Genomic DNA, 115,343 nt, shown 5'->3' with positions numbered 1-115,343 from the left:
TCTAGATTTAAACATCGGCCAACACACGAATGTGCGCTTCGACACTGCGCGCCAAAGCGCTGAGGCTATAGCCACCCTCTAAACAACTGACAATGCGGCCTTTGGCGTGCTTGATCGCCACATCTTTGATGCGCTGTGTGATCCACACGTAATCTTGTTCGACCAAACCCAACTGTCCCATGTCGTCTTCGCGGTGGGCATCAAATCCAGCGCTGATGAAAATCAACTCTGGTTTGTGTTCTTCTAGGCGTGGCATCCAAATCATGTCGATCAACTCACGAATGTCCATGCCTTTGGTGTAGGCGGGTACCGGCAAGTTGACCAAGTTGGCGTCGCTCTTGCGGGCGCCACCTTCAGGATAAAAAGGATGCTGGTAAAAACTCACCATCAGGATGCGATCGTCGCCAGCCACGATGTCTTCGGTGCCATTGCCATGGTGCACATCAAAGTCAACAATGGCCACGCGGCTTAAACCATGGCGCTCCAGTGCATATTTGGCAGCAATGGCCACATTGTTGAAAAAACAAAAGCCCATGGCCTTGTCATGGCATGCGTGGTGCCCTGGTGGCCGCGTGGCGCAAAAAGCATTTTCAAGTTCACCCGCCATCACGGCATCGGTGGCTTCCAATGCGGCGCCAGCAGACCGAAGTGCCGCTTTCCAAGTATGACTGTTGATAGAGGTATCAGGGTCTAAGGCACTGTGAGTAGGACCACCAGCAGCCATGTCTTCAATCAAAGCATCGCTTAAACCCCGCAATGAGGCCACGTACATCCGGCCATGGGCCAACTCAATGTCCGTTAAAGATGCCAGTGCAGGCTCTCTTCGGGTTAGGGCGTGGTCCAAGCCCGTGATGAGCAATCTGTCTTCAATCGCGTCCAAGCGCTGTGGACATTCAGGATGGCCCTCACCCATTTCGTGAAGTCGACAATCTGCGTGTGTGAAATAACCTGTAGCGCCCATGGGTAACTTTGCAAAATGCGGAATCATTTTCCTAAGGATTCCAGCTTATCACGACACCCCGTGCGCCTACAAAGGCTAAACTCAAGAGATGCGCATTTTGTCGACCCTTTTAGCTCTGCTGCTCTTGAGTTGTTCTTTGGCTGTGCAAGCCTCAGACACCAAGAAAAAACCCAAATCCAAATCGCCCAAAGCCACCGCGACCAGCCCTGCGGCCGGCCCCACCTACACCAAACGTCAAGATGTGAATGAGTGGGCCGAGCAAATGGCGAAATCTAGCCAACTTGATGTCAAATGGGTCAAAGCTCAATTGGCCCAAGCGCGTTTCATTCCCAGCATCCCCAAGTTGATTTTGCCGCCCACCCAAATCAGCAAGAAAAACTGGAATGCCTATCAAGCTCGCTTCATTGAACCCAAACGAATTCAGGCAGGTGTGCAGTTTTGGAAAGAAAACCAGAGCACCTTAGATCGCGCAGAACAGACCTTTGGGGTTCCACCTTGGTTGGTGGTGGGCATCATCGGTGTTGAAACTTTCTATGGCCAACACACAGGCAATTTTCGAACACTGGATGCCCTGAGCACATTGACCTTTGACTTTCCCAAAGAGCACCCACGTGCCACAGAACGTCAGGCATTTTTCTCCAAAGAACTGGCGCAGTTTTTATTGCTTGCGCACAAAGAAAAGGTCAAACCCAGCAGCATCAAGGGCAGTTATGCCGGTGCTTTGGGCTTGCCTCAATTCATGCCTTCCAGCTGGGCTAAGTTTGCTGTTGATTTTGATGGCGACCAACACATCGATTTGTTCGCCAACAAGGTGGATGTCATTGGCTCAGTGGCCAACTACTTCAAAGCATTCCAATGGCAAAGTGGCATGCCAACCCACTACCCCGTAACTTTCAATCGAGAATTGTTAGACATGGACGCACTGATGGCGCCCGACATTTTGCCAAGCTTCAGCATCGCCAACTTTGTGGCCAAAGGCGCTGTCATTGACGGCGAAGCGCTTGCACACAAAGGCCCGCTGGCATTGATTGAATTGCTGAATGGGGATGACCCGCCCAGTTATGTGGCTGGCACCGAAAATTTCTACGCCATCACACGCTACAACTGGAGCAGTTATTACGCGATGGCTGTGATTGAGTTGGGGCAAGCAGTGGAAAACAAGATCAAAGCCAAACCTTGAGCGGGTGCGCTATGAATCCTCTTAACCCCAAAAAATTAAATCTGACAAAGTGGACAGCCGTCAAACCTGTCGCCAAACAAAAACACTTTTTAGTTAGCAAAGTCATTCAACCTGAGTTGCCCAACGCGCCCATTGAATTTGTAGAAATAGAGTCTGTTTTCTCTAAGGCCACTCAGATCATTCCATGGCGGGAATTACAAAACGATGAGGTATGGCGGCAAGGTTGGGTCTGACCCAAAGGATACGGCAAGCAGGTTAGACATGATCCAATGAAATGAGGTTGGACCATTGCAATCTGGTATCAGCTTCATAATCCGCTATTAACCAAGCCCTAGACTTGTTATCAGCCATGTCGTTCAAAAATTCGCACAACACGCTGATAGATGCCTGATCCAAAGCCGCAAACGGCTGATCAAGACAAGTGATCATTGAACCGCTGGCCAACAATGCCAGCAAACCAACCTTGCGACGGCTACCAGCTGAAAGCATGTCTAAGCGCTTGGCCACATGCACCCTCATGCCTAGCGCCTCGCACAAATCAAGGCACAAAGCTTCATTCCAATGAGGACATTGATGACGCCAATGTGCCCATACATCTAAGGGTGTCTGTGAGTTGCAGCCGGGTAATTTAAGGTCAAGCCAAAAGGCATCCGAATGGGACTCGGACAACAGGCTCAGCAAACGGGTTTTACCGCTTCCTTCATCGCCAGTCACTGCATTCAAGCCCGCGGCAATGCACAGTCCCTCGAACTCGGCAACAACATGGGCTGATGTTTTCAGTAATTTTTGAACTGGCATGTTCCCATGTTACCAAGCCTGCAGAATGGAGCTCGTATTCTGAAAGATTTTCAGCCCACCTGTGGCATCAAAAACTCGCGACTGATTCTGCCGCCCAACACATTGACGCGCTCCAAGAACTGCGTGAGATAAGCATGCAGACCCGTGGCCAAAATTTCATCAATTCGGCCATAGGCCAAATCTGCACGCAATTTGCCGGCATGGCGCAAAGTTTCGCTTTGCATGTTGTCGGTCACTGCTTCTAAATTGTTCACCACCTCGTTCAAGCTGGCGTGCAAAGAACGCGGCATGTCGGGTCGCAAAATAAGCAGTTCCGCAACACGGTCAGGGCGAATCACATCGCGGTAGACCTTGCGATAAATTTCAAAGCCACTGACACTGCGCAAGATGGCGCTCCAGTGATAGAAGTCAAACTCTTGCGAGCCATCCAAGCCCGCTTCGGGTGCAAGCGTTTGTGATTGGGTTGAATTGGAGGTGATGGGCGTAAGCATGGACGCAACTGGCAATGCACCAAATCGATCGTTTTGTCCCGCATGAAACTTCACATCCACCAAACGCGCCGTGTTGTCGGCACGCTCTAAGAAGGTCCCCAAGCGCATAAAGTGCAAGGACTCGTCCATCAGCATGGTGCCCACGGTGACGCCACGCGACAAATGAGATCTGAACTTCACCCATTCGAAAAATTTACCTGGATCAGCATCAAATTCGCCAGAGCGAATCATGCGGTTCACTTCCAGCCAGGTTTGGTTTTGCGTCTCCCACACTTCGGTGGTCAGTGCACCTCGAACAGCCCTGGCGTTTTCACGTGCTGCGCGCAAGCATGAAATGATTGACGACGGGTTGTTGGGGTCCATCACCATGAACTGCATCACATGGTGCGGTGTGACCTCACCATGCAGCTGGGTATAGGCAGGCAACAATTCACTGATCGACAACAAACCTTCCCAACCGGCTTGCACCGTGGCACTGGACTGTGGCAACAAGGAAGTTTCATAGCTCACATTCAACATGCGAGCGGTGTTTTCGGCGCGCTCGGTGTAGCGCGACATCCAAAACAAGTGATCTGCAGTACGGCTTAGCATGGTGCTTCTTTCAAATTCTTGATGGGTGCGCAATGGCAGTCAATTGCAGCTCAAGCTTGCAAAATCCAAGTGTCTTTGGTGCCACCGCCCTGCGATGAATTGACCACCAAAGAGCCTTCTTTCAAAGCCACACGGGTTAAGCCGCCTGGCACCATTTGAACGGTGCGACCACTGAGCACAAAAGGTCGCAAATCAATGTGACGAGGTGCCACACCGCTTTCAACATAGGTGGGGCAACTCGACAAACTCAAGGTCGGTTGCGCAATGTAGCCAGATGGATTGGCGATCAACGCGGCCCGAAAATCTTCTATTTCTGCATGGGTAGATGCGGGCCCTACAAGCATGCCATACCCGCCTGCACCGTGCACCTCTTTGACCACCAAGTCTTTCAAGTTGGCCAAGGTATAGGCCAAGTCATCTGGCTTGCGGCACATGAAAGTGGGCACGTTGTTCAGAATTGGCTTCTCACCCAAATAAAACTCAATCATTTGCGGCACATACGGGTAGATGGATTTGTCATCGGCCACGCCTGTGCCCACGGCATTGCAGATGGCCACATTGCCTGCGCGGTAGGCGTCCATCAAACCGGCGCAACCCAAAGTTGAAGTGGGCCTGAACACTTTGGGATCGAGGAAGTCATCGTCGACACGTCGGTAAATGACATCGACACGCTTGGGTCCCCGGGTGGTTCGCATGTACACAAACTGGTCTTTGACAAACAAGTCTTGACCCTCAACCAACTCCACACCCATTTGCTGCGCCAAGAAAGCGTGCTCAAAATAGGCGCTGTTGTACATGCCTGGCGTTAACACCACCACGGTAGGTTCTGCAGAGGAGGCAGGGCTTGAGGCACGCAAGGTTTCTAGCAACAAATCGGGGTAATGGGCCACAGGTGCCACGCGGTGGCGGCTGAACAATTCGGGAAACAAACGCATCATCATCTTGCGGTCTTCCAGCATGTAACTCACACCGCTGGGCACGCGCAGGTTATCTTCCAAAACGTAATACTCGCCCTCCCCTTGTGCATTGGGTGCACGCACTATGTCAATGCCGCTGATGTGGGAGTAAATTTGGTGCGGCACATCCACGCCCATCATCTCGGGACGGAATTGCGCGTTGTTCAAGATTTGATCGGCTGGAATGATGCCCGCTTTGATGATTTCTTGGTCGTGATAGACATCGTGAATGAAGCGATTGAGGGCCGTGACGCGTTGCACCAAGCCCTTTTCCATGCTTTGCCACTCATGGGCGGGAATGATGCGCGGAATCAGGTCAAAGGGAATGAGTCGCTCAGTGCCAGAGCCACTTTCGTCTTTGTCACCATAGACGGCAAAGGTGATGCCCACCCGGCGAAAGATCATTTCGGCCTCTTCGCGCCGCGCCAGCATCGTGCTGCTGCTCTGCCCCGACAACCAATCGGCATAAGCCTTGTAATGGGCCCTGACAGGACTGCCCGGCTGCGTGGCCGTGGCCTGACTGTACATCTCATCAAATCGCTGCATCTGACTTCACTCCTGTTTTCTGAAAAGCAAGATGCATACCCGCACCCTCTCACCAAACGGCCGCTTAAGGCGCCTTGAAGTGCCAATAGCGACGTTTGAGGTTTCGCTCACAGTCTAGCGCTTGTGGCGTTTGGCTTTGCCAATGGGCAGCACCGCAAACTGGTGACATGGCCAAAGGCACCCCCAACTGGGCATACCGCGCGACCACTTGAGGCGACGGATGGCCATAGCGGTTGCGATAGCCCGCCTGCACCACGGCCCATTTCGGCATGAGTTGCTGCACAAAATCAAAGCCTGAGGAAGTTAGGCTGCCGTGGTGTGGCACCAGCAAAAAATCCACCGCTTGAAGGGCATGCGCCTGTAACAAAGCCTGCTCTTGTGGCGCCTCGATGTCGCCTACCAACAATGCACTGGCGGTCCGTGCATCATGCCCATTTTGCGAAAGGTCACCTTGACTTGCATCAATCCTCAACACACAACTGAGGCCGTTGGAGGTTTTGTTCAAGGCGTAGTCGGCCAGTGCAGGATGCAAGACCTCAAATCGAACCCCATCCCATGTCCACTTTTGTCCCGCATGGCACCGATTCACTTCACGCAATTGCGACAAAGGGTGGCCCGCCTCCAATGAAGTCCACAAATCAGCATGGGGATGAGATGCCAACACAGCAGACGCTCCGCCTGTGTGATCACTGTCGCGGTGGCTCAGCATCAAACGGTCTAAGTCAACCCCCATTCGTGACATGAATGGCACCAACACACGCTGTCCCGCATCCGCATCAGCTCCCCAAGTGGGCCCAGTGTCGTAAAGCAAAGCATGGTGCGCCGTTCTGAGCAACACTGCATTGCCTTGACCAATGTCCAGCGCCCACAAATCAAACTGACCCCAAACGGGCTTGGGTACTTGCCACAAGCCAATGGGCAAAAGCCACAAAACACCCCAACACCGCAAAGCCCAGGGCCATTGTTGAAAACAGATCAAGGCACCCAGGATGGCCAACAGCGTCAGTCCCATCGGTGCTTGTGCAAAGTGCCATACACCAGAGGGCCATTGCGACAACCATGTCAAACCCCACATCAAGGGCTCAAATGCCCCAGCCGCCACATGCCACAAAGGATGCCAGACCCATCCCGCCAAAGCCAGAGGCGTCACGCACAAAGTCACCCAAGGAATGGCCATCAAATTGGCCAGCATCCCTGAAACCGACAACTGACCAAAAAACAAAATTGACAAGGGTGCCAATGCAACGGTCACCACCCACTGCTCGCGAACAAGCGACTTGAAGTAAGTGAACAGGCCAATACCCAACATGAGGCGAAATTCTTTAAATGGCCCAGGCTGCACCATTTTGGCGTCCTGAGTCTCCAAATTGGTGCGCTGCGAAGCTGCAACGGGGTCAGCCAGGATCAAGGCGCCCACCGCCACAAAACTCAACCAAAAACTCGCTTGCAACAAGGCCCAGGGATCCCAAACGCTCACCACCCACAAGGCCAAAGCCCAGCTGCCATACCAAGGCCAACGCACACCTTGCCAACGCAGAACGGACAAGACGAACAGCATCAAAATGGTCCTTTGTGCGGGCAAACCCCAACCACAAAAAATGGCATAACTCAAAGCCACAAGCAAGCCGCCCACCGATGCGGCAAGAGGTGCCGGTAAACGCAGACACAGCACACTTCCCCGTCGCGCAGAAGATCGCCAACCCCAGGCCAACAAGACAGACGCAAGCCAAGCCAGCATGGTGATGTGCAAGCCAGAAATGCTCATCAAATGCGCCACTCCCGTCGCTCTGAAAATCTGCCAATCGCTTGACGCAATATCGGCTTGATCACCCATCACCAAGGCGGCAATCACGCCTGCTGAGGACTTGGCGCCAAGCTCGCTGGCCTGCAGTGTTGAATGAATTTGTGCACGCACTTGTTGACGCCATCGGTCCACCGGGTAACGCCAGGAACTGCTGAGCTTGTTGGGGGGCCTTTGCCCCTTGCCCGCATGAACACTGCCTGTCGCCATGATGCCCAATTCCCACAAACGTAACTCTTCGTCAAAACCACCCGGATTGAGACTGCCATGGGGCAACTTCAGCCGAACCTGAAACTGCCATTGATCACCTGCTTGTAGGCTCTGCCACAGCGGCAAGTCCATGCTGCTGGGCGCATCCCAATCGGACCAATTGAACTCAATGAAAGTTGGGACCTTGACCGCATCACCTGATGAGGCCAGGCTTGCGCGCAGCACCCGCCCGCGAAACAGAACACCCTTCTCACCCATCCGCGGCAATGACGTCACTTCCACCAAGGCATGCAAGTCTTGCCCCTCTAATCGGGGGTTCAATGCCTCTTGCATTTGCAACGCACAACGTGCATTGACCAGGGCGCAGGCCAGCAAGGCAATGGCACCCCAAACAGCCAAACGGTGTGTCGCCCAAGGCACGAATTTTTGAATAACATGCGCTTGACAGCGATCAAACCAATAGGCCCCTGCAAGCACCAGTAAAGCGCTTGCAACGCCGGTCAAAGTCCATGCAACAGGCCACACACTCTCTTGCTGCAGTTGAAGTCTTGTACCCAAGAGCCAAGCCCCAACCCAACCCGGCATCCATCGCCACATGTTTGAACCTTTCCGCTAGGCCCAGGATGGCGCGGCTTTTGCTAGTTTAGACAGCCCGAGCTGCTCTTTCGATGCAGCCGCTGTTGCGCTTACTTGCATTTATGTCCATTCACGTCGCACTGCACCACGTCACACACTACCGTTACGACCGGCCCGTTCAGTTGGGCCCTCAAGTCATACGCCTGCGACCCGCGCCTCACAGCCGAAGCCACATCTTGTCTTACAGCCTCAAGATTGAACCCGAAGCGCACTTCATCAACTGGCAGCAAGACCCCTTCTCCAATTACCAAGCCCGCTTGGTCTTTCCCCAAAAAACCACCGAATTCAAAGTGACCGTCGACTTGGTCACGGAAATGGCGGTCTTCAACCCGTTTGACTTTTTCTTAGAACCTAGCGCTGAGTATGTGCCCTTGACGTATTCACCCGCTTTGAAGGAAGAGCTCACAAGTTATTTGGAAAAACTGCCAAGCACACAGCTGTTCAAAAATTACCTTGGAAACATCGACAAGAATCGTCAAAAAACGATCGATTTTTTGGTGCAAATCAACCAGCAGGTCTACCAGGACATCAATTACCTGATCCGAATGGAACCAGGGGTTCAGACACCCGAAGAAACTTTGAAGCTGAAGAGTGGCTCTTGCCGTGACTCTGCTTGGTTGCTGGTTCAGTTGTTACGCCACATGGGTTTGGCTGCTCGCTTTGTCTCGGGCTATTTGATCCAACTCACACCCGATGTGAAATCACTGGACGGTCCCAGCGGTACGGAAGTTGATTTCACCGATTTGCATGCTTGGTGCGAGGTGTACTTGCCCGGTGCAGGTTGGATTGGTTTGGACCCCACATCAGGCTTGCTTGCAGGTGAAGGTCACATTCCATTGGCATGTACACCTCAACCTTCTAGTGCAGCGCCCATCGAGGGTTTGATGGACGAAGCAGAAGTTGAGTTCAGCCACGAGATGAAGATCACGCGGATTTACGAATCCCCTCGCGTGACCAAACCTTATACCGAAGAACAATGGGCAGATGTGCTGGCCCTGGGCGAACAAGTCGATCAAAAATTATTGACCGGTGATGTGCGACTGACCATGGGCGGCGAGCCCACCTTCGTGGCCACAGAAAACCGCGACGCAGCTGAATGGAACACTGACGCGCTTGGCCCAACCAAGCGGGGTTTGGCCACAGAGTTGGTTCACAAATTGAGGCAGCAATACGGACAAGGTGGTTTTCTGCACTTTGGTCAAGGCAAGTGGTATCCCGGCGAGCAACTGCCGCGCTGGGCCCTCAGCATCTATTGGCGCGCAGATGGCCAGCCTTGTTGGCAAGACCCTTCTTTGTTTGCAGATGAGCGCATTGCGCATCACTACACCACACAAGATGCTCACAGCTTCATTGCCGCTTTGGCCACCGAGCTAGGCGTCTCTAAGGGCCACATCATCCCTGGATTTGAAGACACCTGGTACTACCTCTGGCGCGAGCGTCGACTGCCAGTCAACGTCGACCCTTTCGATTCTCGGTTGGACGATGAGCTGGAACGCGCTAGACTGCACCGCGTTTTTTCGCAAGGACTCGACCGCGAAGTGGGCTACCTTTTGCCTTTACAAGCACGAGACCCCAGCGCCGATTCTGAATCGACCACTGCGTGGCAAAGCGGCCCTTGGTTTGTGCGTGACGAGCGCCTCTACCTGATGCCAGGTGACTCAGCCATGGGCTGGCGGCTGCCCCTGGATTCCTTGCCTTGGTCGGCGCCAACAGACCGAACCGTGTTGATCGACCAAGATCCCTATGCACCGCGTGGTCCTTTAGCGCATGGGCAAGTCGTCAACAATGCAAATGCCAAGTCAACGCACGCACCCATCCTCCAGCAACAACATCACTCGACATCGCGCGCAGCTTCAATCGCAGACAAGGCGCCTGCACGATTCACTTCAGACAAGCAAAGCGTGCGAACAGCTTTGTGCGTGGAGATTCGCGATCCACGCCGCGCAAACGGTCCTGTGGCATTGAAAGATGCCAAAACGGATGCCGATGCTCAAGGGGTGATGTATGTTTTCATGCCGCCCCTTGCGCGACTTGAAGATTATTTGAACCTGCTCAGTGCCATCGAAAAAACCGCACAGCAACTTCAAATGAAGATTGTGTTGGAAGGCTACCCTGCGCCGCGTGATCCGCGTTTGAAGTTGTTGCAAGTGACGCCCGACCCTGGCGTGATCGAGGTCAACATCCACCCTGCCAGCAGCTGGAAAGAAGTGGTAGAACACACCGAGTTCCTTTACCAAGCGGCTTTTGAAACACGCCTGAGTGCTGAGAAATTCATGACGGATGGCAGGCACACCGGCACGGGGGGTGGCAATCACGTGGTGATGGGTGGCGCCACCCCGCAAGACAGCCCCTTCTTGCGTCGCCCTGAAGTGCTGGCCAGCCTGTTACTGTATTGGCACAACCATCCTAGCCTCAGCTACTTGTTCAGCGGCATGTTCATTGGCCCCACCAGCCAAGCACCCCGCGTGGACGAAGCGCGCAACGATCAAGTTTATGAACTTGAGATTGCCTTGCGAGAAATTGCACGCAACCGCCAAATCCACGGCCAAAGCATGCCGCCATGGTTGGTTGACCGCAGCCTGCGCAACATTTTGGTCGACATGACAGGCAACACCCACCGCAGTGAGTTTTGCATCGACAAGATGTACTCACCCGACTCGGCCACCGGCCGTTTGGGCTTGCTTGAATTGCGTGCCTTTGAAATGCCACCGCACGCACGCATGAGCGTGGTTCAGCAATTGTTGCTGCGTGCTTTGGTGGCACGATTTTGGGACGAATCCTACACAGCACCCGTCACGCGCTGGGGCACCACTTTGCACGACCGCTTCATGTTGCCGACCTTCGTCAAAATGGATTTTGATGACGTGCTCACAGAACTAGGAGATGCCGGTTTTCATTTCGATCCCGCCTGGTTTGCACCGCACTTTGAATTTAGATTTCCAAGGGTGGGCGAGTTTTGCATCGATGCCATTCAAGTCACGCTGCGCAACGCGCTGGAACCCTGGCACGTCATGGGCGAGGAAAGCACCTCGAGCGGTACCGCTCGGTATGTCGACTCTTCTTTAGAGCGATTGGAAGTGCATGTCACTGGCCTCAACCCCAGCCGATACACCGTCACGGTCAATGGGCAAGCCTTGCCTTTACAAGCCACCGGAACGGCGGGCGAATTTGTGGCCAGTGTGCGCTACAAAGCCTGGAACCCACCCTCCTCGCTGCATCCCAGCATTGGCGTGCATGCACCGCTCACGTTGGATGTGCTGGACACTTGGATGAAGCGCTCGATCGGTGGCGCGCAATACCACGTGGCGCATCCAGGCGGTCGCAATTACGACACGCTGCCTGTCAATGCCTTCGAGGCTGAAAGCCGCCGATTGGCCCGATTTTTCAGAATGGGCCACACACCAGGTCGCATGGCCATGCCGCCCGCCAACATTGAATTGGCGGCCAGTCCAGAATTTCCGTTCACATTGGACCTGCGCCGGGTCAGATGAGGTGACAATTGACGCATTGTGGAATTTAACAACAACATTTTTTCTGCCAACACCCAAGGCGCGCAAGCCCCTGTCGATTCAGCGGCCATGGTGCAAGCCATCGTCAGAGACATCGATGTGGCCCCCACGGGGCATTGGGATGAGATGCGTGGTGGCGTCAGCAAAGTGTCCGACGTTCCCAAGCACTTGTCTGCGGCCAAGCAAACAGCCAATGCGGCTTGGACAGAATTTTTATCGCACCTAGGTTCTGAAGGCATTCAAAGTTTGCCTGCGCGCCACGACGCCATGATGCGGCAAGTTCGCGACAACGGCATGACTTACAACGTCTATGCCAATGCCGACCAACCTCAGCGGCCTTGGTCCCTGGATTTGCTGCCGCTACTTTTGACGGCGCAAGATTGGTCTCAAATTGAAACGGGTGTGGTCCAGCGCATGCGCCTGCTTGAGGGCATCATGTCCGATGTTTATGGCATGCAGCATCTCTTGAAACAAGGTGCCATTCCGTATGCCTTGGTCCAAGGCCATTCGGGCTATTTGCATGCCATGCAAGGCAGCTCACCTGTGGGCGGAAGGCATTTGAATTTGGCAGCCTTTGATCTGGTCAAAGGGCCAGATGGTTGCTGGTGGTTGTTGTCCCAAAGAACGCAAGCGCCCTCTGGTTTGGGCTATTTGCTGGAAAACCGCCAAATCATTTCCAACCAGTTTTCGCGCGCCTTCGAAGCCATGCCTGTGCGTGCATTGGCAGAGTCCTATCGGTCCTTTGTCAATGCGCTGAAGCTGCGAACCAGTGCTGGCATGCAGGCTCACATTGCTTTGCTGACACCGGGCCCTTACAACGAAACTTATTTTGAGCAAGCCTATTTGGCACGCTACTTGGGTCTCTCCTTGGTGCAAGGCAACGACCTGCTGGTGCGAGACGAAAAGCTGTATTTGAAAACCCTCGAGGGGCTTCAACCCGTACACGGCTTGCTTAAACGTGTCGACGATGACTGGCTCGACCCCTTAGAACTTCGCGCAGAGTCCACATTGGGCGTACCAGGCTTGTTGCAAGCCGTTCGTGCGGGCAATGTCTTGGTGGCCAACACACCAGGTTCTGGTTTCCTAGAGTCCAATGCGCTGCTGGGTTTTCTGCCCAAGCTCTCGCAAACGCTCTTGCAAGAAGAGTTGCTGTTGCCCGCCATTCCCAGTTGGTGGTGCGGCGAACAAGCCGCCATGCAAGATGTCTTGCCGCGACTTCAAGAATGCGTCATCAAACCGACTTACCCCTACACCCCAGGTCGCACCAGTTTTGAGCCTGTGATGGGCCATCGACTCGATTGGCGAGCTTTAGAAGCATGGCAAGCGCGCATTCAAGAGAATCCCGAAGCGCACACTGTGCAAAGTTTCCTTCCGCTGTCGCACACCCCCACCTTTGCCAACTTGCGCTCGATGCCGTCACGTCCGGTCATCTTGCGCGTTTTTGTATTGGCCAATGAAGAAGGCGGTTGGCAAGTCTTGCCAGGCGGCCTGGCGCGATTGGGCACTCAAAACGGCATTGCTTCAATGCAGCAAGGTGGTAGCAGCGCCGACGTTTGGGTCTTGGCCCCAGATGCTTCGACGAAGGCCTCATCCCCCGCTGAACAAACCAAGCCTTCTGCCCAGGACGCTGTGTTTGTTGCCAGTTCACAGCGCCATCGTTTGGTGACGAGTCGCGCTGCAGAAAATTTATTTTGGATGGGACGCTACTCTGAGCGAACTGAGAACACCTTGCGCTTGTCCAAACTGGCCCTCAACACCTTGAACAGCGAAGCACAGCACAGCCCTCAATTGTTAGATTGGCTCACTCAGCTTTGCGTCGTACATGGATTGGTGAACCCTGGCGTTGTGCAAGCTCAGCAGTCGAAGCGTGTGTTTGAACGTGCACTGATTGCAGGTTTTTGGGACACCCAAAACACCACGGGTGTGGGATACAACTTGCGCGCCATCAAACTGGCAGCCGCCGCAGTGCGAGAGCGTTTGTCGCCTGAGCATTGGACCTTGATTGAACAAACTGAAAATGCATTTTTTCAACCACAAGAAAACGATGCACCTGTGGCGACCAGCGTCTGGGCACAACAACTCTTAGCACGCACCAGCCAATTGATGGCTGCACTCACGGGCGCACAAACCGATCGCATGTCACGCGACGATGGTTGGCGCCTGCTGTCAATTGGCCGTCACATTGAGCGTTTAGATTTTTTGGCGCATGCCCTCGCCACAGCCATTGAAACAGGTTGCCTGCAAAGCCAAGCAGGCTTTGATGCGGTGTTGGCTTTGTTTGACAGCACCATCAGCTTTCATGCGCAATACCAGCAAAGTCGAACTTTGGGTGCCATGCTCGAGCTGTTGCTGACGCACACTGACAATCCAAGAGCCTTGGGTTGGGTGGCGCAAACATTGCGCGGTCGATTGGCCAAAATGGGTCACCTTGCCAACGGCGCCACCGAAGAGATGTCGCACAAAATCCCTGTGCTATCGGAAGTCGATTTCTCATCACTTTCAACAGATGGCCTGCATCCCAGCCCAGAACTTCTGGTGCTGCTCAGCCATTGCCGGCAAACAGCGCGAAGTGTTTCGGATCAGCTGAACAGTTTATTTTTCTCACACAGTGATGATGCACAACGTAGCGTTGGCGCAAGTTAAGACATTGCTTATGAAACTTCGCATCACGCACGAAACACACTACAGCTACAGCCCCATGGTGGTCACGGCGCAGCATGTGGCGCATCTCGAGCCCGTCAACACGCCTTGCCAAACTTGCCTCACGCATTCTTTCAGCACCTTGCCTGTCTCGCCAAAGCTCAGGCGTCAACCCGATGCATTTGGTAACCACCGCTGCTATTTGTCACTGCCCGTCGCTCACAACACTTTGCAGGTTCATGCGCAATCCACGCTGGAAACCTATCCCTTGCCCCTTTCACAAGCGAAAGCTTTGCAAGACCACGCTGAGACGCTCAATTGGGAGCAAGCCCAAGGGGTCTACCAATACAGAGCGGGTCAAGCCAGCGACGACGCCACCCCATTTGCTTATGCATCTCACCATGCCCCCATCGATCAGGCATTCAAACGCTATGCGCTCAGTAGCTTCACCCCTCGTCGACCCTTGATTGAAGCTGTCCGTGATTTGATGCAACGCATCCACACCGAATTCAAGTACGAATCCTTGAGCACCGACATCAGCACCCCTGCATTGACGGTGCTGGCCAACAAACGAGGCGTTTGCCAAGACTTTGCACACGTCATGCTGGCTTGTTTGCGCAGCATGGGCTTGGCGGCCAGGTATGTCAGCGGGTATTTGTTGACGGAACCCCCACCAGGTCAAGCTCGGCTGATTGGCAGTGATGCTTCACACGCCTGGGTTTCCTTGCGTGTGCCCCAGTTGAACGCATTAACGGGCTCAGAATCTTGGTACGATTTCGATCCCACCAACAATCGAGAAGGCTGGTGCAGTCCGGGCGAAGACTATGTGCGTCTGGCTGTTGGCCGAGATTTTGCCGACGTCTCGCCTTTGCGTGGTGTCTTACAAGGTGGCACGAACCACACATTGCAAGTCAGTGTCACTGTGGAGCCTATTTAATTTTTTGAAACTGAGATCAACATGTCCGTCTACAAACGCCTCGAAGCACTTCACATCACCTTGCCGCCAGTTGCAACGCCTGCAGCGGCCTACGTGCCCTTTGTCAAAACGGGCAATTTGGTGTTCCTCAGTGGCCACATTTCCAAAAAAGAGGGCCAAGTTTGGGCCGGCCAGCTTGGCAAGAACATTCAAACGGAAGAAGGCAAACTGGCCGCGCGCGCAGTGGCCATTGATTTGATGGGCACCCTGCAGGCAGCTGTAGGCGATCTCAATCAGGTCAAACGCATTGTCAAAGTGATGAGCCTGGTCAATTCCACGGCCGACTTCACCGAGCAACATCTGGTCACCAATGGTTGCAGCGAATTGTTAGGCCAAGTGTTTGGCGATGCTGGCATTCATGCGCGCAGTGCCTTTGGTGTGGCGCAATTGCCCATGGGCGCTTGCGTCGAAATTGAATTGATTGCCGAAATCGTTTAAATCATGTGGTTTGAAGTGCGAATCGTCACTTCAAACCACATATTCAACAAATTCACCACATTGTCTATCTATGCAAGTTGCTGGAAAGGCAATGTAAAAATTGAAGCCTTGAGAGGAGAAATGTCGATTTTCTGTAAATAAGAGTATCTTTTATTTAATTTATTACTTACAAGGTGCACATAAATGTATACAAAAAGAATTAGGATGAGTTCTTAAGTAAACATTTAAACAAGGAAATCTGTCATGAAACCACTCTGCGTCAGCTTCGTTGAACAAGATCACCACTTGGCCGAACAGGTGCTGGCGCACCTGAGCAGCACGGGCATGCAGGGCATTCACTGCAAGCACCCCGACGAGCTGAATCAACAAAATGTTCAAGGCACGTGCGATGTGGTGATCTTGGATGCGGTTACCTTGGGCGAACAAAGTTTGACCCTGGCGGCGCAATTGGCCAAACACCCAGAGCTTCGCGTCATCATGGTGGCGCCAGCCTCTCAGCCTGAAGAAAGAATTGCGGCCATTGCGGCAGGCGCCGATGTTTGCATCAGCAAACCCTTCAACACCATTGAGTTAATCGCCATCGTGCAACGTTTGGCCGCCCGACTCCCTCGAACCGTCAAAACAGGTTGGACCATTGACCCCGTCAGAGCGTTGTTAACAGGCCCTGCCAACAATGCCATTGACCTAACGGCCATGGAAACGGTGCTGCTCACCCAATTGGCCATGGCCCCCGAACAAGCGTTGCGCAGCGATGCCCTTGAAAAGGCCATCTGGGGTCTTTCAGATTTTTACAACAACAAGCGATTGCAAGTGTGTGTGTCGCGCTTGCGAAAAAAATTAACGCATCGCCATGGGCCCGAAGAGCTTCTGGCCACCTGCTGGCGTTCCACCTACCAATTTGTACCGCGCATGCATTTCGCGCCTAAGCATTGATGCCCCGCCTTCCCAAAAAACAAGGCACCTCGAAAGGTGCCTTGCAGAGACCACGCGGTGAACGGATGCTTATTCCACGCGTGAGATTTGTGTGGGCTTAAAACCCAGATCAGCAGCTTTTCCTTTGCGCGCACGGGCTGCACGCGCATTGTTCAAGCTGCGAATTTCCAAAGTCTCTTCGCGGTCTTTGCCACCACGGCCAATGCCCGTCAGCTTCACACTGCGGGTGTAAGCCGCTGCACCGGCCAAGGTGTCTTTGGCTTCAAGGTCCAACAACATCAAACCACGTCCGCCCTTCTCCATCAACTTGAGTTCGCTGATTTCAAATGTGAGAATACGGCCGCCTGTTGAAGCACAAGCAACATGTGTGGCTGCCGGCATCGGCGACGCACCTGCAGCCGGCGTGGCACTGGAGCCCGAAACATGTGAAGGCGCGCATACCAATTCGCCCTCTCCGACTGTGATGAATGATTTACCGCCTTTTTGGCGCGAGATCATGTTTTCCACGGTGGCCATGAAGCCATACCCACCCGAACTGGACAGCAACAAAGTGGCGTTGGCAGGACCTGCAAAGAAATGCGCCACTTGCGTCCCCGCCTCCAGTTCAATCAGGGTGGTGATGGGCTGACCATCGCCTCGCGCGCCTGGCAATGACGCCACGGGCACAGAGTAAACGCGACCACTGCCTTTTTGGGCGGTCCCAAATGCCAGCAAGGTATCAACCGTGCGACATTCAAAGGTGCCATACAAACCGTCGCCTGACTTGAATGCAAAACTGCTTGCGTCGTGACCATGGCCTTGGCGTGCACGCACCCAGCCTTTTTGTGACACCACCACCGTGACAGGTTCGTCCACCACTTTGACTTCAGCCACAGCCTTCTTTTCTTCTTGAATGAGGGTGCGACGTGGATCGGCGAATGTCTTGGCGTCTTGTTCAATTTCCTTGACCATCAAGCGTTTGAGCGTTGCTGGATTGGCCAATATTTCTTCAAGCTGAGTTTGCTCTGTGCGCAATTCCTTGAGCTCTTGCTCAATCTTGATGCCTTCCAAACGGGCCAATTGGCGCAGGCGAATTTCAAGAATGTCTTCGGCTTGGCGTTCGCTCAGTTTGAAGCGGTCCATCAAGGATTGCTTGGGCTCATCGCTTTGGCGAATGATGGCAATCACCTCGTCGATGTTGAGCAACACCAACTGACGGCCTTCCAAAATGTGAATGCGGTCCATCACCTTGCCCAAGCGATGCTCAGAGCGGCGCACAATGGTTTGCTGACGGAATGTGATCCATTCCGAAATCATTTGACGCAATGACTTTTGCACGGGCTTGCCATCAATGCCAACCGAAGTCATGTTGATGGGTGACGAGGTCTCCAAGCTGGTGTGCGCCAGCAAAGATGTGATCAATTCTTGCTGTTCAATGCGGCTGGTCTTGGGCTCAAACACCAAGCGCACTGCAGCATCTTTGCTGGACTCATCGCGCACCACATCGAGCACTGACAAGATGCTGGCCTTGAGTTGCATTTGGTCTGCACTCAGGGCTTTCTTGCCCGCCTTCACTTTGGGGTTGGTGAGCTCTTCAATTTCTTCCAGCACTTTTTGCGAGCTGACACCAATGGGCAACTCAGTGACCACCAATTGCCATTGGCCGCGCGCCATGTCTTCAATCTTCCAACGCGCGCGCACCTTGAGAGAACCACGACCGGTGCGATACGCATCCGCAATGTCAGAGGCTGGGCTGATGATTTGACCGCCGCCTGGAAAGTCGGGACCAGGAATCAGTGCGAACAATTCCTCGTCCGTCAATTTGGGCGACTTGATGAGGGCCACGCAAGCATCGGCCACCTCGCGCAAGTTGTGGCTTGGGATTTCGGTGGCCAAACCCACCGCAATGCCACTGGCACCGTTCATCAACACAAAAGGCAAACGCGCTGGCAGTTGGCGCGGCTCTTCAGTTGAGCCATCGTAATTGGGAATGAAATCGACCGTGCCTTGGTCAATTTCATCCAACAGCAAAGTGGTGATTTTGGAAAGTCGCGCTTCTGTGTAACGCATGGCCGCTGCGCCATCACCGTCGCGGCTACCGAAGTTGCCTTGACCATCAATCAGCGGATATCGCTGGCTGAAATCTTGAGCCATGCGCACCAGTGCATCGTAGGCGGCTTGGTCACCGTGAGGGTGAAAACGACCCAGCACATCGCCCACCACACGCGCACTTTTGACGGGCTTGGCACCTGTCGCACCAGAGAAGCCCAAACCCATGCGGGACATGGAATAGAGAATGCGTCGCTGTACTGGTTTTTGGCCATCGCACACATCGGGCAATGCGCGGCCTTTGACCACGCTCAATGCATATTCAAGGTAGGCGCGTTGTGCGTAAGTGGCCAAATTCAGCGAGTCATCGGACTCGCTGTTTTGAAGGTCTAAAGTGGGTTGATCGTTCATGATTAAATGTCCACCTCAATGGCATCGCCATGCAATTCCATGAGTTCACGACGAGCGGCGGCCTCGCCTTTGCCCATCAGTTGTGTGATCAAACTTTCTGTTTGTGCAAAATCCAAATTACCCAGTTGCACGGGCAACAAACGGCGCGTGTCGGGGTTGAGCGTGGTTTCCCACAACTGCTCGGCACTCATCTCGCCCAAGCCCTTGAATCGGCTGATGCTCCATGCGCCTTCGCGCACGCCATCTTTGCGCAGTTTATCGAGCATGCTTTGCAACTCAGCTTCATCCAATGCGTACATTTTGGCAGCTGGTTTCTTGCCGCGTGCTGGTGCATCCACACGGAACAGTGGCGGACGCGCGACAAACACATTGCCGGTTTCGATCAACTTGGGGAAATGACGGAAGAACAAGGTCAGCAACAAGACTTGGATGTGAGAACCATCCACATCGGCATCACTCAAGATGCAAATCTTGCCGTAACGCAAACCCGACAAATCGGGTGAGTCGTTAGGGCCATGCGGATCAACGCCAATGGCCACCGAAATGTCGTGAATTTCGTTGTTGGCAAACAGGCGATCGCGATCAACTTCCCACGTGTTGAGCACTTTGCCGCGCAGCGGCAAAATGGCTTGGCATTCTTTGTCGCGACCCATCTTGGCGCTGCCACCTGCAGAGTCGCCCTCGACCAAGAACACTTCGTTGTGCGCAATGTCTTTGCTTTCGCAATCGGTCAGTTTGCCTGGCAACACTGCCACGCCAGAGCTCTTGCGCTTCTCAACTTTTTGACCTGCCTTCTGGCGATGCTGCGCCGCCTTGATGGCCAGCTCGGCCAATTTTTTGCCGTACTCTACGTGCTCATTGAGCCACAGCTCCATGGTGGGTCTCACGAAACTGGACACCAATCGCACGGCATCGCGCGAGTTCAAACGCTCTTTGATTTGTCCTTGGAATTGGGGATCGAGCACTTTGGCCGACAGCACAAAACTGGCACGTGCAAACACGTCTTCGGGCATGAGTTTCACGCCCTTGGGCAACAAGCTGTGCAGTTCAATGAAGCTCTTCACCGCCGTGAACAAGCCATCACGCAGGCCACTGTCGTGCGTGCCACCGGCACTGGTGGGAATCAGGTTGACATAACTCTCACGCACAGGTTGACCGTCTTCGGTGAAGGCCACCGCCCAACTGGCACCCTCGCCTTCAGCAAAGCTGTCGTTGTTGCCATCGGCAAAACCTTCACCTTCGAACAAAGGAATGACCGGGTCTCCGGTGAGTGTTTGCATGAGGTAATCACGCAGGCCCGCTTTGTATTGCCAAGTTTGGGTGTCCTTGGTTTTTTCGTTCAGCAACGTGACCGTGACGCCAGGCATGAGCACCGCTTTGCTGCGCAGCAAATGCGTGAGCTCGGCCATGGGCAAGGCACTGGATTCGAAATACTTGGCGTCGGGCCACACGCGCACCGTGGTGCCCTGTTTGCGATCGCCCTCGACTGCTTTGCGAGTCACCAAGGCTTCGACCACATCGCCGCCAGAAAACGCCAGCGTGGCCACTTGGCCTTCGCGGTAGCTGGTGGCTTCCAGGCGTTTGGCCAAGGCGTTGGTAACACTCACACCCACGCCATGCAAACCACCCGAAAAGCTGTAGGCGCCGCCCTTGCCTTTGTCAAACTTGCCGCCTGCATGCAAGCGCGTGAACACCAACTCAATGACGGGGGCTTTTTCTTCAGGGTGCAAACCAAATGGAATGCCACGACCGTCGTCTTCGATGCTGACCGAGCCGTCGGTGTGCAACACCACTTTGATCTTTTTTCCGTGACCCGCCAGCGCCTCGTCGGCCGCGTTGTCGAGCACTTCTTGAATGATGTGCAAGGGGTTGTCGGTGCGGGTGTACATGCCCGGACGTTGTTTGACAGGCTCTAAGCCTTTCAAGACTCGAATGGAGCCTTCGCCGTATTCGGGAGATGAATTGGAAGAGGTAGTAGTAGCCATGGGCGCAGATTGTAGTGTGAAATCAAACAAAATACTGGATAAATTCACAGTCCCAGCCAACCCCAGGACATACAGGAACATTCAGGCATCATGGCGGCAGTTGATAGAAACGCATTGGAAAGCAACACACATGCACGGAACCGAAGATCCTTCAGCCTGGGTCACCCGCTGGACTCATCTCCTGCCCCCTCAAAGCCAAGTGCTCGACTTGGCTTGTGGTGCTGGCCGGCACATGCGCTGGTTGGCGGGACATGGCCATCAATGCACTGGCGTTGACCGCTCAGCCGAAGCTTTGGCGACAGCCCAAGCCTATGGTCAAGTGTTGGAAGCAGACATCGAGGGCGGCCCTTGGCCTTTGGAGGGGCAGCTTTTTGACGCCGTGATCGTGACCCATTACCTGTGGCGACCTTTGATGCCGCGCATTTTGGAAAGCCTCAAGCCACACGGCTTCTTGATTTACGAGACCTTTGCCCTAGGCCATGAAAAAATTGGCAAACCGTCCAGGCCTGACTTTTTGCTCAAACCTGGCGAATTGCTGCAGACTTGCGCAAAGATGCACGTCATCGCCTACGAAGACGGCTTCTCCGAACAACCCCCTAAATTTGTACAGCGCATTGTGGCCACCCCACAAGTCCCGGCATCTGGTCAACAGATTGGCCTTGGCTGTCGTTAGAATGCTTATTTGTCGCTTTATTCATTCGCCATGACGAAAACTTTCCAACCCATTACTGGCAGTATCCCCGCCCTCATCACCCCCATGCTGGAGGACGGTTCGGTGGACTACGCCAGCCTGCGAAAATTGATCGACTGGCACATTGCCGAAGGCACAGACTGCATTGGCGTGGTGGGCACCACGGGTGAGTCTCCCACCGTGAATGTTGAAGAGCACCGCGAGATCATCCGCGTGTCTGTCGAACAAGCCAAAGGCCGCGTGCCCATCATGGCGGGCTGTGGCGCCAACTCCACAGCGGAAGCCATCGAATTGGCCAAGTTTGCCAAAAGCGTCGGCGCCGACTGCCAATTGCAAGTGGTGCCCTATTACAACAAGCCCACCCAAGAAGGCATGTACCAGCACTTCAAAGCCATCGCCGAAGCAGTGCCTAACTTGCCCATCATTTTGTACAACGTGCCCGGCCGTTCCGTGGCCGACATGCAGCACGACACTGTGTTGCGTTTGGCTCAAGTCCCTGGCATCGTCGGTATCAAAGAAGCCACAGGCAACATCGAACGCGCTCAGTGGCTCATTCGCGATTTGCCCAAAGAATTTGCGGTGTATTCGGGTGATGATCCTACAGCGGTTGCATTGATGCTGTGCGGTGGCAAAGGCAATGTCAGTGTCACTGCCAACGTGGCGCCGCGTTTGATGCATGAATTGTGCGTTGCGGCCATGGCAGGCAATGTTCAAAAAGCCATGGAAATTCAATTCAAATTGATGCCTGTGCACAAAAATTTATTTGTCGAAGCCAACCCTATCCCAGTGAAATGGGCCATGAAACGCATGGGACTTTGCGGCGGCACATTGCGCTTGCCTATGACCGAACTGTCAACACCTCAGCAACCTGTGGTGGAAGCCGCGTTGCGTGCAAGCGGACTCATTTAAGGAATCCTCGTGAATCGATTTGTAACTATGCCTCGTCAATTGACCACATTGGCCAGCGCTGCGGCCCTCACCTGTTTGCTTGCAGGTTGCTCTACTTTGGAAGAAAGCAAAATCGATTACAAAAGCGCCAGCCAGGCGCCTACGCTTGAGATTCCGCCAGACCTCACACAATTGAAGCGCGACTCGCGTTACCAAGTGGCAGGCTCTGCCAGCGCATTGGCCAGTGCAGCAGCACCGGCAGCCCGTACCGCCAACGATGCAGGCACCGCCACCAACCAAGCGGGCGATGTCCGAATTGTGCGCAATGGCACGCAGCGTTATTTGGTCGTCCAACGCAGCGCCGATTCGGTTTGGGAACCGCTGCGCGAATTCTGGAAAGACAATGGCTTTGTGCTCACCACCGATCAGCCTGAATTGGGCATCATGGAAACTGACTGGGCCGAGAATCGCGCCAAGTTGCCCCAAGACTTTCTCAGAAAAGCTGTCGGCAAAATGTTTGACTCACTCTACTCCACGGGTGAACGCGATCGCTTTAGAACGCGCATTGAGCGTACCGACAAAGGTCTGGAAATTACGGTCACGCACCGCGGCATGAAAGAGATTTATACCAGTACCTTGAAGGATCAAACGGTTTGGACACCGCGTGAAGCCGATGTGGAATTGGAAGTTGAATTCTTGCGTCGCATGATGCTGCGTCTTGGCGGACAAAACTTGTCCTCCGCTTCGACGGCTGTCGCTGCTGCCGCGCCAGCCGCCCGCGCCACAACTGGCATGGCGTCTGACGTCAAGCTTACCAAGCTCAATCAATTGCCCGCCATTGAGATTCAGGATGGATTTGACCGCGCATGGCGCAGAGTAGGTGTGGCCATTGACCGCACAGGCTTTACCGTCGAAGACCGCGATCGCGCGCAAGGTGTGTTCTTTGTTCGCTACGCGCCCCCTGGCACCTCAGACAAAGAACCTGGCTTTTTTGCCAAATTGTTCTCGAGCGAAAAAACCACGCCAGCCTTGGCCAAATACCGCATTGCTGTCACCAGCAAGGGCGATGTTTCAACGGTTCAAGTACAAGGCGCCGATGGCATACCAGAAAGTTCGGCCAATGCCGACAAGATCATCAAGCTGCTGGCAGACGAGATCAAATAAATCAAAAATCAAGACGAAAAAAAACCCCGCACTGCGGGGTTTTTTTTGACTGCCAAGAATTACTTCTTAGGAGCTTCTGCAGGAGCAGCAGCGGCAGGTGCAGCCGCAGCGTCAGCAGGCTTGGCATCAGCAGCAGGTGCAGCTGGTGTTTCAGCAGCAGGTGCTGGTGCAGCAGCAGCGGGGGCTGGTGCAGGAGCAGCTTCTTCTTTTTTACCGCAAGCAGCCAAAGCAGCAGCAGCGATCACGGCAGCCAAAACGAGAGACTTGTTCATGATTATTTTCCTTAAAGTTAGTGAAAAAACAATTTCCGGGAAATTGCCATCAAGATTAGAATAAACCCTGTTGACAGAACAGCAAGCACTCGAGCTCTCACTGTTCAGCCTCGAATTATAGCTTTATATATCAAGCGCTTGGTGCACTGCTGGCCTCACAGTGCCACCAACCCTCTTTCCACCAGGCCTGCATCAATTCGGCCGCGTTATCACTGAGCTGAGAGGCCAAGGCCTTGGACAAGGTCTTTTCATTGGCCAACTTGCGCAATAACTTGGCATCTTTGCCTGCGGCCCTGAAGCTTTCCCCATTGATGAAAATGTGTTTTGCATCGAACAACATCTTGGTCCGTCGATCTAAACGTATCTGAGCTGGCCATTCAAAACGGGGGAGTTCATCAAATTCTGGCGCATCAAACCAGACATTGGGTTTGGGCTCGGTGAGCGATTCGCCTAGCAAGCAATTCAAAATTTGGGGATCTTTCAGAGCTTTGGCCACAGACTGGACTGCAAATTCCTGCAAAGCTTTTGGAACGCTGGCATCTTGAATTGCAGCGGTTTGGTGCGGATCTTGGTAGAGCAAATCGCTGGCGGTGCCCTGGTCTTCCGTCACTTCTTCGGACAAGCCCATCAACAACTCGCTGGCCAGTTCAGCACTGCGCGGCACCCTGAAACCGACCGAATAGGTCATGCACTCACCGACCGCGACACCGTCGTGTGCATAGCCAGGCGGCAAATAGAGCATGTCACCTGGATTCAAGACAAACTCAGCTTCCGGCTTGAAATCTTTCAAAATCTTGAGAGGCACACCCTCCTGCAATTCATACTTCTTTTGCCGTCCGATGCGCCATTTGCGTTGCCCATGCGCCTGTAATAAAAACACGTCGTAGCTGTCAAAGTGGGGCCCCACACCGCCACCCTCAGACGCAAAACTGATCATCAAATCGTCCAGACGTGCATCGGGCACAAAGCGAAACTGTTGCAACAAGCTGTGAACCGCGTCATTGTGCAAATCGACGCCTTGGATCAACACCGTCCAATCGGGTGTCTTCAGGGAGGGCAAGCTCTTGCGCCCCATCGGCCCTTTTTTCAAGGTCCATTTGGCGCCTTTGCGCACAATGAGACGAGACTCAACTTCTTCACTTTCAACCATCTCTAACAATTGGCTGCGCTCGATGAGCGGCTTCATGTCAGGTAGGGCTTGGCGAATCAACAAAGGCTTTTTCTGCCAGTGGCGTTTCATAAACTGTTCGGGCGTTAAGCCACCCAACAATGCTAAAGCTGTGTTTTTTTGCATAGGAACTTGATTCAAATCGATTTCAAAACTGCGACAATTCTGGGATGGATATTACTTCTCAATGTGTGGTCGAACTGACCTGGACGCTCAAAGATACTTTGGGCGAAGTTTTGGACGAACTCGACGAGCCCGTGGCTTTCTATGTGGGCGGTCATGATTTGCTGCCCAAAATTCAAGAAGCGCTACAAGGGCACAGCGTAGGTGCCAAAGTCGACCTGCACCTTGAACCCGAAGATGCTTTTGGCGATTTCGATGAAAACTTGCTTTTCTTAGAGCCGCGCGCCCTCTTCCCCAAAGACATCCAAGAAGGCCTCACCATTGAGGGCACCGCTTTGCCAGCGGCCTGCAACCCCGATGCGCCGCGCAATGTGCTGTACACCATCACAGAGATCTACCCCGAGCATGTGGTGCTAGATGGCAATCACCCTTTGTCTGGCATTGCCCTTCGTCTCAGTTTGAAGGTCAACCAAGTGCGCATGGCCACAGAGCAAGAGCAAGAAGCTGGCACCTGCGGCACAGGCTTTTTCAAAATTGAAATTGGTGATGCGCCAGACACAGGCGGCTTGTTGCACTGAAGTTAAAGATTAACGAGCATCCGCACTTGCATGCGGAAGTTCCACACAACTCAACGTTTGCCAGTTGAGCCGTAACCACCTTCACCGCGCTCACTAGGCGCATCAAATTCGGTCACCACATTGAAGCGTGCTTGCACCACAGGCACGATGACCATTTGAGCAATGCGCTCCATGGGCTGGATCGTGAAGGCTTCTTGACTGCGGTTCCAGCAACTCACCATGAGGGGACCTTGGTAATCGCTGTCGATCAAACCAACCAAGTTGCCGAGCACAATGCCGTGCTTGTGCCCCAAACCTGATCGTGGCAACAACATGGCGGCATAGCCGGGATCTTTGAGGTACACCGACAAGCCTGTTGAAATCAATTGCCAAGCATTGGGCTGCAGGGTGATGGGTGCATCCAAGCAGGCGCGCAAATCGAGACCGGCACTGCCCGGTGTGGCGTAGGCAGGCAATTGATCGGCCATGCGAGGGTCTAAGATTTTGACGTCAACGTTCATCATGATGGGTAAGCGCTCAGAATTTGCTTGAAGTGAAAGCGTTCAGGGTGTGCGAAGGCGGCTGGCAATGTCTTGAATCAAATCATGAGCCAACTTGGTTTTGGTATCGCGCGGAAGTTCTTTGGCGCCTTGTGCATCCACCAACAACAAGGCATTGTCATCTTGACCAAAGGTGCTGGGGCCAATGTTGCCCACCAACAAAGGCACACCTTTGCGTGCGCGTTTGGCGGTGGCATGCGCCAGCAGGTCGTGGCTTTCAGCTGCAAAGCCGACGCAATACAACTCGCCACTTTGTGCACGGGGTGACTTGGCGACGGTGGCCAAAATATCTGGGTTCTCAACAAAGCTGAGCTCAGGCGTTTCACCCGAGCCGTCTTTCTTGATTTTTTGATCAGCAGCCGAGGCTGGACGCCAATCGGCCACCGCAGCGGCCGCAATGAAGACGCTGGCATGCGGTGCAGCGTGGTTAACAGCATCGTGCATTTGCAATGCAGATCGCACATCCACACGCAACACCCCTCGAGGCGTAGGCAAACTGACGGGCCCAGCGACCAAGGTGACCTTGGCGCCAGCGTGCTGCGCTGCACGCGCAATGGCAAAACCCATTTTGCCGCTCGACAAATTGGTAATGCCGCGCACGGGGTCAATGGCTTCGTAGGTGGGACCTGCGGTAATCAACACCTGTCGACCCGCCAACACTTTGGGAGTCCAAAAAGCGCGCAGCTCTTCAACAATTTCCTCGGCCTCCAGCATGCGGCCGTCACCGGTTTCGCCGCAAGCCTGATCACCTTGTCCTACATCTAGGACATGTGAACCATCGGCCTTCAATTGCGCCACATTGCGCTGGGTGGCTGGATGCGCCCACATTTCGCGGTTCATGGCGGGCGCCAAAATCAAGGGAACCTTTTGCAGGGGTCTGGCCAGGCACATCAGGCTGAGCAACTCATCGGCCTTGCCATGAATCAGTTTGGCCATGAAATCGGCACTGGCCGGTGCAATCAAGATGGCGTCGGCCTCACGACTCAAATTGATGTGCGCCATGTTGTTGCCCTCACGGGCATCCCATTGCGAGGTATAGACAGCTTGGCCAGACAAGGCTTGCATGGTGACGGGGGTGATGAATTGGGCTGAGGCCTCGGTCATCACCACTTGCACTTGCGCGCCCGCCTTGACCAGCGAGCGACAAAGCTCCGCCGCTTTGAAGCAGGCGATGCCGCCAGTGAGTCCTAAAACAATGCGTTTTCCGTGCAAATCGTTCATGTTCGGCAATGTAGCAGATCAGGAGACCTTTATAATCTCGTTTTCCATCTCCCGGGTGCTCAGCATCCCGTCCTGGACATGACCAAATTCGTCTTCGTCACCGGTGGTGTGGTGTCTTCCCTGGGTAAGGGAATTGCCTCCGCCTCTCTCGCCGCGATCCTAGAATCGCGCGGCCTCTCAGTCACCCTCATCAAGCTGGACCCGTACATCAACGTCGACCCAGGCACCATGTCACCGTTTCAACACGGTGAGGTGTTTGTCACCGACGATGGCGCTGAAACCGACCTGGATTTGGGCCACTACGAGCGCTTCATCAACACCCGCATGAAGAAGGCCAACAACTTCACCACGGGGCAAATCTACAAAAGCGTGCTTGAAAAAGAACGCCGGGGTGACTACTTGGGCAAAACCGTTCAAGTCATTCCCCACATCACCAACGAAATTCAAGACTACATCAAACGCGGTGCAGGCTTTGGCACACCTGAAGCGGTCGATGTGGCCATCGTTGAAATTGGCGGCACCGTGGGTGACATCGAGTCCCTGCCCTTCCTCGAAGCCGTTCGCCAACTGAGCTTGCGCCTCGGCCCCAACAACGCAGCCTTCGTCCACCTCACTTATGTGCCTTGGATTGCCGCTGCAGGCGAACTGAAAACCAAGCCCACCCAGCACACTGTGCAAAAACTGCGCGAAATCGGCATTCAGCCCGACGCCCTTTTGTGCCGTGCCGATCGCATGATTCCTGAAGACGAAAAAGAAAAGATTTCGCTCTTCACCAACGTGCAAAGCTGGGGCGTCATTTCGATGCCCGACGTTGACACCATTTACAAAGTGCCACGCGTCTTGCACGAGCAAGGTTTGGATGGCCTCATCTGCGACCGTTTGCACATCAACACCCCACCCGCCAACCTCAAGCGTTGGGACGATTTGGTTTACGAAACCGAACACCCTCAAGGCGAAGTGACCATTGCCATGGTGGGCAAATACGTTGAACTGTCCGATAGCTACAAATCGGTCAACGAGGCTTTGCGCCATGCCGGCATGCGCAACCATGTGCGCGTCAAAATTGAGCACATCGATTCCGAAACCATTTCGCCAGAAACCGTGGCGCAGTTGGCCAAGTTCGATGGTGTGTTGGTGCCCGGCGGTTTTGGCAAGCGCGGCGTTGAAGGCAAAATTCAAACGGCGCGTTTTGCACGCGAAAGCAAAGTGCCTTACCTTGGCATTTGCCTGGGCATGCAAGTGGCCACCATTGAATATGCGCGTCACGTTGCAGGCTTGACCAACGCCAACAGCACCGAGTTTGAACCCGACACACCCTTCCCCGTCATTGCCTTGATCAATGAATGGAAAGATGCCGATGGCACCATCCAAGTTCGCGATGCGCAATCTGACTTAGGTGGCACCATGCGTTTGGGCGCCCAAAGCTCTGACGTGTCTGAAGGCACTTTGGCGCGTGACATCTATGGCCCTGTGGTCACAGAACGTCACCGTCACCGCTACGAAGCCAACGTGAACTACCTCGACACGCTGCGCAATGCAGGCTTGGTCATCTCGGCCCTGACTCAGCGCGAACAACTGACCGAAATTGTGGAACTGCCCACCAACGTTCACCCCTGGTTTGTGGGCGTGCAATTCCACCCTGAATTCAAATCCACCCCTTGGGATGGACATCCTTTGTTCAACGCTTTCATCAAAGCGTCGATTGACCATCAAAAGGGTGCCAAGCACCTGAAAGCCGTTGCTTAAATCAAGCCAACAAGGAACACCATGAAACTGTGCGGATTTAATGTTGGCTTAGACCAGCGCTTCTTTTTGATTGCCGGCCCTTGCGTCATTGAATCTGAGCAATTGCAAATGGACACGGCCGGCACCTTGAAAGAGATCACGTCAGCCTTGGGCATCCCCTTCATCTTTAAGAGCAGTTACGACAAAGCCAACCGTTCTTCTGGCAGCACCTTCCGCGGTCCTGGCATGGAAAAAGGTTTGGAAATCTTGGCCAAAGTAAAGCGTGAACTTCACGTCCCCATCCTGACCGATGTGCACACCGAAGCCGACATCCCTACGGTGGCCGCCATCGTGGACGTGTTGCAAACCCCCGCTTTCTTGTGCCGTCAAACCGACTTCATTCGCGCAGTGGCGCAATCGGGCAAACCGGTCAACATCAAGAAGGGTCAGTTCTTGGCCCCTCACGACATGAAGAACGTGATTGACAAAGCCCGTGCTGCAGCCCGCGATGCTGGCTTGCCCGAAGACAACTTCATGGCCTGCGAGCGCGGCGCCAGCTTTGGCTACAACAACTTGGTGTCCGACATGCGCAGCTTGGCCATCATGCGAGAAACAGGCGCACCCGTGGTGTATGACGCCACCCACTCCGTTCAATTGCCGGGTGGCCAAGGCACCAGCTCTGGCGGCATGCGCGAAATGGTGCCGGTCTTGTCACGTGCAGCCGTTGCGGTAGGCGTGGCAGGTCTGTTCATGGAAACACACCCCAACCCTGCACAAGCCATGTCGGACGGCCCCAATGCCGTGCCTTTGCATCACATGAAAGCGCTACTGGAAACATTGTTGGAACTTGATGCAGTAACCAAAAAGAACCCTTTCCTCGAAAACAATTTCCAGTGATTGATTGCATGATCCGACTTGGGTTTTGGGATAAACAATTTTTAATTTAGACAGAGAGAAGTAAACATGAGTGCGATTGTTGACATTGTGGGACGCGAAATTTTGGACAGCCGCGGCAACCCCACCGTTGAATGCGATGTGTTGTTAGAGTCTGGTGTGATGGGCCGTGCCGCAGTGCCTTCTGGCGCTTCTACCGGCAGTCGTGAAGCCATCGAATTGCGTGATGGCGACAAGAACCGTTACCTTGGCAAAGGTGTATTGAAAGCGGTTGAACACATCAACACCGAAATCTCAGAAGCGGTGTTGGGCCTCGATGCATCCGAGCAATCTTTCCTCGACAAAACCTTGATCGACCTGGACGGCACCGACAACAAGAGCCGCTTGGGCGCCAATGCCATGTTGGCTGTATCGATGGCCGTGGCACGTGCTGCAGCTGAAGAATCTGGCCTGCCCTTGTACCGTTACTTTGGCGGCATGAACGGTTGCCAATTGCCCGTGCCCATGATGAACGTCATCAATGGCGGCGCACACGCCAACAACAACCTCGACTTGCAAGAGTTGATGATCATCCCCGTGGGCGCGCCAAGCTTCCGCGAAGCCGTGCGTTACGGTGCTGAAGTGTTTCACGCTTTGAAGAAAATCATTCACGACAAAGGCATGAGCATTGCCGTGGGAGACGAAGGCGGCTTTGCGCCCAACGTGCCCAACCACGAAGCAGCCATCCAAATGATTTTGGACGCCATCAGCGCAGCCGGTTACACCGCTGGCGAGCAAATTGCAATTGGCCTCGATTGCGCTGCCAGCGAGTTCTACAAAGACGGCAAATACGAACTCGAAGGCGAAGGCTTGTCCTTGACTGGCGAGCAGTGGATTGACATGTTGGCCACTTGGGTCGACAAGTACCCCATCATCAGCATTGAAGACGGCATGGCCGAAGGCGACTGGGATGGCTGGAAATTGCTCACCGAGCGTTTGGGCAAAAAAGTTCAAATCGTGGGTGACGACTTGTTCGTGACCAACACCAAGATTTTGAAAGAAGGCATCGACAAAGGCATTGCCAATTCGATCCTGATCAAGATCAACCAAATTGGCACCTTGACCGAAACTTTTGCGGCCATCGAGATGGCCAAGCGCGCGGGTTACACCGCCGTCATCAGCCACCGCTCTGGTGAAACTGAAGACTCCACCATAGCCGACATTGCCGTGGGCTTGAACGCCGGTCAAATCAAAACGGGCTCCATGAGCCGCAGCGATCGCATGGCCAAGTACAACCAACTGTTGCGCATTGAAGAAGACTTGGGCGACGTGGCCGAGTACCCAGGTCGTTCAGCGTTTTACAATTTGCGCTAATCTGCTGTCATACTTACCAACAGACCTTTTCAATGCTCATGGAAAACCGCTTTTTGCCAGCTGTCCTGATCGCCTTGCTGCTGATCTTGCAAGGACAGATTTGGCTTGGCAAAGGCGGCGTTCCCACTGTCATCGAGCTTGAAAATAAAATCAAAGAGCAAAACGAGTTGAACGCCAAAGCCAAGCGCATCAATGGCCAACTCAGCTCCGAGGTGAACGACCTGAAAGAAGGTTTGAACGCCGTCGAAGAGCGCGCCCGCCATGAACTGGGCATGGTCAAGTCCAACGAAATTTTCGTGCAGATCGAAAAATGATGGACCCGGTCGAGTTGGCCGGTTTCGTGTTGTCCTTGGCCATGGTGTATTGCAACATCAAAGAAATACATTGGGGCTGGCCCTTGGCCATTCTCAGCTCAGTCCTTTACGGCTTGGTGTTCTGGAACAGCCAACTCTACGGCGAAGCCTCATTGCAAGTGATGTTCATCTTGACTGCCATATGGGGCTGGCATCAATGGCGTAAAGGCACACAGTCGGCCAACTCCGACGTGCAGAAAACATCCCCGCTGAAGATCAGTCAACTGAACTCTATCGAACTCAAACAAGCTGCGGCCGTCACCCTGTTGGCATGGCCTGTCATGGCGTATTTTTTAAACCGCTACACCGACAGTGATGTGGCCATTTGGGATGCCTTGGTCACGACCCTCAGTTTGCTAGGGCAATATTTACTCGCCAAAAAGAAAATCGAAAATTGGTGGGTATGGCTGGTGGTCAACATCATCACAGTGAGTTTGATGTTGGTGAAGTCACTTTGGCTAACCGCCCTGCTGTATGTGTTGTTTGCCATCCTCAGCTACATCGGCCTTAAAGCATGGCGGACTCAACATGGGCGCTGAAGCAGTTCGCATAGCCCTCTTGGGCGCCGAAAGCACCGGCAAAACCAGCTTGAGTTTGGGCATTGCCCAAACCCTTCAATCTCTAGGATTGAGTGCCACGGTGGTTCCCGAAGTTTTGCGCGAATGGTGCGACTCACGGGGCAGAACACCACTTCAACACGAACAAGCCGACATTGCGCAAGAACAAGCCCATCGCATCTTCGGCCTTGCTTCAGGCTGGGTCATCGCCGACACCAGTCCTTTGATGACCGCCATTTACAGCGATTTCATTTTTCAAGACAAAAGCCTCTATGCCGACGCGTTAGCGTATCAGGCTCAATTTGATTTGACCCTGGTCATGGGCTTGGACATTGCGTGGGTACCCGATGGTTTGCAACGCGATGGAGCCCATGTGCGCGAGCCCATTGATGCCATGCTTCGACAAGCACTGAGCAGTGCCAGCATCCCTTTCAAGGTGATCTATGGCCAACATGAAGCACGCTTGAATGCGGCCCTCATGGCGATTCAACAAGGCATCGATCCACTTCGTGCGGACATTGGCAAGCAGTTGGCCTCTTTCAAGTCAGCGCAAACACAACGCGAGGGAGCGCAGTTTGGATTGAACCAAGGCAAGACAGCCTGGCGCTGTGATTTATGCAGCGACGCAGACTGTGAACATCGCCTGTTCAGTGACCTGCTTCAAGCCAAGGGCTAGTGAACTGAAGGACCGGTTGGCGGCGTGACGTCGGGTTGCGTGAAGAGGCTGGCAGCATCAACGGGGTCAAAGTGATATTGCTTACCGCAAAACTCACAACCCACTTCAATGTTTTCGCGTTCGGACAAAATACTTTCAACCTCTTCCACGCCCAAGCCTTTGATCATGCGGCCCACGCGCTCGCGACTGCAGCTGCAATGAAACTTGGGTCCGGTTTCGCCTACCAAAGGTTCAAAGCGAAGCAAAGGCTCTTCCCAGAAAAGACGGTGCAACACGGTCTCAACGTCCAATCCCAACAACTCTTCGGCTTTCAAGCTTTTGGCCAAAATAGAAATGCGGTTGTAGTCTTCGCTTTGACCCAAGGCTGCTTCGCGTTCGACCGCATCGTACTTGCTAGCCAAATTGCCAACGCCCTCCAATGGCAAGCGTTGGATCAAAATGCCTGCAGCCACCTCCATGTTGGCTGCCAAGACCAAGGTGGTATCGAGTTGCTCTGATTGCAGCATGTAGTGCTCCAGCACTTCGCTCAATTTTTCAAGCTTCTCTTTCTGGTCACCAAACAAGGGCACCACACCTTGGTAAGGCTGCTGTCCGGGCAAACGATCGAGCGGGTCCAGGGTGATTGCACAACGGCCTTCGTTGTTTTGGTTCACCATCTGACTCAGGCTGGCATCTGCGGCCACTTCGCCTTGAAGGGTGGCAGTTGCACGCACCCCAAAGTCGGGTTGCACTTCCACCACTGATAACTTGACAGGACCATCACCAAAGACCTGCAAGACCAAAGCACCATTGAATTTGATGTTGGCTTGCATCAACACAGCAGCCGCAGACATCTCACCCAAAAGGGCAGTCACAGGCGCTGGATAGGCACCGGTTTCGTTGTTGGCAGCACGGCGCTTGAGAATCTCTTGCCAAGCATCGGTCAAGCGAACCACGGCGCCCCGAACGGGCAAGCCCTCAAAAAGAAATTTATGAAGTTCAGACAATTTTTTTCAAACCTGATTGAAAGCGATGTGCGTTGGCGATGTAGCGTTGGGCCGACATGCGAAGGCCTTGCATTTGTTCGGGCGTGAGTTCACGAACCACTTTGGCGGGCGAGCCCATGATCATGGAACCATCGGGAAACTCTTTGCCCTCGGTGACCAAAGACCCGGCACCCACCAAACAATTCTTGCCAATTTTGGCGCCATTCAGAACCACCGCGCCGATGCCAATGAGGGATTCATCGCCAATGGTGCAACCGTGCAGCATCACTTGGTGGCCTACTGTGACGTTTTTGCCAATGGTCAAAGGCTTGTTCATGTCGGTGTGCAGCACGCTGCAGTCTTGAATGTTGGAGCCTTCGCCAATGCTGATCAGTTCGGTATCACCACGCACCACGGTGCCAAACCAAACACTGGCATTGGCGGCCAATTCGACGGCACCGATGACCTGCGCACTGTCTGCCACCCAGGCACTTTCAGCCACCACGGGCGCTTTGCCATCCAATGAATAAATTGCCATTTCAGACCTCTCTAGCCTTGACTCAAAACCTCCATTGTAGGCACCCCTAAAATAGGGCATGCCCCGCTCTGAAACGCCCCCCATTGAGACCGACCTCCGACAGGCCGTCCTGACGCCCTTGCGTGAGCAAAATGCCGTTCGCAAGGCCGAGCTGACTTTGGCGCTGTCCGAGACCTCGGATGTGGCCACCCAAGCCAGCATCGCCGATCCTGGCGACATTCCGGGCCGCCCAGCCCAGCCGGTCTTGGTGTCTCACACCAGCCTCAAAGCCAAACCCCTGAACACAGCCGAGGGTCGCGCCCTATTGCTGCATGCCATTGCCCACATCGAACTTAACGCCATTGATTTGGCCCTCGATGTGGTGTGGCGCTTCAAGGGCATGCCAGAAGACTTTTACCGCGACTGGGTGCGCATTGCCAAAGAGGAAGCCAAACACTTTTTGCTGCTTCAAAAGCATTTGGTTGGCATGGGCTTTGACTACGGTCCCTTCCCTGCACACAACTCGTTATGGGACATGGCCGAGCGCACCAAAGGCGACATCTTGGCGCGCATAGGCCTGGTGCCCCGAACCATGGAAGCTCGGGGACTGGATGCATCCCCCGGCGTGAAGAACAAATTGATCAGCGCAGGCGACTTGGCAGCTGGCCGCATTTTGGACATCATCTTGGAAGATGAAATTGGCCATGTGGCAGCGGGCAATCGCTGGTACCGACATGTCTGCCAAGCTCGCGGCCTCGATCCCATTGCCACCTACCGCGAATTGATCGTTCAATACGATGCACCCAAACTCAAATCGCCCTACAACCTCGAAGCAAGGCGTTTGGCCGGCTTTGACGATGAAGAACTGAATTACTTGGCAGCCAACGGCTTGTAAAAAATACCATGACGCTCATCGATGCCAGCTTCAAAGGTTTTCCGGGTCACCTTGCCCCGCTTGAAATGTCTCAAATTGGCGAACAAGACTGGTCGCTGCTCAAAGGCCACCTGCCATTTCCTTTGGCGGTTCTCAAACAATCCGCGCTGACGCACAACTTGGCATGGATGCAGGATTTTTGCCAAACCCGCGGATTGGACATTGCACCGCATGGCAAAACCACTATGTCGCCCGAACTTTACCGGCTGCAATTGCAGGCAGGCGCATGGGGCATCAGTTTTGCAACAGTCTTTCAAGCAAGTCTGGGCATTCGCAATGGTGTGGAACGCATCATCATTGCCAACCAAGTTTTTCAAGAAGCCGATCTCGACACATTGTCAAACCTCCTGCGCCAACATCCTGCAGTCAAGGTGCACTTCTTGGTGGACTCCCAGGCGCACATTGACGCCATAGAAACATGGCGCGCTTCGCGCGCTTCAGAAACTGTCTTCACGGTGCTGATTGAATTGGGCATTGATGGCAAGCGAACAGGCTGCCGCGATCATGCGCAAGCCATGGCCTTGGCCAGAAGCATCAAAAGCACCGCTGGACTGCGCTTGAGTGGCATTGAATGCTACGAAGGGTCCTTGGCCACCTGCCATCATGTGCATGACCAAGCAGCTGTTGAAGCGCTCATGTCACGCGTGCAAAGGCTCGCCAAAGAATGTGAAGACGAAGACTTGTTTGAATGCGATGAAGTTTTGCTAACAGCAGGTGGTTCTGCCATTTTCGATTTGGTGGCAGTGCATCTCAAGCCGCTACTCAGGCGCCCTGTCCGTGGCGTCTTGCGTTCGGGCTGCTACTTGACCCACGACCATGTGCATTACAAACAAATGCTGAAATGTGTGGGTGAACGATTGCAACTCACGGAGACTCTCAAGCCTGCATTGGAGGTCATCAGTTGCGTCCAATCCTGCCCCGAGCCAGGGTTGGCACTTTTGTCCATGGGCAAGCGTGATGTCTCATTTGACATGGATTTACCTGTCCCTGTTTGGCGCGCCAAATTGAATGACTTGGCCACACAGGGCGTCCCTGGGCACTGGGAAATCACCGCATTGAATGACCAACACGCTTATTTACGTTTTGATGCCAAAGCACCCGTGCAAGAACATCCCTTTGTGGGCCTGATTGTGGGCAGCGGCATTTCACACCCCTGCACCACTTTTGACAAATGGCGATGGATGCCGGTGGTCAACGATCACTACGAAGTGATGGATGCTGTCTCCATCCATTTTTAATGTCTTACCAGCTTGCATCAACTTGCCTGTTTTTGCGTGTTGATGTTTCTTGCGAAGGCAACCAGGAACGCACATATTCCGCAGCAATTTGAGTGGGCGTCACTTTGATCCGCAAGTGACCCGAACTGCTTTGAATGTCGCCAGAGTTGTAGTGATAGTCTTTGGCCAAACTGGCGCCACTGCTGAAGTTTTTGGCACTGGGTTGCGGCACGGCTTGGTAAACAATGCCATCTAAATCTTGCTTGGCGTACAAGTGATCATGACCGTGAAAAACAGCTTTCACTTTGTGTTTGACCAACAATGCATGAATGGGCAGCTCCCAGCCCGGTCGTCGGGAAGCAAAACCAGCACTGCCATCTAAATTCTTCCCGCCCCATTCAAAAAACGGCGCAGCCTCTATACCACCGCGCATCTGCCCATCCAAGCCGCCCACCAGGTTGTGGATGAAAACCATTTTATGCTTGGCTTGACTGTCTGCCAATGTTTTGCTGAGCCATTGGTATTGCCTGTCGCCCAAAGTGAGATTCCAGCCATCTTTGCTTGACTGGGCAGGACTGCTCCAATAAGGGTCTAACACCACAAACAAGGCATCGCCCCACTGCCACGCGTACCATGAAGCTCGGTCACCCGTTAGCGCATCTTTCAATGTGTCTCCCAGATAAAAACCGTCAGGTTTTGGGTTGGCAAAATAAGTTTGTCTGGCAGATGTTGTCCACACGGGTAGTGCATTGTTTGAGCCATTGAGCAACCACCCCAACTCGCCATCGTGATTGCCATTGACCAAAAACAATGGGACAGAATGTGTCATCAATCCAAAATTATTTCGCTCATACACATAACGTTGATTGACGATGGCGGCGTTGGCAGCAGCTTGCAACGTGGCCGACAGCGGTTCGCTGTATTTTTCTGTCATGAATGTATCGCCCAAATCAATGTGGAAGTCGGGTTGATCCAACAAGACATTGTTCAAGGTTTGCTTGTATACCGCCAAGTCTGAGTTTTCATCTAAATGTGAATCTGCTTGAAGCGTGAAAGTAAATGATGAGCCAACAGGTTTGGCCGTGCTGAAACTGTAGGTTGACGAGACCAAACTCCCTGTGCTGGTTTGCAGGGTCAGTTTGTAGGTGTAGCGCGTATTGGGTTTGAGGCCCGTCAATTGAATTTCTTTGGGGACGTTGGGGGTGATCATGCCGGCCGCCATCTGAATATCTTGCATCGCCAGGTTTGATTGATAGGCCACATTCATGGCGCCAGAGCGTGGTGTGAGCACGAGTAATTTGATGCTTGTATCGGTTGGCGCTGCCAACAAAATATTGCCTTCAAAGAACTGTGGGGCATCTGGCACAACTGGGGTCGTCACGGTAGGCGTTACTACAGTGCCAGTTTCCGTAGCTCCCCCGCCACCGCAACTGGCACAGACAGCGGACGCCAAAATCAAGATACACAAGCGCAAAGGTTGGCATGTCATCAAATCACCTCAAGGTAATGTGTAAGTAAAAGCGACCTCGCCATGTACCTTACCGGGCCCTTCATCTTTTTGGAGGTAAGTTCTGACGTAATCAACTTTGACTTGATTGGGGCTCACACTCACGCGTGTGTAACCTGTGTTTGGAAACTTATCGCCCGTGAGGTAAGCATCTGCATTCCACAGGGTGTAATTGGGGTCTGCAGGTTGTGACAATGTTTGGTAGGTCACACCATCTAGCTTTTGCCGGACCCAAATGTGATCATGTCCTTGGAAAAAGATACTCACTTTATTAGCCGCCATGAGTTGGTGAATGGGTGTTGTCCAATTAGGACGCTGCCCTGCAAAGTCAAGCTGCCCATTCTGGCTTTCACCACCCCACTCCCACAATTTGGCCAATTCAATGCCCCCGCGCCCCGTGCCCATGACATGGTGCGCAAAAACAAACTTGTATTTGGCCTTGCTTTGCTCAAGCGTACGTTTAAGCCAGTTGTATTGCGCATCGCCATGGGTCACATCCCACATGCTCAGGCGCTTGACAGTCCCACCAAATTGATTGTCAACCGCAACGGGCGACTCCCAGTAAGGATCGATCACCACAAACAGTGCGTCACCCCAATTCCATGCAAAGTAATTCCGCAACAAACCAATGAAAGGGACCTGCTCCAAATTGCCCGAATAAAAAGCATTGGGCGCCGGTTGTGAATAAAGAGAATTCCTAGCGTTTTGCGCCCAGACAGCCACATTGTTGGGTGTACCGTTTAACAAATATCGGGCGGCCTGCTCATGATTGCCATTGACCAAATACAAGGGAGAGGTACGTCCAATCAGATTGAGATAGGGTCTTTGCAAGGTATAGCGTTCGCGTACTAGGGCTTGCGTGATGGTGTCTGGATTGAGCGTGTCGACGCTAAAGTCATCACCGCTCAAGATGTAGAAATCAGGTTTGTCTGCCGCTGCGCGCAGCAGCGTACGCTTGTACAAATCGGCATCAAATTGTGTTTTGAGCCGCTCGGGATGCGAATCACCCTGAATGGCAAATACAAAGGCTTGTCCAGCTGGCTTGGCGGTCTGAAATTCATATTCAGGCGTGACCACCACATCCTTGCTGTTGCTGGCTAGAAATCTCAATCGATAAAAATACCGCGTACCTGCTTTCAAATTGGTCAGCATCATTTCAAGCGGCTTGTCCATCTGAAGTTGGACTGGGGCTAGCTGCTGATCGTATTGAACACTGCTGGTCCCAAACTCAATGGAGACAGTGCCCTGCTGATCAACGCTGTGCACATTGAAAGTGACTGAATCAGCCGTGGGCGAGCCCATCACCCAGGTTCCGCTGAATACGCCAGATGTGACTGCATCAGGCGGCAATGGATTGAGCACCGGCGGACTGGCGCCTGAAGGCGATGAAGCTGAATTGTCTGCGAGTGCTGCGGGTGAGCTGCCACCGCCACCACCGCCACAAGAAGTGAGCGCTGCACACAGGGCCAGAAGTGTGAACTTACAACGCAAATTCAAAATTTGATCCATTGCGAACTTTCAGTACTGTCAACCCACCTTTGCTGGGGCTTGCTAGCGATCACCAAAACTTTTCCCCAATGTGAAGGGAGCTTAGGTTGAACAACAGACAATTCAGAATTGCCTGTCAATTGAACGCTGAATTGAACGGGCTCTATGTGCGCATGCATGTTCGGATTCACCAATTGTTGGGCCAAGTCCAATTGAATTTGCCGCTTCACAGACTGCCAAGTGGCGAATTGCCAATAACTCAGTTGTGCCTGCTTGTCTTTGTTCAATTTAAAACTGATTTTCTGTTGATAGAAAGTCTGAGCTTTTGTGTACAAATCTTCAAAGGCAGCATCATCTAGGCTCGCCAGATGCACGTAGACTGTTTGTGCAGTGATTTGCCCATCGAGAACCGGCTTGAAAAAATCTTGCGGGCTGACATAAAAGGTCGCTGAAACATGCGAAGACTCTCTTTGTACAAGACTCAGTCTGGTTGATGCCACTTCGTGTGCATTGGCCATGGTGATAGTGCAAAGCCAAATCAAGCAACATCCGAGCGATGTGGTCATCCAATTCACCCAAGTCAAATATGAGTTTCTGAACTGATTCATTTGCAATAAATCACATCAGGTTGACTAACTGCACCAGTACCATTTTTGAATTGAAACACCCAACACATTGACTTTCCTTTGTTCTCAGTCTTGGCCAATGCAGTTTGCAAATCAACATCTGCCAGTGCCTTGTACCGAATTTTGTAAGTGCCCGCTGAATTTGTGTAACTGTCTTTACCTGTTTCGGTACTCACAAAAGATTTTTCTGTTGTGAATTCCAATACTTGAAATGAATCGGCGGTATCTGTTGTCAAACTCATGTTGGAAACACCAAATGGGGTGACGGGCGGTTGTCGCATGGGTGAAAACTTCGTTGCTTGATTGGCCAAGTCTGGGCTTGGCACACCACGGAAGCAGGACAAAATATAGGGCGATATTGAAGTGACGTGATAGCTATAGCCAGAGGGTGCATTGCTGACACTGCTGGTGTTACCCCCGCAGAGACCATCACGACTGGCAATTTGGCCATCCGCATTGTTGAATCCAAAAATCCCGTAACCATCCAAGGCCCAGCCGACAGGGTGAGTATTCCAATAGCCGTCCGGTTTATTGGCCATCAAACAAATGGGGGCGGCATGGTAGTGGTAATCATCAGCCCTGCCAGCATGGCCATTGCAAATGTCCAATTCACCCAAGACTTTGGTATCGCCGTTCTGACACCCCCCTTGCTTACACGGGTTAAAAATAGGGACGCCATTGACTGCAATGCCGATGGGTCCATCGACAGCAGACACAGGATTGACAGCCAATTCGGGGGACAATGGAATTCGCCACCCATTCGAGCCCCAAAAGTTTTGTGCGGTTGGCACCTGTAAGTTGGTGGCTGTAATGCCATTCATCATGGCGTGTGAAGGCAGACCCTTGGAGCTGACATACGCATACTGCGTATCACAATTAACACTAACGGGAACTTGGGCGCTGGCTTGAATTGAGTTGCGCACCCATTGACATGCGTTTGAAGCACCCGTTGATGCACTTGTTCTTGAATAACCCGCCTCAAGTGTGGCTTGTCCCAAAATGCCATTTGCCATCAAACTCAGTAAGTCGATGCCTGTCACAGTGCTTGTCGCTGTTTTCAGTGGCGTTGGATAAGACAGCGCATACAAAGTGAATTTGTATTTCTTCAAGCCAGGGCCTTGTGAGCATGGCGGCTGATACGCCAATGTGGGTCCATCACTTCCAGCGCCGTAGGTACCCACCAGCACAGAGTTTTTGGTCAACCCTGTCAGCGAAGCAGGCAAGTTGTAATTCACCCAGTTGTATTTCAAAACGCCATCCCCAGGGTCTGTGCTCATCAACAAAGCAAATGACTTTGTTCCAACAGGCGCATTTCGCCAAGTCAAGGATGGGCTGGAACCCGATCCGTCACAGGTTGCATCCGATGAGAGCATGCCATCTTGGCCCACTTCGGAACTGGTCAGAGTAAAAGCGCTGACCACAACGGGATCGGGTGTCGTGGGTGTCGTGGGTGTCGTGGTTTGCGCAATCTCCGCGGCACCACCGCCACCGCCACATGCCGAGATCAAAGCACTCATGAATAAGGCCAATAAGCTAGCGCGAGAAAATGTGTTGAGTTTCATAGTGTCCCCATAGAGAACTCCAACAACACATCAAACTGTCGCAGCTCCTCCAATTCATGCAGGTGGCGCCAATACCAAACACCCAAGGTCAAAGATACAAGCAACGTCATACCCCACCACCAACGTTGCGACAGAAACGCAAGTACTTGAATGTCTCTGAGATGCCCATTGACATGGGTTTGAGTCATCGACTTGTCTAGCCATGCTGTCGTCAGTTTGTCTTGGAAATCAGGTCGAATGCTCGGTTCCGCATCCATTTGAATCAGATTGCGGACCGCCTGTTTTTCAATTTCTTCTTGCATCATCATCTTTCCGTCAATTTTTCACGCAATGCATTTTTTGCTCGCCAGAGCAATTGATCTACCGCATTTTTTTTCAGTTCCATGACTTGCCCAATATCAACAGCAGTCATGTCGTGGAATGCCCATAAAACCAAAGCCATACGCTGTTTGCTAGACAGGGACTCTAAGGCCTGGTGAATAATTTCTTGGTGGAGACGGAGATCAATCTGAAAATCAGACATCACCTCATCCGCTGAGTCCAACATGTCAATGTCTTCGTGACTTCTGTTGTGTCGAATGAAGGCATGGCATTCACGCATCACAATTTTGTTAAAGTAAGTTCTGAGTGATGATTGACCTTCGAATTGTTCAGCTGACCGCCACAGTTGAAACACAGCTTCTTGGACTACCTCTTCAGCTGCGTCTTGGTTTCTTAAAATTCGCCAGGCCAGTGCGTGCGCAGGTTTGATCAAAAGGTGCATCAAACCCCTGACGGCCTCAGCATTCCCCTGCTTTGAAAGGCGAAGAAGCTCCCTTTCAGCCATCCAAGTAGAAACTTCATTCATCAAAGTTCACTTCAAGCACGTCAAAGGAATCAAGGCCAATGCTTTCTCTCCTCGGGCGACATGAATTCCAGCATCAGCTCTCTGCGTCGCTTCAATTCTTTGCGCTCTGCATCCGGCAATGAAGTGATGTAATTGCGAGCCTCTTGCTTCACTTGCTTCTTTTGATCATCCGTCAGCTTTTTCCACTGAGATTTGAACTTTTCACTCAAATCGCGACGTTCTTCAGCCGATAACTTCTTGACAGCTTCCAAGGACTTGTCAAAGTACATCAATCGCTCTGCAGCACTTGCCTCCTTCAATTTGGCGTGCAGCTGCTTGGTCTGAGCCATACGCTGCTCGAAGGTGTAATTGACAGAATCGCGAGGGTCTACCGGATCTGGAACTGCTGCATGCACAAATGAACCAACAGCAAAGGCTAAAGAGAGTACAAAGTTTTGAAATAATCTTTTCATAAGCCTCCCAACTGAATTTTTCAGATGTTTCAAGCTTAGAGGATCGGAAGTCTCAAAAACTTACGCAATACCCGAAATTAAATTCTTCACCCTCTTGGGTGATGCTGCGCATGCAAGTTCTTCAAGCGCTCCCGCGCCACATGGGTGTAGATGGTGGTGGTCGAAATATCGGCATGCCCCAACAGCACCTGAACCGACCTTAAATCGGCGCCGTGGTTCAGCAAATGCGTGGCAAACGCATGTCGCAAGGTGTGCGGCGACAAGGGCGCTGTGATGCCCGCGATCACGGCATACTTTTTGATCAAACCCCAGAACATGATGCGCGACATGGCGGTGCCTGCTTTGGGGCCACTGGCGGTCACAAACAAGTCTTCGGTTTGTTTGGCGCCCAGCAAAGCACCGCGAGCATTCTGCATGTAATTGAGCAAGCTATCTCGGGCCATGTCGCCAAAAGGCACCAGGCGCTCTTTGCTGCCCTTGCCCATGATGCGCAAGATGCCTTCGTTCAAAGAGACGTGCAAGGTTTTGAGTTTGACCAACTCTGATACGCGTAAGCCACTGGCGTACAACAACTCCAGCATGGCTTTGTCACGCAAGCCCAACGCTGTGTTGGCATCGGGCGCCGACAACAACGCATCCACTTGGTCTTCTGACAAGGTTTTTGGCACACGCAAGGCTTGCTTGGCGGCCAGCATTCGGAGGGTGGGATCGATTTGAACAATGCGCTCTCGCAAAGCCCAACGGTAGTAGCGCTTGAAAACAGTGAGTCGCCGATTGGCCGAGGTGGCTTTGGAGAGGCTGTGCCTTGCGGCAAAGTAAGCCTGCAAGTGCGACTCTTGAACACTGTCGAGCGGCGTGCCAGAAGAGGTCTGGAGCCACTCTGCCAGTGCTGACAAATCTCTGCGGTAAGCAGCCAAGGTGTTGGCTGACAAACCATCTTCAAGCCAAACCGCATCAACAAAGCGGTCGATGGCGGCTTGGCTGTCGGGCGTCATCAGTCCAATTTGAGTTTTTGATCGTCTACAACTTTTTTGTAGATCTCAAACTCAGCTTTGATTTGTGCAGCAAACTGCTCGGGGGTGTTGGCCACAATCAAAGAGCCTGTGTCTTCAATGCGCTTGCGAACAGCAGAATCTTCGAGGGCTTTTTTAACACCACCGCTGATTTTGTCGACCACTTCTTTGGGCAAATTCTTGGGACCCAAAATGCCGTAATAAGCCATGCGGTTAACCGGTTCCAAACCCACTTCTTTGAAAGTGGGCACATTGGGCAGTTGCGACAAACGCTGGGGTGCCGCCACCACGATGGGAATCAGTTTGCCCGCCTGAATGAAAGGCAAGGCGGAAGGCATATTGTCAAAAATGATCGGCACTTGACCTGCCACTGTGTCGTTCAAGGCAGGACCTGCACCGCGGTAAGGAATGTGTGTGATGAAAACGCCTTGCAAGCTCTTCCACAACTCCGTTTGCAAGTGGCCAATACCGCCTGTACCGGAAGATGAATAAGAATATTTGCCAGGATTCTTTTTCAACTCAGCCACAAAATCTTTGTAGTTACGTGCAGGGAAGCTGGGGTGCACCGCAATCACATTGGGCGTGGCCGCAATGTTGATGATGGGTGTGAAATCTGTAATGGGGTTGTACGGATTTTTGGGATTGATGGCGGGGTTGGCCGCGGTGGTCGACACGGTGGCCATGCCCAAGGAATAGCCATCAGGTGCAGAGCGCACAGTTTCTGTGGCACCCACCACACCGCCGCCACCGGCTTTGTTTTCCACAATCACCGACTGGCCCAAGGCTTTGCCCAAAGGCTCGGCAATGACGCGGGCCACGATGTCTGTGGTGCCGCCTGGCGCAAATGGCACCTGCAACTTGATGACTTTGTTGGGGTAATTTTGAGCCCAAGCCGCACCCGATGCAGCACCCAAAATGACCCAAGCAGCTGTTACTACCAAACTTGTACGACGGTCCATCTGAACTCCTTCTTTTAACTTCTCAACATCATAAGCAATAACTCAAGCACTTAGAAGGCAGAAACCGCAAAGTCTGCCGTTATGCTTGGGGGGTGAATTTCGCCCAACTTTTATTCCCCGACTTCTCGCTCATTCTGTGCGGCTACTTTTTATGCCGTTACACAGCACTGAACCGCCCCGTTTGGCAACAAGCCGAGTACTTGGTCTATTATTTTTTATTCCCAGTTTTGCTGTTTCACTCCATTGTGAAAAGCCCCTTGGATATTCAGGCCACTTCAAGTTTTTTGCTGGCCGGTATCAGCATGGGCTTGATGGCCATTGCCCTGTCCTACAGCCTGCCCTACTGGCCCTGGCTTGGCAAACACATTGACAGACGCGACCATGCCGCCAGTGCACAAGCCGGCTTTCGATTCAATTCCTTCATCGCCCTGGCCTTGGTGGAGCGGCTTGCAGGCCCACAAGGTCTCTTGCTGATTTCAGTGCTGATTGGCTTTTGTGTGCCGATGTTCAATGTGGGGGCTGTATGGCCCATGGCACGTCACGGCGAAAGTGGCTTCTTGCGAGAACTGATTCGAAACCCCCTCATTTTGGCCACCACGGGCGGCTTGGCTTTCAACCTGCTGGGACTTCGAATTCCCGCATTCATGGACCCCACCTTGTCGCGCATTGGCGCAGCCTCTCTGGCTTTGGGCTTGATGTCTGCCGGCGCAGGCATGGAGCTCAAGGCCCTCAACCAAGGCAAACTCTTGGGCACCATGGTCTTGACTTTCAAGCACTTGGTTTTGCCTTGTTTGGCTTGGGGCTTGGCGCAATATTTCGAACTCAACTCGCTGCAAACCACCGTGCTGTTGATTTTCTCGGCCCTGCCCACGGCGTCCACCTGCTATGTCTTGGCGGCACGCATGGGTTACAACGGGCCTTACGTGGCCGGTTTGGTCACTCTCTCCACCCTGCTGGGCATGCTCAGTTTGCCCTTTGCCTTGGGCGTGCTGCGGGACCTGCGTTTTTAAACGCCTTGCTTCAAAGACCAAGCCACTTGCTCTTGCACCACAGGGTCTGTGTGGTTTGCCCAAAGTTGAAGCCCATGACGCAAAGCTTGCCTTTGATCTTCTGACAATTGAGTTGGCTGGGCCAAGGCATTGCCTGCAGCCAATGCCACGTTGCGAAGCCACCTGACGTGGCCAATTCGCCTAATAGCACTACCCTCGGTCATGCGCAAAAAGGTGGCTTCGTCCCACGCCAACAAATCGACCAGCTCGGGTTCGCTAAGGGCTTGACGTGCGTCAAAGTCGGGCAAAGGGCTGCGCTTGGCAAACTTATTCCATGGACACACCCACTGGCAATCGTCACAGCCATAGATGCGGTTGCCAATGGCGGCTCTAAAATCGATCGGAATCGGTCCATCATGTTCAATGGTGAGGTAGGAAATGCAGCGTCTGGCGTCCAGCTGATAGGGTGCCACGATGGCTTGCGTCGGACACACATCGATGCAGGCAGAACAATTGCCACAGTGATCGGAGACAGGCTCAGTGAACGGCAAAGCCAAGTCGACAAACAGTTCACCCAAAAAGAAGAACGAGCCGGCTTCTCTTTGCAAGACCAAGGTGTTTTTACCGCGCCAGCCAAGGCCGCTGCGCACTGCCAATTCGGCTTCCATCACGGGTGCCGAATCGGTGAACACGCGGTGTCCAAATGGTCCTAACAAGGCCGCCATGCGTTCTTGCAATTTTTGCAATCGACTGCGCAAGACCTTGTGATAGTCGCGCCCCCTGGCGTAAACAGACACCACGCCCTGCTGCGCTTGTTCGAGGTTCTGCCAGGCAGATTCAGCTGAGAGATTGGCCACATTGCCGGGCAAGTAGTCCATGCGCACCGTGATCACACTGACCGTTCCGGGGACCAATTCTGCAGGCCGGGCACGTTTCAGCCCGTGGCTTGCCATATAGTTCATGCTGCCGTGAAAACCTGCCGCCAGCCAAGCCTCTAATCCCGGCTCAGCTTCGGTCAAATTCACACCTGTCACGCCAATTTGAGAAAATCCCAATTCCCGGGCTGCTGATTGCAGCTCAGCCCACACTGCCGCGGCGTCCACAGGGCGCGCTGGCGATGCATTTGAAAGAGATTGATGAGCGGTGTTCACCCAGCGATTGTAGGAACTCTGAAGCCCCCAGCTTCGGCCCACTGGCTGTGGGCGGACGAAATCGCCACGCAAGTGTATGCCCAAGCCTTGGCGCAGCAGCCAGGTTTGCAAAACGCCTACATCGAACTGGTGGGTGATTTAGGCGCAGGCAAAACCACTTTCGTGCGCCATTTGCTCAAGTCACTGGGTGTCCAAGGCCGCATCAAAAGTCCAACTTATGCCGTGGTTGAACCGCATGAGGGGATTCTCCCCAGCAGCCAAGCGCCCCTGGCCATTTGGCATTTCGATTTTTACCGTTTCAACGATCCCCAAGAATTTGAAGAAGCAGGTTTTCGAGATCTATTTGCCAGCACCGGTTTGAAAATCGCCGAATGGCCCAATCAAGCACAAGGCATGTTGCCCCTCGCAGACCTGCAGCTGACCTTGACTGTCAACGACCAAGAGGTCCGTCAAGTTCAAGGCGTGGCCAGCACCTTGCAGGGTCAGGCTATTTTGATGGGCCTGTTGGCGGCCTTACCACCCTCGGCTCACCATGCAAATTCAAAGACGTGATTGGCTCAAGGTTTCCAGCCTGGCTTTGATGCTGGGATGGGCCGACATCAGCAAAGGCGCTAGCCTGATGGCCGTGCGCGTTTGGCCTGCCAAAGACTACACACGGGTCACCTTGGAATCGGACGTTGCGCTCAAAACCAAGTACACCTTTGTCCCCTCTCCCCCTAGATTGGCCATCGACATTGAAGGCTTGGAGCTGAACCCCTCTATCAAGGAGTGGGTCGGTAAAATCAAACCCGATGACCCCAACATCACGGGCGTGCGGGTGGCGCAAAACAGTCCGGGCATCGTGCGCATGGTGTTTGATTTGAAGCAAGCGGTGCAGCCGCAAGTGTTTGCATTGACACCCGTAGGCGCCTATCAACATCGTTTGGTGTTGGACTTGTATCCCACAGCACCCGTTGACCCCCTTGAAAGTTGGATTGCCGAGCGCACCCAAAGCAACGACCCCTTGAGCGACTGGCTCAACAAACAAGCCAATGCCACGCGTCCCAGCGCCAGCAACTCACCCACACCACCAGCTGAAGCCAATGCGCCCGCCAACACCCCAGCTGGCAATGCTTCAATCACCGATCGTTTGATCATTGTGGCCATCGATGCAGGCCATGGCGGCGAAGACCCCGGTGCCATTGGCCCCAACGGCACCAAAGAAAAAGACGTGGTCTTGCAAATTGCCTTGAAACTGCGCGATCGCATCAATGCAACCAGCGTCAAAGGCAGCCCCATGCGCGCTTACTTGACGCGCGATGCCGACTACTTTGTGCCCCTGCATGTGCGCGTCCAAAAGGCACGCAAAGTGCAAGCCGATTTATTTGTCAGTGTGCACGCCGACGCCTTCTTCACACCCAATGCACAAGGTGCCAGCGTGTTTGCCTTGAGTCATGGCGCGGCGTCCAGCAGTGCAGCTCGGTGGATGGCACAACAAGAAAACAAAGCCGACTTGATTGGCGGCATGAACTTTGGCGTGAAAGACACACAAGTGCAACAAGCCTTGCTTGACATGAGCACGTCTGCACAAATCAAAGACAGCTTGAACTTGGGCGGCGCTATTTTGCGAGAAATTGGTGGCGTGGGCCGATTGCACAAACCCAAGGTTGAACAAGCTGGGTTTGCCGTGTTGAAAGCACCCGATATTCCCAGTGTGTTAGTCGAAACCGCCTTCATCAGCAACCCAGATGAAGAAGCCAAACTGTCAGACCCCAACTACCAAAACAGCGTGGCCGACGCCTTGGTTAAAGGGCTGCAAAAATACTTTGAACGCAACCCACCATTGGCGCGAAAACGCAGCACCTGATCAAACGGCTGGAAAGGCCTGCATGCGGGCGCGAACTTCTTCCCAACGCGCAGGGTCGCAGCCGCGGCGCATCACCACCAAGGTGGCACTGGCCAGGGCATGCGCTAAGACATCTTTCAAAGTTGCATCAGCGGCTTGTGAAGCCCACGACTTCAAATCAGGGGCATGAACATCGTCATCTGCATGGTGCAATACGCAAGCTAACAAACCCGCCAAGAAACTGTCGCCAGCACCCACGGTGTCGATCACTTTCACAGGCGCAGCCTCACGGGCTGCGTAAACCTTGATCTCATTGCCCCGACGAACCAACAGCCGCGCACCTTCAGCACCCAAAGTCAAGGCCATCCACTGCGCCGTGCCCAACTGCATCAAGTGCTGGGCTTGGTCCATGGGCGTCTCGCCTGGCAGTTGCAGATGGGCCAAGTCCTCGTCACTGGCTTTCAGCACATCAGCGCACTTGGCCATTTCTAAAACATGCGCACGGTATGCAGCCAAGTCGGGCATCACGGAGGGGCGCAAATTCACATCCACCACAATCCAACGACCCGCCGTCTTTTGCGCTTTCAACCAAGGCAGGTAATGCGATGCATCGGCAGGGTCCAGGGCCAAACAGCCCGTGCACGCAATTTCCAACTGGGGCTGGGCTTCGCAAATTGCATTCATGGCCGCCGCAGAAATTTGACGATCGGCCACGCCCTCTCGGTAAAACGCATAGTCTGGATGACCGTGTTCGTTCAATGCCACCACCGCCAAGGACGTGGTTTGAGGCACGGGTGCAGGCATGGCCAATTGAACCCCATCGTCCGTCAAAGCCTGCGCCAATTGACGACCGAAACGATCACTGGACAAGGGGTTTTGATACAAAGTCGGCACATTTTGACGGCCCAAGGCACGCGACAAATTGAACACAGCCCCACCCAAGCAAGGCTGAAAATTGCCATCTGCTTGGGCGACCAAATCGATCAAGGCTTCGCCAGCAGTGACCACACGGGGTGCGACCTGTGTATCGCGGGTCTGAGGTGTCTTCATTGTCATCCGCACATTTTAGGATTGGCGCGCCCGCCAAGCGCCCCACAAGGCGAACAAACCGGGTACGAAAATCATGGCCCAGATAATTTGGCTTAAGTAGGCTTTGACGAAAGCCGTTTCGCCAAACAGGTAACCTGCCGAGGTCAGACCGCAGACCCAAATCAAGCCACCCAACACGTTGTAGGCCACAAAACGGGAAGGCGTCATCTCAGCCACACCCGCCACGAATGGTACAAAAGTGCGAATAAAAGGCATGAACCTGGCCAAAACCACGGTAATGCCGCCGTAGGTTTCGTAAAAATGGTGCGCTTTGTCAAAGGCTGCGCGGTTGAAAAAACGTGAGTTTTCCCATTGGAACACCTTGGGTCCAAAGTAACGGCCCCAACGGTAATTGACCTGATCGCCCGCAATGGCGGCCACCAACAAGAGGCCCATGGCCAAAGGCAGGCTGAGCAGGCCGATGCCGCACAAGGTGCCGACCACAAACAAGAGGGAGTCGCCGGGCAGAAATGGCATGACCACCAGACCCGTCTCGACAAACACAATCAGGAACAGCAAGACGTAGACCCAGGCACCGTAATTCCCAACGAAGGCTTCCAAATAGCGGTCGACGTGAAGTACAAAGTCCAGCAGTTGCATCAAGGTGTCCATGGGCCAATTATCCCTGTCTTCTGCCCCTTCAAGGTCGGCGCCAAGCCAGGGGCCGGAACACCTACAATTTGAGGATGAGCCAGCCCCAACCCCGACGAACCATTCGTGAACTCCCCGATGTGCTGATCAGCCAGATTGCGGCGGGTGAAGTCATTGAGCGCCCGGCCTCCGTGGTGCGTGAATTGGTCGATAACGCCCTCGATGCGGGTGCGCGCCACATCACGCTGCGCCTGTTGGGCGGTGGCATTCGCTTGATCTCGGTCGAAGACGATGGCTGCGGCATCCCCGTCGAAGAATTGCCCGTGGCCTTGAAACGCCATGCCACCAGCAAGATCGTCAGCTTGGAAGATTTGGAATCGGTGGCCACCATGGGCTTTCGCGGCGAGGCCCTGGCTGCCGTCAATTCAGTGTCTGAAATGAGCCTGTTGTCTCGGACCGAAGGCGCTGCCACAGCTTTCTTGTTAGATGGACAAACCGGTGAAGTCAGGCCTGCTGCGCGTGCCGTGGGCACGACGGTGGAAGTGAAGGAATTGTTTTTCTCAACACCTGCCCGCCGGCATTTTTTAAAGTCAGAAAATACCGAACTTGCGCATTGCATTGAAGCCGTCAGACGCCATGCCTTGGTGCGATCAGAGGTGAGTTTTGCCATTTGGCATGAAGGCAAAATTGTGGAGCAATGGCGCAGCCATCCTGGCGAAGCCGGTTGGAACCAACGCTTGGCCGATGTGCTGGGCGAAGACTTTGTCGCATCCTCTGTCAACATCGATTTCAGATCAGGCTCCGTGCATGTGCGCGGGCGCGCAGGTACACCCGACGCAGCGCGTGCGCGTGCCGACCAACAATTTGCATATGTCAACGGCCGCTTTGTGCGCGACAAAGTGATCACGCACGGTGCGCGCAGTGCCTACGAAGATGTGCTGCACGGCCAACGGCAACCGGTGTATGTGCTCTATTTGCAAATGGACCCCACGCGCGTCGACGTGAACGTGCACCCCACCAAAATTGAAGTGCGATTCAGGGACAGCCGCGAAGTTCATCAGGCCATGCGGCATGCCATTGAACGTGCTCTGGCCGTGCCACGTGCGCAACTGTTGACCGGCGCCAATACCAACTTGCCGCAAAGCAAGTTAGACCCAGACGCCGCCGCTTCATTTTTAGGCCCAACACCCAGTGCCCCTGCGACACAAAGCACTTGGTCGCAGCGCGGCATGGCCTTTGGCAGTGATCAGCGCAATCGCAGTGACCATGACCCTGCCAAAGCCATGGCCGACCTCAAAGCGCTTTGGGGCCAGACTGATCAAATTCAAGAACGCACACCGAGTTGGACGCCAAGCAGTGACAAGGCACCTGCAACGCTTTCACAAAATGAAAATGCTGCACAAGAGTGGCCTTTGGGTCGCGCCATTGCGCAGCTTCAAGGCGTTTACGTCTTGGCTGAAAACAGCCAAGGCCTGATCGTGGTTGACATGCATGCAGCGCATGAACGCATTGTTTATGAACGGCTCAAGCAACAACTCGACACCACCCGCATCACCAGCCAACCGCTGTTGATTCCCGCATCGTTTGCCGCCACACCCCAAGAAATCGCCACCGCAGAAAACTGCGCCGAGGTGCTGCAACAGTTGGGCCTCGAAGTGTCTGCGCTGTCGGCCAAAACTTTGGCGGTGCGGGCCGTGCCCACTTCTTTGGCGCAAGGTGATGCCGTGGAATTGGCCCGCAGCGTTCTGGCCGAGTTGGCCCAGCACGATGCTGCCACCGTGGTGCAACGTGCGCAAAACGAAATCTTGGCCACCATGGCTTGCCATGGTGCGGTGCGGGCCAATCGCAAGCTCACCTTGGACGAAATGAACGCCTTGTTGCGTCAGATGGAAGCCACCGAACGGTCAGATCAATGCAATCACGGCCGCCCCACTTGGCGACAGGTCAGCATGCGCGAATTAGACGCCTTGTTCTTGCGAGGCCGTTGATGTCCCACACACCCACAAGTTCACGCAGCCAAGTCATGACGGTGCTGCTGCTGGCACTGCTACTGGGCTTGCAACCGGTCACCACCGATTTGTATTTGCCTGCCCTGCCCGCCTTGACCCAAGGCTTTGGGGCCAGCATGGTGCAGGCACAACTCACCCTCACAGCCCTGCTCCTCGCTTTCGGCACCTCTCAATTGGTCTGGGGTCCTTTGTCCGACAAATGGGGCCGCAGACCCGTTTTGTTGGGCGGCATTGCTGTCTACGCGGCATCGGCCATTGCGTGCGCTTTGGCGCCTGACATTGAAACCTTGATTGCAGGCCGCACGCTTCAGGGCGTGGCCATGGGCGCTTGCGTCATGGCCGCACGGGCCGTCATTCGTGATTTGTACGAGCCCGTACAAGGCGCCAAAGTGATGTCTCAAGCGCTGTCGGGTTTGGGTTTGATTGCTTGCACATGCGTGCCCGTAGGTGGCTACCTCACCGATTTGCTGGGATGGCGTTGGGCCCTCAGCAGCTTGGTCATGTTTGCTGCGCTCACTGGGGTCCTGATTTACTTTTATTTTGACGAGAGTTTGAAGCAGCGCAACCCGCATGCACTTCAAGCCAAGACTTTGTGGGCGTCGGTCAAGCACATTGTTCGCAACCCCACGTTTCAGGCCTACAGCGCCCTCTCTACGGCATCCTTTGCTGGTCTGTTTACCTTCTTGGCCACATCGTCTTTTGTGTTTACGCAAAGCATGGGCTTGAGTAAAACAGTGTATGGCCTGCTAATGGTCTCGATGTCGCTGTCCTACATCGTTGGCACTTTTTTCTGCCGCTGGTTGTTGCTGCGCATCAGTGTGCAAACTTGTGTGTTTGTGGCCAGCTTTGTGAGCTTGTTTGCCGGTTTCCTTTTAATGCTGGTGGCTTATGTTGGCCCTGGCCAATCTTGGTTTGGTGCATGGGCCATCATGGTGCCCATCAACATCTTTTTATTGGCCCATGGCGTGCATCAACCTTGCGGCCAAAGTGGCTGCATCGCCCCTTTCCCAGAAATGGCTGGCACGGCCTCGGCACTGAACGGTTTTTCAATGATGCTGGTGGCTTTTGCCATGGGCACCTGGATTGGCACGCACATGACAGACCCGCTTCAAGCCATGGCCCAGGGCCTCATGCTCTGGTCCGCATGCTTGGCCTTGATCGGCAGCTTGGCTGTTCGCAGAATTCCATTGCCGCGCATAAATCCGTCTACACCAAAGTCCACCGCACCATGAAAGTTCGTGCGCTCGCCATTGCCGGACCCACCGCCAGCGGCAAAACAGGCTTGGCCTTGGCCATCGCAGCGCATTTGCAATCACGCGGTGGCGCAGAAATCATCAGCGTGGACTCTGCTTTGGTCTACAAGGGCATGGACATTGGCACAGCAAAACCCACACAAGAAGAGTTGGCCGCCGTACCACACCATCTGATTGACATTCGCGATCCTCTGGTCGCCTACAGCGCAGCCGAATTTGCGCGCGATGCGACCAGCTTGGTGAACGACATTGCAAGCCGCGGCAAAGTTCCCTTGTTGGTAGGCGGCACCATGCTGTACTTCAAAGCCATGCTAGAGGGTTTGAACGACATGCCTGCTGCCGACCCTCAAGTCAGAGCCCAAATTCAAGCAGAAGCCGAAGTGGCTGGTTGGCCCGCCATGCATGCGCAACTTCAAGCCGTCGATCCGCAAACAGCGGCAAGATTGGCACCTGCCGACAGCCAACGCATTGCCCGTGCGCTGGAGGTTTTTAGAATCTCTGGCCAGCCTTTGTCGAGCTTTCAACACAACATCAGCACGACCAACACAAGCCCTGAAACAGCTGAAGGCCAAGCCCCAACAAACGCACTGAACTTCCACAACGTCCCCATACTAAGCCTAGAGCCTCTAGACCGGGCCTGGCTACACCACCGCATTGCGCAACGCTTTGACGAGATGTTGGCGCAAGGATTTATAGATGAAGTGAAAGCCTTGCGCGCGCGAGGCGACTTGAACATTGACCTGCCCGCCATGCGCTGTGTGGGTTACCGTCAAGCATGGGAGGCACTCGATGGCAGCCTACCCATGGCGGAACTGCGAGATCGCGGCGTCTTTGCGACCCGTCAATTGGCCAAGCGACAACTCACTTGGCTCAGAAGCATGCCGCACCGGCATGTGCTCCAGGCCGATGGCACGGATGTCTTGGCGCAAGCGCGCCAATGGGTTGAAGCGCAACTGGGCTGATTCAATCCCAATTTGCTTTGCCGCGCAGCGCCTTGGTCTGCCCTCTTTTCACTTTGCTCTCGACACGCTTGACTTGAGAGCTGCGTGTGGGCCTTGTGGCTTTGCGTTTCTTGGGGACCACCGCCGCCATTTCCAGCAAATCGTGCAATCGCAGCAGTGCCGCCATGCGGTTCATGTCTTGGCTGCGGTGCTCTTGCGATTTGATCACCACCACCCCGCTTTGGGTAATGCGATGGTCTGACATAACGAGCAGCCGTTCTTTCAAGGCCATGGGCAAACTGGAAGCGCGAATGTCAAAGCGCAATTGAATGGCGCTGGCCACCTTGTTCACATTTTGCCCCCCTGGCCCCTGTGAGCGGATGGCCGAGAGCTCGACCTCATCGGCAGGAATGTGAAATATTGTCATGAAAAACCCTGAATATGCAGCTTCTGATGCCCTTGTACCGCGTGCATTGATTGTGCCTCGCTTAAACTGAGCGCTTAACTACCTCAAGGTGTTCCTATGGCCAAAGGTCAACAAAAATCAAACAAAGAATCCAAGAAACCCAAAAAGGACACCTCGCCACCCAAAACCATCGCGGTGGACACCGAGCGTCCAGTTCAAAAAATCACGGCTGTGATTCCCCGTGGCAAAAAACCAATTTGAGATAGAACTGCAATAAACGATGAGTGATTCAGCGCAAAGTCTTTGGCCCCAAGCGGGCTATGCACAACTGAAGAAAGACGCGAGGGGTCACCTTACCGTCACCGACGATTTTCTAAGAGTTTTACTGCTGCGCCCTGAATTGGCGCCCATTGAGAGCTCTTGCAAGCATGAAATTCAAATTCATGAACGCTTGCTGGAAAATCCGCGCCTGGATTTGCAAGCAGCCGACTTGGCCCAGATTCAAGACCGTGATGCCGCCGACAACATGGCGGTTTGGTTGCGTTTTCGCAATCGCATCTTGGCGCACGCCACCCTAGAAGCCAGTTACTGGGCTTTGTTTGAAGGACAAGGCGTCGATGTGCCCCCCATCTTGGTGAATCAAATCACGCAAGTGCTGGTGCAACATGTGCTGGGTGACGACTGCACGCCCCTAGAAGCACGTGCCGCAGAATTGCTGTTCAGAGCACAAAAAATTTCTGTCCTTGACGATGGCTCGGTCATGGCTGCTGACCATGAAACAGTGGAACGGCATGCCCTTGAAAGCGGCTTTGGCAGTGTGGGCGAGTTACTGAAACAAGGTGGCATCCCACTTCGCACTGTCGATCTGGATGTGATTCAAGACAGCAACGAAGACAGTTACTGGGAGCGCAGTGAGCGCTTTGACATGGTGGCCTGCCTCAATCTGGGTCAACCCCTCATCGACGCTTTCTGCCGCGTGCTGGAACGTTGGATTGTGCATTTCACCAGCGCCAGCGTGCGCATTGCCACTGCCCGAGAAATTGAAGATGCCCATTGGGTGTGGCATGTGGGTTTGGATGCGCAGGCCAGCAGCATGCTCAACGACTTGTACAACGGTCAGAGCATTGACGAAGACCGGCAACGTCGCATGCTGTGCTTGTTTGTGCTGAACTTTGACAACGCCAGTGACATGCTACAAGACGTCAGTGGCAAACCGGTTTACATGGCCATGGCCATGGACCCACAAAATCTTCTCAAAATCAAACCGCAAAACTTACTGCTGAATTTGCCCCTTGCACGAAGGTCTTGAACATGAACGCATCGCAGATCGTCTTGAGTTTGGTCTTGGCGACCATGGTGTTTTCAGTTGCGCTAGAACTGCGCCTCGAAGACTTCAAGCGTGTTGCACAAGAACCCAAAGCAGTCATCTGCGGCCTTATTCCTCAATTCATTCTGTTGCCCGTTGGCACTTGGGTGGCCACGCTGTTGCTCGACCTCCCGCCCAATGTTGAAGCCGCCATGATTTTGGTGGCAGCTTGCCCTGGCGGTAGCTTAAGCAACGTGGTGACCCACATGGGACGCGGCAACACCGCTTTGTCGGTCAGCATCTCGGCTGTTGCCAGCCTCATTGCGCTGTTTGCCACGCCCTTCAACTTCAGCTGGATGATGGCAGCCAACCCCGAGACAGCCTCGTGGTTGAAAGAGTTGTCGATCGATGCATCTGGCATTTGGATCAGCTTGTTTTTGCTGCTGGGTGTGCCCCTCACATTAGGCTTGATGGCCTCGCATCGCTTGCCGACCTTGACCGAGCGCATTCGCAAACCGCTTGGCAATTTTTCACTGATTGCGCTGCTTTTGTTCATCGTGGCAGGCCTTATCAAAGAGCGTCAATTGCTCACACTGGGATTGCTGCCCACATTGCTGTTGGTCGTTTTGCACAACGCCAGCGGCTTGTTTTTTGGCTGGATCACCAGTGTGGTGATGGGTGTGAGCGAACGTGATCGCCGCGCCGTCATGATTGAAGGCGGCATGCAAAATTCTGGCTTGGCACTGGGCATCATTGCGGTGCAATTCAACAGCGACTTGGGCATGGTGACATTGGCCAGCCTCTGGGGCATATGGCACATTGTGAGTGGCATGTCCTTGGCGTATTTGTGGAGAAGAAAAGATGCTCGATTGCTTGATTAAAAACGGTACGGTGGTCGACGGCACAGGCCAAAAACCTTTTGTCGCAGACGTTGGCATTCAAGATGGGCGCATCACCCACATCGGGCAGATCAACGAAGCCGCCAAAGAAACCATCGATGCCACCGGTTTATGGATCACACCGGGCTTTGTCGATTTGCACACCCACTACGACGGTCAAGTGACTTGGGATGAATGCTTCACCCCCAGCATCTACCACGGCGTGACCACCGTGGTCTTGGGCAACTGCGGCGTCGGCTTTGCGCCCAAGCGTCCTGGCGCTGAAGACGATTTGGTCAAACTCATGGAAGGTGTGGAAGACATTCCTGGCGCCGCTTTGCATGAAGGCATTGTGTGGAACTGGGAGAGTTTTCCAGAGTACATGAATGCTTTGGCCGCCACGCCTCACAGCCTCGACTTTTTGGTGCAAGTGCCACACGACCCGCTGCGCATGTACGTCATGAAAGAGCGCGCTTTGGCCAAGGAAGTGGCCACGCCACAAGACATTGAACAAATGCGAGCCTTGCTGCGCGAAGCATTGGAAGCCGGTGCAGCGGGCTTCAGTACGGGTCGCAGTGACAACCACCGCACCTCAGAAGGCAAGGACACCCCTGCGGCCGAGGCCAGCCATGCAGAGCTGACCGGCTTGGCCAAGGCCTTCGAAGGTTTGAATCACGGTGTGGTCCAAATGGTGAGTGACTACAACCTGCTGAACGGTCCTACCGAATTTGATGCCGAATTTGACTTGGTCGAAGCCATTGCAAAAGCCAGTGGCAAATCGCTCTCACTGACTTGGCTGCAACGTGACCCGGGTGGTGAGCAGTATTTGCGCATACAGGAACGCGTGGAACAGGCTGTGGCCAATGGCCTGCCCCTCTTCATGCAAACAGGTGCACGCGGCATTGGCGTGTTGAATGGCTTGGACGCCAGCTTCCATCCCTTCATGGGATTCCCTTCTTACAAAGAAGTGGCGCACTTGCCTTTGGCCGAACGTGCTGCGGCCTTGCGCGACCCCGCCAGAAAAGCCCACATCCTCTCAGAAAAGTCTGAACGACTGGCTGGCGATGGCAGCTCCATTCCGCCATTGGTCGACATCTTGTTGGCCAAGATCGACATGATCAGTGGGCGCATGTTCCCACTCGAAGCCACTTTGAATTACGAACCGTCCGTGATGGAAAGCTTCTTGGTACGCGCGAAGCAAAAAGGTGTCACACCTTTGGAAGTGATCTACGATCATTTGAGTGTAGGCGATGGCAAGGGTTTGATTTACTTCCCCATCTTCAATTACAACGAAGGCAATCTCGACACCGTTCGCAAAATGTTGGGTCACCCCCGGGCATTGAGCGGTCTCAGTGATGCAGGTGCGCATGTAGGTACTGTGTGTGATGCAAGCTTCACCACGTTCATGCTGACGCATTGGGTTCAAGGACGAGGCAAGGACACTTTGCCCCTCGAGTCCGTGATTGAAATGCTGACCCGGCGCAATGCCAACTACTTAGGTCTCAAAGACCGCGGTGTTTTGGCGGTGGGCATGCGCGCCGACATCAATGCCATTGACCCGCAAAAATTGAGTGTGGGTTTGCCTCAGTTGGTTCACGACTTGCCTGCAGGTGGCAAACGCTTTTTGCAAAAAGCGCAAGGCTATGTGACCACGTGGGTGGCGGGTGAGCAAGTTCAGCGCCATGGAGAAATCACCGCAGCACGACCTGGTCACTTGGTGCGCATGTCATGAATCCCGTCCGCTTTGCCCCTTAATCTTTTCTCCATGCGGGCAGCACCCAGTTGTTCCAAATGGCCAGCATGCGAAACACAATGGTGATCACGGCGCAAACCGTCATGCAAAACCAAGGCTCTGCATCAACCGCAGCCAACACAATGTAAATGACACCACCGGCCACCGAGCACAAAGCGTAAGGCCGGTGGTCTTTGAAAGACACCGGAATCTCATTGCAGACAATGTCGCGCAACACGCCCCCAAAAATGCCAGTAATGGTACCCATCAAAACAGCCACAGTAGGCGACATTCCCAGCGCTAAGGACTGAGCCACACCTGATGCTGTAAACAACCCCAATCCCAGCGTATCGGGCCACTGAATGGTTTTCTCCGTCAGCTCAAAGTGCCTTTGTCGCATGAAGGTAATGGACAAAATGCACAACGCCAGAACGGCCCACATCACAACTTCGTTTTCCACCCAAAAGAACGGGCGCTGATCAAGCAAAATATCACGCAGAGTGCCGCCACCAAAGGCTGCCAAAAACCCCACAACACAGACACCCACCACATCCATGCGTTTGCGCGCTGCCTCCATAATCCCTGACAATGCAAAGGCCAAGGTGGCCAGCAATTCAATGCTGGGCAACAAGGTGGAGCCCCATGTTTCAAAACTGTTCATGAGCGATACTTTAATCCAATAGACGCATTCCAGAACAGCCAATCAATCCAAATAACCAAGCTTATGATTCGCCCTCACCTCCGACTGGCCGCCGTTGAAACGCCCATCATCCCCACCATTGCGGCCTTGGTCAGGAACAACCCTGGCACCATTTCGCTTGGACAAGGCGTGGTCAATTATGGTCCGCCCGCAGAAGCCATTGCCGCTCTGCCCAGCATGATGGGTGACGGTAGCTTGCACAAATACTTAGGTGTCAGTGGCCACCCCGGTTTGGTCGAAGCCATCCAAGCCAAACTGGCGCAAGAAAACCAAGTCCAATTGGGCACAGATGCCATGCTGATGGTGACAGCGGGCAGCAACATGGCCTTCTTGAATTCAGTCTTGGCCGTGGCCGATCCCGGTGATGAATTCATCTTGCCGATGCCGTTTTATTTCAACCAAGAAATGGCCATCCGCATGTGCGGTTGTGTACCAGTTCCCGTTCCGGCCAACGACGACTGGAGCCTCAACGTTGAAGCCATGGCTGCCGCCATCACGCCCCACACGCGCGCCATCGTGACCGTGTCACCCAACAACCCGACAGGCGCCGTTTATTCAGAAGCCTCCTTGCGCGCCATCAACGCGTTGTGCGCTCAGCACAGTCTTTATCACTTCAGTGATGAGGCTTATGAATACTTCACTTATGAAGGCGTGAAGCACTTCTCGCCTGCCAGCATTCCAGGCGCCATGAAGCACACCTTGTCTTTTTACTCCATGTCGAAGAACTACGGCATGGCCAGCTGGCGTGTGGGCTACGTGGTGTTTCCATCAGACCTGTTTGATGCCATGAACAAGGTGCAGGACACCAACCTCATTTGTGCGCCAATGCCCTCTCAGCTCTTGGCATTGCAAGCATTGAAACAAGGCAAGCCTTGGGTAGAACCCAAAGTGGAGGCCTTAAGCCAAGTGCGACAAACGGTTTACAAGACGCTCGAAGGTTTAGGTGACTTGGTGCAATTTCCCAAAACGCAAGGCGCGTTTTACGTGCTGATGAAACTGCCCGGTTTAGCGCAAGGCACTGAACCCATTGCGTTCAACCGCGCCATGACAGAGAAGTTCAAAGTGGCGTCCATTCCAGGTTTTGCGTTTGGTCTCACGCAAGTGCATGACGCCAACTACCAGCGATTGTCATACGGTGCATTAGACGCAGCCAGTGTGGCTGAAGGTGTTCAGCGCTTCGTGTCTGCTGTGCAGGATTGGTATGGCAATCGCAGATAGCCTCATGAAATTGAACGAGCTTTGAAGTCATTAAGACATGAGTTCTCAACAGCAGCACTTATGATTGCGCCATGACCGATTACACCATCTCTGCCGTTGATGAAGCCATGGCGCTGTTGCTCATTGTTGCGCAAAGGCCTGGATTGGGTGTGACAGAGTTGGCCAAGTTGTCTGGCAACACCAAAGCGCGCGCCTTCCGCATTTTATTCACTCTGGAACAGCGCAACTTTGTGATTCGAAAAAATCCAGGGCCTTGTTATTTTCTGGATATTCAATCGCTGTACATCGGCGTGGCGGCTCAAGAACAAATTGCGTTGGTCCGCATTGCACGCCAATACCTGCTGGCTTTAGGTCGTGAATGCAATGAAAATGTTCAACTGCGCGTCAGAGATGGCTTGGAATGTGTGTGCATCGACCACTGGCAAAGTACACGCACCACCAAAACACAAAGTGGCGCTGGGAGCCGGCGCAAGCTCCATGCCGGCGCTTCCTGCAAATTGCTGCTGGCTTATGCACCGCCCGAAGTGAAGCATGCCTTGCTCAATTCCGAATTACCGCGGTACAGCAAGAACACCATCACGCAACGCAGCAAAATGACTCAGGAACTGAGCAAGATCCTCAGCGAAGGGCATGCCGTTTCCGACGGTGAAATCACGCCCGATGTTCTGGCCATCGCCGTACCCATTGTCGATGCGCAAAATGAAGTCGTTGCTGCACTCAGCTTGGCAGGACCCAAACTTCGATTTGACGAACAGCATGCGCACTACCTACAGCGCCTTCAGCACTTTGCTGCTTTGATCTCCAACGCACTCAAGACCAGCAACTAATCGGTCCATCCAGCTCCTTCAATTTCAGTATGAGCGCATTCGCTCTGCGTCTGCTTGCTCGTTTGAGTTGTGCTAAAAATCTCAATTTCAGAAATGTTTCATTTGTTGAAACAAATCATAAAAACAACATTCGATTTGAATCTAAGATTTTTATGAGGTAAATTCCAAATAATTCAATGAAAAGTAGTCACTATCATTGTTTTATTAGACGAAACAACACAAGGAACTCACATGCCATCACAGCATCCTCGCGCATTCAAATCCGCCATCTGCGCGGCCATTGCGTTCATGACATTCACTGGCTCGGCCATGGCCGACGAAGATGACGCACCACCCGCCAGCAATGCATTACAGATTTATGGCCGCATTGACGTCAGCCTTGACAAGACTCAAGCCCAAGTCAATTCAACTGCCAGTTACGGCAAACCCGGCGCAAGCGTGCAAAAATTGACCGACAACACTTCCCGCTTGGGCTTTCGCGGCACGGAGTCCTTAGGAGAAGGCAACGCCGCCATTTATGGTTTGGAATTTGGCATCAATGCCGACGATGGCTCTCTGGTCACCCCCAACTTTCGATATGCATATGTTGGCTTGCAAGGCAAATGGGGCACTTTCAACATGGGTCGCACCGATTCCAGTGCACCCACAGGCTCACCCTTGTATTCCCAATTGGCACAAAACCTGCGGTGGATCATTCATGACGCAGGCTCTACGGCCATTGGTACACGCATTTTGAATGGCAATAACCGCGTGTCCAACGCCTTTACATACAAATCACCCAATGTGGGCCCCTTTAACTTTGCAGGTCGCTTGAACTTTGCCGGCCCCGACGCCCCTTCAACCACCAATGCCAATTTAAAAGGCGAGGCTGACATCAAGCAATACCAGCTTGCAGCCAACTATGCCGATGGCAAACTGAGTGGTGGCGTTGGCTATGGTTGGGATGAGAAAACAGGCGGCTTGCAAGTCAACGACTACAAGAGCAAAGTTCAAGCCGTTGTGTCTTACAACTTGGGCTTTGTACGACCCTACTTTGCCATGGGCAACGAAAAATACAATGCAACCGCCACCACCCGTGACACGGTGGAATTCAAGATTCTGGGCGCTACGGCATCAGTTGGCACGCAAGGCCGCGTGACGTTCAACGTCATGGACCGTTCCATTCAAACAGACAAGAACGGCACCCTGAAAAAGGCTCAAGGTGAGTACAGTTATTTCTTAAGCAAGCGCAGCACCTTGTATGTGTTCAAAGACAGAGATGTCAGCAACACCAACAAAGCCAACAGCACAGCCAACAGCTATGGCTTTGGTGTCATGCATCAGTTCTGATTTGCCATTTGCTACCCCATGCTGACCAAAGTTCATCCATCACCACCCAACTTCTATGTGCTCGCACCTGATGCAGGCACTGCCAAGTTGCCCGTGGTGGTTGACTCGCCACACAGCTGGGGCGCATGGCCTGATGATGTTCAGACCATTGCCAGCGCAGAGGATTTGGCCACCAGCTGGGATGCATTTGTCGATGAACTGTGGCTCGCCGCTGTTCAATTCAAAGCACCTTTGCTGGTGGCCAAGTTTCACCGCGCCTATCTCGATGCCAATCGAGCGCGTGACGACATAGACCCTTCTCTCTTAGCAGAAACTTGGCCAGAACCCCTTCGGCCAACCGACAAAACTCAAAAAGGCTTTGGCCTCATTCGCAAACTGATACTGCCGGGCAAACCCATCTACTCCGCCCCCCTTTGCATCAGTGAGGTTCGTCATCGCATCGAGACATGCTACGACCCTTACCACCAAAAACTGTCGCAACTTCTGAACGATACGCACCACCAATTTGGTCAATGCTTGCACCTCAATTGTCACTCGATGAAGTCGACAGGCAATGCCATGAACGACGACAACGGCAAGCCAAGACCAGACATCGTCATCAGTGATCACGATGGGTTAACTTCCTCTGAAGAGATCACACAACTAGCCGCTCAAATTTTCAGATCACTGGGTTACACAGTGGGGATCAACAATCCCTACAAAGGTGCCGAGTTGATTCGTAAATATGCCAATCCATCAAACGGGCGCTACAGCTTGCAAATTGAACTCAATCGCGCTTTGTACATGCACGAAGATCGCTTTATCAAAAACGATTCCTTCGGCAAGGTCGCACAAGATCTCCAAAGCTTTACCGAGCAAATAAGCCTTCATCTACTTCGGGCTGAACACAAGCCACGCCACAAACCCACATGACACATTTCAAATCTCTGCTGGCGATTGCCGGCTTTACTTTCTTCACGTTGGCACACGCCAGCTATCCTGAAAAAGCAGTCAAGATCATCATTCCATTTCCAGCAGGTGCAGCTGCCGACAACGCTATGCGGGTGGTTGGTAAAAAACTTTCCGACATTTGGGGCCAGCCTGTTGTGATTGAAAACAAACCAGGTGTTCCAGGCTTGCAAGCAGGTGCGTTCGCACAACCCGACGGCTACACATTGGTCATGGGTGCGGGCTCTAACTTTGTCACAGGTCCCTTGATCAACAGCAAACTACCCTACTCTGCGTCCAAGGATTTCTCGCCGGTAGGCCGCGTACTGATCAATGTGCCTATCTTGACAGTACACCCCTCCCTTCAAGTCAAAACCGTCAAAGACCTGATCGCCTATGCCAAGAAACAACCAGGCACATTGAATTACAGCTCGAGCGGCATTGGCAGCCCCAATCACTTGGCCATGGAAATGTTCCAAGGCATGTCCGACACCAAGTTGGTTCACATTCCCTACAAGGGCGCTTCACCTTCTGTGAATGAAATGTTGGCAGGTCATGTGGAAGTCGGTATCAACGCTGTGCCCAGCGTCATTCAACACATCAAAACGGGGAAGCTGATCCCATTGGCGGTGGCCAGCGCCAAACGCGACCGCAACTTGCCAGATGTACCCACTATTTCAGAAGCAGGTTTGACTGGTTTTGAATATGAAATTTGGTACGCCCTATTTTTCCAATCCAAAGTACCTGCCGAAATTACACAGAAGGTCAGCAAAGACTTGCAAAAAGCAGTTTTAGATCCTGAAGTGTCTAAGCAATTACAAATTCAAGGCGCAGAACCTGCGCCCCTTGGCCATACCGAACTGGCAGCCTTCATTGAGCGTGACATTGCTCGATGGAAGGTCATCATCAAGGATCGGAACATCAGGGCTGAGTAAGTGCGTTGGAATGTGGCAATATCTAAAAACCATTAAACTCACTAAATTGATACTTAAAATTCTAAATTTATTATATTTTGAATACAAATATTCACAAATATAGGTGTTAATACGCACTTTCAAAATCTTTCTATCTGCGATGCTTAACAACGAGTGTTAGTCAAACATTCGATTGAAATCACATCAAATTGAAAGGTTGAAAATGTCTGTACAAACATCGATGAGAGCGCTCTCTGAAATTGAAATTGACGAAGTCAGCGGTGCTGGCTATTTTGCGGGTGCAGCAGCAGGCGCCGGCGCTTTAGCGGCTGCATCTGGCGCAGCAGCATGCATTTCAGGACCCGCTGCACCTGCCTTTGCCTTTCTTGGCCTAACGATGGGTTTAGCATCGGCAGCACTTGGCTACCTCGACGCTAAATTTGGCAACTGATGGATGATTCCAAATCCAATTTCTGCTTGTTGCCGGGGAAAATTTATGTTGCGGATCATTCAATTAATTGCAAGCAATCCAGTCCGAATGCTTTCTGTTTCCCTCTGGCTAACACCAGCTGCCATTGTCATGTACAGGTATGCACACAACTCTAGGCTTGAGGCTCAGGATTTCTTTTATTGTGCGCTCATCTATCTTTTTGGGGGATGCATGTTTGTTCTGTCATGGCAGCTTGAGATCTACCTCAAAGAATGCACTGAAATGAAGCAATTAGATTCGAAACAAGAAGTCTTGTGATCGGTCGCTCTAAATTCTTTGAAACACCTATGGGTGTTTTATTGAACTTGTATGAACAAGAAAAAATTCAATTCCCAATTACCGCTAAGCAGCATTCGCTAAGCAGTGAACTCATCGTTTCGCTAACTTCACATAGACCAAGATTTAAATGGCTTCATTTAACGATTGAAAGTTTGCTAGAGCAAACAGCACGACCGGACAAGCTAATTTTATGGATTGCCAACCATGAAATTGGAGACCTCCCCAAAAGCTTGACGACATTGGCACACAAAATTGAAATCAGGGCGACGGAGGATCTCAAGTCTTTTAAAAAAATCATTCCATCGCTCATCGCTTTTCCAAATGCGCACATTGCGATTTGTGACGACGATATTTACTACCCTCGCCTATGGCTTCAACACTTAATTGAAGGTTCTCAAGCAAACCCCACAGCCATTGCAGCTGGCGCAGTTCACCGCTTTCACACAATTACATCACATCAACTGGCACCCTATTGCGACTGGAGTTTTGACGTACAAGACGGCCTTGCACGCATGCCGAGCAGAGACACCTTACCGATTGGCGTTGGCGGTGTGCTATATCCACCTAACAGCTTGCATGAAGACACGACAAACATCGAAATACTTCAAGAACTTTGCCCTCGAGGTGACGATTTGTGGCTTTATGTCATGTCAAAAATGAGAGATTACTTGCCTGTAAAAGTTGGCAGAAAATTGCAACCCATTTTTTGGCCTGGAACACAAAGCCATGGTTTATTTTTAGAGAATATGTTTCAGCACGATGACATCGCGATCCAAAAACTAAGCAAAAGATATGGATCGAAAATTTTTTTAGAAAGCAGCTAAAGTTCTACTGAAGCCCGCCCTTCAGCGCATCAGGCACTGGCAGAGGCATGACCTCAATGCCCTCTTCTAACAAGTCTTTCGTTTCTTCGATCGAGGCTTGCCCTCGAATGTTGCGTTCTTCCGATTCGCCGTAGTGCATCTTGCGCGCTTCTTCAGCAAAGTTTTGTCCTACATCTTCCGTATTGGCAATAACGTGCTTGACCATCTTCATCCAAGCTTCTTGAACCATCTCTGCTGCTTCAGGATGCACTTGCGCCAACCCAGCAACAACGGCTTCAGCAGTGGGCACCGATGACACATTGGATGCAGGAGAGACAGTTCCCGTGTTGGCTGATGGCTCTTCTTGGGGTTCAGGCTTGGCCGAACGAGGCTCTGCTGCACCCAAATTCAAACGCGGTGCAGATGGAAGTTTGCGCACTTCGGTGTTGGCACACATTGGGCAAGCCACCAAGCCTCTTTCACGCTGGGATTGGTAATCTTCTTCAGAACCAAACCAACCCTCAAAGGTGTGCATGCCCGCGCACTGAAGGTTCAAGACTTTCATGCTGCATTCACCCAGTTGAGCTGATGCCGGCCCGACAAATAATTCTGCAACCAGAACATGCCGGTCAAAGTTTTGCTATCGGTCACTTCGCCCTTTAAGCAGGCTTCTTGCAAAGCTTCTGGTGTTTTCGTGATGACTTCCAAGAACTCACCAGGGTCGAGCTGACGCTCTCCTAGGCTGAGATCTTTGGCAAACCAAATATCAATGAACTCGGTGGAATAAGAAATGACGGGGTGCATCACACCTGCTCTTGCCCATTGCTTGGCGCTGTAGCCGGTCTCTTCAAACAGTTCACGCTGGGCGCACTGAAGGGTCGATTCGTTCGGATCCAATTTACCTGCAGGAAACTCCAACATCACTTGCTGAACAGGGTATCTGAATTGTCGTTCCATCACCAACTGCAAGGGCTGACCCGGCAGTTCTAGCAAAGGGACAATCATGACGGCACCAGGATGAACCACATACTCACGCGTCGCCTGCGTGCCATCAGGCAAGGCCACGGTGTCGAGGAATGCGTGGAGAAAAGAACCGCTGAAGAGCGCTTGGCCCTTCAGCTTGGTTTCAATCAGATGTGCATCCGACTGATCGGCCATGCTCAGTTGGCCAACATCTGGGCCACTGAGCGTGCGCACAGTGACATCAAAGCACCGGGCACAATGCCCAAGACCAAGACGAGCAAACCGTTGATGGACAAAACAACACGCACGTCGGCGTCAGCGGTAACGGTGGTTGCCGTCACCGCCTCATCAAAGTACATCACTTTGACAACGCGCAAGTAGTAGAAGGCGCCAATTAAAGACATGGCCACTGCGAACACCGCCAATGCGATGTCGGCTGTGTGGCCGGAAGCCACCAAGGCTTGCAACACAGACAGCTTGGCATAGAAGCCCACCATGGGTGGAATACCAGCTAAGGAGAACATGCAGATGGCCATCACGCCAGCGTACAAGGGGCTGCGGTTGTTCAGGCCCGCCAAGTCGGTGATCTCTTCGCTTTCAAAACCTTGACGTGCCAGCATCAAAATGATGCCAAACGTTGCCAAGGTGGTGAGCACATAGCCCACAACGTAAAACATGGCAGAGCTGTAGGCATTGGCTCCCATGGCTGCATTGCCACTGACCACGCCAGACATCAGGCCGATGAGCACAAAACCCATTTGCGCGATGGTGGAGTAAGCCAACATGCGCTTGAGGTTGGTTTGTGCAATGGCCGCCAAGTTACCAACCAGCAATGAGGCAATGGCCAACAGCGCCAGCATTTGTTGCCAATCAATGGCCAAGGGCAGCAAGCCCTCCACCAACAAACGAATGGCAATGGCAAACGCTGCCAATTTGGGCGCACCAGCAATCATGAGGGTTGCAGCAGTTGGCGCACCTTGATAAACGTCAGGCACCCACATGTGGAATGGCACCACACCCAGTTTGAAAGCCAAACCGGCCACCACAAAGACCAAACCAAAGACCAAGACTTGGTGCTTCACTTGACCGCTTGCAATGACTTTGAACACAGTGGCCAGGTCCAAAGAACCCGTGGCGCCGTACAACATGGACATGCCGTACAACAAGAAACCAGAGGCCATGGCACCCAATACGAAGTACTTCATGGCAGCTTCTGTGGCTTGGGTGTTGTCGCGGCGCAATGCCACCAAGGCGTAGCTCGACAGCGTGAGCAATTCAAGGCCCAAATACAAGACCAAGAAGTTTTGGCCGGAGATCATGACGCACATGCCCAGCAGCGCAAACACCGACAAGCTGAAAATCTCGCCACCGCGCAACATGTCGCGCTCTGCTGCATAGGGGCGAGCATAGACCAAGGTAACCATGACGGCGATGGTGGCAAAACACTTGAGCCAATGGCCCATGGGGTCGGAGACCACCAAACGACCAAAGCCATAGAGCGTGTGGCCGGCATCGGCATAAAACGCATTCAGTAATGCCACGCCACCCAAGGACACCAAGGTTAAAACGTATGTCACAGTGCGCTTAGGGCTGGTGACCAACAGGTCCACCAAGGCAATGACGCAGGCCATGACCAGCAATGCGATTTCCGGATACACCGTCGTCCAGCTGGTTGAGTCAATCATGTCAATTCTCTCTATCTTTAAGTTTCAGCGGCGCAATGTCGATCAAGGCAATTTAGAAGCAGCCACGTGCTGCAACAAATTGGCCACAGAGACTTCCATCACATCGGTGAAAGGCTTGGGATACAAACCCATGTAAAGCACCGCAATGGCCAACAATGCCATGACAGTGAATTCACGTGCGTTGATGTCAGTCAGTTCTTTCACGTGATCGTTGGTGACAGGACCCAGGTAGACGCGTTTGAACATCCATAAGGTGTAAGCGGCACCAAAAATCAAGGCTGAGGCAGCCAACAGGCCCACCACGAAGTCAAACTTCACGGCACCCAAAATGACCATCCATTCGCCTACGAAACCGGCTGTGCCTGGCAAACCGCAGTTGGCCATGGAGAACAACAAGGCAAAGGCTGCAAACTTGGGCATGGTGTTGACCACGCCGCCGTAGCTGGCAATTTCACGCGAATGGACGCGGTCGTACAACACGCCAATGGACAAGAACATGGCGGCAGATACAAAGCCGTGCGCAATCATTTGCACCAATCCACCGGACACACCCAGCGGATTGAAGATGAAGAAGCCCAAGGTGACAAAGCCCATGTGTGCAACCGATGAATAAGCCACCAGCTTTTTCATGTCTTGTTGCACCATGGCCACCAAGCCCACATAGATCACCGCCACCAAGGACAAGACGATCATGAAGGTGGCCCACTCGCGCGCTGCGTCGGGGGCAATGGGCATGGAGAAACGCAAGAAGCCGTAGGCACCCAGTTTCAACATGATGGCCGCCAACACGGCAGAGCCACCTGTAGGGGCTTCAACGTGCACGTCGGGCAACCAAGTGTGAACTGGCCACATGGGCACCTTGACCGCAAAGGCTGCGAAGAACGCGAAGAACAAGAAGTTTTGCGCCGTGGCCGACAAAGGCAGCTTGTGCCATGCCGCAATGTCAAAGCTGCCACCCGACTGGGTGTACAAGTAAATCAAGGCGATCAATGTGAGGAGTGAGCCCAACAAGGTGTACAAGAAGAACTTGAACGCTGCATAGATTTTGTTCGGACCGCCCCAAATACCAATGATCAAATACATTGGAATGAGCGTGGCCTCAAAGAACACGTAGAACAGCAAACCGTCTAAAGCGGAAAACACGCCAATCATCAAGCCAGACAAGATGAGGAACGCGGCCATGTACTGGTTCACTTTTCGCGTGATCACTTCCCAACCCGCAATCACCACAATCACATTGATGAAGGCAGTGAGGATGACGAACCACACAGAAATGCCGTCAACACCCAAGTGGTAGTTGACGTTGAAGCGCTCAATCCAAGACGCTTTTTCGACAAACTGCATGGCAGCTGTGTCAAGTTTGAAGCCACTGTACAAAGGCAGTGTGATCAGGAAACTGATGACCGATCCGACAAGGGCCAACCAGCGCACAGCCGGAGCTTGTTCATCACGACCCAAAGCCAGTAAAACAAGACCGAACGCGATAGGCGTCCAGATGGCAAGGCTCAACAAATTCATTTTGATGCTTCCTTATTTGTTGAGCCAGACGAAGTACGTCATGAGCAAGAAAATACCCAAGATCATCACCAAGGCGTAGTGGTAGAGGTAGCCCGATTGCAGCTTGCGGGTCCAGGCTGAAACCATGCCCACCAGCTTCCAAGAGCCGTTGACAAGCAAGCCGTCGATCAAGGTGCGATCGCCAACTTTCCAAAGTCCATTGCCCAAGGCGCGTGCACCGCGGGCCAAAACGTTTTCGTTGAACCAGTCCATGAAGTACTTGTTCTCAAGAATGACCACCAAGGGACGCAGCGCACGGCCAATGGCGGCTGGCACTGCGGGGTTGATCAAGTACATGTACCAAGACACCACCACACCGGCCAAAGCCAACCAGAACGGCGCTGTGGTCACAGCGTGCAAAGCCATGGCCACGGGGCCGTGGAAGGCATCTGCCAATTCATGCATCACGTGGTGCTTGTCGCCGTCCACAAAGATCGCGTCTTTGAAGAACTCGCCAAACAGCATGGGGTCGATGGCCATGTAACCAATGACCACCGAAGGAATGGCCAACAAAATCAGGGGCACTGTGACCACCCAAGGTGACTCGTGCGGACCATGATCGTCGTGACCATGGTCGTCATGGTGATCATCGTGGTGACCGTGATGTGCATCAGGGTTCTGGTCATAGCGCTCTTTGCCATGGAACACCAAGAAGTACATGCGGAAGGAATAGAACGCTGTGACGAAGACACCCGCCAGCACCGCAAAGTGCGCAAAGCCAGCCGCAGGCAAATGGCTTTCGGCCACGGCTTCAATGATGCTGTCTTTGGAATAGAAGCCAGAGAAGAAAGGCGTGCCGATCAAAGCCAAAGAACCAAGCAAAGACGTGATCCATGTGATGGGCATGTACTTGCGCACGCCGCCCATGTAGCGAATGTCTTGGTTGTGGTGCATGCCCATGATGACCGAGCCTGCACCTAAGAACAACAAAGCTTTGAAGAAGGCGTGCGTCATGAGGTGGAACACGGCCACTGAGTAAGCCGAAGCACCCAAAGCCACTGTCATGTAACCCAATTGCGACAAGGTGGAATAAGCCACCACGCGCTTGATGTCATTTTGAATGATGCCCAGGAAACCCATGAACAAAGCAGTGATGGCACCGATCACCATGATGAAGTTCAAGGCAGTTTCAGACAACTCAAACAAAGGTGACATGCGTGCCACCATGAAAATGCCGGCCGTCACCATGGTCGCTGCGTGGATCAACGCAGAGATGGGTGTGGGGCCTTCCATGGAGTCGGGCAACCACACGTGCAATGGGAACTGGGCTGACTTGCCCATCGCGCCAATGAACAAGCAGATGCAGATGACGGTGATCAACATCCAAGAGGTGCCAGGCAGTGTGAGCGCTGCGAGGTCGCCCGCTTTGGCAAAAGCCTCTGTGTAGTTCAAAGTACCCGCAAAGGCAGCAATGAGGCCAATGCCCAAGATGAAACCAAAGTCACCCACCCGATTGACCAAGAAGGCCTTCATGTTGGCAAAAATGGCGGTGGGTTTGTTGAACCAGAAACCAATCAACAAATAAGACACCAAGCCCACAGCTTCCCAACCGAAGAACAGTTGCAGCATGTTGTTGCTCATGACCAGCATCAACATCGAGAAAGTGAACAATGAGATGTAGGCGAAGAAACGGTTGTAGCCCTCGTCTTCTTCCATGTAACCGATGGTGTACAAGTGAACCATCAGCGATACGAAAGTGACGACGCACATCATCATGGCGGTGAGGCCATCGACCATGAAGCCCACTTCCATTTTGAGACCCCCAACGGCCATCCAGGTGTAGAGGGTTTCGTTAAAGCGTGCACCGTCCACCGCCACACTCTTCAAAGTGGAAGCGGACAAGATGAAAGCAATCAACACGCCCAAAATGGTGAGCGTGTGTGTCAGGCGACGACCAATCCAGTTACCACCGAATTGCGTTCCCAAAATACCAGCCAGCGCCGATCCCACCAGAGGGGCCAATGGCACTGCAAGCAGCGTTGAAGCGTTGAGGGTTTGGCTCATGTTCTTTTAACCTCTTAACCCTTGAGCGAATTGAGCTCGTCCACATTGATGCTGTTCTTGTTGCGGAACAAGAGCACCAAAATGGCCAAACCAATGGCGGACTCGGCTGCTGCCACTGTGAGGATGAAGAAGACGAACACTTGTCCGTGCATGTCACCCAAGAAGTGAGAGAAAGCCACAAAATTCATATTGACCGCCAAGAGCATCAACTCAATGGCCATCAACAACACGATCAGGTTCTTACGGTTCAAAAAGATACCGATCACCGACAGGGCAAACAGCATGGCGCCCAGCGACAAATAGTGTCCAAGTGTCAATGTCATTATTTGGTCTCCTTGGAAGCATCGGCCAAAGCGGGGGCTTCGGGTGCTTCAGGTGCTTTTGGCGCTTCGCCAACTTTGACGGCATCCATCTTGACCACGACCAAACGGTCTTTGGCGCGCACATGAACTTGTTCAGAAGCGCTGATGGCTTTGCTGTCTTTGCGTTGACGCAATGTGAGGGCAATGGCGGCAATCATGGCCACCAACAAAATAGAAGCTGCCACTTGAATCGGCATGAGGTACTCGGTGTACAACAAGATACCCAAGGCCTTGGAGTTGGAGATTTGGGGGGCTAACTGCCCGACCGCCATGGCCACTTTGGGCGCTTCAGAAGAGCGGAAACCACTCATCAAAACGCCAGCCATTTCAAGCGCAACCAAAGCACCCAATGATGCTGCCAAGGGGAAATGCTTCCAGAAGCCTTCTCGCAAAGTGTCCAAGTTGATGTCCAGCATCATCACCACAAACAAGAACAGCACCATCACGGCACCCAAGTAAACCAAGACCAAAGTCATGGCCAAGAACTCGGCTTGCAAGAGCAACCACAAACCCGAGGCTTGTGAAAATGCAAGCATCAGGTACAACACAGCATGCACTGGGTTGCGCGCAGTCACAACGCGGAAGGCTGCAAACATCAGCACCACCGAGAAGAGATAAAAGAAACCAGTTTTGACGTCCATGGGTTGTCGCTTGTTAGTTTTGTAAATTCAGTCGATCACCGGTACTTGGCATCTGCTGCTTTAGAAGCAGCAATGTCTTTCTCATAGCGATCGCCCACTGCCAGGAGCATCTCTTTGGTGTAGTGCAGATCGCCGCGCTTTTCGCCGTGGTATTCCAAAATGGACGTTTCCACGATGGAGTCGACGGGACAACTTTCTTCGCAGAAACCGCAGAAGATGCACTTGGTCAAATCGATGTCGTAACGTGTGGTGCGACGTGAACCATCAGCACGCACGTCAGATTCAATGGTGATGGCCATGGCGGGGCAAACGGCCTCGCACAGTTTGCATGCGATGCAACGCTCTTCACCGTTTTCATAACGACGCAAGGCATGCAAACCTCGGAAACGAGGTGACAAAGGTGTCTTCTCTTCAGGGAACTGAAGGGTCACCTTGCGACGGAATGCGTAACGACCCGTTAAGGCCATGCCCTTGACCAACTCAAACAGCATAAAGCTCTTGAGAAAGTCTTTGAGCGAAAAATTGGATACAGCCACAGTAGACATGTCTTAACCCGGTTATTTCCAAATGTTCCAAGGCGAGTGCAACCACACGCCCACAATCAACAGCCACACCAAGGTGACTGGGATGAAAATTTTCCAACCCAAACGCATGATCTGGTCATAACGGAAGCGCGGGAAAGTAGCGCGAATCCAAATGAACATCGAGACCACCACAAAGGTCTTGATGCCTAACCAAATCCAACCTGGAATGAAGTTGAAAACAGTGCTGTCAATGGGCGACATCCAGCCGCCCAAGAACATAATGACGGCCAAGATAGACACCAACCACATGCTGGCGTATTCGGCCAAGAAGAAGATGGCAAAGCCCATGCCGGAGTACTCCACCATGTGACCGGCCACAATCTCGGCCTCCCCTTCCACCACGTCAAACGGGTGACGGTTGGTTTCAGCCACGCCAGAGATCAGGTAGACCATGAAAATGGGGAACAAAGGCAACCAGTTCCAGGACAAGAAGTTCAGGCCCATGTTGGCCATCTCACCTTTGCCTTGACCCAGCACGATTTCTGTGAGGTTCATGCTGCCTGTGACCATGATGACTACCAAGAAACAAAAGCCCATCGCAATTTCGTAACTGACCATTTGCGCAGAAGCGCGCAAGGCACCCAAGAAGGCGTACTTGGAGTTGGAGGCCCAACCCGCAATGATCACGCCATAAACCTCGATGGAGGTGATGGCCATGACGAGCAGCAAACCTGCATTCAAATTGGTCAATGCAACTTCAGGGCCAAAAGGAATGGCCACCCATGCGGCAAGAGCCGGCATGATGGCCATGATGGGACCCAAGCGGAACAAACCAGGCGCCACAGCAGATGGCGTGATGATCTCTTTGGTGAGAAGCTTCAAAGCATCTGCAATAGGTTGCAACAAACCGAAGGGACCCACTCGGTTGGGTCCCATGCGAACTTGCATGAAACCGAGCAACTTGCGCTCCCACAAAGTGAGGTAAGCCACAGCACCCATCAGGGGGGCCAACACCGCCACAATTTTGATCAAGATCCACAAGACGGGCCAGACCATGGCAGCCCACCAAGTGGCGGAGATGGCGTTCAGGCCACCGTTGTACAGTGCGTCGATCATGCGTGCACTCCTTCAGCAACAGCCTTGGCATTTCTAGCATCTGCTGTCAATTGCAAAGAAGGTGCGCGGCGCACCAAGCTGTCGAGTTGATAAATAGATGCCACGCAAGGTGTGTCTACATCACCTGCCATGCGAACCTCAGAACCACAAGCATTGCTGAGGTTCAAGGGTGTGGCGCTGATTTGTTTCAACACATCTTGTGAAGTTTCAAAAGCCAACTGTGGCAAGCCGAGCATGTTGGCCAAGACGCGCAATACTTTCCAAGCAGGACGGGTTTCGGCCAAAGGCTTCACCACGGCATGGAAACTTTGCAAGCGCCCTTCTGCATTGACAAAACTGCCCGACGTTTCCGTGAACGGTGCGATGGGCAGCAACACGTCTGAGAAAGCCATGTTGGTTTTGAACGGGCTGAGTGTGACCACCATTTGCATGGCAGCCAATGCCGCAACTGCCTTGGCACCCGCAGCAGAGTCTTCCACGGGTTCGGTGTTCAGCAACAAAGCGGCTTTCAAGCTACCGGCCAACATTTGCGCAGCGTTCAAACCACCAGACTGTGGTTGGGCTTTGGCCCACTGCGCACCCACGGTGTTGGCAGCTTCTGTGAGGTAACCGAAAGTGGCGCCTGTTTGTGCCGCAATCCATTGGGCCAAGCTGAGCAAGCTGGACGCATTGGCGTGGTGTGCTGCGGCGTTGCCCAGCAAAATGGCTTTGCGTTCGCCGCCAAGCAAGGACGTGGCGATGGCTTTGGCTGCTGGTGTGACTTGACCGGCAACAGGGGCTGCAACGCCCTTCTCTGCCGCAACGGCCGCGGCCACATTGGCCAAGCTTTGTGCCCACGCACTGGCTTCTTGCACATCGGCATTTGCAATCGGCATGGCCCATGCATCTGCAGCGTTGAACAAGGTTTTAGAGGTAATGGCATTGACTTGTGCGCCATTGCGCTGCGCCTGACGAATGCGCAGTGCAAACAGAGGATGGTCTTTGCGCAAGTTGCTGCCGACCACCAAGACGCGTTGGAGTTGCGACAAGCTGGCAATGGAAGTACCCAAATAGCGCACACCTTCTGCTTTGGCAAACTCAGCATTGCGCAAACGGTAGTCGATGTTGTCAGAACCCAAAGAACGAACCAGGGTGCTGGCCAAATGCAATTCTTCAAGGGTACTGTGAGGGCTGACCAATGCACCGATGCTGCTGGCACCGTGGTCTTTGCTGATTTGGTTCAAGCCGTTGGCCACGTATTCCAAAGCGGTTTGCCAGTCGACTTCTTTCCACTCACCGCCCTGTTTGATCATGGGGGCGCGCAAACGGTCGGCACTGTTCAAAGCTTCGTAAGAGAAACGATCGCGGTCGGCAATCCAGCACTCGTTGACGTCTTCGTTTTCCAAAGGCACCACGCGGAGCACTTCGTTGTTCTTCACTTGCACCACCAAGTTGGCACCCGATGAATCGTGCGGCGCAACTGATTTGCGACGTGACAACTCCCACGTACGGGCGCTGTAACGGAAAGGCTTGCTGGTGAGCGCACCCACGGGGCAAATGTCAATCATGTTTCCGGAGAGTTCCGAGTCAACCGATTGGCCCACGAAGGTTTCGATTTCGGCGTGTTCACCACGGTGTGACATGCCCAGCTCCATGACGCCAGCCACTTCTTGACCGAAGCGAACGCACCGTGTGCAGTGAATGCAACGGCTCATCTCTTGCATGCTGATGAGCGGGCCCACATCTTTGTGGAACACCACACGTTTTTCTTCTTCGTAGCGTGACTTGCTGCCACCATAACCCACAGCCAAGTCTTGCAACTGACACTCGCCGCCTTGGTCGCAGATGGGGCAATCGAGGGGGTGATTGATGAGCAAGAATTCCATTACAGACTCTTGCGCTTTGATGGCTTTGTCTGACTTGGTGCGCACAATCATGCCTTGCGTGACGGGCGTCGCGCAAGCGGGCATGGGCTTAGGTGCTTTTTCCACATCGACCAAGCACATGCGGCAGTTGGCCGCAATGCTCAATTTCTTGTGATAGCAGAAGTGAGGAATGTAAGTGCCGGCCTTTTCAGCGGCATGCATGACCATGCTGCCTTCTAAGACCTCAACTTTTTTACCGTCTAGTTCAATTTCAACCATGGTGGTCTGCCGTCTTATACGTAAGCGGGGACCATGCAGGTCTTGTGCTCAACGTGGTACTCAAATTCGTGACGGAAATGTTTGATCATTCCGCGCACAGGCATGGCGGCGGCATCACCCAAAGCGCAAATGGTGCGGCCTTGGATGTTGTCTGCCACCGAGTTCAACAGGTCGAGGTCGCTGGCGCGGCCGTGACCATTTTCGATGCGATCGACCATGCGCCACAACCAACCTGTGCCTTCGCGGCAAGGGGTGCACTGGCCACATGATTCGTGGGAGTAGAAATAAGACAAACGCTGCAAAGACTTGACCATGCAACGCGTATCGTCCATGACGATGACCGCGCCAGAACCCAGCATGGAGCCGGCTTTGGCAATCGAGTCATAGTCCATGGTGACGTCCATCATGATGTTGGCGGGCAACACAGGCGCAGACGAACCGCCAGGAATGACGGCTTTCAACTGACGTCCACCGCGCATGCCACCTGCCAACTCCAAGAGTTTGGCAAAGGAAGTGCCCAGGGGAATTTCGTAATTACCAGGACGCTCAACGTCGCCACTGATCGAGAAAATCTTGGTGCCGCCGTTGTTGGGCTTGCCGCATTCCAAATACGCTTGACCCCCATTGCGAATGATCCATGGGACCGCTGCAAAGGTTTCGGTGTTGTTGATGGTGGTGGGCTTGCCGTACAAACCGAAGCTAGCAGGGAATGGTGGTTTGAAGCGAGGTTGGCCTTTTTTGCCTTCCAAGGATTCAAGCAAGGCCGTTTCTTCACCGCAAATGTAAGCACCGAAACCGTGGGATGCATGCAACTGGAAGTTGAAGTTGCTGCCCATGATCTTGTCACCCAGATAGCCTGCTGCGCGCGCTTCTTCTAAAGCCGCTTCAAAGCGTTCGTAGGTTTGGAAAATTTCGCCGTGGATGTAGTTGTAACCCACGTTGATGCCCATCGCATAAGCCGCAATGGCCATGCCTTCAATCACAATGTGGGGATTGAATTGCATGATGTCGCGGTCTTTGCAAGTACCCGGCTCGCCTTCGTCCGAATTGCAAACCAGATACTTTTGACCCGGGAACTGACGGGGCATGAAGCTCCACTTCAGACCTGTAGGGAAACCAGCACCACCACGGCCGCGCAAGGCAGACTCTTTGACAGTGGCAATGACTTGGTCTTGCGTCAGGCCTTCGCCGCCATCTTTGCCCAAGATTTTGCGCAGGGCTTGGTAACCACCGCGCGCTTCGTAATCTTTGAGGCTCCAGTTAGCGCCATTCAAACCCGCCATGATTTGCGGGTTAATGTGACGCTCGTGGAAAGAGGTTTCCACGCCTGTGGCCGCAAAGCGCGACAACAACTGATTCAAATCAGCGCTCATGCTGCGCCTCCAGATTTTTGCAAGGTATCGACCAACTCATCGAGCTTTTCGTTGCTCATGAAACTGCACATGGTGCGATCGTTGACAAGCAACACAGGCGCATCAGCGCAAGCGCCCTGGCACTCGCTGGGCTGCAACGTGATGAGGCCATCCGGCGTTGTTTCACCCGACTGAATGCCCAAACGTTTTTGTAAATGGACCAAGGCTTGTTGGCCGCCACGCAACTGGCAAGGCAAATTGGTGCAAACGTTCAGTTTGAACTTGCCCAATTTTTGCTGGTTGTACATGTTGTAAAAAGTGGTGACTTCGTGCACAGCCATGGGCGCCATGCCCAGATAGTCGGCCACCACTTTTTCGCTCTCAGGGCTAACCCAACCGAGCTCTTGTTGCACGATGGACAAGCAGGCCATGACGGCAGATTGCTTTTGATCGGCAGGGAATTTGGCCACTTCGCGTGCGAAGCGGGCTTTGGTCGCATCAGAGATCATCGGTCAATCTCTCCAAACACAATGTCCATGGTTCCAATAATGGCCACTGCGTCGGCCAACATGTGGCCACGGGCCATTTCATCAAGGGTCGCCAGGTGGGCATAGCCCGGGGCACGGATTTTCAAGCGGTAAGGTTTGTTGGCACCGTCGCTGACGAGGTAGATACCAAACTCACCTTTAGGGTGCTCAACGGCCGCATAGGCTTGGCCTTCGGGCACGTGGAAACCTTCTGTAAAAAGTTTGAAGTGGTGAATCAAACCTTCCATGTTGGTCTTCATGGACTCACGTGATGGCGGTGCCACCTTGTGGTTGTCGGTAATGACTGGGCCTGGGTTGACGCGCAACCACTTGATACATTGCTGAATGATGCTGTTGGATTCGCGCATTTCTTGCATGCGAACCAAGTAACGGTCGTAGCTGTCGCCTGTTTTGCCCACAGGCACGTCAAACTCAACTTTGTCATAGGCATCGTAGGGCTGCGTTTTACGCAAATCCCAAGCAATGCCCGAGCCACGCAACATCGGACCTGTCATGCCCAAGTTCAGAGCGCGCTCTGGGGACACAACACCTATGCCAACGGTACGCTGCTTCCAAATGCGGTTGTCGGTGAGCAAAGTTTCATACTCGTCAATGCACTTAGGGAAACGGTTGGTGAAATCTTCAATGAAGTCGAGCAATGAACCTTGGCGATTCACATTCAATTCGGCAATGGCTTTGGCATTGCGAATTTTGTTGACTTGGTATTGCGCTATGGTGTCTGGCAAGTCGCGGTACACGCCACCTGGACGGAAGTACGCCGCGTGCATGCGCGCACCAGAGACCGCCTCGTACATGTCGAACAAGTCTTCACGTTCACGGAAAGCATAGATCAGCACTGTAGAGCTGCCGCAATCGTTGGCGTGCGAGCCCAACCACATGAGGTGGTTGAGCAAGCGCGTAATTTCGGAGAACATCACACGGATGTACTGCGCACGCTCGGGCACTTCAATGCCCAATAATTTTTCAATGGCCAAGCAATACGCATGCTCGTTGGACATCATGGACACGTAGTCCAAGCGGTCCATGTAGGGCAAGGACTGAATGTAGGTTTTGGTTTCGGCCAACTTTTCAGTAGCACGGTGCAACAAGCCAATGTGCGGATCAGCACGCTGTACGACCTCACCATCCATCTCAAGCACCAAACGCAAAACGCCGTGTGCCGCAGGGTGCTGCGGGCCAAAGTTCAAGGTGTAGTTTTTAATTTCTGCCATGTTGATTCACACGAGCGCCAAGCGCTCAGTGCAGACCTCCGTATTTCTCTTCGCGAATGATGCGCGGTGTGATTTCGCGAGGCTCGATCGAAACGGGCTCGTACACCACACGTGCACGCTCTGCGTCGTAACGCATTTCGACATGACCTGAGACAGGAAAGTCTTTGCGGAAAGGATGACCGATGAAGCCGTAGTCTGTGAGAATGCGGCGCAAATCGATGTGGCCATCGAACACAATGCCGTACAAGTCGAAGGCTTCACGTTCGTACCAGTTGGCAGCGTTCCACAGGTGCATGACCGAATCAACCAAGGGCAAGTCATCTTCTGGGCAACGCACCATGACACGCACACGCTGGTTCAGAGAGACGGACAACAAGTGCACTACCACACCAAAACGAGGACCCTCATCCCCTACTTCGCGGTAGGTGGAATAGTCCATGCCGCACAGGTCCATGAGTTGTTCAAATTGGCACAACGGCGCATCGCGCAATGTTTGCATGACCGCAAGGTAATTGGCGGCGCTCACATGCACTGTGACCTCGCCCAAAGCCAAATCGACATGCTCGACTTGCTCGCCCAAGACTTGCGTCAAATTTTGTTGAAGTTGTTCGGGATGAATTGAAAAAGTCATGGTGCTTCTTTCAAACCCGCGCAATGGTTTGCGTGCGGCGAATCTTTTGCTGCAACTGGATGATGCCGTAGATCAGGGCTTCTGCAGTGGGTGGGCAACCTGGCACATACACATCCACAGGCACAATGCGATCGCATCCGCGAACCACTGAATAGCTGTAGTGGTAGTAGCCACCGCCATTGGCGCAAGAGCCCATGGAGATGACCCAACGGGGCTCGGACATTTGATCGTAAACCTTGCGCAAAGCAGGTGCCATTTTGTTGGTGAGCGTGCCGGCCACGATCATCAAATCACTTTGACGAGGACTGGCACGGAACACTTCAGCACCAAAGCGCGCCAAGTCGTAGCGTGCCGTGGCAGCGTGCATCATTTCAACCGCGCAACATGCCAAGCCAAAAGTCATGGGCCACAAAGAACCCGTCTTGGCCCAGTTCACCACAGAGTCATAGCTCGTGGTGATGAAGCCTTCTTTCATCACGCCTTCAATCATTGTTCACATCCTTGTTGAAGCACAAAGTCAAACGGGATCATTCCCAATCCAGGGCGCCTTTTTTCCACTCGTAGACAAAGCCCACAACCAGAATGGCGAGAAAAATTACAACAGCGACAAAGCCAGCCACACCCACTTCCTTTAAGGCCACGGCCCAAGGAAATAAGAAAGCAATTTCAAGGTCAAACAAAATGAACAAGATCGCCACCAAGTAGTAGCGAACGTCAAATTTCATGCGGGCGTCTTCGAAGGCTTCAAAGCCGCATTCGTAGGGGGAGTTTTTGGCAGCGTCTGGACGGTTGGGGCCTAAGATGTACCCTAAGACCTGAGGCAGTACGCCGACGGCGACTCCCACCAAGATGAACAACAAGATGGGGAGGTACTGGTCAAGGTTGGTCATGGACTTCTACTCACTTGTGAAACGCTGGGTGATCACACCCAGCGACTCTCTGTGTTGGTGCCGTCGGCGAGACTCGAACTCGCACAGCTTTCGCCACTACCCCCTCAAGATAGCGTGTCTACCAATTTCACCACGACGGCGGTTATTTTTGCTCTGATGGCGTGAGGCACCTACAAGTAGGTTTTAGCTCTCAGAACAACTCGTAGTTTACCCCTAAACAGGGTTCATCTTTCGGGGTAAACGCCGAAATTTATGACGCGCATCAAGAAGACCACAAGTGCGCAAAAACCAAGAGATTTCTTACTTCGAACTTGCAGGCGCAGGCGCACTGGAAGTTACAGGTGCGTTACCTGGAATTTGTGACGCTGTGCTGTTGTCCACAGGTGCTGCGGGTGCCACGACTGCGGTGCCTTCCAACACGCTGCCAGACGCTGCGGGGCGAAGGTTACCAAAGTAGGCCAGCATCAGTGTGCTTGTGAAAAACACAGCAGCCAAAACAGCCGTGGTGCGCGACAAGAAATTGGCACCACCCGATGCACCAAACAAGCTGCCAGAGCTACCGCTGCCAAATGCGGCGCCCATGTCGGCACCTTTGCCATGTTGCACCAAAATCAAACCAATCATGGCCAAGGCCGACAACATCTGTACAGCCAAAATTACGGTGATCATTGCATTCATGCTTTGCTCCAAATCTAAATGTCTACTGTCGTACGTTCAAGAGGGCTTAGGCACTCACTGAACCTGCGGCCATGATGGCCAAAAAGTCGGGCGCCTTGAGGGCGGCACCGCCAATCAAGCCACCGTCAATGTCGGGTTGTGCCAGCAACTGTGCGGCATTGGCGGCATTCATGCTGCCGCCATACAAAATAGAAATACGGTCTGAATGCGGCGTCGCCGCCTTCAGCTGCGCACGCAAAACTGCGTGAACCTCTTGCGCTTGTTCAGGCGATGCCGTACGGCCCGTTCCGATGGCCCACACGGGCTCATAGGCCACCACGATTTCACTGATGCAATGACCGTTGGTGTGAATGACGGCAGCCAATTGGCGCTTCACCACCTCTTCGGTTTTACCAGCTTCGCGGTCCGCCAAAGTTTCTCCCACGCACACAATGGGCGTGATGCCAGCCGACAAAGCGCGCTGCGCTTTGAGGGCCACCGTGGCATCCGACTCTGCGTGGTATTGACGGCGCTCTGAATGACCCACGATGGCATAGCGCACCGAAAAATCATTCAACATGCCAGCAGAGATTTCGCCGGTAAAGGCACCCACCTCTTGCGCTGACACATCTTGCGCGCCCAAGGCGACGAGCGTTTGACCCGAAAGAATGGTTTGCACCTGCGCCAAATAAGCAGCAGGCACACACACAGCAGCTTGGCAAGACATGCCTTTGCTGCCGTCAAGCACTGCCTGCAACAAAGAGGCGTTGGCAGCCAAACTGCCATTCATCTTCCAGTTGCCTGCAATGAGCTTTTTCTTCATGGTCTTACCCTCTTCTACCTTGGTGTTTGATCACTCTGATTGCGCGGGCGCAGCAGGACGATCGATCAAGGCTTTCATGGACAATTTCACGCGGCCTTTTTCGTCGGTCTCGAGCACTTTGACTTTGACGATCTGACCTTCTTGCAAATAGTCAGACACTTTTTCAACGCGCTCATGGGCGATTTGGCTGATGTGCAACAAGCCATCTTTGCCAGGCAACAAATTGATCAACGCACCGAAGTCCAACAACTTAGTGACGGGGCCTTCGTAGACTTTGCCGATTTCAACTTCAGCAGTGATCTGCTCAATGCGGCGTTTGGCTTCATCAGCCTTGGCACCATCGGCAGCAGCGATGGTGATCGTGCCGTCTTCATTGATGTTGATCTGTGTGCCAGTTTCTTCAGTCAGCGCACGAATGGTGGCGCCGCCCTTGCCGATCACATCGCGAATTTTCTCGGGATTGATCTTCATGGTGAAGAGCTTGGGTGCGAAGTTGGACACTTCGGTTTTGGCTTCGCTCATGGCTTCTTGCATCTTGCCCAAGATGTGCATGCGCGCTTCTTTGGCTTGTGCCAAGGCCACTTGCATGATCTCTTTGGTAATGCCTTGGATTTTGATGTCCATCTGCAAAGCCGTCACGCCGTTGGTGGTACCGGCCACTTTAAAGTCCATGTCACCCAAATGATCTTCGTCGCCCAAGATGTCGGTCAACACAGCAAAGCGGTTGGCGTCTTTGATCAGGCCCATGGCAATACCGGCCACGTGCGCTTTCATGGGCACGCCAGCGTCCATCAAGGACAAGCAGCCGCCGCACACAGAAGCCATGGAAGAAGAACCATTGGACTCTGTAATTTCAGAGACCACACGCATGGTGTAGGGGAACTCTTCTTTGGTAGGCAAAACAGCAGCCAAGGCACGCTTGGCCAAACGGCCGTGACCAATTTCACGACGCTTTGTAGAACCCATGCGGCCCACTTCGCCGGTGGCAAAGGGAGGCATGTTGTAGTGCAACATGAAGCGGTCTTCGTACTCACCGGCCAATGCGTCAATGCGTTGTGCATCGCGCTCTGTGCCCAAAGTGGCGATCACCAATGCTTGTGTTTCGCCACGTGTGAAAAGTGTAGAGCCGTGTGTGCGTGGCAACACGGAGTTGCGAATTTCGATAGGACGAACGGTGCGTGTGTCGCGGCCGTCGATGCGGGGCTCGCCTGCCAAGATTTGGCTGCGAACGATGTTGGCTTCGATGTCAAACAACATGCCTTCAACTTTGACGCTGTCGAACTCAACGCCTTCAGCCTTGAGGCCTTCCATGGTGGCGGCGTAGGTTTCGCGGCAAGCTTGTGTGCGGCTTTGTTTGTTGCGAATTTGGTAAGCAGCGCGCAGTTTTTCTTCGGCGTGTGCTTTCACCTTGGCAATGAGGCCTTCGTCCTTGGCGGGCGCAGTCCAATCCCAAGCGGGTTTACCAGCATCGCGCACCAATTCGTGAATGGCATTGATGGCAATGTTGCCTTGCTCGTGGCCAAACACCACAGCACCCAACATGATCTCTTCAGACAACTGTTGCGCCTCAGATTCCACCATCAACACGGCAGCTTCAGTACCGGCAACGACCAAATCCATCTGGCTGTCTTTGCGTTGTGTTTGACCGGGGTTCAACACGTATTCGCCGTTGATGTAACCCACGCGCGCAGCGCCAATAGGGCCATTGAAAGGTACGCCAGAAATAGACAATGCGGCGCTCACAGCGATCAAAGCTGCAATGTCGGCATCGACTTCAGGGTTCAAAGAAACGGTGTGCACCACAACGTGCACGTCGTTGTAGAAACCTTCTGGAAACAGAGGGCGAATAGGACGGTCGATCAGGCGGCTGGTGAGGGTCTCCAACTCGCTGGGCTTGGCTTCACGCTTGAAGAAGCTGCCAGGAATCTTGCCAGCTGCGTAGGCTTTCTCAATATAGTCCACTGTCAAGGGAAAAAAGTCTTGACCGGCTTTGGAATTTTTGGAAGCCACCACTGTGGCCAAAACCACGGTGTCTTCAATGTTGACCAGCACAGCGCCGGAAGCTTGGCGAGCAATTTCGCCGGTTTCCATGATGACCTTGTGTTGGCCCCATTGGAAGGTTTTTGTCACTTTGTTAAAAATGGACATGTTGAGTATCTCCAGAAAATCACAGTGCAAACGGCTGCACTGAAAAGCCTAGATATTTGCAGTCTGAACTCGATGCCATTCCATGAATGATCTGCTTTGAAACACAGATGATTGATGGAATGACACAGCGCGGGTTCGGTCTGAAAACGTCTTTTTAGAAAATTAAAGTAGAAAGCGCCTGAGCTAGCGGGCTAACTCAGGCGCTTGTCATCTTTCGATACGCTTATTTGCGCAGGCCAAGTTTGGCGATCAGAGCAACATAGCGGTCAGCGTCTTTGGACTTCAAGTAGTCCAACAATTTACGACGACGGCTCACCATGCGCAACAAACCGCGGCGACCGTGGTGGTCTTTGGCGTGTGTTTTGAAGTGAGGTGTCAACTCGTTGATACGAGCTGTTAGCAAAGCCACTTGGACTTCTGGGCTACCAGTGTCATTGGCAGCGCGGGCATTGGCCTTAACGACCTCTGCCTTGATGGAGGATGCAATCATTTTTCTTCCTTGTTTTCGTTAGGCATTCACATTGCTAGGCAACATGAACAACAAAACGAGGTTTTATAACTTGCGCAAGCGGTTTGGAATCAACTGCTGCGTGCGATCTTGGCCTTGCAAATCCCCAAAGGGGTCTGCTTGGCAAAGCCTCGGAATTATAACCATAGCCACCTGCCTAAACCACCCCCTCCGGCCATACTGGCTTTAAATACAGGTATCAATGCTGATTTTCAGCCAAAATGGCGTCTTATGGACAAAATCAGAATCGACAAATGGCTGTGGGCTGCCCGGTTTTACAAGACGCGTTCCCTGGCCACAGACGAAATTGGCAAGGGCCGAGTCGAAATCAATGGCCAAACGGCCAAAGCCTCCCGCGAGGTCAAAGTTGGCGACATCGTCAGCACTCGACAAGGCGACATCACCCGAACACTCAGGGTTCTCGGCCTCAGCGACCAGCGGGGCCCCGCACCCATGGCCCAAACTTTGTACGAGGAAACGCCTGAAAGCATTGCCCTCAGAGAAAAAACCAGCATTCAAAGGCGCTTGGCCCGCGAGCCCGCACTGAGCATCGAGAAAGGCCGCCCCACCAAGCGCAATCGCCGAGAACTGGAAAAAGCCAAGGGCGTGGGCTGGAACGACCGCTGGAGCGCTTCTGTCGATTTTGAATGAGGGCTTCCCAACTTTCATAGGTGACACCTAAGTGCCAGTTTAAGAAGCGAACAGGGGTTTTCACCCTCCCCCAGCTTTCACCTCCCCCCTACAGTGTGGTCACCCTTTAACCCGTAGGAGACCCTCAATGAAGTTTTCTGGCACCGCAGCCCCAAGCACGCGCCGACTCAGCCTGCGCATTTTGTACGCTTTGAGCTTGGCAGCCCCTCTTGGCCTTGGTCTATTGAGCAGCACCTCAGCCTCTGCGCAAGCCTATCCCAACCGGCCGATTCGCTTGGTGGTGACATTCCCAACGGGTGGCGCACCCGACATTTTGGCGCGCCTGTTCAGCGAAAAAGCGCAACTGGGACAGCCCGTGGTGATCGACAACAAACCTGGCGCAGGCGGCAACATTGGTAGCGACATCGTGGCCAAATCTGCTGGCGACGGCTACACCCTTGTGATGGGCACTGTAGGTACGCATTCGATCAATGGCTCCCTTTACGAAAAGATGCCCTACGACATGGTGAAAAACTTTTCACCCATTTCCTTGATTGCGTCTGCCCCCAATTTGCTGGTGGTCAACAACGACCTGCCTGTTAAAACTGTGAACGAGCTGATTGCCTACATGAAGGCCAATCCGAACAAGCTGTCGTTTGGCTCGCCTGGCATTGGCACGTCGGTGCACATGTCTGGCGAATTGTTCAAGTCCATGACTGGTACCAGCATGACGCACGTGCCCTACAAAGGCCGCCAATTTTTCTTGCCCGATTTGTTGGGTGGCAGCATTCAATTGGTGTTTGACAACATGCCATCGGCCTTGCCCATGGCCAAAGAAGGCAAGATCCGCGCAATTGCGCAAACCACAGCCAAGCGCTCGCCTGCAGCACCAGACGTTCCCACGGTTGCAGAGTCATTGCCTGGCTTTGAAGCCACCACTTGGTTTGCCATGTTTGCACCCGCCAATACGCCCAAACCCATCATCGACAAATTGAATGCCGAGGTGGTTCGCGTCTTTAAATTGCCAGAAGTGACTGAGCGTTTGAAAACATTGGGACTTGACCCTGTGTTGTCTACACCCGATGAACTGGGCAAATACCAAGCCAGTGAAATCGTGAAGTGGACCAAAGTGGTCAAAGAGTCAGGTGCCAAGGCTGAATAAAAACGCCGCAAGCATTCACGAAATTTTGATCTTGATACTGTCCACCTGAATTTTTACTTCCTCTATTTTTGGAACATCAAATGACCTTTGAATTGAATCGACGCGACGTCCTCCAAGCAGGCTTGGCGGGTGCTGTCACCATTGCCATGCCGGCCATGGCGCAAAGCAACTTTCCATCTAAACCCATCAAATTGATTTGCCCTTGGCCAGCTGGTGGCTCTACCGATGGTGTAATGCGCGCCTTGGCTGAAAGCGCCACGCGCATCTTAGGCAGCCCTGTGGTGATTGAAAACAAAGCCGGCGCCAGCGGCATGTTGGGCCCCAATGAATTGGTCAATGCCAAGCCCGATGGCTACACCCTGTCTCAATTGACCATTGGTATTTTGCGTTTGCCGCACATGCAAAAAATGCAATTCAATCCCATGCAAGATTTCACCTACATCGCCTGTCTGACTGGCTACACCTTTGGCATTGTGGTGCGCTCAGACTCCCCCATCAAATCCATCAAAGATTTGGTGGACTATGCCAAAGCCAATCCCGGCAAATTTACCTTCGGCTCTACAGGCAACGGCACCACACCGCATTTGGCAGTTGAAGAATTCGCCATGAAAGCCGGCATCCAGCTTCAGCACATTCCCTTTAAAGGCAATGCAGATGGCATGGCCGCACTCTTGGGTGGCCATGTCATGTCACACAGCGATGCTACTGGTTGGGCACCGCACGTTGACGCAGGCACCTGTAGATTGCTGGCCACCTATGGCAGCAAACGCACCAAGCGTTGGCCCAATGTGCCCACACTCAATGAATTGGGCTACGACACAGTGTCCGATTCACCCTTCGGCATTGGCGGCCCCAAAGGCATGGACCCAGCCATCACACGCAAATTGCAAGATGCGTTCAAGAAAACTTTGGAAGATCCACAAGTCTTGGCCACCTTCGAAAAATTTGACCAATCGGTGATTTACATGAACACCGAGGAATACACCAAGTTTGCGCGTGACAACTACCAAAAAGAAAAAGTCATCATTGAAAAACTCGGATTGGCCAAGCAAGGCTAAAACGAAAAAAAGCCCAGTCATCACTGGGCTTTTTTCATGGGCATGTGTTTTGTTTCAGAGTGCGGGGCGGCTCATTTTGCAACTGCTCGACATCGCCACTTCGGCTGCTTTGAATTGCCTCACTGTTTTGAATCCGTAGCCTGAGCCCTCCACATCAAAGGGCACGTCTGCGCCACCCTGTTTGGCCATCACACCCACCACCAAGGGTTGCTGAAACTGATGATCTTGTGCCCGCATTTTGCCGCGCTGCCCGGCCATGCTGACTTCCGCATTTTCAAGTTGCAAGGCCACCGCCAAAGGCTCAGAAGCGCCAGCCTTTTCAATCGACTGCGCCAAGGCTTCCACCATCAACTGCATGCGCAAATGCACATAGTCTTCAGAAGGCTTGTCAAAGCGTTGTTTGAAGGCTTGATAAAACTTGACGCTTTCCGCGCCTGCCACGTTGGGCATCCACTCGGCCACCGCCAAAACTTTGCCAACACCTGCCTCACCCATGGCAGCCGGCGCACCTAGGGCATTGCCATAGAAGGTGTAAAACTTACCTTCAAAGCCCACCTCTTTGGCGGCCTTCACCAACAAGGTCAGATCATTGCCCCAGTTGCCCGTGATCACAGCTTGCGCACCCGACGCTTTGATTTTGGACGCATAGGGCAAGAAATCTTTGACACGGCCCATGGGATGCAACTCTTCGCCAGCCAATTGAATGTCGGGTCGCATGCTTGAAAGTTGTTGCTTGGCTTCGCGCAACACTGCTTGTCCAAAACTGTAATCTTGGCCCAATAAATAAACCGATTTCAACTTGGTGTCTTGTTTTAAAACTTGCATCAAAGCTGTCATTCGCATGTCGGCATGTGCATCAAATCGAAAGTGCCAAAAATTGCATTTGTCTTGCGTTAAGGCGGGGTCAACTGCCGAGTAATTCAGAAACAAAACTCGCTTTTGCATGTCGCGTTCATTGTGTTTTTGAATCGCATCGATCAATACGGCGGCGTTGGCTGATGAGTTGCCTTGAAACACATATTGCGCACCGGCATCAATGGCAGCACGCAGCGCAGTCAAGGCTTCTTCGTTCTGGCCTTTGCTGTCATAGCGGTTCAAAACCAAAAGCCGTTTGCCTTCAGCAGTGTTCACACCGCCACGTGCATTCACGCGCTCCACCGCCCATACCAAATTGCGCAACACCGCTTCGCCTGTGTTTGCAAAGGGGCCACTCATGCCCTCAATCAATGCCAATTGGATGGGTGCCTTTTGCGCATGCGCAGTCATGCAAACGCCAAGCGCCAGACACGCAAGGCTGCGCATCACCGAATGAAACAAGTGAATCAAAACTCAATCCTCAAAAAAATTAAATGCTGGATGCCACAATTTGCGAAAGAGGCCAGCGTGGTTTGACATCAAAGCTGTAGTCAAATTGCGGTGCTTGTTGTCCCGCTTGGACGCGCATGGCAGCGGCCATGGCAATCATGGCGCCGTTGTCGGTGCACAAATGAAGTTCGGGGTAGTGCACCCGAACTCCTGCTTTTTGACAGGCTTGGTTCAACTGCAGACGCAAGGAACGATTGGCCCCTACACCGCCAGCCACCACCAAACGGCGCATGCCCGTCGCTTTCAGTGCCGCCATGGATTTCTTCACCAGCACCTCCACAATGGCTGCTTCTGTGGATGCAGCCAAGTCCGCTTTGTGCGTCGTGCTGACATCATGCAAGCTAGCGCCCAATTTGTTTGCCTGCGTCAGCACGGATGTTTTGAGTCCAGCAAACGAAAAATCAAAATCACCACTGTGCAGCAAAGGACGCGGCAATTTGAAGGCTTGTGCATTGCCGCCCTCCGCACACTTGGACAATGCAGGACCGCCTGGGTAGCCGAGTCCCATCAGCTTGGCCGATTTGTCAAAGGCCTCACCGGCCGCATCGTCCACTGTCTCACCCAAGATTTCGTAAGAGCCGACGGCTTCCACGCGCATCAATTGCGTGTGTCCACCCGACACCAACAAAGCCACAAAGGGAAATTCAGGGGGGTCCTCGCTTAAAAAAGGCGACAGCAAGTGGCCTTCCAAGTGGTGAACACCCAAAACGGGTTTATTCAATGCCGCACCCAATGCACATCCCACACCTGCCCCCACCAGCAATGCACCCGCCAAGCCGGGGCCGCGTGTGTAGGCGACCACATCCACCTGGTCCAATTCAACTTGCGCATCCTTCAACACTTCACGGGTTAAAGGAATCACCCGCTTGATGTGGTCACGGCTGGCCAACTCGGGCACCACCCCACCATAGGCTTGGTGCATGTCAATCTGGCTGAACAGCGCATGCGACAACAGGCGCGGCGCGCCAGAGGCTTGGGTTTCAACCAAAGCAACGCCGGTTTCATCGCAAGAAGACTCGATTCCAAGAAAAAGCATAGGGTTAGAGTTTATGCGATGCCTTCATTGACCATATAGCGCCAAGTTATCTAAGCTTTGAGACAATAAGGCCATGGGCATTGGTCATTACATCAAGGAAATTGGTCGTGGCAAGGACGGCGCGCGTGCGCTCACGCGTGAGCAATCTGCCGACCTCCTCGGGCAAATTTTGGACGATCACGTCTCAGATTTAGAGGTCGGTGCATTTTGTTTGGCCATGCGCATCAAGGGTGAAACGCCTAGCGAAATGGCTGGATTTTTAGATGCCATCCATGCCAGGCTCCATACCTTGGCCAAACCAGCCGCCACGCAGCCACAGGTCACCGTGGTCATTCCTTGCTACAACGGCGCACGAAAACTACCCGCCCTCACACCCTTGCTGGCCCTTTTGCTTGTTCAAGCAGGCGCTCATGTTTGCGTGCACGGCACGGCCACAGAATCAGGCCGTATCAGCTCTTTCGACGTCTTTGATCAATTGGGCTACAAGTGCAACACCCATCCCGGCAACAACGATCATCCGCTCCAATTGCTTGCAACTGAAACACTTCACGCCGGATTGAAAAAACTCTTGGATGTTCGACGCGTTGTTGGCTTGCGCAATCCTGCCCACAGCTTGGTGAAATTGATGAACCCCTGCGCTGGCCCTGCGTTGTTGGTGTCGAGTTACACACACCCAGAGTACGCAGCCTCCATGGCTGAAACCTTCAAACTTCTGAATACCTCAGCATTTCTTTTGCGTGGCACTGAAGGTGAACCTGTTGCCGACGCACGAAGAACACCTCAGATGGAATTTTTCACCAATGGAAGTTCAAAGCTTGTACAAGCTGCGCAAGCGGGCATATTGGCTTCCATACCCGAAATGCCCGCCATCAATGCAGAAGCAACTGCAAAATACATTCAAGCTGTTTTGAATCAGCAACTGCCTGTCCCAGCTTCTATTCGTTTGCAAGTGGATCACATTTTGCAGGCCTTGAAATCTCTATGAGCCACAACGATTCCTCTTTCACAGGCACAACAAGCTTGCGCCAAGGTACTTGCACACTGGTCGGCGCTGGCCCTGGCGATCCCGAGTTACTCACACTGAAAGCCGTGAAGGCCATTCAAGCTGCCACCGTGTTGTTGGTCGATGATTTGGTCAACGAAGAAGTTTTAAAGCACGCCTCAAGCGAGGCGCGCATTGTCTATGTGGGCAAACGCGGCGGCTGCAAAAGCACGCCCCAAGCCTTCATCGAAAAGCTCATGATCAATGCTGTGCATGAAGGTGAAACGGTGGTGCGCTTAAAAGGTGGCGATCCCTTCATCTTTGGACGAGGTGGTGAGGAAGTTGAACACTTAAGGCAAGTAGGCATCGAAGTGACGGTCATCAATGGCATCACGTCGGGCTTGGCAGCTATCTCCAGCCTTGGCGCTCCCCTCACACACCGTGAACACGCCCATGGTGTGGTGTTTGTCACAGGCCATGCCAAACCCGGCGACAAAGGCACCGACTGGCGGCAACTGGCCGCCACTGCGCGCGATGCCAAACTCACCTTGGTCATTTACATGGGCGTGAGTGGTTCAGAAAATATTCAAAACGAATTGCTCACAGGCCTGCCTAATGACACACCTGTGGCCATCATTGAGAATGCCTCATTGCCGCATCAACGGCAAGCACTGACGCAACTTGGCCAGCTCACGCAAACCTTGAAAAAGACCGGATTGAAGAGCCCTAGCGTCTTGGTGGTGGGCAATGTGGTTCAAGCTTGCGCGCAAATTTTTCAAACTGAACAAAACCAGCCAACTACCCCTACACTCCCACTGCATGCAAACATGTGATGTGGTCATCGTCGGTGCTGGTGCTGCCGGCCTTTTTTGTGCGGGCGTCGCCGGTCAACTTGGCTTGTCTGTTTTGTTGGTCGACCACAGCCCCAAAGTGGCTGAAAAAATTCGCATCTCTGGTGGCGGCAGGTGCAACTTCACCAACCGCAACATCGATGTCAGTGCGCCGCACAAACATTTCTTAAGCGAGAACCCGCACTTCTGTCGCAGCGCGCTGTCACGCTACACCGCGCAAGACTTCATTGAATTGATGCAGTCTTACGACATCCCTTTTCACGAAAAGCACAAAGGTCAATTGTTTTGCGATCGGTCTGCCGAAGACCTGATCCAAATGCTTTTAAAGGAATGCGACAAAGGTGGCGTTCAACGCTGGCATGGCTGCGGCGTGAAATCCGTTTCACAATCAGACAACGGCTATCAACTGCAAACAGACCAGGGTGAAGTTCAAGCCGGCGCGGTGGTGATTGCCACGGGCGGCTTGTCCATTCCGCAAATTGGCGCCACCGACTTTGGCTACCGCATAGCCGAGCAGTTTGGTCTGCGCTTGGTGGCCAGAAGGCCGGGCTTGGTTCCCCTTACGTTTGATGGCAATGAATGGGCGCCCTACGTCAGCTTGGCGGGCCTGTCACTACCCGTCAGCATCGAAACAGGCGCCAAAAAAACCCGCATGAGCTTTGACGAGGACCTGCTGTTCACCCATCGCGGCTTATCGGGTCCGGCAGTATTGCAAATTTCCAACTATTGGCGAGAAGGTCAACCCCTTCATTTGAACCTGGCCCCCCAACAGGACATTGAAGGCTCGCTGATGCAAGCCAAGGTCAGGTCCAAAAAACTCATTGCCAATGAACTGGGCGCTTGGGTGCCGCACCGCCTGGCAGACGTCTGGGTGGCCCAAGACCCTCAGTGGCAGCGCCCTGTGGCCGAGGCCAGCGACAAAGCTCTGGCCCAATTGGCCCAAAAACTCAGCCACTGGCCCCTAACGCCCAATGGCAGCGAAGGCTACAAAAAGGCCGAGGTCACCCTTGGCGGCGTCGACACCCGCGATTTGTCATCCCAGACCATGGAATCCAAGCAACCGGGCCTGTATTTCATTGGGGAAGTGGTGGATGTGACCGGCTGGCTGGGTGGCTACAACTTCCAATGGGCCTGGGCCAGCGCCTTTGCCTGCGCCCAAGCCCTGAAACAAAAACAGGAAATTGCCTCTTAAAAGGCCCCAAACAGCTCAAAACTTAGGGCTATAATATCAGGCTTTGCTGGCAATCCTCCGTCTGCCAAATACTAGTTCGTGACGGGGAACCCGCCGAAACTGCTTGTGAGGGCTCGATCTTCCCTTTCAATGTCAGTCGGCATAATTTGGAAACACTGAAATCCATGACCACCATTCGCGTGAAAGAAAACGAGCCGTTTGACGTAGCACTTCGCCGCTTCAAGCGCACCATTGAAAAACTCGGTCTGTTGACCGACCTGCGTGCCCGTGAGTTTTATGAAAAGCCCACCACAGAACGCAAGCGCAAAAAAGCGGCCGCTGTGAAGCGCCACTACAAGCGCGTGCGCAGCATGCAATTGCCCAAGAAGCTGTACTAAGTACATCGCTTCATTCAAAGCTTCTTTTGAAGCTTTGAAATCGCGAAGTCCTCATGCATCATGGGGACCAAGCAAGCCCGCTGGAGGACGCTCAAGCGGGTTTTTTTTTAAGTTTTGCTGGTGATGTACCAGCGGCCTACCCTTCAGGAGTCACCATGAGCCTCAAAGACCAAATCACCGAAGACATGAAAACAGCCATGCGCGCCAAAGACACGGCACGCTTGGGCACCATCCGTTTGTTGCTGTCGGCCATGAAGCAAAAAGAGGTCGATGAGCGCGTGGTGTTGGACGATGCCGCCGTGGTGGCCATCGTCGACAAGTTGGTCAAGCAGCGCAAAGATTCCATCGCTGCTTTTGAGCAAGCTGCACGCCAAGATTTGGTCGACATTGAAAAAGCGGAGATGGTGGTGTTGCAAGCCTACTTGCCAGCTCGCATGTCTGCAGAAGAAGTGACCGCAGCCGTTCAAGCCATCGTGGCCTCTTTGGGCGCTAAAGGCCCCGGTGACATGGGCAAGGTCATGGGCGCCGTCAAAACCCAATTGGCAGGCAAAGCCGACATGGGCCAAGTTTCAGCCGCCGTCAAAGCCGCTCTCGCCGGCTAACCCTTTAATTGGGGTCAGATCAACATTAATTTGGTCAATCAAAGGGGCTAAAGCCTAAGGGGGGCTCAATAATTGGGGTCAGATCAACATTAATTTTTATGGTTCAAAGAGACCTATGCGCCAAGTAAATTAATGTTGATCTGACCCCATTTATTGTCAGCCCCCCTTAGGCTTTAGCCCCTTTGATCGGAAATTAATGTTGATCTGACCCCAATTAAATCTTCGAGCTCATGATCATGGCGCTGCCGACCACGGTCATGGCGCCGCCCCACCAAGCGCCAGCGGCGGGTTGTCTGCGATAGACAGCCCACAGTAATGGCAACAAAAGCACAGGCGCAATAGACGAAAAGATCGCCACCAAGTTGGCTTGCCCAGTCTTCAAGGCTTGCAGTATCAAGGTCATGCCAATCACCATGGACACGGTGGCGCTCAAGGCGGTGTTGAGCAAGCTTTTCCAATTGAGCGGGTTTTTCAACTTCGACAAACTCAAGCCGCACCACAACAACAAAACATGCGCCGCAAAACTGGCTGTGGCACGCACTGCAGAAGCAGACACCGCATCGATGCCAGTGCTCATCAAGGGTTTCATCATGAGCGTGGCAACAGACTGACCCACCGCAGCCAACAAACCCATGGCCACGCCAATCCAGAGTGCGCCACTGGTATTTTCCCAAGCGTGCGTTTCTTCTTCTCGGCGGCCCCACAAGGTTGCCACCATCACACCCGAAACCAAAACGCCACTGCCCATGAGGGTCCAGCCCCAAAGCGTTTCACCGAAGAACAGCCAAGCAAACAACGCAGAAAAAAGGGCATGGGTGGCAAACAAAACACCCGAGCGCCTTGGCCCTAACCTGTTCATGCAGACGAACAAAGCCGTGTCGCCCACCAAGATGCCAATCCAGCTGGACAGGGACAACCACGCAATGCTTTCAAAAGTGAGCTCTGGCCAACGCCCCACATAAAAGGCCGCCAGCCACAGCAAACACATGGCAAAGAACAAACGCCATCGCGTAAAAGCAAATGCGCCCATCTCAGAAGATGCATTGGCAGAAAACAAAGCGCCAATGGCCCAACAGCCAGAGGCCATGCCGGCCAACAACTCTGGCGCCAGCATCAACTGCCCGCGACCTTCATGCGATTGATGAGCACCGAGCCCACAGTTTTGGCACCGTAGGTGTAGGCATCTGCACCCACAGCTTCAATGCCCTTGAACATGGTTTTCAAATTGCCCGCAATGGTGATTTCGTGAACAGGAAAAGCAATCTCACCGTTCTCGACCCAGAAGCCAGAAGCACCGCGTGAGTAGTCGCCAGTCACGTAGTTCACGCCCTGCCCCATCAGCTCAATGACAAACAAACCCGTGCCCAATTTTTGAAGCATGGCCTTTAAATCGTCTGACGAACGCGTGAGCTTGGAAGTCATCACCAAATTGTGCGAGCCACCCGCATTGCCGGTGGTTTTCATGCCCAACTTGCGCGCTGAATAGCTGCTTAAGAAATAGCCTTCTACGCGACCACCCGACACCACCTTGCGCTTCATGCCGCGCACACCTTCATCGTCAAAAGGCGAGCTGCCCTTGCCGCGAAGCACATGGGGGTCTTCCAAAATATCAATGTGTTTGGGGAAAACCGGCTTGCCCATCGAGTCGACCAAGAAGCTGGTTTTGCGATACAAAGAACCGCCGCTGACCGCTTGAACAAAGCCACCCAACAAACCTGCGGCCACGGGCGACTCAAACAACACAGGACATTCAATGGTGGGGATTTTGCGACCGCCCAAGCGGCTGAGTGCACGCTCTGCGGCATAGCGGCCCACAGCCTCGGGCGTGGCCATTTGATCGGCAGCGCGCATGGATGTGAACCACGCATCACGTTGCATCTCAGCGTTTTTGCCCGGCATGGCCGCAATGGGCGCGACCGACATGCTGTGACGTGAACTGGCATAACCGCCCCGAAAGCCATGGGTGTGCGCGCTGAAAAAATGACTTTGCTGCGCAGAGACACCTGCGCCGTCACTGTTGGTGATGCGGCGACTGGTTTTCAAAGCGGCATCTTCGCAAGCCAAGGCCAACTGAGCGGCCTGCTCGCTGTTGATGGCCCATGGGTGAAACAAATCCAATTCGGGGTGCACTTTGGCGATGTCTTCTTCATCTGGCAGGCCAGCCGTTGGATCTTCGGCGGTGAAGCGCGCGATGTCATAGGCGGCTTGCACCGTTTGCTGAATGGCGGCCTCCGAAAAGTCGGACGTGCTGGCATTGCCGCGGCGATGGCCCACATAGACCGTCACACCCAAGGACTTGTCGCGATTGCGCTCAACCGTCTCCAATTCACCCTTTCGAACACTGACACTCAGGCCACAACCTTCAGAAGCTTCTGCACCTGCATCGCTTGCGCCGATCTTTTTGGCGTGTTTCAGGGCAGAATCGACCAATCCCTCGAAATAGTTGCGGCTGTAGCTGAAACCTTCATGGGCCTGTTCGTTCAATGCCTGGGTGGATGCCTTGGTTTTTTTCGTCATGGGGGTCGGATTCTTCAAAACGGTCAATTCATTAAAATTCTAGGTGACGGCTATGATACTTGCCGTCCCGCAATAAGGCTTCAGCGCTCACATGTCCCGTAAATTCAAAAAAGGTTATTTTGTTCAAGGTCAATTTGTTGCCGAAGGCAGCGAACTCGACCTGGAGCTCAAACGCGAACTCAAGGGCGGCACCGATGAGCCTAGCCGCACTGAACTCAAGCGGGAAAGTGACGAGTTGCAAAAGCTGGGCGAAAGTTTGTTGACTTTGCGCGCCGATTTAATGGCCAAAGTTGACTTGCCAGAAAAACTGGTGGAGGCCGTTGCAGAAGCCAAACGCATCACCAATTTCGAAGGCAAGCGCCGTCAAATGCAGTTCATAGGCAAACTCATGCGCAAGTTGGACGACGAAGCCGTAGAAGGCGTGCGCGCTGCGCTTCTAGAGCAAAGCCAAGGCTCAGCGCAAGAAACTTTGCAACTGCATTTGGCCGAGCAATGGCGCGATCGCCTCATCAAAGAGGACGAGGCCTGCGGCGAATGGTTGCAAAGTTTTCCTGGCACCGACAGTCAGCAATTGCGCGCCCTCATTCGACAAGCTCGAAAAGACGCACCTGCACAGTCAGCCGCCACGGTTTCACAAGGACTGGCACCGCGTCAAAGCCGCGCTTACCGTGAAATTTTTCAATTGGTCCGTGCGGAATTGAGCCAAGCAGATGAAGGCGGCTCAGGCCTTGATGAACTTGACGAAGACCATTGATATCAACTCCTTTGCTAGTACACACCACCATGTTATCGCATCACGACGCCGTCAAAATTGGCATTGTTTCCATCAGCGACCGCGCCAGCACTGGCGTCTATGAAGACAAAGGCCTGCCAGCCCTGAAAACATGGCTCACCCAGGCCTTGAAAAACCCCATTGAATTTGAAGCGCGCCTCATCCCCGACGAAAAAGAGGGCATCAGCGCCGCGCTGGTTGAATTGGTCGACTCGGGTTGCAGTTTGATCCTCACAACAGGTGGAACAGGCCCCGCTATTCGCGACGTCACACCCGAAGCCACCCTGGCCATTGCCGACAAAGAAATGCCAGGCTTTGGCGAGCAAATGCGCCAAATTAGTTTGAAATTTGTACCCACTGCGATATTGTCCAGGCAAGTGGCAGTGATTCGCGGTCAAAGCTTGATCATCAACTTGCCCGGCCAGCCCAAATCGATTGCCGAAACGCTTGAAGGTTTGAAAGACAGTACAGGACAAAGCATCGTCCATGGCATTTTTGCAGCGGTGCCTTACTGCATTGATTTGATAGGTGGCCCTTACCTCGAAACCCATGACGAGGTTTGCAAAGCATTCAGGCCCAAGACGGCCATCCGCCCACCCCAAGCCTGAGTCACTTCAAAGGGCTTATTTGCCCACCAACTGATTGAGTTTTTCAGCCTCAAAGGTTTCGCGCTTGGCCGCATCACCGGGCATCTGAATGCCTTGTGCATTGCCTTGCTGCGCGTTCATTTTTTCCAGCGCTTGCCACAGCAAGGCAATTTGGTGTTCTTGGCTGGCGGCGTTGTCAATCAAGCCGCGCATGGCTTGCGACAAGGGATCGTCATTTTGAGTCACGCCGTATGCTGAAAAACCCATCTTGGAGGCCACTGCTTCACGCTGCACGTCTTGGTCTTCTTGAATGATGCGTGCTGGATTACCTACCGCTGTGGCGCCCGCTGGCACTGGCTTGGTGACCACGGCGTTGGAGCCCACTTTGGCGCCATCACCCACGGTAAAACCACCCAGGACTTTGGCACCTGCACCCACCACCACATCTTTGCCCAAAGTGGGATGTCGTTTGGCACCTTTGTACAAAGAGGTACCGCCCAAGGTCACGCCGTGATAGATGGTGCAACCATCTCCAATTTCAGCGGTCTCGCCAATCACAATGCCCATGCCGTGGTCAAAGAAAACCCGCTCGCCCAAGGTGGCGCCTGGGTGAATTTCAATGCCCGTGATCCAGCGTGAAAAGTTGGAGATGAAACGGCCCAACCATTTGAAGCCCGCACGCCAGCATGCGTGCGCCCATCGGTGCAAGACCACCGCATGCAAACCGGGATAACACGTCAGCACCTCCCATGCACTGCGCGCAGCAGGATCACGGTCAAGGATGCATTGGATGTCGGAATGTAAACGTGCAAACATAAGCTTCTTTTCAATGCGCTAAGTCTAGCGTTTTGCTTGCGCTGTTTCGATCATGGCTTTAGCAACACCTCGCAAAATATGGATTTCTTCAGGACTCAAGTTGGCGCGATTGAAAAGCTGGTTCAAACGCGGCATCAGCTTTTTAGGCGCTTCGGGGTCCAGAAAACCAATCTCGATCAGTGCCTTTTCCCAATGCAACAACATGCCTGAGACCTGCGCCGCATCGGCCAAATTAGCATCGGCAACCGGCGACGCCACAGGAAACCCACCCAGCGCCAAGCGCCATTCGTAGGCCACCAGTTGAAGGGCTGCTGCCAAATTCAAAGAGCCAAATTGCGGATTGGTGGGAATCGACAAAGCCACATGGCACTTGTAAACGTCCTCGTTTTTCATGCCAAAACGCTCGGAGCCAAACAAGAAACCAATGGAAGAAACGGGGCCGAAATGTTTTTCAGTATCGGCTGTCGCCTGGGTTTGCGCATGCGACGCCGACTGCCCCAACAACAAGTCAAAGTGCTCTCTGGGCGAGCGCGTGGGCGGCCCAAAATCGCGGGGCGTCATGGCCGTGGCGCACAAATGGGAGATGCCTTCAAGGGCCTCGTCCAGAGTGTCCACAATGCGCGTTTTGTCCAGAACATCATTGGCGCCACTGGCCCTTTGGATGGTCTCTTCCTTGCGCAGCACATTGGCATAACGGGGCGCCACCAGCACCATCTCATCAAAGCCCATGACTTTGAGCGCGCGGGCGGCCGCGCCCACATTGCCAGGATGGCTGGTTTCAATCAAGATAAATCGGGTTCGCATAGGCGACATTGTCCCAGTTCCAAGCGCACCAAAATGTCCAAATTCGGGCTGGCAGGGGCACTGTTTCTCCAATTTCATGGGAAAATGTGCCATTCGCCTCTGTCATCGCACGGAGGACCTCCGTTTTTGCTCTTAAAAATTCATGTCGACCAATCTCCACCCCATGCTCAACGTAGCCGTCAAGGCTGCACGCGCCGCAGGCGCCATCATCAACCGCGCCGCCTTGGACGTGGAGGCTGTTCGAATTTCACAAAAACAAGTGAACGACTTTGTGACCGAAGTCGACTTGGCGAGCGAAAACGCCATCATCGAAACTCTTTTAACCGCCTACCCGCACCACGGCATCTTGGCCGAAGAGTCTGGCAAAACACACGGCAACCCCGATGCCGACCACATCTGGATCATCGACCCCCTCGATGGCACCACCAATTTCATCCATGGCTTTCCCGTTTATTGCGTCAGCATTGCACTGGCCGTGAATGGCAAAGTTGAACAAGCCGTGGTGTACGACCCCTCACGCAACGATTTGTTCACAGCCACCAAAGGCCGCGGCGCGTACATGAACGACCGCCGCTTGCGCACCAGCAAGCGCACGCAAATGCACGAATGCCTCATTTCCACAGGCTTCCCCTTCCGTCCTGGTGACAACTTCAACCAGTACCTGCGCATGATGGGCGATGTGATGCAACGCACAGCGGGTCTGCGCCGTCCTGGCGCTGCTGCTTTGGACCTGGCCTACGTGGCCGCAGGCTTTACAGATGCCTTCTTTGAAACGGGATTGCAAATTTGGGACGTGGCAGCAGGTTCCTTGCTGGTCACAGAAGCTGGCGGGCTGGTTGGCAACTTCACAGGCGAGGCCGACTTCTTGGAGCAAAAAGAATGCTTGGCCGGCACCCCCAAAATTTACGGTCAACTGGTGCCCATCTTGAGCAAGTACAGCAAATTCGCCAGCGCTGGCGAGAAAGCCTCTGTGCGCGCTGCCGATGCCAAGGATGCCGCCGCTGCAGCCCCATTGCAGGCTGGGCAAGACTCAACGGACAGCCCCTTCTAAGCCATGACAGACGCGCTCGACCTGAGTGCCCACACCCCCATGATGCAGCAGTACCTGCGCATCAAGGCGGAGTTCCCTGACACCCTGGTTTTTTACCGGATGGGTGACTTTTACGAAATGTTTTTTGAAGACGCCGAGCGTGCTGCCGGCCTCATGGACATCACCCTCACCCACCGCGGCCAAACCGCAGGCAAACCCATTGCCATGGCAGGCGTGCCTTTTCACTCAGTTGAAAACTACCTGGCCAAGCTCATCAAGTTGGGCGAGTCGGTTGCCATCTGCGAGCAAGTGGGCGATGTGGCCACCAGCAAAGGCCCCGTCGAACGCAAAGTCGTTCGCGTGGTCACGCCTGGCACCCTCACCGACACCGAGTTGCTGTCCGACAAAAGCGAAGCCATTTTGTTGTCGCTGCACATTGCACCGCGCAATGCCTGTGGCTTGGCTTGGCTGAGCGTGACGCAAGGTGTCTTGCATTTGGCTGAATGCACGCACGATGAATTGGCCGATTGGTTAGAACGAATCTCTCCAAGTGAATTGTTGGTCAGCGCCAGCATCACACCCAAGTGGGAACAGCAACTCCAATCGATGCGATTGGGCCAACGCGGCTTGGCACTGTCCCTCACTTTGCGCCCCGACTTTCAATACGAAGCAGGCTTAGGTCACGGCAAGCTCATCAAACAACTCAACGTGGCCAGCTTGGCGGCGTGGGATGCAGACAAACTGGGCCATGCACATGCAGCAGCCGGCGCCTTGCTCACTTATGCAGAACACACTCAGGGTAGAACGCTGCCGCATGTGTCTCAACTCAAAGTGCAAAAGGCCAATGACCTCATTGACCTGCCCACTAGCACACGTCGCAACTTAGAACTCACGCAAACTTTGCGCGGTGAAGATTCACCCACGCTGTTCTCTTTGCTCGACACGTGCATGACTGGCATGGGCAGTCGTCAACTCAAGCAATGGCTATTGAACCCACCTCGCGACCGTCAAATTGCCGTGGAACGATTGGCTGCCATTGACCAGTTGAATGACCACAGCGCTTCCGCACAAAGCGGCGTGGCCATTTGGTCGCGCTTGCGTGAACAACTCAAAGGTGCCAGCGATGTGGAGCGCATCACAGCGCGCATTGCCCTGAGACAAGTCCGTCCACGTGAATTGGTGGCGCTCAAGAACGCCCTCATTCGCTCTGCCAATTTGGCGCTGCACTTGCAAGAAACGCTGGGCCATTTGTCGCCCACCAAACTGTTACACGACATCCATTTCGATTTGCAGCCACCCGCTGGCCTCACCGAAATTTTGCAACAAGCCTTGCTGGAAGAACCCGCCAATTTGATTCGCGATGGTGGCGTGATGGCGCATGGCCTCGATGCCGAACTGGACGAGTTGCGCGCCATTCAAACCAATTGCGATGACTTTTTGCTGGAACTCGAAACACGAGAAAAAGCCCGCACTGGCATTGCCAATTTGCGCGTGCAATTCAACAAGGTGCACGGCTTCTACATTGAAGTGACACAGGGTCAAATCGACAAAGTGCCCGACGACTACCGTCGCCGGCAAACCTTGAAGAATGCCGAGCGCTTCATCACGCCTGAGCTCAAAGCTTTTGAGGACAAAGCCTTGTCAGCGCAGGAACGCGCGCTGGCACGCGAGAAATACTTGTACGAGCTCTTGCTCGATCAACTGCAAAACCACATCCAAGCGCTCACCAAATTGGCGCAAGCCATGGCGCAATTGGATGCCTTGTGCACCCTCACAGAGCGCGCAGCCACGCTCAACTGGTGCGCACCGCAATTTGCCAAAGAGCCGTGCATTGAAATTCGTCAAGGTCGTCACCCCGTGGTGGAGGCCCGCTTGGCTGAAACCTCGGGTGGCAGTTTCATTGCCAACGATTGCCTGATGCACAGCAAGCAGCGTTTGCAAATCATCACTGGCCCCAACATGGGCGGTAAGTCCACTTACATGCGCCAGGTGGCATTGATTGTGCTTTTGGCCAGCATCGGCAGTCATGTGCCCGCCAGCAGTTGCAGACTGGGCCCGATTGACGCCATTCACACGCGCATCGGCGCCGCCGATGACTTGGCCAATGCCCAATCAACTTTCATGCTGGAGATGACCGAAGCCGCTCAAATTTTGCACAGCGCCACGCCTTTGTCATTGGTGCTCATGGACGAGATTGGTCGCGGCACATCCACCTTCGATGGCTTGGCTTTGGCCAGCGGCATTGCCACGCACTTGCATGACAAAACCCAGGCCTTTGCCCTGTTTGCGACGCACTACTTTGAACTCACCGAGTTTCCTGCCACGCACCACGCCGCTTTGAACATGCACGTGGGCGCCACAGAGTCGGGCAATGACATTGTGTTTTTGCATGAACTGCAAGCGGGTCCTGCCAGCAAGAGTTATGGCGTGCAAGTGGCCCGGTTAGCGGGCATGCCCACTGGTGTTTTGAACCATGCGCGCCACACTTTGTCGGCGCTCGAAGCCGGTGCCAATGAAAACCGAGTTCAAGTGGACTTGTTTGCGCCGCCGCCCGAATCTGAACAAACTGGCCCCTCACCTCTCGAGTCGGCCTTGAACCAAATTGACCCAGACGCCCTCAGCCCGCGCGAAGCTTTGGAAGCTTTGTACAGCCTCAAGCGTGTCATGAAACGATCTGAGAATTAACCCCTTTATCTAGGAATTCTGATGACCTATTGCGTCGCCATCAAAACACGAGCTGGCTTGGTTTTCTTGTCTGACTCTCGCACCAATGCAGGCTTGGACATGATCAGCACTTACCGCAAGATGATCATTTATGAAAAGTCAGGTGATCGCTTCATGGTGCTTTTGTCTGCAGGCAATCTCAGCATTTCGCAGTCTGTGCGAGAGATGTTGCAAGTTGAAAAAGTCATCGATCATCCTGATGCTGAACCCATCACCATTTGGAATGCCAAAAGCATGTTTGACGCTGCGCGTGTATTGGGCGCAGCAGTTCGACACGTGCATGAACGCGATGCAGCTGCACTGAAAGCTGGCGGCGTTGACTTCAATGTGTCCATGATTTTTGGCGGCCAAATTGCGGGTGAAGGCATGCGCCTGTTCCAGGTTTACTCGCCTGGTAATTTCATTGAAGCTACGGCAGAAACGCCTTATTTCCAAATTGGCGAATCCAAATATGGCAAACCCGTGCTTGACCGCGTCATCACACCAGACACACCTTTGGACGAAGCTGCCAAATGCGCACTGGTGTCAATGGACTCCACATTAAAGTCCAACTTGTCGGTGGGTCTACCGCTCGACATGGTGGTTTATGAAGTGGACAAATTGCAAAGCGACCGCGTTGTGTGCATTGACGATCACAACCCCTACTTCAACATGTTGCGCGACAACTGGGGCTCAAAACTCAGAGCCATGTTTGACAGCCTTGAAGACCCCGTCTGGAACGGCGAGGCCACCACCATCCCTCTCAAAACTTCCAGCAAAAATGCGCCTTTGAAGAAAATTTCGACGCCTGAAGAAAAACTCATCTAATGGCTTCCATTGTTTTTTCACATGGCAACAGTTTTCCTGCCAGCACTTACCGAGTTTTGCTTCAAGACTTAAAGCGACGCGGCTTTCACATCAGTGCCATCGACAAATTAGGGCACAACCCCCAGTACCCTGTCACCAGCAACTGGCCGCATTTGGTTCAAGAGTTGGCCGATTTTGCTAGCCAAGTGAAAGCGCAGTCGGGTGAAAAGCCCTTCTTGGTGGGTCATTCATTGGGCGGCATGCTCAGCTTGATGTGCGCTTCACTTCACCCTGAATTGGCTGCGGGCGTTTTGCTATTGGACTCGCCTGTCGTGTCGGGTTGGAAAGCCAGTGCGCTGAAATTTGCCAAGAAAACCAATTGGATTGGCTCGGTCAGTCCAGGGCGTATCAGCAAAACTCGCCGACAACACTGGCCCAGTGTGGCAGACGTGTTAGCGCATTTTCAACACAAGCGCGCCTTCTCCCATTGGCATCCGGATGTGCTGCAAGACTATGCCAACCATGGCACCCGCGAAGAAAACGGTCAACGCGTGTTGAGCTTTGACCGTGACATTGAGACGCAGATCTACAACACCCTGCCCCACAATTTAACGTCCATGCTCAAGCGTCATCCGGTCAAATGCCCTGTGGCCTTCATTGGCGGTACGCATTCACGCGAAATGAAAGTGGTGGGCACAGACATGACGCACAAAATTTCCAAGGGTCGTGTGATGTGGCTGGATGGCTCCCATCTTTTCCCGATGGAAAAACCCATTGCCAGCGCTGCAGCTGTTGAGGCTTCATTGCGCAACATGGGCGCAGAACCGCGCTAAAACCTTCATCAAGCTGTGTGCATCACGGTGCCCAAGTCACCACACCTGTCCACGCTGTGCCTAGCACCACCAAGCCAAAGGCGATGCGGTACCACGCAAAGATTTCAAAGCTGTGGCTGGCGATGTATTTCAAAAGCCAACGCACGCAAATCCAAGCACTGATGAAGGACACCACCAAGCCTGTTGCGAACAAGGGGATGTCTTCCATCGACAAAAGCGCACGCTCTTTGTAAAGGCTGTAGACACCCGCACCGATGAGGGTGGGAATTGCCAAGAAAAAGGAAAAGTCGGTGGCCGCCTTGCGCGACAAGCCCAACAACATGCCGCCAATGATGGTGGCACCACTGCGGCTGGTGCCTGGCACCATGGCCAAGCACTGCACCAAGCCCACCATCAGGGCGTCACGGCCGCGCATGTCTTCAACCGCCCGAATCCGCACACTAGAGGGTGGTCTTCTTTCAGCCCACAAAATGATGAAGCCGCCCACAATGAAGGTGGTGGCCACCACCCAAGGTGTGAACAAATGTGCCTTGATGAGTTTGCCAAAGAGCAAGCCCAAGATCACAGCCGGCAGAAATCCAATGAACACATTCAAGACAAAACGCTGCGCTTCAACTTGGTAGCGCAGAGCTTTGAGCGTGCTGCGAATCTTTTCCCAGTACACCAAGATGACGGCAAAGATGGCACCCGTCTGAATGGCGATGTCAAAGACCTTGGCCTTGTCGTCGTCAAACCCTAGCAACGCACCCGCCAAAATCAAATGGCCCGTTGATGAAATGGGCAAAAATTCGGTCAAGCCCTCTACCACGCCCATGACCGCGGCTTTGGCCAGCAACATTGAATCCACAGGTACTCCTTCGATATGCCTGAATTATCGCTCTTCAAGGGCCCGGCACCCTCTGTCTGCCTCTAAAATCGAGGGATGAGCACAGCCAACGACAAAGTCAAAGCGACAGACGCCCCCACCGACGGCCACAAGGTCAGTAACTTTTTGCGCCAGATCATCGAAGCCGATCTGGCCCAAGGCACCTATGCTCAGCGCCAATGGGCCGGTTCCCCTGGTGACGCTGCGCACCACGCCAAAGGCACACCCGATCCCGCCAAAATTCGCACCCGCTTTCCGCCCGAACCCAATGGCTACTTGCACGTGGGTCACGCCAAAAGCATCTGCTTGAATTTTGGTTTGGCGCGTGATTACGGCGGCGTCTGCCACATGCGCTTTGACGACACCAATCCAGAAAAAGAAGACACCGAGTACGTCAATTCCATCTTGGATGCCGTGAAGTGGTTGGGCTTCGATTGGGATGCCCATGGCACCTCTCACTTGTACCAAGCCAGCGACTACTTTGACTTCATGTACCGCGCGGCCGAATTCTTGATTCAAGCAGGCTTGGCTTATGTTGATGAACAATCTGCAGAAGACATGCGCCTGAACCGCGGTGACTTCAACACACCCGGCAAAGACAGCCCCTTCCGTGCGCGCACCCGCGAAGACAATCTGTTGCGTTTCCGTGAAATGCGCGATGGTCAATTGGCAGATGGTGCAGCCGTGCTGCGCGCCAAGATTGACATGGCCTCCCCTAACATCAACATGCGCGATCCGGCCATCTACCGCATTCGCAGGGCCACGCACCACAACACAGGTGACACCTGGTGCATCTATCCGATGTACACCTTTGCGCATCCTATTGAAGATGCCCTTGAGCAAATCACACACAGCATTTGCACGCTGGAGTTTGAAGATCAACGCCCCTTCTACGATTGGCTTTTGGCGCGCTTGAGTGAGTCGCACACACTGGCCGATGGCGCAAGCCTGCCAGCTTTGCTTGCACAACCCAATCCCAAGCAATACGAATTTGCACGCCTGAACCTCACCTACGTCATCACCAGCAAACGCAAATTGGCACAGCTGGTCAACGAAGGCAAGGTCAATGGCTGGGACGACCCCCGCATGCCCACCATCGTTGGTTTGCGCCGTCGTGGTTACACACCCGAAAGTTTGCAGTTGTTTGCTGAGCGCATTGGCGTCACCAAGAGCGACTCTTGGATTGACTACAGCACACTCGAAGGCTGCCTGCGCGACGACCTTGACCCCAAAGCAGCGCGCGCCATGGCCGTCCTTGACCCCATTGCCCTCACCATCACCAATTGGGATGAACTGATGGGTGCGGGAGCTTTAGACGACTGCCACGCCCCTGTGCATCCGCATCACCCCGAATTGGGACAGCGTCATTTCAAATTTGGCAAATCACTTTGGATTGAGCGCTCAGACTATGAAGAAACGCCGCCCAAAGGTTTCTTCCGCCTGTTCCCTGGTAACAAAGTGCGCCTGAAATACGGTCACGTGATTGAGTGCACTGGCGCCAACAAAGATGCCAACGGTCATGTCACCGAAGTGTTGGCTCAGCTCATCCCCGACACCAAGAGCGGCACACCGGGTTCAGACAGTGTCAAGGTCAAAGGTGTGATCACTTGGGTGGCGCAAGCCGATGCGGCTTCAGCAGAAGTTCGTTTGTACGATCGCCTGTTTACAGAAGCCAACCCCGATGCGGGCGGCAAAGACTTTTTGGCCAGCTTGAACCCCGACAGCCTCAAAGTGATCACTGCGTATGTGGAGCCTTCATTGGCCAACAGCCAAGCCGATGCCAAATTTCAGTTTGAGCGTCATGGCTACTTTGTGGCCGACAGAATCGACCACACCCAGGGCAAGCTGGTCTTCAATCGCTGCACGGGTTTGAAAGACACCTGGAGCAAATGAACGATCAATCAGTCGATCATGCTGGCAACCAGCAAGGTCACCGTACTGGCAACACCCACCAGCCAAGCCAAAGACCGCAATTTGTCTTGATCGCTTAAATAACAAGCGATGTAGGCAACTCGCGCCGCAATGAAGATGCCAGCACACAACTCAATTTGCTCGGGCGCCACATCGACGTACATCGCCATCAAAATGCTGACCGCGTAAAGCGGAAAGGCCTCAAAACAATTGGCTTGTGCTGCATTGGCGCGAGCACGGTAACCGGTTTGTTGAGACAACCATTCGCGTGGGTTGTGGTTGTCGTAACTTCGCTTGCCTGCTTTGGCGATACCCGCGCAAACCCAGGGCATGGCACCTGCAATCAAGATCGAAGCAATGGGAAAATTCATGGTGTTCTTTCGACAGCGTTAAACAATCTTCACGCTCAAATTGGGCAAACGATCAATGTGCATTTCAATCACATCACCGCGCACCACAGGCCCGACATTCTCAGGCGTGCCTGAGTAAATGATGTCGCCAGGGAAAAGTTCAAAGGCTTCAGACAATTTGCTGATTTGTTCTGCAACGGACCAAATCATGTTTTTCAAATTGGAGTTTTGTTTGACTTGGCCATTGACTTTCAACCAAATGTTGCCTTCTGTGAAATGACCAATGCTGGCCAGTTTGTGCAATGCCCCGATAGGCGCTGACATGTCAAAACTTTTGCCAATTTCCCAGGGCTTCTTTTCGTCGCCCATGGCGCGCTGCAAATCGCGGCGAGTCATGTCAAGTCCCAGGGTGTATCCCCAAACCAGGTCTAAAGCTTTTGCAACGGGAATGTTGCGACCACCTTTGCCCAATGCAGCCACCAATTCGGCTTCGTAGTGGTAGTTTTTGGTCAAAGGGGGATAGGGGTGGTTGGCCACTGTGCCCGCGGCCACATACTGAATGGCATCGGTGGGTTTTTGAAAGAAGAAGGGTGGCTCGCGTGTGGGATCCGAACCCATTTCGCGGGCATGTGCCGCATAGTTGCGACCAATGCAGTAAATGCGGCGAACAGGGAACATTTCATCAGACCCCACCACCGGAATGTAAACCTGTGGCACATCAAAGGGGGTTTTGACTTTTTGCTGCGCAATGCCGGGGGTGGCGCAACCCAAAAGTGCACCGGTTGACATCAATGCTGAGCCTTGGAAAAAATTCCGACGATCCATGTGAAATCCTTCAACGTTGAACTTGAAAACAGTATGCCCGAAGCCCTAAACTCGGGCATTGGCACTATCCCCAGTCCTGTCACTTAGAATTTGGGGTCTAACGCTTCCGCACAGGAAATATTCATGTCTTTGCATTCAATTCGCGCATTTTTGCTGGCCTTGGTCTCTGCCGTCTTGGTAGCGGCCTGTGGTGGGTCCTCCAGCTCGACCACACCACCCCCACCCGAAGGCGGCATCAGCGTCGTTCCTGGTGACAGTCAAGTGACCGTGAGCTGGAAAGAAACGCCAGGTGTGGAGTATTGGATTTTTGCGGCCCCCAACAACCCCAACCTGTCCCTGAGCACTTGGTTGGCCACCACGGGGTCTACCTATCGCCTTAAAGTGACATCACCATTCGTCGTGACAGGTCTGACGAACGGTACCCCCTACTCGTTTTTCATGACAGGTCGCATCAACAGCGGACCTGGAGGCGCTGCCACTCCCACAGTCACGGCAACACCGCGCTTAGCGGGCACCACTTGGACGGCGGGTACCAACCTCAACACAGGCACCAAGACGGGCATGACTTATGGCAGTTATGTTGAAACCGCCACCAACACCACCAAGCTGGCCTACTTGGCTGTCGGCAATGGTGGGCGTCTCTATACAGCCACCAGCATCGACACCTGGACGGCACTCACACCCGTGGTCACCTCCGATTTGAACGCAGCTGAATTTGGGTTTGCCAAGTTTGTGGCCGCAGGTGCTGCTGGCAAAGTGATTTACAGCAGCGACACCAAAACATGGACTCAAGCGGCCAGCATCACCACCCAAAATTTGAATGCCATGGCCATCAACGGCAGCTTGGCTGTGGCTGTGGGTGACAACGGCACCATCATCACCAGCAAAGATGCCATCACTTGGACTGTGGCCACCAGTGTGCCAAGCACGGCGCATTTGCTGGGCGTAGCCTACACCGCTTCTGGCACCTGGGTGGCCGTTGGCGCTGCAGGCACCATTCTCACCAGCACGGATGGCGCCACATGGACAGCACAAACATCGGCCAGCACAGCCGACTTGAAAGCAGTCGGCGCCTTGGCCAGTGTTCTGAATGGCACCACCACCTATCAGTTCATTGTGGTCGGTACCAACGGCACGGTACTCAGCAGTGCTGATGCCATCACATGGACCGCGCAAAACGCCAACACCACGGCTTCTTTGAATGCCCTTTCCGCCACCAATCAATTCTTGGCCGTCGGCGCCAACGGCACCATCATCACAAGTGCAGACGGCATCAACTGGACACGCCAAGTTAGCAACACCAGCGCTGAGCTCAAAACTCTGCTGCGCGCAGAAAATCAATACATTGCCGTGAACACGGCGGGTGGCATCGTTTCTTCCAAGTAAGTTGAAAGACCCTAGCCTTCAATGTTCAATTCTTGAATTTTGCGTGTGATGGTGTTGCGGCCAATGCCCAATTTGACAGCCGCCTCAATGCGACGTCCTCGGGTGGTGGCCAGTGCAGCTTGAATCAACAAGGATTCAAAACGGCGCGTCAACACGTCCCAAACATCTTGTCGGTCGGTGCTTAACAATTGCAGTGCCTCCACTTCCAGCGCACTCTCCCAACCTGCATGGGGCCCCAAATTCACCAAGGCGTTGGCAGGTGCAGCCTGTCCCACAGCGGCAGCCTCAGTGACACCAGCATGGTCGTCTGCCTTAAGGGGTGCAAGCACAGGGTGCGTGTCTGAACTCGGTGACAAAACTTCGGGCGGTAAATCCTTGGCCTCAATCATCTGCGCTGGGGCCATCACGGTGAGCCAATGGCAGATGTTTTCAAGCTGACGCACATTGCCTGGGAAATTGAAGTGACTCAAAATTTCCAAAGCTTGATCTGAAATGCGCTTGGGTTCTACACCCAGCTGCTGCGCGCTTTGCGACAAGAAATGTTTGGTGAGCACGTGCACATCCTCACGTCGCTCACGCAAAGCGGGCAATCGCAAACGGATCACATTCAAACGGTGAAACAAGTCTTCGCGGAACACGCCTTCTTTGACGCGCTGCTCCAGATCTTGGTGGGTGGCCGCAATGACCCGCACATTGGCTTTAACGGCACTGTGACCGCCGACGCGGTAAAAATGGCCATCAGACAAAACACGCAGCAAACGCGTTTGCAAATCAAAGGGCATGTCGCCAATTTCGTCCAAGAACAGTGTGCCGCCCTCGGCCTGCTCAAAGCGACCACGGCGCGACGTTTGCGCACCCGTGAAGGCACCTCGCTCATGGCCAAAGAGTTCGCTTTCCAACAAGTCTTTGGGAATGGCCGCTGTGTTGATGGCCACAAACGGACCATTGGCGCGGGGGGAATGTTTGTGCAGTGCACGCGCCACCAACTCTTTGCCAGAGCCCGACTCGCCGGTGATCATGACGGTGACATTGCTTTGAGACAAGCGCCCAATGGCGCGAAACACATCCTGCATGGCCGGCGCTTGGCCCAACATTTCAGGTGTGGATGCCATCAACTCTTCGGCCACCTCTTCGCGCTGGCTTTCTTCCAAGGCTCGGCGAATCAACTCAATGGCTTTGGGCAAATCAAAGGGTTTGGGCAAATATTCAAAGGCACCGCTTTGAAATGCAGAGACGGCGCTGTCCAGGTCGGAAAACGCCGTCATGATGATGACGGGCAAACCAGGCAGGCGTTGCTTCACTTCTGTCAGCAAATCCAAACCTGAACCGCCCGGCATGCGGATGTCGCTGACCAACACTTGAGGCCCATCGCGGCCTTCATCCGTGTTCAACGCGGCCAAGACCTCGCGCGGGTTGGTGAAGCTGCGTGTGGCCAAACCTTCGCGCAACAAAGCCTTCTCTAGGACGAATCGAATAGATTGGTCATCGTCTACGATCCAGATAGGCTTCATGGGTCTTAACTTTCTTTATGTGGCATGCACTGAAACGGCTCAGGGCAACGGAATCAAAATTTTGAAATCAGTTCGACCTGGAACGCTTTCACACTCAATCAAACCATGGTGCTGCTGTACAAAAGTCTGCGCCAATGTCAGACCTAAGCCAGAACCCCCTTCCCTTCCCGTGATGAGCGGAAAGAAAATTCGGTCTTTGATCGAGTCTGGAACACCAGGCCCGTTGTCAATCACATGCAATTCCAATGCCAGTCGATACCTTTGCTTGCCAAAGGTGACTTGCCGGGCAATTCGTGTTCGAAAGATGAGCTGGGCATCACCCTCGGTGATGCGATCGGACATGGCCTGGGCGGCGTTGTGTGCGATGTTCAGAACAGCCTGGATCAGCTGTTCCCTGTCGCCTCTGAACTCAGGAATGGACGTGTCGTAATCGCGAACCACGCGAATGCCTCTTGGAAACTCAGAAACGATCAAGGACCTGACGCGTTCGCACACTTCATGGATGTTGACGTCCCCCACCATGTGAGGACGGCGATGGGGCGCTAGCAGACGGTCTACCAAGGTTTGCAAGCGGTCGGCCTCTCGGATGATGACTTGCGTGTACTCCGTCAGTTCTTTGGATTCCATTTCCATTTCAAGCAACTGCGCTGCGCCTCGAATGCCTCCCAAGGGATTCTTGATTTCATGCGCCAAATTGCGGATCAACTCTTTGTTGGCTTGGGCTTGGTCTATCAGGCGTTCTTCTCGGTCTTGACGGGTTTGTTGCTGAATGGGCAGCAATTCAATGATGACCTCATCCACATTGTCCGACTGCGCCACAATCACGTGAACAGGCAAGGCCTCTTCGGGATTGATGCGCAACAACTCGGAGTCATATCGCAAGGCTGCAAATTCATTTGCCTTGGCGCCATTCAAGGCATGCTTCAATGGCTGTGGGTCGGCAAAAAACTGAAGGAACGAGTCACCTTCCAAGCTTCTGCGCGATTGGCCCATCACGTCTTCTAATTCAGCATTCACAAAGAGCACAGCGCCATTGCTGTTGAGAACAGCAATGGGCGTGGCCAGCAAATCAAATGCGTGGAATCGGCTTTGTGGTAGTGATTTGGATGGCAGGGTCATGAGAGGTTCACTTCGATGTTGCAGCACTCAAAGGGCTTGCCATTTGCAAGCCGTAACGACTGAGCTCTCGCTGCAAAGCTTGGAGATCTCGCTCCATGCGCTGGACTTGCGCTTTCAATGCCATGGCACGCTGCGGGTCATTTGTCTGATGCATTGTTTCGCCAGCCAGCGGCGTCGACTTGCCACGGTTGTACTGCTGCACCAATTCGGCGTACTGAGCACTTAACTTTTGCCACTCATCCTCCAAGATGGTGCGGGCTTGCGCCTTGCGTTCAAGCGAATCAGCAGCGGGGCCCGTTTGAACCACAGAAGCATCCATGACCGCCGTACCCGTTCCTTTGTGAGAACTTGTTTGCACACGCGTGCCTTCAATTTGCGTCGGCTGCGATATGTTCAAGGGTTGACACAGTTTGGGATCAGTGGGTTGGTTGGTGATTTCTTGACCACATTTGTAAACCACTTGATTGGCTGTG

At 53.4% G+C, this 115,343-nt stretch carries 110 protein-coding genes and 1 tRNA gene (1 of these 111 running past the window's edge); 52 read left to right on the top strand and 59 right to left on the bottom strand.

Annotated elements, in window-relative coordinates; translation table 11 throughout:
- Positions 1–7: 7 nt before the first annotated feature.
- On the bottom strand, positions 8–961 hold the full coding sequence (locus tag L103DPR2_RS07200; RefSeq protein ID WP_055360404.1) for a histone deacetylase family protein: 954 nt from the start codon (positions 959–961) through the stop codon (positions 8–10).
- An 88-nt stretch (positions 962–1,049) separates the two neighbouring features.
- Here L103DPR2_RS07200 and mltB point away from each other — a divergent pair, with 88 nt between their 5' ends.
- Together mltB and L103DPR2_RS07190 are read left to right on the top strand one after the other, a co-directional pair.
- Positions 1,050–2,141, top strand: a complete 1,092-nt coding sequence (gene mltB / locus L103DPR2_RS07195; protein WP_055360403.1) for a lytic murein transglycosylase B — start codon at positions 1,050–1,052, stop codon at positions 2,139–2,141.
- A gap of 11 nt (positions 2,142–2,152) precedes the next feature.
- Complete coding sequence (locus L103DPR2_RS07190; RefSeq protein ID WP_055360402.1) at positions 2,153–2,374, top strand: TIGR02450 family Trp-rich protein; 222 nt, start codon at positions 2,153–2,155, stop codon at positions 2,372–2,374.
- Between the two features lie 22 nt (positions 2,375–2,396).
- Here L103DPR2_RS07190 and L103DPR2_RS14490 read toward each other — a convergent pair whose 3' ends face one another.
- The 4 genes from L103DPR2_RS14490 to L103DPR2_RS07170 form a co-directional block, all read right to left on the bottom strand.
- Positions 2,397–2,648 (bottom strand): hypothetical protein, encoded by a 252-nt coding sequence (locus tag L103DPR2_RS14490; RefSeq protein WP_231717702.1) that lies wholly within the window; start codon positions 2,646–2,648, stop codon positions 2,397–2,399.
- Positions 2,649–2,989: 341 nt separating this feature from the next.
- On the bottom strand, positions 2,990–4,021 hold the full coding sequence (locus L103DPR2_RS07180; RefSeq protein ID WP_055361919.1) for an alpha-E domain-containing protein: 1,032 nt from the start codon (positions 4,019–4,021) through the stop codon (positions 2,990–2,992).
- Between the two features lie 50 nt (positions 4,022–4,071).
- Complete coding sequence (locus tag L103DPR2_RS07175) at positions 4,072–5,523, bottom strand: circularly permuted type 2 ATP-grasp protein (protein WP_055360401.1); 1,452 nt, start codon at positions 5,521–5,523, stop codon at positions 4,072–4,074.
- Positions 5,524–5,587: 64 nt separating this feature from the next.
- Complete coding sequence (locus tag L103DPR2_RS07170) at positions 5,588–8,131, bottom strand: DNA internalization-related competence protein ComEC/Rec2 (protein ID WP_082466749.1); 2,544 nt, start codon at positions 8,129–8,131, stop codon at positions 5,588–5,590.
- Between the two features lie 101 nt (positions 8,132–8,232).
- Between L103DPR2_RS07170 and L103DPR2_RS07165 the strand changes: the two genes are divergently transcribed.
- The 5 genes from L103DPR2_RS07165 to L103DPR2_RS07145 all read left to right on the top strand — a co-directional run bounded on the left by L103DPR2_RS07165 (position 8,233) and on the right by L103DPR2_RS07145 (position 16,666).
- Positions 8,233–11,661, top strand: a complete 3,429-nt coding sequence (locus tag L103DPR2_RS07165) for a transglutaminase family protein (protein ID WP_055360399.1) — start codon at positions 8,233–8,235, stop codon at positions 11,659–11,661.
- Between the two features lie 18 nt (positions 11,662–11,679).
- Positions 11,680–14,322: a circularly permuted type 2 ATP-grasp protein gene (locus L103DPR2_RS07160; protein ID WP_231717701.1), complete on the top strand. Its 2,643-nt coding sequence runs from the start codon at positions 11,680–11,682 to the stop codon at positions 14,320–14,322.
- A gap of 10 nt (positions 14,323–14,332) precedes the next feature.
- Positions 14,333–15,256, top strand: coding sequence for a transglutaminase family protein (locus tag L103DPR2_RS07155; protein ID WP_055360398.1), 924 nt, complete (start codon positions 14,333–14,335; stop codon positions 15,254–15,256).
- A 21-nt stretch (positions 15,257–15,277) separates the two neighbouring features.
- Positions 15,278–15,733, top strand: a complete 456-nt coding sequence (locus L103DPR2_RS07150) for a RidA family protein (protein ID WP_055360397.1) — start codon at positions 15,278–15,280, stop codon at positions 15,731–15,733.
- Between the two features lie 243 nt (positions 15,734–15,976).
- Positions 15,977–16,666 (top strand): response regulator transcription factor, encoded by a 690-nt coding sequence (locus tag L103DPR2_RS07145; RefSeq protein ID WP_055360396.1) that lies wholly within the window; start codon positions 15,977–15,979, stop codon positions 16,664–16,666.
- Positions 16,667–16,735: 69 nt separating this feature from the next.
- Here the strand turns inward: L103DPR2_RS07145 and parC are convergent, their stop codons facing one another.
- Together parC and L103DPR2_RS07135 are read right to left on the bottom strand one after the other, a co-directional pair.
- On the bottom strand, positions 16,736–19,105 hold the full coding sequence (parC, locus tag L103DPR2_RS07140; protein WP_055360395.1) for a DNA topoisomerase IV subunit A: 2,370 nt from the start codon (positions 19,103–19,105) through the stop codon (positions 16,736–16,738).
- Positions 19,106–19,107: 2 nt separating this feature from the next.
- A complete protein-coding gene (locus L103DPR2_RS07135) occupies positions 19,108–21,090 on the bottom strand; it encodes a DNA topoisomerase IV subunit B (protein ID WP_055361917.1) in 1,983 nt (660 codons plus the stop codon).
- Between the two features lie 130 nt (positions 21,091–21,220).
- Here L103DPR2_RS07135 and L103DPR2_RS07130 point away from each other — a divergent pair, with 130 nt between their 5' ends.
- From L103DPR2_RS07130 to bamC, 3 genes are read left to right on the top strand one after another with little or no spacing between them, the layout of a single operon-like run.
- Positions 21,221–21,763 carry a class I SAM-dependent methyltransferase gene (locus tag L103DPR2_RS07130; RefSeq protein WP_055360394.1) on the top strand — a complete coding sequence of 181 codons (543 nt, stop codon included), beginning with the start codon at positions 21,221–21,223 and terminating at the stop codon, positions 21,761–21,763.
- A 30-nt stretch (positions 21,764–21,793) separates the two neighbouring features.
- Entirely contained in the window at positions 21,794–22,690 is an 897-nt protein-coding gene (dapA, locus tag L103DPR2_RS07125) for a 4-hydroxy-tetrahydrodipicolinate synthase (protein ID WP_055360393.1), read from the top strand.
- 27 nt (positions 22,691–22,717) lie between these two features.
- Entirely contained in the window at positions 22,718–23,833 is a 1,116-nt protein-coding gene (gene bamC / locus L103DPR2_RS07120) for an outer membrane protein assembly factor BamC (RefSeq protein ID WP_055360392.1), read from the top strand.
- Positions 23,834–23,892: 59 nt separating this feature from the next.
- On the opposite strand, the gene L103DPR2_RS07115 is transcribed toward bamC, so the two are convergent.
- Positions 23,893–24,105 (bottom strand): hypothetical protein, encoded by a 213-nt coding sequence (locus L103DPR2_RS07115; RefSeq protein ID WP_055360391.1) that lies wholly within the window; start codon positions 24,103–24,105, stop codon positions 23,893–23,895.
- Between the two features lie 130 nt (positions 24,106–24,235).
- Positions 24,236–25,399, bottom strand: coding sequence for a cupin domain-containing protein (locus L103DPR2_RS07110; protein ID WP_055360390.1), 1,164 nt, complete (start codon positions 25,397–25,399; stop codon positions 24,236–24,238).
- Positions 25,400–25,443: 44 nt separating this feature from the next.
- Between L103DPR2_RS07110 and L103DPR2_RS07105 the strand changes: the two genes are divergently transcribed.
- The gene (locus tag L103DPR2_RS07105) at positions 25,444–25,974 is read left to right on the top strand and encodes an FKBP-type peptidyl-prolyl cis-trans isomerase (protein ID WP_055360389.1); all 531 of its coding nucleotides are present in this window, start codon (positions 25,444–25,446) and stop codon (positions 25,972–25,974) included.
- A gap of 50 nt (positions 25,975–26,024) precedes the next feature.
- Here L103DPR2_RS07105 and dut read toward each other — a convergent pair whose 3' ends face one another.
- Positions 26,025–26,474: a dUTP diphosphatase gene (gene dut / locus L103DPR2_RS07100; RefSeq protein ID WP_055361916.1), complete on the bottom strand. Its 450-nt coding sequence runs from the start codon at positions 26,472–26,474 to the stop codon at positions 26,025–26,027.
- Positions 26,475–26,516: 42 nt separating this feature from the next.
- Complete coding sequence (coaBC, locus tag L103DPR2_RS07095; RefSeq protein ID WP_055360388.1) at positions 26,517–27,734, bottom strand: bifunctional phosphopantothenoylcysteine decarboxylase/phosphopantothenate--cysteine ligase CoaBC; 1,218 nt, start codon at positions 27,732–27,734, stop codon at positions 26,517–26,519.
- A gap of 78 nt (positions 27,735–27,812) precedes the next feature.
- Here coaBC and L103DPR2_RS07090 point away from each other — a divergent pair, with 78 nt between their 5' ends.
- From L103DPR2_RS07090 to L103DPR2_RS07065, 6 genes are all read left to right on the top strand, one after another.
- Positions 27,813–29,480, top strand: a complete 1,668-nt coding sequence (locus L103DPR2_RS07090) for a CTP synthase (RefSeq protein WP_055360387.1) — start codon at positions 27,813–27,815, stop codon at positions 29,478–29,480.
- Between the two features lie 21 nt (positions 29,481–29,501).
- Positions 29,502–30,356, top strand: coding sequence for a 3-deoxy-8-phosphooctulonate synthase (kdsA, locus tag L103DPR2_RS07085; RefSeq protein ID WP_055360386.1), 855 nt, complete (start codon positions 29,502–29,504; stop codon positions 30,354–30,356).
- A 66-nt stretch (positions 30,357–30,422) separates the two neighbouring features.
- Positions 30,423–31,706, top strand: coding sequence for a phosphopyruvate hydratase (gene eno, locus L103DPR2_RS07080; protein WP_055360385.1), 1,284 nt, complete (start codon positions 30,423–30,425; stop codon positions 31,704–31,706).
- Between the two features lie 38 nt (positions 31,707–31,744).
- Positions 31,745–32,020 (top strand): cell division protein FtsB, encoded by a 276-nt coding sequence (gene ftsB, locus L103DPR2_RS07075; RefSeq protein WP_055360384.1) that lies wholly within the window; start codon positions 31,745–31,747, stop codon positions 32,018–32,020.
- On the top strand, positions 32,017–32,598 hold the full coding sequence (gene pnuC / locus L103DPR2_RS07070) for a nicotinamide riboside transporter PnuC (RefSeq protein WP_055360383.1): 582 nt from the start codon (positions 32,017–32,019) through the stop codon (positions 32,596–32,598). Before ftsB ends, pnuC begins: the two co-directional genes overlap by 4 nt.
- On the top strand, positions 32,588–33,292 hold the full coding sequence (locus tag L103DPR2_RS07065) for an AAA family ATPase (RefSeq protein WP_055360382.1): 705 nt from the start codon (positions 32,588–32,590) through the stop codon (positions 33,290–33,292). Before pnuC ends, L103DPR2_RS07065 begins: the two co-directional genes overlap by 11 nt.
- Here the strand turns inward: L103DPR2_RS07065 and hslO are convergent.
- Both hslO and L103DPR2_RS07055 read right to left on the bottom strand, forming a co-directional pair.
- Entirely contained in the window at positions 33,289–34,278 is a 990-nt protein-coding gene (hslO, locus tag L103DPR2_RS07060; protein WP_055360381.1) for an Hsp33 family molecular chaperone HslO, read from the bottom strand. The genes L103DPR2_RS07065 and hslO overlap by 4 nt on opposite strands.
- Entirely contained in the window at positions 34,271–34,795 is a 525-nt protein-coding gene (locus L103DPR2_RS07055; RefSeq protein ID WP_055360380.1) for a gamma carbonic anhydrase family protein, read from the bottom strand. Before L103DPR2_RS07055 ends, hslO begins: the two co-directional genes overlap by 8 nt.
- Before the next feature lie 58 nt (positions 34,796–34,853).
- On the opposite strand from L103DPR2_RS07055, the gene L103DPR2_RS07050 reads away from it, so the two are divergent.
- The gene (locus L103DPR2_RS07050; RefSeq protein WP_055360379.1) at positions 34,854–35,669 is read left to right on the top strand and encodes a ferritin-like domain-containing protein; all 816 of its coding nucleotides are present in this window, start codon (positions 34,854–34,856) and stop codon (positions 35,667–35,669) included.
- A gap of 8 nt (positions 35,670–35,677) precedes the next feature.
- A complete protein-coding gene (locus L103DPR2_RS07045; protein WP_055360378.1) occupies positions 35,678–36,946 on the top strand; it encodes an amino acid deaminase in 1,269 nt (422 codons plus the stop codon).
- 4 nt (positions 36,947–36,950) lie between these two features.
- Here the strand turns inward: L103DPR2_RS07045 and L103DPR2_RS07040 are convergent, their stop codons facing one another.
- The 8 genes from L103DPR2_RS07040 to L103DPR2_RS06995 all read right to left on the bottom strand — a co-directional run bounded on the left by L103DPR2_RS07040 (position 36,951) and on the right by L103DPR2_RS06995 (position 45,379).
- Positions 36,951–38,414, bottom strand: a complete 1,464-nt coding sequence (locus L103DPR2_RS07040) for a purple acid phosphatase family protein (RefSeq protein ID WP_055360377.1) — start codon at positions 38,412–38,414, stop codon at positions 36,951–36,953.
- Positions 38,415–38,423: 9 nt separating this feature from the next.
- The gene (locus tag L103DPR2_RS07035) at positions 38,424–39,941 is read right to left on the bottom strand and encodes a purple acid phosphatase family protein (protein ID WP_082466748.1); all 1,518 of its coding nucleotides are present in this window, start codon (positions 39,939–39,941) and stop codon (positions 38,424–38,426) included.
- A 583-nt stretch (positions 39,942–40,524) separates the two neighbouring features.
- Entirely contained in the window at positions 40,525–42,108 is a 1,584-nt protein-coding gene (locus L103DPR2_RS07020; protein ID WP_055360373.1) for a YHYH protein, read from the bottom strand.
- Positions 42,105–42,416 (bottom strand): hypothetical protein, encoded by a 312-nt coding sequence (locus L103DPR2_RS07015; protein ID WP_055360372.1) that lies wholly within the window; start codon positions 42,414–42,416, stop codon positions 42,105–42,107. Before L103DPR2_RS07015 ends, L103DPR2_RS07020 begins: the two co-directional genes overlap by 4 nt.
- The gene (locus tag L103DPR2_RS07010) at positions 42,413–42,955 is read right to left on the bottom strand and encodes an RNA polymerase sigma factor (protein ID WP_082466747.1); all 543 of its coding nucleotides are present in this window, start codon (positions 42,953–42,955) and stop codon (positions 42,413–42,415) included. The genes L103DPR2_RS07015 and L103DPR2_RS07010 overlap by 4 nt, the downstream gene beginning before the upstream one ends.
- A 29-nt stretch (positions 42,956–42,984) precedes the next feature.
- Positions 42,985–43,407, bottom strand: coding sequence for a DUF3106 domain-containing protein (locus tag L103DPR2_RS07005; protein ID WP_055360370.1), 423 nt, complete (start codon positions 43,405–43,407; stop codon positions 42,985–42,987).
- Positions 43,408–43,493: 86 nt separating this feature from the next.
- Positions 43,494–44,402 carry a site-specific tyrosine recombinase XerD gene (xerD, locus tag L103DPR2_RS07000; protein WP_055360369.1) on the bottom strand — a complete coding sequence of 303 codons (909 nt, stop codon included), beginning with the start codon at positions 44,400–44,402 and terminating at the stop codon, positions 43,494–43,496.
- Positions 44,402–45,379 (bottom strand): tripartite tricarboxylate transporter substrate binding protein BugE, encoded by a 978-nt coding sequence (locus tag L103DPR2_RS06995; RefSeq protein WP_055360368.1) that lies wholly within the window; start codon positions 45,377–45,379, stop codon positions 44,402–44,404. Before L103DPR2_RS06995 ends, xerD begins: the two co-directional genes overlap by 1 nt.
- 92 nt (positions 45,380–45,471) lie before the next feature.
- Here L103DPR2_RS06995 and L103DPR2_RS06990 point away from each other — a divergent pair, with 92 nt between their 5' ends.
- Entirely contained in the window at positions 45,472–46,389 is a 918-nt protein-coding gene (locus tag L103DPR2_RS06990; protein WP_055360367.1) for an AEC family transporter, read from the top strand.
- On the opposite strand, the gene queG is transcribed toward L103DPR2_RS06990, so the two are convergent.
- Entirely contained in the window at positions 46,386–47,444 is a 1,059-nt protein-coding gene (queG, locus tag L103DPR2_RS06985; RefSeq protein WP_055361915.1) for a tRNA epoxyqueuosine(34) reductase QueG, read from the bottom strand. The two genes, L103DPR2_RS06990 and queG, sit on opposite strands and share 4 nt — an antisense overlap.
- 60 nt (positions 47,445–47,504) lie before the next feature.
- Here queG and tsaE point away from each other — a divergent pair, with 60 nt between their 5' ends.
- Positions 47,505–48,071 (top strand): tRNA (adenosine(37)-N6)-threonylcarbamoyltransferase complex ATPase subunit type 1 TsaE, encoded by a 567-nt coding sequence (tsaE, locus tag L103DPR2_RS06980; protein ID WP_082466746.1) that lies wholly within the window; start codon positions 47,505–47,507, stop codon positions 48,069–48,071.
- A complete protein-coding gene (locus tag L103DPR2_RS06975) occupies positions 48,052–49,365 on the top strand; it encodes an N-acetylmuramoyl-L-alanine amidase (protein ID WP_055360365.1) in 1,314 nt (437 codons plus the stop codon). Before tsaE ends, L103DPR2_RS06975 begins: the two co-directional genes overlap by 20 nt.
- Here the strand turns inward: L103DPR2_RS06975 and L103DPR2_RS06970 are convergent, their stop codons facing one another.
- Positions 49,366–50,400 carry a PfkB family carbohydrate kinase gene (locus tag L103DPR2_RS06970; protein WP_335337958.1) on the bottom strand — a complete coding sequence of 345 codons (1,035 nt, stop codon included), beginning with the start codon at positions 50,398–50,400 and terminating at the stop codon, positions 49,366–49,368.
- 9 nt (positions 50,401–50,409) lie between these two features.
- Positions 50,410–51,045, bottom strand: a complete 636-nt coding sequence (locus L103DPR2_RS06965; protein WP_055360363.1) for a VTT domain-containing protein — start codon at positions 51,043–51,045, stop codon at positions 50,410–50,412.
- Positions 51,046–51,119: 74 nt separating this feature from the next.
- Between L103DPR2_RS06965 and mutL the strand changes: the two genes are divergently transcribed.
- From mutL to miaA, 3 genes are read left to right on the top strand one after another with little or no spacing between them, the layout of a single operon-like run.
- Complete coding sequence (gene mutL / locus L103DPR2_RS06960) at positions 51,120–53,012, top strand: DNA mismatch repair endonuclease MutL (RefSeq protein ID WP_055360362.1); 1,893 nt, start codon at positions 51,120–51,122, stop codon at positions 53,010–53,012.
- Positions 53,012–54,265, top strand: coding sequence for a Bcr/CflA family efflux MFS transporter (locus L103DPR2_RS06955; RefSeq protein ID WP_055360361.1), 1,254 nt, complete (start codon positions 53,012–53,014; stop codon positions 54,263–54,265). Before mutL ends, L103DPR2_RS06955 begins: the two co-directional genes overlap by 1 nt.
- Positions 54,262–55,248: a tRNA (adenosine(37)-N6)-dimethylallyltransferase MiaA gene (miaA, locus tag L103DPR2_RS06950; RefSeq protein WP_055360360.1), complete on the top strand. Its 987-nt coding sequence runs from the start codon at positions 54,262–54,264 to the stop codon at positions 55,246–55,248. Before L103DPR2_RS06955 ends, miaA begins: the two co-directional genes overlap by 4 nt.
- 1 nt (position 55,249) lies before the next feature.
- Here the strand turns inward: miaA and arfB are convergent, their stop codons facing one another.
- Positions 55,250–55,654: an alternative ribosome rescue aminoacyl-tRNA hydrolase ArfB gene (gene arfB, locus L103DPR2_RS06945; RefSeq protein WP_055360359.1), complete on the bottom strand. Its 405-nt coding sequence runs from the start codon at positions 55,652–55,654 to the stop codon at positions 55,250–55,252.
- Between the two features lie 96 nt (positions 55,655–55,750).
- Here arfB and L103DPR2_RS14365 point away from each other — a divergent pair, with 96 nt between their 5' ends.
- The 4 genes from L103DPR2_RS14365 to L103DPR2_RS06930 are packed head-to-tail and all read left to right on the top strand — an operon-like array spanning position 55,751 to position 59,549.
- On the top strand, positions 55,751–55,894 hold the full coding sequence (locus L103DPR2_RS14365; protein ID WP_197274916.1) for a hypothetical protein: 144 nt from the start codon (positions 55,751–55,753) through the stop codon (positions 55,892–55,894).
- 19 nt (positions 55,895–55,913) lie between these two features.
- The gene (locus L103DPR2_RS06940) at positions 55,914–56,942 is read left to right on the top strand and encodes a DUF6352 family protein (RefSeq protein WP_231717700.1); all 1,029 of its coding nucleotides are present in this window, start codon (positions 55,914–55,916) and stop codon (positions 56,940–56,942) included.
- Positions 56,943–56,944: 2 nt separating this feature from the next.
- Positions 56,945–57,820, top strand: a complete 876-nt coding sequence (locus L103DPR2_RS06935; protein WP_055360358.1) for a bile acid:sodium symporter family protein — start codon at positions 56,945–56,947, stop codon at positions 57,818–57,820.
- Complete coding sequence (locus L103DPR2_RS06930; RefSeq protein WP_055360357.1) at positions 57,801–59,549, top strand: N-acyl-D-amino-acid deacylase family protein; 1,749 nt, start codon at positions 57,801–57,803, stop codon at positions 59,547–59,549. Before L103DPR2_RS06935 ends, L103DPR2_RS06930 begins: the two co-directional genes overlap by 20 nt.
- Positions 59,550–59,568: 19 nt before the next feature.
- Here L103DPR2_RS06930 and L103DPR2_RS06925 read toward each other — a convergent pair whose 3' ends face one another.
- Complete coding sequence (locus L103DPR2_RS06925; protein WP_055360356.1) at positions 59,569–60,210, bottom strand: trimeric intracellular cation channel family protein; 642 nt, start codon at positions 60,208–60,210, stop codon at positions 59,569–59,571.
- 63 nt (positions 60,211–60,273) lie between these two features.
- Between L103DPR2_RS06925 and L103DPR2_RS06920 the strand changes: the two genes are divergently transcribed.
- The 7 genes from L103DPR2_RS06920 (at position 60,274) to L103DPR2_RS06885 (ending at position 67,057) form a co-directional block, all read left to right on the top strand.
- Entirely contained in the window at positions 60,274–61,467 is a 1,194-nt protein-coding gene (locus L103DPR2_RS06920; RefSeq protein WP_055360355.1) for a pyridoxal phosphate-dependent aminotransferase, read from the top strand.
- Between the two features lie 71 nt (positions 61,468–61,538).
- Positions 61,539–62,294: an IclR family transcriptional regulator gene (locus tag L103DPR2_RS06915; protein ID WP_055360354.1), complete on the top strand. Its 756-nt coding sequence runs from the start codon at positions 61,539–61,541 to the stop codon at positions 62,292–62,294.
- Between the two features lie 231 nt (positions 62,295–62,525).
- Positions 62,526–63,623, top strand: a complete 1,098-nt coding sequence (locus tag L103DPR2_RS06910; protein WP_055360353.1) for a porin — start codon at positions 62,526–62,528, stop codon at positions 63,621–63,623.
- Positions 63,624–63,641: 18 nt separating this feature from the next.
- Positions 63,642–64,535 carry an N-formylglutamate amidohydrolase gene (locus tag L103DPR2_RS06905; RefSeq protein WP_055360352.1) on the top strand — a complete coding sequence of 298 codons (894 nt, stop codon included), beginning with the start codon at positions 63,642–63,644 and terminating at the stop codon, positions 64,533–64,535.
- Positions 64,532–65,485, top strand: coding sequence for a Bug family tripartite tricarboxylate transporter substrate binding protein (locus tag L103DPR2_RS06900; RefSeq protein WP_055360351.1), 954 nt, complete (start codon positions 64,532–64,534; stop codon positions 65,483–65,485). Before L103DPR2_RS06905 ends, L103DPR2_RS06900 begins: the two co-directional genes overlap by 4 nt.
- A 202-nt stretch (positions 65,486–65,687) precedes the next feature.
- Complete coding sequence (locus L103DPR2_RS06895) at positions 65,688–65,915, top strand: hypothetical protein (protein ID WP_156339870.1); 228 nt, start codon at positions 65,688–65,690, stop codon at positions 65,913–65,915.
- A 293-nt stretch (positions 65,916–66,208) separates the two neighbouring features.
- Positions 66,209–67,057, top strand: a complete 849-nt coding sequence (locus L103DPR2_RS06885; protein WP_156339869.1) for a hypothetical protein — start codon at positions 66,209–66,211, stop codon at positions 67,055–67,057.
- A gap of 4 nt (positions 67,058–67,061) precedes the next feature.
- On the opposite strand, the gene L103DPR2_RS06880 is transcribed toward L103DPR2_RS06885, so the two are convergent.
- The 21 genes from L103DPR2_RS06880 to rpsO form a co-directional block, all read right to left on the bottom strand.
- Positions 67,062–67,601: a DUF1178 family protein gene (locus tag L103DPR2_RS06880; RefSeq protein WP_055360347.1), complete on the bottom strand. Its 540-nt coding sequence runs from the start codon at positions 67,599–67,601 to the stop codon at positions 67,062–67,064.
- A complete protein-coding gene (locus L103DPR2_RS06875; protein WP_055361913.1) occupies positions 67,598–68,194 on the bottom strand; it encodes an NUDIX domain-containing protein in 597 nt (198 codons plus the stop codon). Before L103DPR2_RS06875 ends, L103DPR2_RS06880 begins: the two co-directional genes overlap by 4 nt.
- Positions 68,195–68,196: 2 nt before the next feature.
- A complete protein-coding gene (nuoN, locus tag L103DPR2_RS06870; protein ID WP_055360346.1) occupies positions 68,197–69,684 on the bottom strand; it encodes an NADH-quinone oxidoreductase subunit NuoN in 1,488 nt (495 codons plus the stop codon).
- Positions 69,685–69,726: 42 nt separating this feature from the next.
- Positions 69,727–71,202 carry an NADH-quinone oxidoreductase subunit M gene (locus tag L103DPR2_RS06865; protein ID WP_055360345.1) on the bottom strand — a complete coding sequence of 492 codons (1,476 nt, stop codon included), beginning with the start codon at positions 71,200–71,202 and terminating at the stop codon, positions 69,727–69,729.
- 12 nt (positions 71,203–71,214) lie between these two features.
- The gene (nuoL, locus tag L103DPR2_RS06860) at positions 71,215–73,245 is read right to left on the bottom strand and encodes an NADH-quinone oxidoreductase subunit L (RefSeq protein WP_055360344.1); all 2,031 of its coding nucleotides are present in this window, start codon (positions 73,243–73,245) and stop codon (positions 71,215–71,217) included.
- A gap of 14 nt (positions 73,246–73,259) precedes the next feature.
- Positions 73,260–73,568 carry an NADH-quinone oxidoreductase subunit NuoK gene (gene nuoK, locus L103DPR2_RS06855; protein WP_055360343.1) on the bottom strand — a complete coding sequence of 103 codons (309 nt, stop codon included), beginning with the start codon at positions 73,566–73,568 and terminating at the stop codon, positions 73,260–73,262.
- A complete protein-coding gene (locus L103DPR2_RS06850; RefSeq protein ID WP_055360342.1) occupies positions 73,568–74,248 on the bottom strand; it encodes an NADH-quinone oxidoreductase subunit J in 681 nt (226 codons plus the stop codon). Before L103DPR2_RS06850 ends, nuoK begins: the two co-directional genes overlap by 1 nt.
- A gap of 35 nt (positions 74,249–74,283) precedes the next feature.
- Positions 74,284–74,793 (bottom strand): NADH-quinone oxidoreductase subunit NuoI, encoded by a 510-nt coding sequence (gene nuoI, locus L103DPR2_RS06845; RefSeq protein WP_055360341.1) that lies wholly within the window; start codon positions 74,791–74,793, stop codon positions 74,284–74,286.
- Positions 74,794–74,805: 12 nt separating this feature from the next.
- Entirely contained in the window at positions 74,806–75,888 is a 1,083-nt protein-coding gene (gene nuoH, locus L103DPR2_RS06840; protein WP_055360340.1) for an NADH-quinone oxidoreductase subunit NuoH, read from the bottom strand.
- Entirely contained in the window at positions 75,885–78,011 is a 2,127-nt protein-coding gene (gene nuoG, locus L103DPR2_RS06835; RefSeq protein WP_055360339.1) for an NADH-quinone oxidoreductase subunit NuoG, read from the bottom strand. Before nuoG ends, nuoH begins: the two co-directional genes overlap by 4 nt.
- A gap of 14 nt (positions 78,012–78,025) precedes the next feature.
- Positions 78,026–79,384 (bottom strand): NADH-quinone oxidoreductase subunit NuoF, encoded by a 1,359-nt coding sequence (gene nuoF, locus L103DPR2_RS06830; protein ID WP_055360338.1) that lies wholly within the window; start codon positions 79,382–79,384, stop codon positions 78,026–78,028.
- Positions 79,381–79,872, bottom strand: a complete 492-nt coding sequence (nuoE, locus tag L103DPR2_RS06825) for an NADH-quinone oxidoreductase subunit NuoE (RefSeq protein ID WP_055360337.1) — start codon at positions 79,870–79,872, stop codon at positions 79,381–79,383. The genes nuoF and nuoE overlap by 4 nt, the downstream gene beginning before the upstream one ends.
- A complete protein-coding gene (locus tag L103DPR2_RS06820; protein WP_055360336.1) occupies positions 79,869–81,122 on the bottom strand; it encodes an NADH-quinone oxidoreductase subunit D in 1,254 nt (417 codons plus the stop codon). The genes nuoE and L103DPR2_RS06820 overlap by 4 nt, the downstream gene beginning before the upstream one ends.
- A 25-nt stretch (positions 81,123–81,147) precedes the next feature.
- A complete protein-coding gene (locus tag L103DPR2_RS06815) occupies positions 81,148–81,753 on the bottom strand; it encodes an NADH-quinone oxidoreductase subunit C (protein WP_055360335.1) in 606 nt (201 codons plus the stop codon).
- A gap of 10 nt (positions 81,754–81,763) precedes the next feature.
- A complete protein-coding gene (locus tag L103DPR2_RS06810; protein WP_055360334.1) occupies positions 81,764–82,243 on the bottom strand; it encodes a NuoB/complex I 20 kDa subunit family protein in 480 nt (159 codons plus the stop codon).
- 37 nt (positions 82,244–82,280) lie between these two features.
- Entirely contained in the window at positions 82,281–82,643 is a 363-nt protein-coding gene (locus tag L103DPR2_RS06805; RefSeq protein WP_055360333.1) for an NADH-quinone oxidoreductase subunit A, read from the bottom strand.
- 55 nt (positions 82,644–82,698) lie between these two features.
- A tRNA-Leu gene (locus L103DPR2_RS06800) sits at positions 82,699–82,783 on the bottom strand.
- Between the two features lie 160 nt (positions 82,784–82,943).
- Complete coding sequence (gene secG / locus L103DPR2_RS06795) at positions 82,944–83,321, bottom strand: preprotein translocase subunit SecG (RefSeq protein ID WP_055361912.1); 378 nt, start codon at positions 83,319–83,321, stop codon at positions 82,944–82,946.
- 46 nt (positions 83,322–83,367) lie between these two features.
- Entirely contained in the window at positions 83,368–84,123 is a 756-nt protein-coding gene (gene tpiA / locus L103DPR2_RS06790; RefSeq protein ID WP_055360332.1) for a triose-phosphate isomerase, read from the bottom strand.
- Positions 84,124–84,153: 30 nt separating this feature from the next.
- On the bottom strand, positions 84,154–86,271 hold the full coding sequence (pnp, locus tag L103DPR2_RS06785; RefSeq protein WP_055360331.1) for a polyribonucleotide nucleotidyltransferase: 2,118 nt from the start codon (positions 86,269–86,271) through the stop codon (positions 84,154–84,156).
- Positions 86,272–86,494: 223 nt separating this feature from the next.
- The gene (rpsO, locus tag L103DPR2_RS06780; RefSeq protein ID WP_055360330.1) at positions 86,495–86,761 is read right to left on the bottom strand and encodes a 30S ribosomal protein S15; all 267 of its coding nucleotides are present in this window, start codon (positions 86,759–86,761) and stop codon (positions 86,495–86,497) included.
- Between the two features lie 249 nt (positions 86,762–87,010).
- Here rpsO and L103DPR2_RS06775 point away from each other — a divergent pair, with 249 nt between their 5' ends.
- The 3 genes from L103DPR2_RS06775 (at position 87,011) to L103DPR2_RS06765 (ending at position 89,629) form a co-directional block, all read left to right on the top strand.
- Positions 87,011–87,430 carry an RNA-binding S4 domain-containing protein gene (locus tag L103DPR2_RS06775; protein WP_055360329.1) on the top strand — a complete coding sequence of 140 codons (420 nt, stop codon included), beginning with the start codon at positions 87,011–87,013 and terminating at the stop codon, positions 87,428–87,430.
- 127 nt (positions 87,431–87,557) lie between these two features.
- Positions 87,558–88,571 (top strand): Bug family tripartite tricarboxylate transporter substrate binding protein, encoded by a 1,014-nt coding sequence (locus L103DPR2_RS06770; protein WP_055360328.1) that lies wholly within the window; start codon positions 87,558–87,560, stop codon positions 88,569–88,571.
- 80 nt (positions 88,572–88,651) lie between these two features.
- On the top strand, positions 88,652–89,629 hold the full coding sequence (locus L103DPR2_RS06765) for a Bug family tripartite tricarboxylate transporter substrate binding protein (protein ID WP_055360327.1): 978 nt from the start codon (positions 88,652–88,654) through the stop codon (positions 89,627–89,629).
- A gap of 54 nt (positions 89,630–89,683) precedes the next feature.
- On the opposite strand, the gene L103DPR2_RS06760 is transcribed toward L103DPR2_RS06765, so the two are convergent.
- Both L103DPR2_RS06760 and tsaD read right to left on the bottom strand, forming a co-directional pair.
- Positions 89,684–90,931 (bottom strand): branched-chain amino acid ABC transporter substrate-binding protein, encoded by a 1,248-nt coding sequence (locus L103DPR2_RS06760; RefSeq protein ID WP_055361911.1) that lies wholly within the window; start codon positions 90,929–90,931, stop codon positions 89,684–89,686.
- Between the two features lie 43 nt (positions 90,932–90,974).
- A complete protein-coding gene (gene tsaD / locus L103DPR2_RS06755; protein WP_055360326.1) occupies positions 90,975–92,030 on the bottom strand; it encodes a tRNA (adenosine(37)-N6)-threonylcarbamoyltransferase complex transferase subunit TsaD in 1,056 nt (351 codons plus the stop codon).
- 73 nt (positions 92,031–92,103) lie between these two features.
- Here tsaD and ybiB point away from each other — a divergent pair, with 73 nt between their 5' ends.
- From ybiB to L103DPR2_RS06730, 5 genes are all read left to right on the top strand, one after another.
- Positions 92,104–93,015 carry a DNA-binding protein YbiB gene (gene ybiB, locus L103DPR2_RS06750; RefSeq protein ID WP_055360325.1) on the top strand — a complete coding sequence of 304 codons (912 nt, stop codon included), beginning with the start codon at positions 92,104–92,106 and terminating at the stop codon, positions 93,013–93,015.
- Positions 93,012–93,845, top strand: coding sequence for a uroporphyrinogen-III C-methyltransferase (cobA, locus tag L103DPR2_RS06745; protein WP_055360324.1), 834 nt, complete (start codon positions 93,012–93,014; stop codon positions 93,843–93,845). The genes ybiB and cobA overlap by 4 nt, the downstream gene beginning before the upstream one ends.
- Complete coding sequence (locus tag L103DPR2_RS06740; protein WP_055360323.1) at positions 93,832–95,055, top strand: NAD(P)/FAD-dependent oxidoreductase; 1,224 nt, start codon at positions 93,832–93,834, stop codon at positions 95,053–95,055. Before cobA ends, L103DPR2_RS06740 begins: the two co-directional genes overlap by 14 nt.
- Before the next feature lie 164 nt (positions 95,056–95,219).
- Positions 95,220–95,432: a 30S ribosomal protein S21 gene (gene rpsU, locus L103DPR2_RS06735; protein ID WP_053175654.1), complete on the top strand. Its 213-nt coding sequence runs from the start codon at positions 95,220–95,222 to the stop codon at positions 95,430–95,432.
- Positions 95,433–95,587: 155 nt separating this feature from the next.
- Positions 95,588–96,034: a GatB/YqeY domain-containing protein gene (locus L103DPR2_RS06730; protein ID WP_055361910.1), complete on the top strand. Its 447-nt coding sequence runs from the start codon at positions 95,588–95,590 to the stop codon at positions 96,032–96,034.
- Positions 96,035–96,248: 214 nt separating this feature from the next.
- On the opposite strand, the gene L103DPR2_RS06725 is transcribed toward L103DPR2_RS06730, so the two are convergent.
- Together L103DPR2_RS06725 and pmbA are read right to left on the bottom strand one after the other, a co-directional pair.
- Positions 96,249–97,148 carry a DMT family transporter gene (locus tag L103DPR2_RS06725; RefSeq protein WP_055360322.1) on the bottom strand — a complete coding sequence of 300 codons (900 nt, stop codon included), beginning with the start codon at positions 97,146–97,148 and terminating at the stop codon, positions 96,249–96,251.
- Complete coding sequence (gene pmbA, locus L103DPR2_RS06720) at positions 97,148–98,551, bottom strand: metalloprotease PmbA (RefSeq protein WP_055360321.1); 1,404 nt, start codon at positions 98,549–98,551, stop codon at positions 97,148–97,150. Before pmbA ends, L103DPR2_RS06725 begins: the two co-directional genes overlap by 1 nt.
- A 91-nt stretch (positions 98,552–98,642) precedes the next feature.
- Between pmbA and yjgA the strand changes: the two genes are divergently transcribed.
- The gene (yjgA, locus tag L103DPR2_RS06715; RefSeq protein ID WP_055360320.1) at positions 98,643–99,305 is read left to right on the top strand and encodes a ribosome biogenesis factor YjgA; all 663 of its coding nucleotides are present in this window, start codon (positions 98,643–98,645) and stop codon (positions 99,303–99,305) included.
- 29 nt (positions 99,306–99,334) lie between these two features.
- Positions 99,335–99,931: a molybdopterin adenylyltransferase gene (gene mog, locus L103DPR2_RS06710; protein ID WP_055360319.1), complete on the top strand. Its 597-nt coding sequence runs from the start codon at positions 99,335–99,337 to the stop codon at positions 99,929–99,931.
- A 15-nt stretch (positions 99,932–99,946) separates the two neighbouring features.
- Here the strand turns inward: mog and cysE are convergent, their stop codons facing one another.
- Both cysE and L103DPR2_RS06700 read right to left on the bottom strand, forming a co-directional pair.
- A complete protein-coding gene (cysE, locus tag L103DPR2_RS06705) occupies positions 99,947–100,726 on the bottom strand; it encodes a serine O-acetyltransferase (RefSeq protein WP_055360318.1) in 780 nt (259 codons plus the stop codon).
- Positions 100,727–100,750: 24 nt separating this feature from the next.
- Entirely contained in the window at positions 100,751–101,530 is a 780-nt protein-coding gene (locus L103DPR2_RS06700) for an RNA methyltransferase (RefSeq protein WP_055361909.1), read from the bottom strand.
- A 142-nt stretch (positions 101,531–101,672) separates the two neighbouring features.
- On the opposite strand from L103DPR2_RS06700, the gene L103DPR2_RS06695 reads away from it, so the two are divergent.
- From L103DPR2_RS06695 to L103DPR2_RS06680, 4 genes are read left to right on the top strand one after another with little or no spacing between them, the layout of a single operon-like run.
- Complete coding sequence (locus tag L103DPR2_RS06695) at positions 101,673–102,581, top strand: inositol monophosphatase family protein (protein ID WP_055360317.1); 909 nt, start codon at positions 101,673–101,675, stop codon at positions 102,579–102,581.
- 3 nt (positions 102,582–102,584) lie between these two features.
- Positions 102,585–105,245, top strand: coding sequence for a DNA mismatch repair protein MutS (mutS, locus tag L103DPR2_RS06690; RefSeq protein ID WP_055360316.1), 2,661 nt, complete (start codon positions 102,585–102,587; stop codon positions 105,243–105,245).
- Positions 105,246–105,266: 21 nt separating this feature from the next.
- The gene (locus tag L103DPR2_RS06685) at positions 105,267–106,091 is read left to right on the top strand and encodes a proteasome-type protease (protein WP_055360315.1); all 825 of its coding nucleotides are present in this window, start codon (positions 105,267–105,269) and stop codon (positions 106,089–106,091) included.
- A complete protein-coding gene (locus L103DPR2_RS06680) occupies positions 106,091–106,903 on the top strand; it encodes an alpha/beta fold hydrolase (protein ID WP_055360314.1) in 813 nt (270 codons plus the stop codon). The genes L103DPR2_RS06685 and L103DPR2_RS06680 overlap by 1 nt, the downstream gene beginning before the upstream one ends.
- A gap of 22 nt (positions 106,904–106,925) precedes the next feature.
- Here the strand turns inward: L103DPR2_RS06680 and L103DPR2_RS06675 are convergent, their stop codons facing one another.
- The gene (locus L103DPR2_RS06675) at positions 106,926–107,750 is read right to left on the bottom strand and encodes an undecaprenyl-diphosphate phosphatase (RefSeq protein WP_055360313.1); all 825 of its coding nucleotides are present in this window, start codon (positions 107,748–107,750) and stop codon (positions 106,926–106,928) included.
- 75 nt (positions 107,751–107,825) lie between these two features.
- On the opposite strand from L103DPR2_RS06675, the gene L103DPR2_RS06670 reads away from it, so the two are divergent.
- On the top strand, positions 107,826–109,661 hold the full coding sequence (locus L103DPR2_RS06670; RefSeq protein WP_055360312.1) for a glutamine--tRNA ligase/YqeY domain fusion protein: 1,836 nt from the start codon (positions 107,826–107,828) through the stop codon (positions 109,659–109,661).
- Between the two features lie 8 nt (positions 109,662–109,669).
- Here the strand turns inward: L103DPR2_RS06670 and L103DPR2_RS06665 are convergent, their stop codons facing one another.
- Entirely contained in the window at positions 109,670–110,050 is a 381-nt protein-coding gene (locus L103DPR2_RS06665; RefSeq protein ID WP_055360311.1) for an MAPEG family protein, read from the bottom strand.
- Between the two features lie 18 nt (positions 110,051–110,068).
- Complete coding sequence (locus L103DPR2_RS06660) at positions 110,069–110,854, bottom strand: fumarylacetoacetate hydrolase family protein (protein WP_055360310.1); 786 nt, start codon at positions 110,852–110,854, stop codon at positions 110,069–110,071.
- Between the two features lie 123 nt (positions 110,855–110,977).
- Here L103DPR2_RS06660 and L103DPR2_RS06655 point away from each other — a divergent pair, with 123 nt between their 5' ends.
- Complete coding sequence (locus L103DPR2_RS06655) at positions 110,978–112,240, top strand: hypothetical protein (protein WP_055360309.1); 1,263 nt, start codon at positions 110,978–110,980, stop codon at positions 112,238–112,240.
- Between the two features lie 11 nt (positions 112,241–112,251).
- Here the strand turns inward: L103DPR2_RS06655 and ntrC are convergent, their stop codons facing one another.
- The 3 genes in view from ntrC to L103DPR2_RS06640 are tightly spaced (at most 39 nt apart) and all read right to left on the bottom strand, a layout consistent with a single transcriptional unit that may run on beyond the window.
- Positions 112,252–113,751, bottom strand: coding sequence for a nitrogen regulation protein NR(I) (gene ntrC / locus L103DPR2_RS06650; protein WP_055360308.1), 1,500 nt, complete (start codon positions 113,749–113,751; stop codon positions 112,252–112,254).
- 39 nt (positions 113,752–113,790) lie between these two features.
- Positions 113,791–114,870: a nitrogen regulation protein NR(II) gene (gene glnL / locus L103DPR2_RS06645; RefSeq protein WP_055360307.1), complete on the bottom strand. Its 1,080-nt coding sequence runs from the start codon at positions 114,868–114,870 to the stop codon at positions 113,791–113,793.
- A gap of 7 nt (positions 114,871–114,877) precedes the next feature.
- Positions 114,878–115,343, bottom strand: the 3' portion of a protein-coding gene (locus L103DPR2_RS06640) for a hypothetical protein (RefSeq protein WP_197274915.1). The gene runs 20 nt beyond the window's last position; only the last 466 of its 486 coding nucleotides appear in the window; its start codon lies beyond the right edge, outside the window; its stop codon occupies positions 114,878–114,880.

It is taken from the genome of Limnohabitans sp. 103DPR2, assembly GCF_001412575.1.
In the GTDB taxonomy this organism is placed as follows: Bacteria; Pseudomonadota; Gammaproteobacteria; order Burkholderiales; family Burkholderiaceae_C; genus Limnohabitans_A.
The sequence above is the reverse complement of the archived record's forward strand: the minus strand, read 5'-3'. Positions and strand labels throughout refer to the sequence as shown.

Coding starts and splice junctions, on each gene's coding strand:
- L103DPR2_RS06955 (WP_055360361.1), top strand. CDS start 53,012: ATGTCCCACACACCCACAAGTTCACGCAGCCAAGTCATGACGGTGCTG.
- rpsU (WP_053175654.1), top strand. CDS start 95,220: ATGACCACCATTCGCGTGAAAGAAAACGAGCCGTTTGACGTAGCACTT.
- L103DPR2_RS06810 (WP_055360334.1), bottom strand. CDS start 82,243: ATGATTGAAGGCGTGATGAAAGAAGGCTTCATCACCACGAGCTATGAC.
- L103DPR2_RS06660 (WP_055360310.1), bottom strand. CDS start 110,854: ATGGATCGTCGGAATTTTTTCCAAGGCTCAGCATTGATGTCAACCGGT.
- L103DPR2_RS06655 (WP_055360309.1), top strand. CDS start 110,978: ATGTCTTTGCATTCAATTCGCGCATTTTTGCTGGCCTTGGTCTCTGCC.
- L103DPR2_RS06940 (WP_231717700.1), top strand. CDS start 55,914: ATGAGTGATTCAGCGCAAAGTCTTTGGCCCCAAGCGGGCTATGCACAA.
- L103DPR2_RS06680 (WP_055360314.1), top strand. CDS start 106,091: ATGGCTTCCATTGTTTTTTCACATGGCAACAGTTTTCCTGCCAGCACT.
- cysE (WP_055360318.1), bottom strand. CDS start 100,726: ATGTTTGCACGTTTACATTCCGACATCCAATGCATCCTTGACCGTGAT.
- L103DPR2_RS06820 (WP_055360336.1), bottom strand. CDS start 81,122: ATGGCAGAAATTAAAAACTACACCTTGAACTTTGGCCCGCAGCACCCT.
- L103DPR2_RS06935 (WP_055360358.1), top strand. CDS start 56,945: ATGAACGCATCGCAGATCGTCTTGAGTTTGGTCTTGGCGACCATGGTG.
- ybiB (WP_055360325.1), top strand. CDS start 92,104: ATGGGCATTGGTCATTACATCAAGGAAATTGGTCGTGGCAAGGACGGC.
- L103DPR2_RS07105 (WP_055360389.1), top strand. CDS start 25,444: ATGGATATTACTTCTCAATGTGTGGTCGAACTGACCTGGACGCTCAAA.
- L103DPR2_RS06695 (WP_055360317.1), top strand. CDS start 101,673: ATGTCGACCAATCTCCACCCCATGCTCAACGTAGCCGTCAAGGCTGCA.
- L103DPR2_RS06915 (WP_055360354.1), top strand. CDS start 61,539: ATGACCGATTACACCATCTCTGCCGTTGATGAAGCCATGGCGCTGTTG.
- parC (WP_055360395.1), bottom strand. CDS start 19,105: ATGAACGATCAACCCACTTTAGACCTTCAAAACAGCGAGTCCGATGAC.
- miaA (WP_055360360.1), top strand. CDS start 54,262: ATGAAAGTTCGTGCGCTCGCCATTGCCGGACCCACCGCCAGCGGCAAA.
- nuoG (WP_055360339.1), bottom strand. CDS start 78,011: ATGGTTGAAATTGAACTAGACGGTAAAAAAGTTGAGGTCTTAGAAGGC.
- L103DPR2_RS07050 (WP_055360379.1), top strand. CDS start 34,854: ATGCCCCGCTCTGAAACGCCCCCCATTGAGACCGACCTCCGACAGGCC.
- mutL (WP_055360362.1), top strand. CDS start 51,120: ATGAGCCAGCCCCAACCCCGACGAACCATTCGTGAACTCCCCGATGTG.
- L103DPR2_RS06760 (WP_055361911.1), bottom strand. CDS start 90,931: ATGCGCAGCCTTGCGTGTCTGGCGCTTGGCGTTTGCATGACTGCGCAT.
- mutS (WP_055360316.1), top strand. CDS start 102,585: ATGACAGACGCGCTCGACCTGAGTGCCCACACCCCCATGATGCAGCAG.
- L103DPR2_RS07155 (WP_055360398.1), top strand. CDS start 14,333: ATGAAACTTCGCATCACGCACGAAACACACTACAGCTACAGCCCCATG.
- L103DPR2_RS06875 (WP_055361913.1), bottom strand. CDS start 68,194: ATGGCCGATCAGTCGGATGCACATCTGATTGAAACCAAGCTGAAGGGC.
- nuoI (WP_055360341.1), bottom strand. CDS start 74,793: ATGTCTACTGTGGCTGTATCCAATTTTTCGCTCAAAGACTTTCTCAAG.
- L103DPR2_RS06975 (WP_055360365.1), top strand. CDS start 48,052: ATGCAAATTCAAAGACGTGATTGGCTCAAGGTTTCCAGCCTGGCTTTG.
- L103DPR2_RS07180 (WP_055361919.1), bottom strand. CDS start 4,021: ATGCTAAGCCGTACTGCAGATCACTTGTTTTGGATGTCGCGCTACACC.
- L103DPR2_RS06770 (WP_055360328.1), top strand. CDS start 87,558: ATGAAGTTTTCTGGCACCGCAGCCCCAAGCACGCGCCGACTCAGCCTG.
- tpiA (WP_055360332.1), bottom strand. CDS start 84,123: ATGAAGAAAAAGCTCATTGCAGGCAACTGGAAGATGAATGGCAGTTTG.
- nuoH (WP_055360340.1), bottom strand. CDS start 75,888: ATGATCGACGCACTGTACAACGGTGGCCTGAACGCCATCTCCGCCACT.
- cobA (WP_055360324.1), top strand. CDS start 93,012: ATGAGCCACAACGATTCCTCTTTCACAGGCACAACAAGCTTGCGCCAA.
- pnuC (WP_055360383.1), top strand. CDS start 32,017: ATGATGGACCCGGTCGAGTTGGCCGGTTTCGTGTTGTCCTTGGCCATG.
- L103DPR2_RS07020 (WP_055360373.1), bottom strand. CDS start 42,108: ATGAAACTCAACACATTTTCTCGCGCTAGCTTATTGGCCTTATTCATG.
- L103DPR2_RS06775 (WP_055360329.1), top strand. CDS start 87,011: ATGGACAAAATCAGAATCGACAAATGGCTGTGGGCTGCCCGGTTTTAC.
- dapA (WP_055360393.1), top strand. CDS start 21,794: ATGACGAAAACTTTCCAACCCATTACTGGCAGTATCCCCGCCCTCATC.
- L103DPR2_RS07045 (WP_055360378.1), top strand. CDS start 35,678: ATGACGCTCATCGATGCCAGCTTCAAAGGTTTTCCGGGTCACCTTGCC.
- L103DPR2_RS07135 (WP_055361917.1), bottom strand. CDS start 21,090: ATGGCTACTACTACCTCTTCCAATTCATCTCCCGAATACGGCGAAGGC.
- L103DPR2_RS06685 (WP_055360315.1), top strand. CDS start 105,267: ATGACCTATTGCGTCGCCATCAAAACACGAGCTGGCTTGGTTTTCTTG.
- L103DPR2_RS06965 (WP_055360363.1), bottom strand. CDS start 51,045: ATGGACACCTTGATGCAACTGCTGGACTTTGTACTTCACGTCGACCGC.
- L103DPR2_RS07005 (WP_055360370.1), bottom strand. CDS start 43,407: ATGAAAAGATTATTTCAAAACTTTGTACTCTCTTTAGCCTTTGCTGTT.
- L103DPR2_RS06920 (WP_055360355.1), top strand. CDS start 60,274: ATGATTCGCCCTCACCTCCGACTGGCCGCCGTTGAAACGCCCATCATC.
- L103DPR2_RS07145 (WP_055360396.1), top strand. CDS start 15,977: ATGAAACCACTCTGCGTCAGCTTCGTTGAACAAGATCACCACTTGGCC.
- L103DPR2_RS07110 (WP_055360390.1), bottom strand. CDS start 25,399: ATGCAAAAAAACACAGCTTTAGCATTGTTGGGTGGCTTAACGCCCGAA.
- L103DPR2_RS07010 (WP_082466747.1), bottom strand. CDS start 42,955: ATGAATGAAGTTTCTACTTGGATGGCTGAAAGGGAGCTTCTTCGCCTT.
- coaBC (WP_055360388.1), bottom strand. CDS start 27,734: ATGAACGATTTGCACGGAAAACGCATTGTTTTAGGACTCACTGGCGGC.
- L103DPR2_RS06865 (WP_055360345.1), bottom strand. CDS start 71,202: ATGAATTTGTTGAGCCTTGCCATCTGGACGCCTATCGCGTTCGGTCTT.
- nuoE (WP_055360337.1), bottom strand. CDS start 79,872: ATGATCTCTGATGCGACCAAAGCCCGCTTCGCACGCGAAGTGGCCAAA.
- L103DPR2_RS06665 (WP_055360311.1), bottom strand. CDS start 110,050: ATGAATTTTCCCATTGCTTCGATCTTGATTGCAGGTGCCATGCCCTGG.
- L103DPR2_RS07165 (WP_055360399.1), top strand. CDS start 8,233: ATGTCCATTCACGTCGCACTGCACCACGTCACACACTACCGTTACGAC.
- L103DPR2_RS06700 (WP_055361909.1), bottom strand. CDS start 101,530: ATGCGAACCCGATTTATCTTGATTGAAACCAGCCATCCTGGCAATGTG.
- L103DPR2_RS06905 (WP_055360352.1), top strand. CDS start 63,642: ATGCTGACCAAAGTTCATCCATCACCACCCAACTTCTATGTGCTCGCA.
- xerD (WP_055360369.1), bottom strand. CDS start 44,402: ATGACGCCCGACAGCCAAGCCGCCATCGACCGCTTTGTTGATGCGGTT.
- pmbA (WP_055360321.1), bottom strand. CDS start 98,551: ATGACGAAAAAAACCAAGGCATCCACCCAGGCATTGAACGAACAGGCC.
- mog (WP_055360319.1), top strand. CDS start 99,335: ATGTTATCGCATCACGACGCCGTCAAAATTGGCATTGTTTCCATCAGC.
- L103DPR2_RS06930 (WP_055360357.1), top strand. CDS start 57,801: ATGCTCGATTGCTTGATTAAAAACGGTACGGTGGTCGACGGCACAGGC.
- L103DPR2_RS06880 (WP_055360347.1), bottom strand. CDS start 67,601: ATGAAAGTCTTGAACCTTCAGTGCGCGGGCATGCACACCTTTGAGGGT.
- nuoK (WP_055360343.1), bottom strand. CDS start 73,568: ATGACATTGACACTTGGACACTATTTGTCGCTGGGCGCCATGCTGTTT.
- tsaD (WP_055360326.1), bottom strand. CDS start 92,030: ATGCTTTTTCTTGGAATCGAGTCTTCTTGCGATGAAACCGGCGTTGCT.
- L103DPR2_RS07175 (WP_055360401.1), bottom strand. CDS start 5,523: ATGCAGCGATTTGATGAGATGTACAGTCAGGCCACGGCCACGCAGCCG.
- L103DPR2_RS06805 (WP_055360333.1), bottom strand. CDS start 82,643: ATGACCAACCTTGACCAGTACCTCCCCATCTTGTTGTTCATCTTGGTG.
- L103DPR2_RS06850 (WP_055360342.1), bottom strand. CDS start 74,248: ATGGACGTCAAAACTGGTTTCTTTTATCTCTTCTCGGTGGTGCTGATG.
- L103DPR2_RS06925 (WP_055360356.1), bottom strand. CDS start 60,210: ATGAACAGTTTTGAAACATGGGGCTCCACCTTGTTGCCCAGCATTGAA.
- rpsO (WP_055360330.1), bottom strand. CDS start 86,761: ATGATTGCATCCTCCATCAAGGCAGAGGTCGTTAAGGCCAATGCCCGC.
- yjgA (WP_055360320.1), top strand. CDS start 98,643: ATGTCCCGTAAATTCAAAAAAGGTTATTTTGTTCAAGGTCAATTTGTT.
- kdsA (WP_055360386.1), top strand. CDS start 29,502: ATGAAACTGTGCGGATTTAATGTTGGCTTAGACCAGCGCTTCTTTTTG.
- nuoL (WP_055360344.1), bottom strand. CDS start 73,245: ATGAGCCAAACCCTCAACGCTTCAACGCTGCTTGCAGTGCCATTGGCC.
- L103DPR2_RS06740 (WP_055360323.1), top strand. CDS start 93,832: ATGCAAACATGTGATGTGGTCATCGTCGGTGCTGGTGCTGCCGGCCTT.
- L103DPR2_RS07170 (WP_082466749.1), bottom strand. CDS start 8,131: ATGTGGCGATGGATGCCGGGTTGGGTTGGGGCTTGGCTCTTGGGTACA.
- L103DPR2_RS06995 (WP_055360368.1), bottom strand. CDS start 45,379: ATGGACCGTCGTACAAGTTTGGTAGTAACAGCTGCTTGGGTCATTTTG.
- tsaE (WP_082466746.1), top strand. CDS start 47,505: ATGAGCGGTGTTCACCCAGCGATTGTAGGAACTCTGAAGCCCCCAGCT.
- L103DPR2_RS07065 (WP_055360382.1), top strand. CDS start 32,588: ATGGGCGCTGAAGCAGTTCGCATAGCCCTCTTGGGCGCCGAAAGCACC.
- L103DPR2_RS06765 (WP_055360327.1), top strand. CDS start 88,652: ATGACCTTTGAATTGAATCGACGCGACGTCCTCCAAGCAGGCTTGGCG.
- ftsB (WP_055360384.1), top strand. CDS start 31,745: ATGGAAAACCGCTTTTTGCCAGCTGTCCTGATCGCCTTGCTGCTGATC.
- bamC (WP_055360392.1), top strand. CDS start 22,718: ATGCCTCGTCAATTGACCACATTGGCCAGCGCTGCGGCCCTCACCTGT.
- dut (WP_055361916.1), bottom strand. CDS start 26,474: ATGAACGTTGACGTCAAAATCTTAGACCCTCGCATGGCCGATCAATTG.
- ntrC (WP_055360308.1), bottom strand. CDS start 113,751: ATGAAGCCTATCTGGATCGTAGACGATGACCAATCTATTCGATTCGTC.
- mltB (WP_055360403.1), top strand. CDS start 1,050: ATGCGCATTTTGTCGACCCTTTTAGCTCTGCTGCTCTTGAGTTGTTCT.
- secG (WP_055361912.1), bottom strand. CDS start 83,321: ATGAATGCAATGATCACCGTAATTTTGGCTGTACAGATGTTGTCGGCC.
- L103DPR2_RS14365 (WP_197274916.1), top strand. CDS start 55,751: ATGGCCAAAGGTCAACAAAAATCAAACAAAGAATCCAAGAAACCCAAA.
- L103DPR2_RS07015 (WP_055360372.1), bottom strand. CDS start 42,416: ATGATGATGCAAGAAGAAATTGAAAAACAGGCGGTCCGCAATCTGATT.
- L103DPR2_RS07130 (WP_055360394.1), top strand. CDS start 21,221: ATGCACGGAACCGAAGATCCTTCAGCCTGGGTCACCCGCTGGACTCAT.
- L103DPR2_RS06895 (WP_156339870.1), top strand. CDS start 65,688: ATGTCTGTACAAACATCGATGAGAGCGCTCTCTGAAATTGAAATTGAC.
- L103DPR2_RS06970 (WP_335337958.1), bottom strand. CDS start 50,400: ATGACAATGAAGACACCTCAGACCCGCGATACACAGGTCGCACCCCGT.
- L103DPR2_RS07115 (WP_055360391.1), bottom strand. CDS start 24,105: ATGAACAAGTCTCTCGTTTTGGCTGCCGTGATCGCTGCTGCTGCTTTG.
- eno (WP_055360385.1), top strand. CDS start 30,423: ATGAGTGCGATTGTTGACATTGTGGGACGCGAAATTTTGGACAGCCGC.
- pnp (WP_055360331.1), bottom strand. CDS start 86,271: ATGTCCATTTTTAACAAAGTGACAAAAACCTTCCAATGGGGCCAACAC.
- L103DPR2_RS06910 (WP_055360353.1), top strand. CDS start 62,526: ATGCCATCACAGCATCCTCGCGCATTCAAATCCGCCATCTGCGCGGCC.
- L103DPR2_RS07090 (WP_055360387.1), top strand. CDS start 27,813: ATGACCAAATTCGTCTTCGTCACCGGTGGTGTGGTGTCTTCCCTGGGT.
- nuoF (WP_055360338.1), bottom strand. CDS start 79,384: ATGAGCGCTGATTTGAATCAGTTGTTGTCGCGCTTTGCGGCCACAGGC.
- L103DPR2_RS07055 (WP_055360380.1), bottom strand. CDS start 34,795: ATGGCAATTTATTCATTGGATGGCAAAGCGCCCGTGGTGGCTGAAAGT.
- L103DPR2_RS07035 (WP_082466748.1), bottom strand. CDS start 39,941: ATGGATCAAATTTTGAATTTGCGTTGTAAGTTCACACTTCTGGCCCTG.
- L103DPR2_RS07190 (WP_055360402.1), top strand. CDS start 2,153: ATGAATCCTCTTAACCCCAAAAAATTAAATCTGACAAAGTGGACAGCC.
- L103DPR2_RS06670 (WP_055360312.1), top strand. CDS start 107,826: ATGAGCACAGCCAACGACAAAGTCAAAGCGACAGACGCCCCCACCGAC.
- glnL (WP_055360307.1), bottom strand. CDS start 114,870: ATGACCCTGCCATCCAAATCACTACCACAAAGCCGATTCCACGCATTT.
- nuoN (WP_055360346.1), bottom strand. CDS start 69,684: ATGATTGACTCAACCAGCTGGACGACGGTGTATCCGGAAATCGCATTG.
- L103DPR2_RS07040 (WP_055360377.1), bottom strand. CDS start 38,414: ATGACATGCCAACCTTTGCGCTTGTGTATCTTGATTTTGGCGTCCGCT.
- L103DPR2_RS06900 (WP_055360351.1), top strand. CDS start 64,532: ATGACACATTTCAAATCTCTGCTGGCGATTGCCGGCTTTACTTTCTTC.
- L103DPR2_RS06725 (WP_055360322.1), bottom strand. CDS start 97,148: ATGCTGGCGCCAGAGTTGTTGGCCGGCATGGCCTCTGGCTGTTGGGCC.
- arfB (WP_055360359.1), bottom strand. CDS start 55,654: ATGACAATATTTCACATTCCTGCCGATGAGGTCGAGCTCTCGGCCATC.
- L103DPR2_RS06730 (WP_055361910.1), top strand. CDS start 95,588: ATGAGCCTCAAAGACCAAATCACCGAAGACATGAAAACAGCCATGCGC.
- L103DPR2_RS06815 (WP_055360335.1), bottom strand. CDS start 81,753: ATGACTTTTTCAATTCATCCCGAACAACTTCAACAAAATTTGACGCAA.
- L103DPR2_RS07200 (WP_055360404.1), bottom strand. CDS start 961: ATGGGCGCTACAGGTTATTTCACACACGCAGATTGTCGACTTCACGAA.
- L103DPR2_RS07150 (WP_055360397.1), top strand. CDS start 15,278: ATGTCCGTCTACAAACGCCTCGAAGCACTTCACATCACCTTGCCGCCA.